General features: G+C 58.0%; 106 protein-coding genes, 1 tRNA gene, 5 pseudogenes and 2 riboswitches (1 of these 114 cut by a window edge). Of the genes and pseudogenes, 54 read left to right on the top strand and 58 right to left on the bottom strand.

The genetic code is table 11. The features are described 5' to 3' along the window. The 3 genes from ACZYSM_RS05770 to ACZYSM_RS05760 all read left to right on the top strand — a co-directional run. A protein-coding gene (locus tag ACZYSM_RS05770; protein ID WP_489069751.1) for an excinuclease ABC subunit UvrA crosses the window boundary here: on the top strand, window positions 1-1,146 show its final stretch. Its footprint begins 1,521 nt before the window's first position; the window shows 1,146 of its 2,667 coding nt (coding positions 1,522-2,667); its start codon lies beyond the left edge, outside the window; its stop codon occupies window positions 1,144-1,146. Window positions 1,147-1,263: 117 nt separating this feature from the next. Beyond that, entirely contained in the window at window positions 1,264-1,497 is a 234-nt protein-coding gene (locus ACZYSM_RS05765) for a hypothetical protein (protein ID WP_489069749.1), read from the top strand. A gap of 58 nt (window positions 1,498-1,555) precedes the next feature. After that, window positions 1,556-1,858 (top strand): hypothetical protein, encoded by a 303-nt coding sequence (locus ACZYSM_RS05760; RefSeq protein WP_489069747.1) that lies wholly within the window; start codon window positions 1,556-1,558, stop codon window positions 1,856-1,858. 240 nt (window positions 1,859-2,098) lie between these two features. Here the strand turns inward: ACZYSM_RS05760 and ACZYSM_RS05755 are convergent, their stop codons facing one another. The 10 genes and pseudogenes from ACZYSM_RS05755 to ACZYSM_RS05710 form a co-directional block, all read right to left on the bottom strand. Continuing rightward, a complete protein-coding gene (locus ACZYSM_RS05755) occupies window positions 2,099-3,205 on the bottom strand; it encodes an SMP-30/gluconolactonase/LRE family protein (protein WP_489069745.1) in 1,107 nt (368 codons plus the stop codon). Beyond that, window positions 3,205-3,845: pseudogene (locus ACZYSM_RS05750) on the bottom strand (SRPBCC family protein); the annotation flags it as partial. The pseudogene ACZYSM_RS05750 and the gene ACZYSM_RS05755, both read right to left, overlap by 1 nt. Before the next feature lie 252 nt (window positions 3,846-4,097). Then, window positions 4,098-5,513 (bottom strand): amidase, encoded by a 1,416-nt coding sequence (locus tag ACZYSM_RS05745; protein WP_489069744.1) that lies wholly within the window; start codon window positions 5,511-5,513, stop codon window positions 4,098-4,100. Then, entirely contained in the window at window positions 5,510-6,790 is a 1,281-nt protein-coding gene (locus tag ACZYSM_RS05740; protein ID WP_489069743.1) for a Zn-dependent hydrolase, read from the bottom strand. The genes ACZYSM_RS05745 and ACZYSM_RS05740 overlap by 4 nt, the downstream gene beginning before the upstream one ends. 14 nt (window positions 6,791-6,804) lie before the next feature. Continuing rightward, window positions 6,805-7,500, bottom strand: a complete 696-nt coding sequence (locus ACZYSM_RS05735; RefSeq protein ID WP_489069741.1) for an ABC transporter ATP-binding protein — start codon at window positions 7,498-7,500, stop codon at window positions 6,805-6,807. Beyond that, window positions 7,500-8,261: an ABC transporter ATP-binding protein gene (locus ACZYSM_RS05730; RefSeq protein WP_489069739.1), complete on the bottom strand. Its 762-nt coding sequence runs from the start codon at window positions 8,259-8,261 to the stop codon at window positions 7,500-7,502. The genes ACZYSM_RS05735 and ACZYSM_RS05730 overlap by 1 nt, the downstream gene beginning before the upstream one ends. Beyond that, on the bottom strand, window positions 8,258-9,268 hold the full coding sequence (locus tag ACZYSM_RS05725; protein ID WP_489069737.1) for a branched-chain amino acid ABC transporter permease: 1,011 nt from the start codon (window positions 9,266-9,268) through the stop codon (window positions 8,258-8,260). The genes ACZYSM_RS05730 and ACZYSM_RS05725 overlap by 4 nt, the downstream gene beginning before the upstream one ends. 2 nt (window positions 9,269-9,270) lie before the next feature. Next, complete coding sequence (locus ACZYSM_RS05720) at window positions 9,271-10,131, bottom strand: branched-chain amino acid ABC transporter permease (RefSeq protein ID WP_489069735.1); 861 nt, start codon at window positions 10,129-10,131, stop codon at window positions 9,271-9,273. Between the two features lie 83 nt (window positions 10,132-10,214). Further along, entirely contained in the window at window positions 10,215-11,417 is a 1,203-nt protein-coding gene (locus ACZYSM_RS05715; RefSeq protein ID WP_489069733.1) for an ABC transporter substrate-binding protein, read from the bottom strand. A gap of 97 nt (window positions 11,418-11,514) precedes the next feature. After that, complete coding sequence (locus tag ACZYSM_RS05710; protein WP_489069731.1) at window positions 11,515-12,285, bottom strand: FadR/GntR family transcriptional regulator; 771 nt, start codon at window positions 12,283-12,285, stop codon at window positions 11,515-11,517. Between the two features lie 173 nt (window positions 12,286-12,458). On the opposite strand from ACZYSM_RS05710, the gene ACZYSM_RS05705 reads away from it, so the two are divergent. Both ACZYSM_RS05705 and ccoN read left to right on the top strand, forming a co-directional pair. Continuing rightward, window positions 12,459-12,857: a DUF488 domain-containing protein gene (locus ACZYSM_RS05705; protein WP_489069729.1), complete on the top strand. Its 399-nt coding sequence runs from the start codon at window positions 12,459-12,461 to the stop codon at window positions 12,855-12,857. A 529-nt stretch (window positions 12,858-13,386) separates the two neighbouring features. After that, window positions 13,387-14,820 carry a cytochrome-c oxidase, cbb3-type subunit I gene (gene ccoN / locus ACZYSM_RS05700; protein WP_489069727.1) on the top strand — a complete coding sequence of 478 codons (1,434 nt, stop codon included), beginning with the start codon at window positions 13,387-13,389 and terminating at the stop codon, window positions 14,818-14,820. Window positions 14,821-15,015: 195 nt separating this feature from the next. Here ccoN and ACZYSM_RS05695 read toward each other — a convergent pair whose 3' ends face one another. Then, entirely contained in the window at window positions 15,016-15,879 is an 864-nt protein-coding gene (locus tag ACZYSM_RS05695; protein WP_489069725.1) for a LysR family transcriptional regulator, read from the bottom strand. Window positions 15,880-16,089: 210 nt separating this feature from the next. Between ACZYSM_RS05695 and ACZYSM_RS05690 the strand changes: the two genes are divergently transcribed. Beyond that, window positions 16,090-18,726, top strand: coding sequence for an MGH1-like glycoside hydrolase domain-containing protein (locus ACZYSM_RS05690; RefSeq protein ID WP_489069723.1), 2,637 nt, complete (start codon window positions 16,090-16,092; stop codon window positions 18,724-18,726). Window positions 18,727-18,779: 53 nt separating this feature from the next. On the opposite strand, the gene ACZYSM_RS05685 is transcribed toward ACZYSM_RS05690, so the two are convergent. Together ACZYSM_RS05685 and ACZYSM_RS05680 are read right to left on the bottom strand one after the other, a co-directional pair. Further along, complete coding sequence (locus tag ACZYSM_RS05685; RefSeq protein ID WP_489070047.1) at window positions 18,780-20,627, bottom strand: amidohydrolase; 1,848 nt, start codon at window positions 20,625-20,627, stop codon at window positions 18,780-18,782. Window positions 20,628-20,797: 170 nt separating this feature from the next. Then, window positions 20,798-21,442: a hydrolase gene (locus ACZYSM_RS05680; RefSeq protein ID WP_489069721.1), complete on the bottom strand. Its 645-nt coding sequence runs from the start codon at window positions 21,440-21,442 to the stop codon at window positions 20,798-20,800. A 132-nt stretch (window positions 21,443-21,574) separates the two neighbouring features. On the opposite strand from ACZYSM_RS05680, the gene ACZYSM_RS05675 reads away from it, so the two are divergent. Further along, window positions 21,575-22,459, top strand: a complete 885-nt coding sequence (locus ACZYSM_RS05675) for a LysR family transcriptional regulator (protein ID WP_489069719.1) — start codon at window positions 21,575-21,577, stop codon at window positions 22,457-22,459. A gap of 96 nt (window positions 22,460-22,555) precedes the next feature. On the opposite strand, the gene ACZYSM_RS05670 is transcribed toward ACZYSM_RS05675, so the two are convergent. Both ACZYSM_RS05670 and ACZYSM_RS05665 read right to left on the bottom strand, forming a co-directional pair. Next, window positions 22,556-22,870 carry an SCP2 sterol-binding domain-containing protein gene (locus tag ACZYSM_RS05670; RefSeq protein ID WP_449643541.1) on the bottom strand — a complete coding sequence of 105 codons (315 nt, stop codon included), beginning with the start codon at window positions 22,868-22,870 and terminating at the stop codon, window positions 22,556-22,558. A gap of 51 nt (window positions 22,871-22,921) precedes the next feature. Next, the gene (locus ACZYSM_RS05665) at window positions 22,922-23,632 is read right to left on the bottom strand and encodes a histidine phosphatase family protein (protein ID WP_489069716.1); all 711 of its coding nucleotides are present in this window, start codon (window positions 23,630-23,632) and stop codon (window positions 22,922-22,924) included. Between the two features lie 206 nt (window positions 23,633-23,838). On the opposite strand from ACZYSM_RS05665, the gene sohB reads away from it, so the two are divergent. After that, window positions 23,839-24,861, top strand: a complete 1,023-nt coding sequence (gene sohB / locus ACZYSM_RS05660; RefSeq protein WP_489069714.1) for a protease SohB — start codon at window positions 23,839-23,841, stop codon at window positions 24,859-24,861. A gap of 227 nt (window positions 24,862-25,088) precedes the next feature. Here sohB and ACZYSM_RS05655 read toward each other — a convergent pair whose 3' ends face one another. Both ACZYSM_RS05655 and ACZYSM_RS05650 read right to left on the bottom strand, forming a co-directional pair. After that, window positions 25,089-25,583, bottom strand: a complete 495-nt coding sequence (locus ACZYSM_RS05655) for a DUF934 domain-containing protein (RefSeq protein WP_489069712.1) — start codon at window positions 25,581-25,583, stop codon at window positions 25,089-25,091. Next, window positions 25,567-27,225, bottom strand: a complete 1,659-nt coding sequence (locus ACZYSM_RS05650; protein ID WP_489069710.1) for a nitrite/sulfite reductase — start codon at window positions 27,223-27,225, stop codon at window positions 25,567-25,569. Before ACZYSM_RS05650 ends, ACZYSM_RS05655 begins: the two co-directional genes overlap by 17 nt. A gap of 477 nt (window positions 27,226-27,702) precedes the next feature. Between ACZYSM_RS05650 and ACZYSM_RS05645 the strand changes: the two genes are divergently transcribed. After that, on the top strand, window positions 27,703-28,788 hold the full coding sequence (locus tag ACZYSM_RS05645; RefSeq protein ID WP_489069708.1) for an ABC transporter substrate-binding protein: 1,086 nt from the start codon (window positions 27,703-27,705) through the stop codon (window positions 28,786-28,788). 8 nt (window positions 28,789-28,796) lie between these two features. On the opposite strand, the gene ACZYSM_RS05640 is transcribed toward ACZYSM_RS05645, so the two are convergent. Next, window positions 28,797-29,015, bottom strand: a complete 219-nt coding sequence (locus ACZYSM_RS05640; protein WP_489069706.1) for a DUF2970 domain-containing protein — start codon at window positions 29,013-29,015, stop codon at window positions 28,797-28,799. 190 nt (window positions 29,016-29,205) lie between these two features. After that, a complete protein-coding gene (gene metH / locus ACZYSM_RS05635; RefSeq protein WP_489069704.1) occupies window positions 29,206-32,916 on the bottom strand; it encodes a methionine synthase in 3,711 nt (1,236 codons plus the stop codon). Window positions 32,917-33,070: 154 nt separating this feature from the next. On the opposite strand from metH, the gene ACZYSM_RS05630 reads away from it, so the two are divergent. Further along, a complete protein-coding gene (locus ACZYSM_RS05630; RefSeq protein ID WP_489069702.1) occupies window positions 33,071-35,362 on the top strand; it encodes a fatty acid cis/trans isomerase in 2,292 nt (763 codons plus the stop codon). A 111-nt stretch (window positions 35,363-35,473) separates the two neighbouring features. Next, a complete protein-coding gene (gene nfuA, locus ACZYSM_RS05625) occupies window positions 35,474-36,058 on the top strand; it encodes a Fe-S biogenesis protein NfuA (protein WP_007898222.1) in 585 nt (194 codons plus the stop codon). A 246-nt stretch (window positions 36,059-36,304) separates the two neighbouring features. Here the strand turns inward: nfuA and cobM are convergent, their stop codons facing one another. The 4 genes from cobM to ACZYSM_RS05605 all read right to left on the bottom strand — a co-directional run bounded on the left by cobM (window position 36,305) and on the right by ACZYSM_RS05605 (window position 38,450). Next, window positions 36,305-37,051, bottom strand: a complete 747-nt coding sequence (gene cobM, locus ACZYSM_RS05620) for a precorrin-4 C(11)-methyltransferase (protein WP_489069700.1) — start codon at window positions 37,049-37,051, stop codon at window positions 36,305-36,307. An 81-nt stretch (window positions 37,052-37,132) separates the two neighbouring features. Next, a complete protein-coding gene (locus ACZYSM_RS05615; RefSeq protein WP_489069698.1) occupies window positions 37,133-37,546 on the bottom strand; it encodes a cobalamin biosynthesis protein in 414 nt (137 codons plus the stop codon). Beyond that, entirely contained in the window at window positions 37,543-38,244 is a 702-nt protein-coding gene (locus tag ACZYSM_RS05610; protein WP_489069696.1) for a CbtA family protein, read from the bottom strand. Before ACZYSM_RS05610 ends, ACZYSM_RS05615 begins: the two co-directional genes overlap by 4 nt. An 11-nt stretch (window positions 38,245-38,255) precedes the next feature. Beyond that, a complete protein-coding gene (locus ACZYSM_RS05605; protein ID WP_489069694.1) occupies window positions 38,256-38,450 on the bottom strand; it encodes a CbtB domain-containing protein in 195 nt (64 codons plus the stop codon). Between the two features lie 135 nt (window positions 38,451-38,585). Further along, a riboswitch (cobalamin riboswitch) is annotated at window positions 38,586-38,813 on the bottom strand. A gap of 176 nt (window positions 38,814-38,989) precedes the next feature. Continuing rightward, window positions 38,990-39,203: riboswitch (cobalamin riboswitch) on the top strand. A gap of 94 nt (window positions 39,204-39,297) precedes the next feature. Between ACZYSM_RS05605 and cobW the strand changes: the two genes are divergently transcribed. The 4 genes from cobW to ACZYSM_RS05585 all read left to right on the top strand — a co-directional run bounded on the left by cobW (window position 39,298) and on the right by ACZYSM_RS05585 (window position 45,998). After that, a complete protein-coding gene (gene cobW / locus ACZYSM_RS05600; RefSeq protein WP_489069692.1) occupies window positions 39,298-40,377 on the top strand; it encodes a cobalamin biosynthesis protein CobW in 1,080 nt (359 codons plus the stop codon). Between the two features lie 3 nt (window positions 40,378-40,380). Next, entirely contained in the window at window positions 40,381-44,154 is a 3,774-nt protein-coding gene (gene cobN, locus ACZYSM_RS05595) for a cobaltochelatase subunit CobN (protein WP_489069690.1), read from the top strand. 171 nt (window positions 44,155-44,325) lie between these two features. Continuing rightward, entirely contained in the window at window positions 44,326-45,333 is a 1,008-nt protein-coding gene (locus tag ACZYSM_RS05590; protein WP_489069688.1) for a magnesium chelatase ATPase subunit I, read from the top strand. Further along, on the top strand, window positions 45,315-45,998 hold the full coding sequence (locus tag ACZYSM_RS05585) for a vWA domain-containing protein (protein WP_489070046.1): 684 nt from the start codon (window positions 45,315-45,317) through the stop codon (window positions 45,996-45,998). Before ACZYSM_RS05590 ends, ACZYSM_RS05585 begins: the two co-directional genes overlap by 19 nt. Window positions 45,999-46,067: 69 nt before the next feature. On the opposite strand, the gene ACZYSM_RS05580 is transcribed toward ACZYSM_RS05585, so the two are convergent. After that, entirely contained in the window at window positions 46,068-47,657 is a 1,590-nt protein-coding gene (locus ACZYSM_RS05580; protein ID WP_489069686.1) for an ABC-F family ATPase, read from the bottom strand. 527 nt (window positions 47,658-48,184) lie between these two features. Between ACZYSM_RS05580 and ACZYSM_RS05575 the strand changes: the two genes are divergently transcribed. From ACZYSM_RS05575 to ACZYSM_RS05565, 3 genes are all read left to right on the top strand, one after another. Further along, window positions 48,185-48,412 (top strand): hypothetical protein, encoded by a 228-nt coding sequence (locus tag ACZYSM_RS05575; RefSeq protein ID WP_489069684.1) that lies wholly within the window; start codon window positions 48,185-48,187, stop codon window positions 48,410-48,412. Window positions 48,413-48,471: 59 nt separating this feature from the next. After that, a complete protein-coding gene (locus ACZYSM_RS05570) occupies window positions 48,472-48,777 on the top strand; it encodes a hypothetical protein (protein ID WP_489069682.1) in 306 nt (101 codons plus the stop codon). A 472-nt stretch (window positions 48,778-49,249) separates the two neighbouring features. Continuing rightward, entirely contained in the window at window positions 49,250-49,399 is a 150-nt protein-coding gene (locus ACZYSM_RS05565) for a hypothetical protein (RefSeq protein ID WP_489069680.1), read from the top strand. Between the two features lie 139 nt (window positions 49,400-49,538). On the opposite strand, the gene ACZYSM_RS05560 is transcribed toward ACZYSM_RS05565, so the two are convergent. Then, on the bottom strand, window positions 49,539-50,111 hold the full coding sequence (locus tag ACZYSM_RS05560) for a type 1 glutamine amidotransferase family protein (protein WP_489069678.1): 573 nt from the start codon (window positions 50,109-50,111) through the stop codon (window positions 49,539-49,541). Between the two features lie 651 nt (window positions 50,112-50,762). On the opposite strand from ACZYSM_RS05560, the gene ACZYSM_RS05555 reads away from it, so the two are divergent. Next, a complete protein-coding gene (locus tag ACZYSM_RS05555) occupies window positions 50,763-51,116 on the top strand; it encodes a BON domain-containing protein (protein ID WP_489069676.1) in 354 nt (117 codons plus the stop codon). Between the two features lie 276 nt (window positions 51,117-51,392). On the opposite strand, the gene osmE is transcribed toward ACZYSM_RS05555, so the two are convergent. From osmE to ACZYSM_RS05535, 4 genes and pseudogenes are all read right to left on the bottom strand, one after another. Continuing rightward, entirely contained in the window at window positions 51,393-51,755 is a 363-nt protein-coding gene (gene osmE / locus ACZYSM_RS05550) for an osmotically-inducible lipoprotein OsmE (RefSeq protein ID WP_489069674.1), read from the bottom strand. A 1,017-nt stretch (window positions 51,756-52,772) separates the two neighbouring features. After that, on the bottom strand, window positions 52,773-53,000 hold the full coding sequence (locus tag ACZYSM_RS05545) for a hypothetical protein (protein ID WP_489069672.1): 228 nt from the start codon (window positions 52,998-53,000) through the stop codon (window positions 52,773-52,775). Between the two features lie 75 nt (window positions 53,001-53,075). Continuing rightward, window positions 53,076-53,387, bottom strand: a pseudogene (locus ACZYSM_RS05540) (S24 family peptidase); the annotation flags it as partial. Between the two features lie 174 nt (window positions 53,388-53,561). Continuing rightward, complete coding sequence (locus ACZYSM_RS05535) at window positions 53,562-54,407, bottom strand: serine aminopeptidase domain-containing protein (RefSeq protein ID WP_489069670.1); 846 nt, start codon at window positions 54,405-54,407, stop codon at window positions 53,562-53,564. Between the two features lie 569 nt (window positions 54,408-54,976). On the opposite strand from ACZYSM_RS05535, the gene ACZYSM_RS05530 reads away from it, so the two are divergent. After that, window positions 54,977-55,159: a hypothetical protein gene (locus ACZYSM_RS05530; RefSeq protein WP_489069668.1), complete on the top strand. Its 183-nt coding sequence runs from the start codon at window positions 54,977-54,979 to the stop codon at window positions 55,157-55,159. Between the two features lie 61 nt (window positions 55,160-55,220). Here the strand turns inward: ACZYSM_RS05530 and ACZYSM_RS05525 are convergent, their stop codons facing one another. Together ACZYSM_RS05525 and ACZYSM_RS05520 are read right to left on the bottom strand one after the other, a co-directional pair. Beyond that, complete coding sequence (locus ACZYSM_RS05525; protein ID WP_489069666.1) at window positions 55,221-55,427, bottom strand: hypothetical protein; 207 nt, start codon at window positions 55,425-55,427, stop codon at window positions 55,221-55,223. 351 nt (window positions 55,428-55,778) lie between these two features. Further along, a complete protein-coding gene (locus ACZYSM_RS05520; protein WP_489069664.1) occupies window positions 55,779-55,985 on the bottom strand; it encodes a hypothetical protein in 207 nt (68 codons plus the stop codon). A 367-nt stretch (window positions 55,986-56,352) separates the two neighbouring features. Between ACZYSM_RS05520 and ACZYSM_RS05515 the strand changes: the two genes are divergently transcribed. Together ACZYSM_RS05515 and ACZYSM_RS05510 are read left to right on the top strand one after the other, a co-directional pair. Continuing rightward, window positions 56,353-56,988 carry a lytic polysaccharide monooxygenase auxiliary activity family 9 protein gene (locus tag ACZYSM_RS05515; RefSeq protein ID WP_489069662.1) on the top strand — a complete coding sequence of 212 codons (636 nt, stop codon included), beginning with the start codon at window positions 56,353-56,355 and terminating at the stop codon, window positions 56,986-56,988. A 104-nt stretch (window positions 56,989-57,092) separates the two neighbouring features. Continuing rightward, window positions 57,093-57,398: pseudogene (locus ACZYSM_RS05510) on the top strand (carbohydrate-binding protein); the annotation flags it as partial. 125 nt (window positions 57,399-57,523) lie between these two features. Here ACZYSM_RS05510 and ACZYSM_RS05505 read toward each other — a convergent pair. Next, window positions 57,524-57,961 (bottom strand): YciI family protein, encoded by a 438-nt coding sequence (locus ACZYSM_RS05505; RefSeq protein WP_489069660.1) that lies wholly within the window; start codon window positions 57,959-57,961, stop codon window positions 57,524-57,526. Window positions 57,962-58,891: 930 nt separating this feature from the next. Between ACZYSM_RS05505 and lpxO the strand changes: the two genes are divergently transcribed. Further along, window positions 58,892-59,791, top strand: a complete 900-nt coding sequence (gene lpxO, locus ACZYSM_RS05500) for a lipid A hydroxylase LpxO (RefSeq protein ID WP_489069657.1) — start codon at window positions 58,892-58,894, stop codon at window positions 59,789-59,791. A gap of 162 nt (window positions 59,792-59,953) precedes the next feature. Next, complete coding sequence (locus ACZYSM_RS05495) at window positions 59,954-60,334, top strand: hypothetical protein (protein WP_489069655.1); 381 nt, start codon at window positions 59,954-59,956, stop codon at window positions 60,332-60,334. A gap of 207 nt (window positions 60,335-60,541) precedes the next feature. Here ACZYSM_RS05495 and ACZYSM_RS05490 read toward each other — a convergent pair whose 3' ends face one another. Beyond that, complete coding sequence (locus ACZYSM_RS05490; protein ID WP_489069653.1) at window positions 60,542-60,877, bottom strand: DUF2834 domain-containing protein; 336 nt, start codon at window positions 60,875-60,877, stop codon at window positions 60,542-60,544. Window positions 60,878-61,169: 292 nt separating this feature from the next. Here ACZYSM_RS05490 and ilvA point away from each other — a divergent pair. After that, window positions 61,170-62,138, top strand: a pseudogene (ilvA, locus tag ACZYSM_RS05485) (threonine ammonia-lyase, biosynthetic); the annotation flags it as partial. A gap of 43 nt (window positions 62,139-62,181) precedes the next feature. Here ilvA and ACZYSM_RS05480 read toward each other — a convergent pair. Together ACZYSM_RS05480 and eco are read right to left on the bottom strand one after the other, a co-directional pair. After that, window positions 62,182-62,487, bottom strand: a complete 306-nt coding sequence (locus tag ACZYSM_RS05480; protein WP_489069651.1) for an NIPSNAP family protein — start codon at window positions 62,485-62,487, stop codon at window positions 62,182-62,184. Window positions 62,488-62,517: 30 nt separating this feature from the next. After that, window positions 62,518-62,997, bottom strand: a complete 480-nt coding sequence (eco, locus tag ACZYSM_RS05475; RefSeq protein ID WP_489069648.1) for a serine protease inhibitor ecotin — start codon at window positions 62,995-62,997, stop codon at window positions 62,518-62,520. A gap of 193 nt (window positions 62,998-63,190) precedes the next feature. Here eco and ACZYSM_RS05470 point away from each other — a divergent pair, with 193 nt between their 5' ends. After that, window positions 63,191-63,418, top strand: a complete 228-nt coding sequence (locus ACZYSM_RS05470; RefSeq protein WP_489069646.1) for a hypothetical protein — start codon at window positions 63,191-63,193, stop codon at window positions 63,416-63,418. Between the two features lie 140 nt (window positions 63,419-63,558). Further along, entirely contained in the window at window positions 63,559-63,831 is a 273-nt protein-coding gene (locus ACZYSM_RS05465; protein WP_489069644.1) for a DUF1652 domain-containing protein, read from the top strand. Here ACZYSM_RS05465 and ACZYSM_RS05460 read toward each other — a convergent pair. Continuing rightward, window positions 63,828-64,064 (bottom strand): annotated as a pseudogene (locus ACZYSM_RS05460) (hypothetical protein); the annotation flags it as partial. The gene ACZYSM_RS05465 and the pseudogene ACZYSM_RS05460 overlap by 4 nt on opposite strands. Before the next feature lie 88 nt (window positions 64,065-64,152). Further along, the gene (locus tag ACZYSM_RS05455; protein ID WP_489069642.1) at window positions 64,153-64,431 is read right to left on the bottom strand and encodes a DUF2790 domain-containing protein; all 279 of its coding nucleotides are present in this window, start codon (window positions 64,429-64,431) and stop codon (window positions 64,153-64,155) included. Between the two features lie 319 nt (window positions 64,432-64,750). Between ACZYSM_RS05455 and ACZYSM_RS05450 the strand changes: the two genes are divergently transcribed. Then, on the top strand, window positions 64,751-66,397 hold the full coding sequence (locus ACZYSM_RS05450) for a phospholipase D-like domain-containing protein (RefSeq protein WP_489069640.1): 1,647 nt from the start codon (window positions 64,751-64,753) through the stop codon (window positions 66,395-66,397). A gap of 138 nt (window positions 66,398-66,535) precedes the next feature. On the opposite strand, the gene ACZYSM_RS05445 is transcribed toward ACZYSM_RS05450, so the two are convergent. After that, a complete protein-coding gene (locus ACZYSM_RS05445; RefSeq protein ID WP_489069638.1) occupies window positions 66,536-67,759 on the bottom strand; it encodes an NADH:flavin oxidoreductase/NADH oxidase family protein in 1,224 nt (407 codons plus the stop codon). 77 nt (window positions 67,760-67,836) lie between these two features. Here ACZYSM_RS05445 and ACZYSM_RS05440 point away from each other — a divergent pair, with 77 nt between their 5' ends. Further along, window positions 67,837-68,247 (top strand): MerR family transcriptional regulator, encoded by a 411-nt coding sequence (locus ACZYSM_RS05440; protein ID WP_489069636.1) that lies wholly within the window; start codon window positions 67,837-67,839, stop codon window positions 68,245-68,247. Between the two features lie 165 nt (window positions 68,248-68,412). On the opposite strand, the gene ACZYSM_RS05435 is transcribed toward ACZYSM_RS05440, so the two are convergent. Together ACZYSM_RS05435 and ACZYSM_RS05430 are read right to left on the bottom strand one after the other, a co-directional pair. Next, complete coding sequence (locus ACZYSM_RS05435) at window positions 68,413-69,951, bottom strand: MFS transporter (RefSeq protein ID WP_489069634.1); 1,539 nt, start codon at window positions 69,949-69,951, stop codon at window positions 68,413-68,415. Beyond that, entirely contained in the window at window positions 69,948-70,091 is a 144-nt protein-coding gene (locus ACZYSM_RS05430; protein ID WP_489069632.1) for a hypothetical protein, read from the bottom strand. Before ACZYSM_RS05430 ends, ACZYSM_RS05435 begins: the two co-directional genes overlap by 4 nt. 103 nt (window positions 70,092-70,194) lie before the next feature. On the opposite strand from ACZYSM_RS05430, the gene ACZYSM_RS05425 reads away from it, so the two are divergent. From ACZYSM_RS05425 to ACZYSM_RS05385, 9 genes are all read left to right on the top strand, one after another. Then, window positions 70,195-71,076 (top strand): LysR family transcriptional regulator, encoded by an 882-nt coding sequence (locus ACZYSM_RS05425; RefSeq protein WP_489069630.1) that lies wholly within the window; start codon window positions 70,195-70,197, stop codon window positions 71,074-71,076. A 288-nt stretch (window positions 71,077-71,364) separates the two neighbouring features. Continuing rightward, the gene (locus ACZYSM_RS05420) at window positions 71,365-72,213 is read left to right on the top strand and encodes a transporter substrate-binding protein (protein WP_489069628.1); all 849 of its coding nucleotides are present in this window, start codon (window positions 71,365-71,367) and stop codon (window positions 72,211-72,213) included. A 52-nt stretch (window positions 72,214-72,265) separates the two neighbouring features. Then, entirely contained in the window at window positions 72,266-72,928 is a 663-nt protein-coding gene (locus tag ACZYSM_RS05415; RefSeq protein WP_489069626.1) for an amino acid ABC transporter permease, read from the top strand. A 10-nt stretch (window positions 72,929-72,938) separates the two neighbouring features. Further along, on the top strand, window positions 72,939-73,601 hold the full coding sequence (locus ACZYSM_RS05410; protein ID WP_489069624.1) for an amino acid ABC transporter permease: 663 nt from the start codon (window positions 72,939-72,941) through the stop codon (window positions 73,599-73,601). Further along, a complete protein-coding gene (locus tag ACZYSM_RS05405) occupies window positions 73,598-74,410 on the top strand; it encodes an amino acid ABC transporter ATP-binding protein (RefSeq protein WP_489069622.1) in 813 nt (270 codons plus the stop codon). Before ACZYSM_RS05410 ends, ACZYSM_RS05405 begins: the two co-directional genes overlap by 4 nt. Before the next feature lie 38 nt (window positions 74,411-74,448). Continuing rightward, the gene (locus ACZYSM_RS05400; protein WP_489069620.1) at window positions 74,449-74,841 is read left to right on the top strand and encodes a RidA family protein; all 393 of its coding nucleotides are present in this window, start codon (window positions 74,449-74,451) and stop codon (window positions 74,839-74,841) included. A 266-nt stretch (window positions 74,842-75,107) separates the two neighbouring features. Next, window positions 75,108-75,872, top strand: a complete 765-nt coding sequence (locus ACZYSM_RS05395; protein ID WP_489069618.1) for an IclR family transcriptional regulator — start codon at window positions 75,108-75,110, stop codon at window positions 75,870-75,872. Window positions 75,873-75,911: 39 nt separating this feature from the next. Next, window positions 75,912-77,129 carry an amino acid deaminase gene (locus ACZYSM_RS05390; protein ID WP_489069616.1) on the top strand — a complete coding sequence of 406 codons (1,218 nt, stop codon included), beginning with the start codon at window positions 75,912-75,914 and terminating at the stop codon, window positions 77,127-77,129. A gap of 145 nt (window positions 77,130-77,274) precedes the next feature. After that, a complete protein-coding gene (locus ACZYSM_RS05385) occupies window positions 77,275-78,210 on the top strand; it encodes a sugar kinase (protein ID WP_489069614.1) in 936 nt (311 codons plus the stop codon). Between the two features lie 144 nt (window positions 78,211-78,354). Here ACZYSM_RS05385 and ACZYSM_RS05380 read toward each other — a convergent pair whose 3' ends face one another. The 14 genes from ACZYSM_RS05380 to ACZYSM_RS05315 all read right to left on the bottom strand — a co-directional run bounded on the left by ACZYSM_RS05380 (window position 78,355) and on the right by ACZYSM_RS05315 (window position 96,139). Continuing rightward, on the bottom strand, window positions 78,355-78,630 hold the full coding sequence (locus ACZYSM_RS05380) for a peptidylprolyl isomerase (protein ID WP_038611202.1): 276 nt from the start codon (window positions 78,628-78,630) through the stop codon (window positions 78,355-78,357). Window positions 78,631-78,685: 55 nt separating this feature from the next. Then, complete coding sequence (locus ACZYSM_RS05375; protein WP_489069611.1) at window positions 78,686-81,223, bottom strand: PAS domain-containing protein; 2,538 nt, start codon at window positions 81,221-81,223, stop codon at window positions 78,686-78,688. A 172-nt stretch (window positions 81,224-81,395) separates the two neighbouring features. After that, entirely contained in the window at window positions 81,396-83,351 is a 1,956-nt protein-coding gene (locus ACZYSM_RS05370) for an acetoacetate--CoA ligase (protein ID WP_489069609.1), read from the bottom strand. A gap of 205 nt (window positions 83,352-83,556) precedes the next feature. Further along, window positions 83,557-84,330, bottom strand: a complete 774-nt coding sequence (locus tag ACZYSM_RS05365) for a 3-hydroxybutyrate dehydrogenase (RefSeq protein WP_489069607.1) — start codon at window positions 84,328-84,330, stop codon at window positions 83,557-83,559. Window positions 84,331-84,337: 7 nt separating this feature from the next. Then, the gene (locus ACZYSM_RS05360; protein ID WP_489069605.1) at window positions 84,338-85,729 is read right to left on the bottom strand and encodes a GntP family permease; all 1,392 of its coding nucleotides are present in this window, start codon (window positions 85,727-85,729) and stop codon (window positions 84,338-84,340) included. Window positions 85,730-86,049: 320 nt separating this feature from the next. After that, window positions 86,050-87,465, bottom strand: coding sequence for a sigma-54 interaction domain-containing protein (locus ACZYSM_RS05355; protein WP_489069603.1), 1,416 nt, complete (start codon window positions 87,463-87,465; stop codon window positions 86,050-86,052). Window positions 87,466-87,497: 32 nt separating this feature from the next. Then, window positions 87,498-87,740: a hypothetical protein gene (locus ACZYSM_RS05350; RefSeq protein WP_489069601.1), complete on the bottom strand. Its 243-nt coding sequence runs from the start codon at window positions 87,738-87,740 to the stop codon at window positions 87,498-87,500. Window positions 87,741-87,781: 41 nt separating this feature from the next. After that, window positions 87,782-89,371, bottom strand: coding sequence for an ABC transporter ATP-binding protein (locus ACZYSM_RS05345; protein ID WP_489069599.1), 1,590 nt, complete (start codon window positions 89,369-89,371; stop codon window positions 87,782-87,784). A gap of 53 nt (window positions 89,372-89,424) precedes the next feature. Beyond that, a complete protein-coding gene (locus ACZYSM_RS05340; protein WP_489069597.1) occupies window positions 89,425-90,447 on the bottom strand; it encodes an ABC transporter permease in 1,023 nt (340 codons plus the stop codon). Further along, entirely contained in the window at window positions 90,447-91,505 is a 1,059-nt protein-coding gene (locus tag ACZYSM_RS05335) for a microcin C ABC transporter permease YejB (protein ID WP_489069595.1), read from the bottom strand. Before ACZYSM_RS05335 ends, ACZYSM_RS05340 begins: the two co-directional genes overlap by 1 nt. Next, window positions 91,505-93,373: an extracellular solute-binding protein gene (locus ACZYSM_RS05330; protein ID WP_489069593.1), complete on the bottom strand. Its 1,869-nt coding sequence runs from the start codon at window positions 93,371-93,373 to the stop codon at window positions 91,505-91,507. Before ACZYSM_RS05330 ends, ACZYSM_RS05335 begins: the two co-directional genes overlap by 1 nt. Window positions 93,374-93,511: 138 nt before the next feature. Beyond that, window positions 93,512-93,793, bottom strand: coding sequence for a peptidylprolyl isomerase (locus ACZYSM_RS05325; protein WP_489069591.1), 282 nt, complete (start codon window positions 93,791-93,793; stop codon window positions 93,512-93,514). 140 nt (window positions 93,794-93,933) lie between these two features. Next, window positions 93,934-94,815, bottom strand: coding sequence for an esterase/lipase family protein (locus tag ACZYSM_RS05320; RefSeq protein WP_489069589.1), 882 nt, complete (start codon window positions 94,813-94,815; stop codon window positions 93,934-93,936). Between the two features lie 232 nt (window positions 94,816-95,047). Further along, window positions 95,048-96,139 (bottom strand): 3-deoxy-7-phosphoheptulonate synthase, encoded by a 1,092-nt coding sequence (locus ACZYSM_RS05315; protein WP_489069587.1) that lies wholly within the window; start codon window positions 96,137-96,139, stop codon window positions 95,048-95,050. Between the two features lie 628 nt (window positions 96,140-96,767). Here ACZYSM_RS05315 and ACZYSM_RS05310 point away from each other — a divergent pair. Together ACZYSM_RS05310 and ACZYSM_RS05305 are read left to right on the top strand one after the other, a co-directional pair. Then, entirely contained in the window at window positions 96,768-97,526 is a 759-nt protein-coding gene (locus ACZYSM_RS05310; protein WP_489069585.1) for a carbon-nitrogen hydrolase family protein, read from the top strand. Between the two features lie 11 nt (window positions 97,527-97,537). Then, entirely contained in the window at window positions 97,538-97,978 is a 441-nt protein-coding gene (locus ACZYSM_RS05305) for a GNAT family N-acetyltransferase (RefSeq protein ID WP_489069583.1), read from the top strand. A gap of 113 nt (window positions 97,979-98,091) precedes the next feature. Here ACZYSM_RS05305 and ACZYSM_RS05300 read toward each other — a convergent pair whose 3' ends face one another. Beyond that, entirely contained in the window at window positions 98,092-98,322 is a 231-nt protein-coding gene (locus ACZYSM_RS05300; RefSeq protein ID WP_489069581.1) for a DNA-binding protein, read from the bottom strand. Window positions 98,323-98,403: 81 nt separating this feature from the next. Between ACZYSM_RS05300 and ACZYSM_RS05295 the strand changes: the two genes are divergently transcribed. From ACZYSM_RS05295 to ACZYSM_RS05275, 5 genes are all read left to right on the top strand, one after another. Further along, a complete protein-coding gene (locus tag ACZYSM_RS05295) occupies window positions 98,404-98,769 on the top strand; it encodes a helix-turn-helix domain-containing protein (protein ID WP_489069579.1) in 366 nt (121 codons plus the stop codon). Between the two features lie 148 nt (window positions 98,770-98,917). Then, window positions 98,918-99,559, top strand: a complete 642-nt coding sequence (gene gacA, locus ACZYSM_RS05290) for a response regulator transcription factor GacA (RefSeq protein WP_489069577.1) — start codon at window positions 98,918-98,920, stop codon at window positions 99,557-99,559. Between the two features lie 2 nt (window positions 99,560-99,561). Continuing rightward, entirely contained in the window at window positions 99,562-101,385 is a 1,824-nt protein-coding gene (gene uvrC / locus ACZYSM_RS05285; RefSeq protein ID WP_489069575.1) for an excinuclease ABC subunit UvrC, read from the top strand. Between the two features lie 32 nt (window positions 101,386-101,417). Beyond that, window positions 101,418-101,978: a CDP-diacylglycerol--glycerol-3-phosphate 3-phosphatidyltransferase gene (pgsA, locus tag ACZYSM_RS05280; RefSeq protein ID WP_489070045.1), complete on the top strand. Its 561-nt coding sequence runs from the start codon at window positions 101,418-101,420 to the stop codon at window positions 101,976-101,978. 63 nt (window positions 101,979-102,041) lie between these two features. Then, window positions 102,042-102,117, top strand: a tRNA-Gly gene (locus tag ACZYSM_RS05275). Between the two features lie 202 nt (window positions 102,118-102,319). Here ACZYSM_RS05275 and ACZYSM_RS05270 read toward each other — a convergent pair. The 3 genes from ACZYSM_RS05270 to ACZYSM_RS05260 all read right to left on the bottom strand — a co-directional run bounded on the left by ACZYSM_RS05270 (window position 102,320) and on the right by ACZYSM_RS05260 (window position 104,566). Then, the gene (locus ACZYSM_RS05270; protein WP_489069573.1) at window positions 102,320-102,505 is read right to left on the bottom strand and encodes a hypothetical protein; all 186 of its coding nucleotides are present in this window, start codon (window positions 102,503-102,505) and stop codon (window positions 102,320-102,322) included. Window positions 102,506-102,533: 28 nt separating this feature from the next. Then, on the bottom strand, window positions 102,534-103,358 hold the full coding sequence (locus ACZYSM_RS05265) for a tRNA-dihydrouridine synthase (RefSeq protein ID WP_489069571.1): 825 nt from the start codon (window positions 103,356-103,358) through the stop codon (window positions 102,534-102,536). Between the two features lie 95 nt (window positions 103,359-103,453). Next, window positions 103,454-104,566, bottom strand: coding sequence for a CapA family protein (locus tag ACZYSM_RS05260; protein ID WP_489069569.1), 1,113 nt, complete (start codon window positions 104,564-104,566; stop codon window positions 103,454-103,456). Between the two features lie 361 nt (window positions 104,567-104,927). On the opposite strand from ACZYSM_RS05260, the gene ACZYSM_RS05255 reads away from it, so the two are divergent. The 9 genes from ACZYSM_RS05255 to ACZYSM_RS05215 form a co-directional block, all read left to right on the top strand. After that, window positions 104,928-105,845 carry a LysR family transcriptional regulator gene (locus ACZYSM_RS05255; protein WP_489069567.1) on the top strand — a complete coding sequence of 306 codons (918 nt, stop codon included), beginning with the start codon at window positions 104,928-104,930 and terminating at the stop codon, window positions 105,843-105,845. Window positions 105,846-106,186: 341 nt separating this feature from the next. Beyond that, on the top strand, window positions 106,187-106,555 hold the full coding sequence (gene gcvH / locus ACZYSM_RS05250; RefSeq protein ID WP_489069565.1) for a glycine cleavage system protein GcvH: 369 nt from the start codon (window positions 106,187-106,189) through the stop codon (window positions 106,553-106,555). Window positions 106,556-106,569: 14 nt separating this feature from the next. Continuing rightward, entirely contained in the window at window positions 106,570-107,583 is a 1,014-nt protein-coding gene (lipA, locus tag ACZYSM_RS05245; RefSeq protein ID WP_489069563.1) for a lipoyl synthase, read from the top strand. A gap of 381 nt (window positions 107,584-107,964) precedes the next feature. Then, complete coding sequence (locus ACZYSM_RS05240) at window positions 107,965-109,395, top strand: APC family permease (protein ID WP_489069561.1); 1,431 nt, start codon at window positions 107,965-107,967, stop codon at window positions 109,393-109,395. Window positions 109,396-109,556: 161 nt separating this feature from the next. Continuing rightward, on the top strand, window positions 109,557-110,291 hold the full coding sequence (locus ACZYSM_RS05235) for an SDR family NAD(P)-dependent oxidoreductase (RefSeq protein WP_489069559.1): 735 nt from the start codon (window positions 109,557-109,559) through the stop codon (window positions 110,289-110,291). Between the two features lie 90 nt (window positions 110,292-110,381). Beyond that, window positions 110,382-111,290: an NAD-dependent epimerase/dehydratase family protein gene (locus ACZYSM_RS05230; RefSeq protein WP_489069557.1), complete on the top strand. Its 909-nt coding sequence runs from the start codon at window positions 110,382-110,384 to the stop codon at window positions 111,288-111,290. Window positions 111,291-111,356: 66 nt separating this feature from the next. Continuing rightward, on the top strand, window positions 111,357-112,250 hold the full coding sequence (locus ACZYSM_RS05225; RefSeq protein ID WP_489069555.1) for a polysaccharide deacetylase family protein: 894 nt from the start codon (window positions 111,357-111,359) through the stop codon (window positions 112,248-112,250). A 135-nt stretch (window positions 112,251-112,385) separates the two neighbouring features. Further along, window positions 112,386-112,652 (top strand): DUF2848 family protein, encoded by a 267-nt coding sequence (locus tag ACZYSM_RS05220; protein ID WP_489069553.1) that lies wholly within the window; start codon window positions 112,386-112,388, stop codon window positions 112,650-112,652. Window positions 112,653-112,704: 52 nt separating this feature from the next. Continuing rightward, on the top strand, window positions 112,705-113,317 hold a 613-nt coding region (locus ACZYSM_RS05215), incomplete at its 3' end, for an IS630 family transposase (protein WP_489069551.1).

The raw sequence follows: 113,317 nt of genomic DNA, 5'->3' as shown, positions 1-113,317 counted from the left end.
TACAGCGGGCCGCCGGCCGGTCTGGCTGAGGTCCAGGTGTCGCAGACCCGTGCGTATCTGTTCGCCGAGCAGCGTGCGCAACAACGCACCTGTCGAGAGGCGAGCGGCTGGTTGCGGTTGGAAGGCATCAGCCGTAACAACCTGAATAATCTCAGCGTCGAATTTCCTTTGGGCTGCTTTGCTGCAGTGACCGGTGTGTCTGGTTCCGGCAAATCGAGCCTGGTCAGCCAGGCGTTGCTGGAACTGGTCGGCGCGCACCTGGGGCGGGCCGTGAGCAATGCCGAGCCGGAAGAGTTGAGCCTTGAGGACGATGCGCCGCAAACCAGCGGCGGACAAGTGACTGCCGGTCTCGAATCCATAAAGCGTCTGGTGCAGGTCGACCAAAAACCCATTGGACGTACGCCTCGCTCGAACCTGGCGACCTACACCGGGCTGTTCGACAACGTGCGCAAGTTGTTCGCCGCGACCCCCGAGGCCCAGGCACATCACTACGACGCCGGCCAGTTCTCCTTCAACGTCGCCAAAGGTCGCTGCCTGACCTGCGAGGGCGAAGGTTTTGTCAGTGTCGAATTGTTGTTCATGCCCAGCGTCTATGCGCCGTGTCCGACCTGCCACGGCGCGCGCTACAACCCACAAACCCTGGCGATCAGCTGGCAGGGTCTGAACATCGCCCAAGTGTTGCAGCTCACCGTGGAAGAGGCGGTTGCGGTGTTCGCCGAGCAGCCTGGTGTGCGCCGGTCTCTGGAGGTCTTGCGTGATATTGGCCTGGGCTATTTACGTCTCGGCCAGCCCGCGACCGAACTGTCGGGCGGCGAAGCGCAACGGATCAAACTGGCCACCGAGCTGCAACGCAGCCAGCGCGGCGCCACGTTGTATGTCCTCGATGAACCAACCACTGGCTTGCACCCGCGTGACGTCGACCGTTTGCTTGAGCAACTGAACCATTTGGTGGAGGCCGGGCACACGGTAATCGTCGTCGAGCATGAAATGCGTGTGGTCGCCCAAAGCGATTGGGTGATCGACATTGGGCCCGGTGCCGGGGACCTGGGCGGTAAAGTGGTTACCTGCGGTACACCGCACAAGGTCGCGAAAAGCAAGAAAAGCCGTACGGCGCCGTTTCTGGCGAAAACGCTGCAACAGGCGTGAGTCGGGGGCACCACTGGTCCGATAGACGGTCGACAGAAGGGCGTAACCAAGGCCATGCTGATAGCTGGTGATCGCGATAAAACGCGGTTGCCACCGATCAACAAACGGAGGTGTTCCATGCCGGTGAACCATGACCTTTATCAGGATTTGGGCTGCACGAAGGAAGACATTCAACAAAAGCGCGCCAATGACCCCCATCTCCACTCGTTGCTCGATCAATACACACGCATTGATGCCGATGTGCTGAAGGCCGAGGCTGCGGCGCTCGCTGATGATGAACTGAGAAAGCTCAAGGAGAAGCGTGTGTTGATCAAAAGACAGATATCCAGCAAGTTGACGAATCAATCCTGAATCTGTGAAGTCCTGAGCGGGGAGCGCAGATTGCTGCACACCCCGCCAGACTGGTTCGATGACCGGACTGAAAAGAAATGGAACGGCCATCAATGCCAACTCCTCGGATTTTCAGAGGCTGATTTTTCAGGCTCCATGCGAGGTGACTATGAGCCATCCAAAATTCCCCAGTGAACAGCAGGGCGGTTATGACCCGATGCAGAGGTCCCCTCAACCCTTGAGTCCAGGACGTATGACGGTTCATCCGGACGATGAGCCGGGTCTTGATGAACTGCCAAAGGATGAAGCGGCGGTCGACGCTGGTCGGGTGCGTGAAAAAACCGAAAAAGCAGTGCGGGACAAGCAGAAGAACCCACGTTGAAAGGCTCCGCACATTCCCCCTTGTAGCAGTTGCCGAAGGCTGCGTCCGGCCGCACAGCGGTCGTAAGATCGGGCACTGCGGTTTTACAGGTTAACCGTGGTGGCATGAATTGCGACTGCTACGCAGCCGAACGCAGGCTACGCCAGCTGCTACGGATCGCGTAAAAATTTAACTGACGGGCATTAGGGCAAGCCCCCTCGCTACAGGTTCCGCGTTCGACGCTTCTTTTCATACACGGCGCTACTCCGCGCCCCGCATTGCCTGACTCAGCGGCAGTCGCGCCATGTTGCTGGCCTTGAGTGATCCGAAATAGAGCCAGTCACCGTACTCACGAACCGTGGTAATCGGTGAGTAATTGCCTTTGCTGTTGTCCTGCAGGTTGGCGATGACCTTGCCTTCGGTGTCCAGGCCAAGGGCGAATGCCCGTTTCTCGATCGGTTTGGGTATGACCATCATGGCCCGGACCAACACTTTGCGCAGATAGGGATAACCGGCCGTGCCATCGAGCAGCGGGTTGCGCGGGGCGTAGAGTGCCACCCAGAACCGGTCACGGCCATTGAAACTGAGGTTGTCGGGCAGGCCGGGCAGGTTGTCGATGAACACATCATGGGTGCCGGTTTTTGCGCCGCTGAGCCAATAGCGGGTGATGCGGTAGGCGCCGGTTTCGTTGACCAGCACAAAGTCCTCGTTCGGCCCCAGCGCCACGCCATTGGCGAACTCAAGTTTGTCCAACAGCTGTACGGTTTTTCCGGTCTGGAAGTCGTAGCGCAGCAGTCTCCCGTCACCGCCGTGCTCCATGATGGCTTCGAAGTCCTTGCCGTAACCCCAGCGGCTGGTGGAATCGCTGAAATACGCATAACGACCGGCTGCATCCACGGTAACGTCATTGGTGAAGCCGAAGGGTAGGCCGTCAGCCTCGGTGGACAGAGAAACTAACTGACCTTGAGCATCCAGCGCCAGCAGGCCCTTGATTCCGTCGGCGATGATCAATCGGCCATCCGGATGCCGGGCCAGACCCAACGGCCGCCCGCCGGTGTCGGCCAGCACTTTGAGTGTTTTGCCATCGAGGCTGGTGCGCACAACCCGACTGTCATGCAGGCCGGTGATCAAGAAGCCATCCTCCAGCAGCAGCGCTTCAGGCCCGGCAACATCCGCGGCGCCGACCCTTTCCACGTTTTTGAGTTTTTGGTTTTCGGCGTAGACGCCGGTACTCAGCGATGGTGCGGCTGACGGTGCCCAACTGACTGGCTGCACCTTGGTGGGTACCAGCAGCAGAAACGCTGCGACGGCAATCACCAGAACCAGAACAACGTGGCGAAATTTGACTCGACGGGGGGAAGAACTCATCAAACGATAACTCCTGTTGGGGTCGGGATAGCCCGCTGCGCCATCTCACACAATGCCAACATGGACGCTGCCGATTCGCGCTCTATCCGTTGTTTGAATACCAACTGATTGCCCAGCCGCATCAGCAGGCTGCTGAAGCGGTATTCCAGGGTGCGGGTAAACCGGGTGCCACCGCCACTGACAGGCTGGCATTCGTAGGTCACTACCAGCTTCAGTCCGTGATCACCCTGGGCCCGAGCGCTCCAGCGGCGGCCCGGCAGGTACTCGTTGACTTCCCAACTCAAATGGCCGGAACGGCCGCCTGCATGAATGTCCTCTTCAAAGCGTGCGCCGGCATGCAACGGACCGTTCTGGCCTTCGACCCTGAGCGATGAGGGATGCCATTCGGGCCAGCGAGTGGCGCTGCTGGCGTAGGCAAGAACGGCTTCCGGGCTGCGGGCGATGTCGACGTGATGCTGCATGCGGGTCATGGGCGGTCTCGTTTTCAGTGGGCGCGAGGCGGGTGGTGTCGATTGGGACGCTCCCAATACAGCGTGCCGAAAAGATAGTCCATCAGCGGAAAAACGATAAGCCACGGGTTGTACAGTGGATGAATGCCAGCGCGATGGTGCGCGTGGAATGCTTGAGTGGTTTGGCCCACCGCGCTCTCCTCTTGTCATTGTTATTGACAGAAGATTAGCCCTGGCCGAAGTTTCCGGCTAATGGTTGTAGCAGCTGCCAAGCCTGCGAGGCTGCGTTCGGCTGCGCAACAGTCGTAAATCAGGCACCGCGGTATTCGAGACACATCGCGCAAGCAGGGTTTACGACCGCTTCGCGGCCGAACGCAGCCTCGCAGGCTCGGCAGCTGCTACGACGGTTTGCATACTGCCTTACATCCAGTCGAGCTTTTCGATCAAACCCCCAGCCTCACAGGCTCCCGTGGATGGGGGGTCGGGAAGTGCCTGGCGTAGGCCTGGCAAACCCGCAGCACCTGATCGTCAGCGTAGCGCGCGCCGACCACCTGCAAGCCAACCGGTAAACCGTTTGGCGCAAAACCGCAGGGCACCGACGCGGCGGGTTGTTGGGTCAGGTTGAAGGGATAGCTGAAGGGCGTCCATTCCATCCATTGGTCAAAGGCTGAGCCCGGCGGCACGTTGTGGCCGGCCTCGAAAGCGGTGATCGGCAGCATTGGCGAGACCAGCACATCGTAGCAGTCGTGGAAGGCGCTCATCTGTGCAACCAACATCGCCCGGGCTTCGAGGGCGCGGGTGTAGTCGCTCAAGGTGATCTGTTCACCAAGCTCGGCGATCCGTAGCAACCCGGGGTCGAGCAGCTCGCGCTGGGCGCTGCTCAGTTGCCCGGCCAGGCGTGCGGCCCCGGCGAACCACAGGGTATTGAACATCTCCAGCGGGTCGCTGAAACCCGGGTCGATCTGCTCGACAGTTGCGCCCAAATGCGCCAGACCTTCCACCGCCTGGGCCACCACCCGGGCGACGTGCGGGTCGACGTGTACATGGCCGAAGTCCGGGCTGTAGGCGATGCGCAGCCCTTTGAGGTCGGCGCCTTCCTGCAGCCAGGGCGTGCTGCGTGGTGCGCCAATCAGCCCGTCGCGGGCATCGGGCCGCGCGACGGCTTGCAGCATCAGCACGGCGTCTTCCACGGTACGGGTCATCGGCCCGAGGTGGGACAGGATGGTCATGGCGCTGGCCGGCCATTGCGGAACGTAGCCGAAGGTCGGTTTTATCCCGAAGGTGCCGGTGAACGCGCAGGGAATACGGATCGAGCCGCCGGCATCGCTGCCCTGATGGAGTACGCCGAGATTGAGCGAGGCTGCGGCCGCCGCGCCACCGGATGACCCACCGGCGGTCATCCGCGTGTTCCACGGGTTGCGGGTGATGCCGTAGAGCGGGTTATCGGTCACGCCTTTCCAGCCGAACTCCGGTGTGGTGGTCTTGCCCAGCAGCACTGCGCCGGCCTCGCGCATGAACGCTGTGAAGGGCGCGTCCACATCCCATGGCCCCTGCGCCGAGGTGGTTCGTGAACCTTTGCGCGTTGGCATTCCCTGGGTCAGGGTCAGGTCCTTGATCGAAGATGGCAAGCCATCCAGCGCGCCGCAGGGTTGACCTTTGAGCCAGCGCTGTTCGGAGGCTCGCGCCGCCGTCAGGGCGCCGTCCGGGTCGACGTGGCAGTAGGCGTTGATCTGAGGGTTGAAGCGCTCGATCCGCGCCAGTGCGTCGTGGGTCACTTCGACAGGCGACAGACTCTTGTCGCGGTAACGGGCGAGCAGTTCGACGCCGCTCATCTCGGCGATATCGGTGTGCTCAATCATGCGGATTTCCCTCCCTGCGCGGCATTGACCATCGCCCGCAGCAATACCGCGCAACCAGCGGCGAGATCATCCGGGGTGGCGTTTTCGATTTCGTTATGGCTGATGCCGCCTTCGCACGGCACGAAAATCATTCCCGCCGGGCCCAGTTCGGCGAGGAAGATTGCGTCATGCCCGGCGCCGCTGACGATGTCCATATGGCTCAGGCCCAGACGCTCCGCGCCCTGACGCACCGCATCGACGCAGCCTTGATCGAAGTCCAGCGGTGGGAAGTCGGCAGTCGGTGTCAGCTCGAATGTCAGGCCGTGCTGCTCGCATGACGATTCGACCACCTGACGGACTTCGTCAACCATGGTTTGCAGCCTGTTTGCGTGCAGGTGACGCAGGTCGATAGTCATGTGCACCTGACCGGGAATCACGTTACGCGAACCCGGATGCAGGGTCAGGCAACCGACCGTACCGCAGGCATGGGGTTGATGTTCATGGGCGATACGATTGACTGCGCTGACCACTTGCGCAGCACCCACCAGGGCGTCCTTGCGCAAGTGCATGGGCGTCGGTCCGGCGTGGGCTTCGACGCCGGTCAGGGTCAGGTCGAACCATTTCTGACCGAGGCAACCCATCACCACACCGAGGGTGGTTTGCCGGTCCTCGAGCACCGGACCCTGTTCGATATGCGCTTCAAAATAGGCACCCACCGGATGCCCGAGCACCGCTCGTGAACCGGCATAACCGATGCGCTGCAATTCAGCGCCTACCGAGAGGCCCTGGTCATCCTGCTTGAGCAGGGTTTCGTTGAGGTCGAACTTACCTGCGAACACCCCTGAACCCATCATGCACGGTGGAAAGCGTGAGCCTTCCTCATTGGTCCAGACCACCACTTCGATCGGTGCCTCGGTTTCCAGCCCCAGATCATTCAAGGTGCGGATGACCTCCAGCCCTGCCATGACCCCGTAGCAACCGTCGAATTTGCCACCGGTGGGTTGGGTGTCGATATGGCTGCCGGTCATCACCGGTGCACGGTTCGGATCGCGACCGGCACGACGGGCGAAAATATTGCCGATGGCATCGACGCTGACGCTGCATCCGGCGTCTTCACACCAGCGCACGAACAGGTCGCGGGCCTGGCGATCGAGGTCGGTCAGGGCCAGTCGGCACACACCGCCCTTGGCAGTGGCACCGAGTTGCGCGAGGTCCATCAGCGATTGCCAGAGGCGGTCGCGGTTGATCAGGGGCGCGTTGCTGTCGAGGTGTTGCAATGGATCGAGACGGCTGTTCATGGACAAGTCTCCGGTCAGGCACTCAGGGCCAGGTAACGGTTTTTGATCGTCGGGTCGGCACGAAATGCAGCGGCGCTGCCTTCGTAGACCACGCGGCCTTGTTCGAGGACGTAATGGCGGTCGGCGAGCTTGTCGCAGACCATCAGGTTCTGCTCCACCAACAACACCGGCAAACCGTCCTCCTTGACCTTGCGCAGGATTTTCACCAACTCATCGACGATCACCGGCGCAAGGCCTTCGGTGGGTTCGTCGAGGATCAGCAGCTTCGGGTCATTGAGCAGGGCGCGGGCGATGGCGAGCATCTGTTGCTCGCCGCCGGACAGCGCATGGCCGGCGTTCTTGCGACGTTCCTTGAGCCTGGGGAACATGGTGTAGACGTCTTCCATCTGCCAACGACTGGTCTTGCGCACGGCAATGCGCAGGTTTTCCTCGACGGTCAGCAAACGAAAAATGCCGCGGTTTTCCGGTACCAGTGCCAGGCCCTGACGGGCAATCTCGAAGATTTTTTGACCGACCAGCGCTTTGCCGTTGAAACGAATCTCGCCCTGACGCGGGCAGATGATCCCAAGGATGCTGCGCAGGGTGGTGGTCTTGCCGGCGCCGTTGCGCCCGAGCAGGGTGACCAGTTCGCCTGGATTGACGTTAAGCGAAACGCCCTCGAGGACGTGGCTCTTGTCGTAGTAGGAGTGGATATTCTCGACGGTCAGCATCAGGCGGCTTCTCCCAGATAGGCGGCACGCACACGCTCATCGGCGCGGACGAATTCCGGTGTGCCTTCGACCAGGATCTGGCCGTGGCTCATGACGGTGATGCGTTGGCTGATAGACATGACGATGCTCATGTTGTGTTCGATCAACAGCACCGTATGGTCACGGCCCAGGTCGCTGATCAGTTGGGTCATGATCGGAATGTCATCGATGCCCATGCCGGACGTCGGCTCGTCGAGCATCAGCAGTTTGGGGCGCGAGCAGATCGACATCCCGACCTCCAGCACCCGCTGCTGGCCGTGGGACAGTTCCCCGGCCAGGGTGTCGGCCCGTTGTGTGAGTTGCAGGCGTTCCAGCACTTCGTCGGCGATCTCTAGATGCTCGCGGCGGTTCTCCACCCGGCTCCAGAAGTTCAGCGCACTGAGACCGTCACGACCCTGGGCGGCCAAGCGCAGGTTTTCCCGCACACTGAGGTTCTGGAACAGGCTGGTCAGTTGAAACGAACGCGCCATGCCGAGGCCGACCCGACCGTGGGTGGGCTTGCGCACGATGTTCTTGCCGGCAAAGTGAATGGCTCCGGCGGTGGCCTGGCGCTCACCGGTCAGGCAGTGGAACAGGCTGGTCTTACCAGCGCCGTTGGGACCAATGATGGTGTGGATGGTGCCGGCCTGAACCTTCAGGTTGACGCCGTTGACCGCATGGAACGCGCCGTAGGCCAGCTCCAGATTCCTGGTTTCCAGCAGGTAGTTTTCAGCGCTGCTCATAACAGTTTCTCCTTGGCCTGCAGGGCCGACTTGCGATTGCCCCGAAAACGCTCGGCCAGTGACGACAGACCACCCCACAAACCGCCGCGCATGAACACCACCACCAGAATCAGGATGATCCCCAGCAGCATCAGCCAGCGCGGCCAGAGGTCGGAGAGAAAGTCGCCGAGCAGCACGATGGAACCGGCGCCGAGCAAGGAGCCGAACAGCGATCCGGTACCGCCGACAATGGTCATGATCAGGATGTTTTCGGACATCGCCAGGTCGATATTCGACAGCGGCACGAAGTGCAGCAGCATGGCGTACAGCGCTCCGGCGATACCGGTCACCGCGCCGGACAGCACGAACACCAGAATCTTGAAATGCCGGGTGTCGTAACCAATGGCGGCCGCGCGGGTTTCGTTCTCGCGGATCGCCATCAAGGTGCTGCCGAAGGGCGAGGCAATGACTCGGCGGGCGGCGATGAAAATCAGCAGAAACAGCACGGCGACAAAGCCGTAGAAGTGCCGCGCATCACCCAGGGACAAAAGCACCGTTTCACCCAGACGGATTTCCGGGCGCGGCACGCTGAGCAGGCCATTATCGCCACCTGTCCAATCGCTCAGGGTGTAGGCGATGAAGTAGGCCATCTGGCTGAAGGCCAGAGTCAGCATGACGAAGTAGATACCGGTGCGGCGAATCGCCAGGGCACCCACCAGAAACGCCAGAAAGCCTCCGGCCACGGCCGCGCCCAACAGCGCGGGAAACAAGCCCAGTTGCAGGTGAATCATCAGCAGCGCGGCGCAGTAAGCCCCGGCGCCGAAGAAGATGCCCTGACCAAAGGACAGCAACCCGGTGTAACCCAGCAGCAGGTTACAGGCGAGGGCGGCCATGGCGAAAATCAGGATTTCCGTCGCCAGAGTGGCCGATGGCAATACCAGCGGCAGGCCGATCAGCACGCCGATCACCAACAGCAACATGTAACGCGACTGGGTCTTGGCGAAGGGCAGGGGATTTTTCTCAGTCATGATCATGCTCTCCCGAACAGGCCGTAAGGACGCACCAGAATCACCACCGCCATGGCACCGTAGATCATCAGGCTGGCGCCTTGCGGCCAGATAGTAGTCATCAGACTTTGCACCACACCGACCAGCAAGCCGCCGACCAGTGCACCGCTGAAGGAACCCATGCCGCCGATCACCACGACGACGAATGCCACCCCGAGAATCTCCGGGCCGACGAAGGGTTGAGCGCCGCGCAACGGTGCAAACAGCACCCCGGCGACACCCGCCAGAGCAACGCCGAGGGCGAAGGTCATGGAAAACAGGCGAAAGATGTTAGTGCCCAGTAACGACACCGTTTCAGTACTTTCACTGCCTGCCCGCACCAGCGCGCCGAATCGTGTGCGCTCCAGCAGCAGCCACAGCGCCAGGCCAACCAGCGCTGAGAAAACGATAAGGAACAAGCGGTAATAGGGGTAGACGAAGTCGCCGATGATCAACACACCTCGCAGCAGTTCAGGCACCGCTACGCTTTTGCCGACCGGGCCCCAGATCAGCACGCTGGCCTCCTGGATAATCAGCGCGATACCCAGGGTCACCAGAATCTGGAAGGTATGAGGCAAATGGTAAATACGCTGGATCAATAATCGCTCGATGGCCCAGGCCAGGGCGGCCACTACCAGCGGCGCGATGATCAGTGCCAGCCAGAAACTTCCGGTCAGGCTCACGGCGGTGTAACAGATGTAGGCGCCGAGCAGAAAAAACGCACCGTGGGCGAAGTTGACGAAGTTCAGCAGGCCGAAAATGATCGTCAGGCCGACCGCAATCAGGAAGTAGATCATCCCCAGGCCAAGGCCATTGAGAATCTGGAACAGGTAAAGATTGAGCATGCAGGTACCCTCTGCAGGGGGCTGGTTGACGAAGACGTCACTCGGCCCGCTGCCTGTCGCAAGCGGTAGAAAGGTTTTTCAGCTCAGCTGAGCGTGCAGCCGGTCGCGTCTGCTGGCGGGAACGAACGTCCCGAGCTGACCACCTTTGCCAGGTCATCCTTATCGCGCATATCGGCTGTGGCCTTGCCCACCAGCAGGTAGTAATCCTTGATCACCTGATGATCGCCGGCACGGATCGACTCCTCACCGGTTGGCCCCTCGTAACTCAAGCCCTGCATGGCCTTGGCCACGGTCGGGCCGTCGAAACTGCCGGTGGCGATGATGCTGTCGAGCATGATCTTGGTACCGATGTAATCGGCCGCCAGCGGGTAGGTGGGATTGATCCCGTACTTGGCCTGGGTGATTTTCACCAGCTCGCGATTGAGTGGTGTATCGATCTGGTGCCAGTACTGCGCGCCAAGGTAGACGCCTTCGAGAACATCACTGCCCAGCTCCTGGAATTGATCAAGCCCAGCAGACCACACCAGCAACACTTTCATCCGCTCCTTGATGCCGAAGTTCACCGCCTGGCGCAGGGCGTTGGAGGACTGGCTGCCAAAGTTGAGCAGTACCAGTACGTCCGGTCTGGCCGCGATGGCGTTGGTCAGGTAACCGGAGAATTCCTGTTCCTGCAGCGAGTGATAGCTGTTGCCGATGTGTTCGACGCCATGCTCGGCGCAGACTTTTTTCGCGCCTTCGAGCAGCGCTTCGCCGAACACGTATTGCGGGGTGATGGTGTACCAGCGCTTGGCCTCGGGCAGCAGTTTGATCAGCGGCACCATGGTTTCGCGGATGGCTCCGTAGGTCGGTACCGACCAGCGAAAGGTCGCGGCATTGCAATCCTTACCGGTGATTTCGTCAGCGCCCACTGGCGTCATGAACACCCCAGCGACCTTGCTGACTTCCTTGGACACCGCCAACGCCGAGGACGACAACGTGCAACCCTGGAAGAATCGCGCACCGTCCTGCTGGATGGCCTCTTGTACCTTGCGCACAGCCTTGCCGGCGTTACCTTCAGTGTCGATCACCTTGTAGTTCAGTGGTCGACCGAGCAGGGTCGGATGTTGCTCGATCGCCAGGCGCGAGCCCATGTCGGCGAACTTGCCATAGCTGGCGAAGGCACCGGACATGGACTTGAGCCCATAGAACGTGAACGGCTCGGCGGCAAAGGCCTGGCGCACACCCAGCGGAAGGCTGAGTGCACCTGCGACGGTCAGACTGGCTTTCAACAACGTACGACGCTGCATGGGGTAACTCCCTGGTTTAATTATTGGCAGGAGTAGCAATGGCAAAACGGCGCAACAAAGCCTGTGGGCAGGCCTTTTATTTAGAGGACAAACGGGTTCAGTGGCTGTGATCGAACTCCAACAAAAAGTGCTGGGTGACTTCGCCTTCAAGGGCGCTCATGTGGTGCTCGGCATCGCACATGTGTTCATGCATCAACTGCTTCACGGTGCTTTCATCCTCGGCTTTCAAGGCGTTCAACAAACGTTTGTGGTAGTCGAGGTTGGCTGCGTCGAACTGCCTGCGTTTGGGCTTGTAGGCTTTTTTCAGCACCACCAGATCGCGCAGCAGGTCGTTGAGAAATTGCGCCATGAAACTCAGCAGCGGGTTGGGGCAGGCGCGGGCCAGCAGGTTGTGGAACTCCAGTTCTGCCAGTCGTTGTTCGCGTTGGCCGGCTTCGCTGTCTTCCGGCGCACTGCACAAATCAATGTTGTTTTGCAGAGCCGTGTAGTCGGCCTCGCTGAGTCGACCGATCACCGACACGGCCAGTTCGACTTCGATGACCTTGCGCAGTTGGTATACCTGCTCGCCGTCCAGATGCTGGAAGTGCAGGTAATTGCGCAACGCGCGGCTGGCCGGTTCCGTACCGGCTTCATTCAGGTAAGCGCCGCCACTGGGGCCTGTGCGGGTGTTGACCAGGCCCTCGACCTCAAGGGCTTTGAGTGCTTCACGGGCGGAGCCTTTGGAGCACTGAAAGCTTTCCATCAGCTCGCGCTCGGTCGGCAAACGGTCGCCAGGCCGCAGGGCATTGATGACGATGGAGCGCTTGACCGACTCGACAATCACATCGGAAAGCTTCTGGCGTTTACGGCGAATCGGGCGAGTGAGCATGTTTTTCTATTTATCGTATTAATACGGATAAATAGTACTTAATAGGGCTTGGCTCGACACGTCAACTGCCTACACGGTGGTGGGGTCGTTTTCAGGGAAGAAGGGTCGTAAACAGGCAAAACGGCTAGTCTGTTGAGACGGGCAGCAACCCGACACTCGAGGGAGGCAACGCAATGATTCAATGCAAACGCGCCTACAGCCCTGCAGACGCCAGCGATGGTTACCGAGTGCTGGTCGACCGTCTGTGGCCACGCAACTGTCGTAAGGATCAACTGCCGCTGGATGAATGGCTGCGCGAGGTCGCGCCTTCAACCGAACTGCGGCGTGCGTTCAAGCAGGCTGAACTGGACTTCGAGACCTTTCGCGCCCGCTATCGGCAAGAGCTGACTGCCCGGCCCGAGCATTGGTGGAAACTGCTTGAAAAGGCGAGAGCCGGTACGCTCACACTGATTTACTCGGCCAAAGATGAGCAACATAACAATGCCCAGGTACTGGCGCAGTGGCTGGAAGATGAACTCGATCGGGGCGGGGACCCAAGTTCCCCGGTGTGTTATGCGGGGGATTTCAATTAACTCCGATTGGCCATTTGTTGTTCGTCTCATCTTCCGTGGGGCTTGCCCTGATGCCAGTCAGTTAAGGGATTTCAGGTTCGGCACTGTCCCCCGTAGCAGCTGCCGAAGGCTGCGTCCGGCTGCGAAGCAGTCGTAAATCCTGCTTCCACGGTTTGTCTGGAATACCGCAGTACCTGATTTTACGACTGCTGCGCAGCCGGACGCAGGCTTCGCCAGCTGCTACGGTTCGCGTAACGTCTTAACTGATGGGCATAAGGGTTTGCCTGTGAAGGCGGTCTGTCTAACAACACGCGTCAGTCAATAGCGGTTAAGTTCAATATTAATGCACTTAATCAGCATTATTATTAAGTTGTGGTGAGTTGTTTGCGCCCGCACACTTCTTTTGCTCCGTCCTGCAGCATCTGTTGAGTCTCTTTGACCGAACTCTTTTTTATCGGTATCTGATACCTGCTCATCCGTTTAACAGGAGAGCGGAATCGTGCTGCACGGACATTTGCCTATCAGCGACTTCTTGTGTGATGGAATGATTATGGCCAGTGCAATTCTTTCTGACAGCAACACCTCCTACAACTATGAGATCGTCAGGCGCTTCACGTGGATGACGCTTTTTTGGGGAATAGTCGGCATGGGCATGGGTGTGTTTCTTGCCGCCCAACTGGTCTGGCCGGAACTCAATTTTGGATTGCCCTGGACAACCTTTGGCCGCCTGCGACCCGTCCACACCAACCTGGTGATCTTTGCCTTTGGTGGCGGCGCGTTATTCGCCACTTCGTTTTATGTGGTGCAACGCACCAGTCGCGTGCGGTTGATATCCGATGGCTTGGCCAACTTCGTGTTCTGGGGCTGGCAAGCGATTATCGTGGCGCTGGTGATCAGCTATCCGCTGGGCTACACCACGTCCAAGGAATACGCCGAAATGGAGTGGCCGATCGCCTTGGTGGTGACGGTGGTGTGGCTGGCCTATGCCTATCTGTTCTTCGGCACTATCGCGCGGCGCACGGTCAAGCATATCTATGTCGGTAACTGGTTTTACGGTGCATTCATCGTGGTGACGGGGATGGTCCATGTGATCAACCATATCTCCATTCCTGTCAGCCTGATGAAGTCCTATTCCAGCTATGCTGGCGCCACCGACGCGATGGTCCAGTGGTGGTACGGCCACAGCGTGGTGGGTTTCATTCTCTCGGTGGGCTTTCTGGGGATGATGTATTACTTCGTGCCCAAACAGGCCGAACGGCCGATCTACTCCTATCGCCTGTCGATCATTCACTTCTGGGCGATCATCACCCTGTACATCTGGGCCGGTCCTCACCATCTGCACTACACCGCATTGCCGGACTGGGCGCAGTCGCTGGGCATGGCCATGTCGATGATCCTGCTGGCCCCCAGCTGGGGTGGCATGATCAACGGAATGATGACGCTGTCAGGCGCCTGGCATAAATTGCGCATCGACCCGATCCTCAGGTTCCTCGTGGTGTCGCTGGCCTTCTACGGCATGTCGACGTTCGAAGGCCCGATGATGGCGATCAAGACGGTTAATGCACTGTCCCACTACACCGACTGGACCATTGGTCACGTGCATGCTGGCGCCCTCGGCTGGGTGGCGATGATCAGCATCGGTACGCTCTATCACATGATCCCGAAACTCTACGGTCGCGAGCAGATGCACAGCATCGGGCTGATCAATGTGCACTTCTGGCTGGCAACCATCGGCACGGTGTTGTACATCGCCTCGATGTGGGTCAACGGCATCACTCAAGGGTTGATGTGGCGCGCGATCAACGACGATGGCACGCTGACCTATTCATTCGTCGAAGCGCTGCAAGCCAGTCATCCGGGTTACATCGTGCGTCTGATCGGTGGCGCGACATTCGCCAGCGGGATGCTGCTGATGGCTTACAACACCTGGCGCACGGTGAAGGCGGGTGAGCGGCGGGTATCGGCGCCCATTGTGATTGCGTAAAGATCAAAAGATCGCAGGCTGCGCCAGGTTTTCTGTTTTCTGTTTTCTGTTTTCTGTTTGCGCTTTTCTGTAGGAGCCGAGCTTGCTCGCGATAGCATCACCGTGGTGAAACAGACTGACCGCGCTGCCTGCATCGCGAGCAAGCTCGGCTCCTACAGGACCGGTGTTAACCTGGATTTCGGCGTTGCCTACCGATCAAATCAGCGGGTCCCAGCGTTGAGACCAATCACCGTCAGCCTTGACCACTTCTCTCAGTAGCTCGAACGCCAACTGCAAGGTGGCCGAATCACGATCCCGTGAGTAGACCAGATACGTCGGGTAACTGAATTCTGGTGCTTTGGGTACGCGCTCCAGTACGCCGCTGTCGAGGTAGCTTTGCACCACTCGGGTTCGGAAATAACCGGAGCCGCCATTTTCAAGGATGTACTGCAACGCCAATGGCCCGAGGTTGAAGCTGATGGCGGCCTTCGCCTTGTCCGGCAGCGCCGCGTCGTGTTGCCGACGAAAGTCTTTGCCCCAATCGATGTACACATACGGATCCGGGCTAGCCGCCAGGCGAACCTGAATGAGTTTTTCTTCCAGCAATTGCTCGACTTGCAAGCGTGGCCAATATTCGGGTTGAAAGACCAGGGCCGCGTCCAGCACGCCCAGCTCGAGCTGACGCAGCAGGTTTTCGCCGTCGCGAATTTCTGTGCGCAACGCATGGCTTGGAATCTTTTCGCGCAACTCGCGAGCCCAACTGAGCATCAGTGGATTGCACAGACTGACCTCACCGCCAATATGCAGCACGTCACGGTAGCCGTCCGGCAGCGGCAGGTCCCGACGTGCCGCCTCCCATGTCTGCACCAATTGATTGGCATAGACCACAAAGGCTTCGCCATCAGGGGTCAACCTGGCACCGGCGCGATTGCGCACGAACAAGGTGCTGGACAGCTGACTCTCGAGCTTCTGGACGCGAGCGGTAATGGCGGTCTGGGTGACATGCAGCTTCTCGGCTGCAGAGGCAAGACTTCCGTGGCGAACGATCTCCAGGAAGGTACGGGCTAGATCGATGTCCATGGGCATCCCGGTACTCAAAAGGATTTGCAGTGTAGAGCAACGGGCGCTATTGCAGCACACCTGAACTGGCCCTGAACCTGTAGGAGCCGAGCTTGCTCGCGATGCAGGCAGCGCGGTCTGTCTGTCTCACCGCGGTGATGCTATCGCGAGCAAGCTCGGCTCCTACAGGATCTACACTGCAAATCACCTCGAACCCCCACGGAAGCTCTTATGACGGCCAAGCCGGCAGCGAATATTCTCGAGACGGTTGAAGGCCAGCGCCTGGCCGGTGTTGATGCCGATCGCTGGCGTGAATGGGGGCCGTATTTGAGCGAGCGGCAGTGGGGCACGGTGCGCGAGGATTACAGCGCTGATGGCGATGCCTGGCGCTACTTCCCCCATGACCATGCGCGCAGCCGGGCCTACCGCTGGGGTGAAGACGGGTTGGCGGGGTTCTCGGACAAGGCTCAGCACTGGTGCCTGGGGCTGGCGTTGTGGAACGAGCGCGACCCGATTATCAAGGAGCGGTTGTTCGGTCTGAACAACACTGAGGGCAACCATGGCGAGGATGTCAAAGAGCTCTACTTCTACCTCGACGGGGTGCCGAGCCATGCCTATATGCGCATGCTCTACAAGTATCCTCAGGCGGTGTTTCCCTACGACGATCTGCTGACCGAGAATGCCCGCCGCGGCCTTGATGATGCCGAGTACGAGATCCTCGATACCGGGGTCTTCGAAGACAATCGCTATTTCGATGTGACAGTGGAATATGCCAAGCACACGCCGGATGACATCTTCATGCGGGTCACGGTAGAGAACCGTTCCGATCAACCGGCGCGCTTACGCGTGTTGCCACAGCTCTGGGCGCGCAATACCTGGAGCTGGGACGCTGAAGGGCACAAGCCTGGTCTTGCCCTGAGCGGCGAGCACGTCATCGCCCGGCTCGCGCATCGAGCCGACATGCAGGCCACTGCCTGGGGGCAGCCAGGCTGTGAGTGGTTATTCTGCGACAACGAAACCAACTTTCCAAAACTCAATGGCCTGGCGGCAACCGGCCCGTTCAAGGATGGAATCAACGACTACGTAGCCAACGGCGTGGCCAACGCCATTCGACGCAATGCGGGGACACGGGTGGCGGCACATTTCACTCTGGAACTGGCGAGCCGGGAAAGCAAAAGCGTCTTCCTGCGCCTGGCTCCGGTGGGTGCCGAACGGGTCAATGCCAGAACCCTGTTCGAGCAGCGTCGTGCCGAGACCGACGACTATTACGCCGCGCTACAGGCTGACCTCGAAGATGCCGACGCGCGCAATGTTCAGCGCCAGGCGCTGGCCGGGTTGTTGTGGTCCAAACAGCTGTATTACTTCGACGTCAATCAATGGCTGGACGGTGATCCCACCCAACCATCGCCACCCCCGCAGCGTGCCCACATCCGCAACACCCATTGGCGGCACCTCTCCAATTTCGACATCGTCTCCATGCCCGATACCTGGGAATACCCGTGGTATGCCTCATGGGACCTGGGCTTTCAGGCCGTGGCCTTTGCGTTGATCGATCCGGGTTTTGCCAAGCACCAGTTGCTGCTGTTGGTCAAAGACCGCTTCATGCACCCCAACGGCCAGTTACCGGCCTACGAATGGCGTTTCGACGACGCCAACCCACCGGTCCATGCGTGGGCCTGTTGGCGGGTTTATAAACGAGACATGGCCTTGACTGGCGTCGGCGATATGGATTTTCTCGAGCGGATTTTCCACAAGCTGCTGCTGAACTTTTCCTGGTGGGTCAACCGTAAGGATGCCGAGGGTCGCAACCTGTTTCAGGGTGGTTTTCTCGGGCTCGACAACATCGCCTTGTTCGACCGCTCAGCCGCACTGCCACCCGGCTTTCAACTCGATCAGGCCGACGGTACGGCGTGGGTTGCCGCCTATGCACTGGACTTGATGCGCATCGCCCTTGAGCTGGCCAAGCGCAACGCGGTGTATGTCGATATCGCGGTGAAGTTTTTTGAGCACTTCCTGTACATCGCCGGGGCGATCAACCGCATTGATAGCAGCGCTGAAGGGTTGTGGGACGAACAGGATCATTTTTTCTACGACGTCTTGCACCGTCCCGATGGCCAGAGCGAACCGCTGCGATTGCGCTCCATCGTCGGGCTGATGCCGCTGTTTGCGGTACAAGTCCTGGAGCAGCATGAGCACGAAGGATTACCGGGGCTGCGCGAGCGTCTGTTCGGTTTCATGCGACACCGGCCGGACCTTGCCAACCTGGTCTCACGCTGGACCGAGCCGGGTGAGGGCAATCGGTTCTTGCTGGCGTTGCTGCGCGGCGAGCGGACCAAAGACCTGCTCAAACGTATGCTCGACGAGACCGAATTTCTCTCCGAATTCGGCATTCGCTCGCTGTCCAAAGCCTTTGCCGAACAGCCCTTCGCCCTGCAAATAAACGGCAACGGACTGTGCGCCCGCTATGAACCGGCGGAATCCGGCTCGCGGTTGTACGGTGGAAACTCCAATTGGCGCGGGCCGCTGTGGATGCCGATCAATTACATGCTGATTGATTCGTTGCGCGAGTTTCATCGTTACTACGACAACAATTTTTCGGTCGAATACCCTAGCGGCTCTGGCTATCTGGCTTCACTGGCCGAGGTCGCCGACAGCTTGAGTCAGCGTCTGACGAAGTTGTTTCTGCTGGATGAAAACGGCCGCCGTCCCTCGATGTCCGGGTATGCGCAATTACAGGCCGACCCAGCCAGCCGCGATCTGCTGTTGTTCCATGAGTATTTTCATGGCGAGACCGGTCGCGGCCTGGGGGCTTCTCATCAAACCGGGTGGAGCGCGTTGGTGGCGTTGCTGTTGCAGAAGGGAACCTGAGGCGCCTATGAATCCCGCCGGTCAGCGGGATTCATAGTTAGGGTCGTGACGATTCAAAACGCAAAACACGAACAACCAAACGCCCCCCAGAACCCTTGAAAGTCACTCACCGGCACCGAAGACAAGCGCGCCCGCTCATGACTGTGGGCATGTACGCCGCAGGGGCCGACGCATTGGTGGACCTGAGCGGTCAGCGGTGCAGTCGGCTTCCAGTGCCCCGGTACGTTCACCACGGGTGACCAGTCGGGCATCACCGGCATGGCGGGAGGAGCGAGTTTGTCGAATTCGAGGGTGCCGTGCACCACCTTGCCGTCGACCACGGTCAGCACTGACTCGATCCACTTGATGGCTTCGTCGTCGATGCTGAAGTAGTCGGCTGACAGCGCCACCAGGTCTGCCAATTGTCCGACCTTGATCTGGCCTTTTTTGCCTTGTTCGGAGGAGAACCAGGCACTGCCATGGGTGTACAGCTCCAGTGCGGTGTCGCGGCTCAACCCTTGTGGGTAGAGCTCTAGCCCGCCGACAGTGCGCCCGCTGACCAGCCAATAGAGCGATGTCCATGGGTTGTAGCTGGACACCCGCGTGGCATCGGTGCCGGCACCGACGGGGATGCCTTCGGCGAGCATGCGTTTGATCGGCGGTGTGTGCTCGGCGGCTTTGGCACCGTAGCGGTCGACAAAATATTCGCCCTGAAAGGCCATGCGGTCCTGAATGGCGATGCCGCCGCCCAGTGCGCGGACCCGTTCGATGTTTTCGGGCGTGATGGTTTCGGCATGGTCGAAGAACCACGGCAGGCCGTTGAACGGAATGTCGCGGTTGACCTTCTCGAACACATTAAGCATCCGCGTGATCGATTCGTTGTAGGTGGCGTGCAGACGGAACGGCCAGCGCTGTTCCACCAAATGACGCACCACCGGCTCCAGCTCCTGCTCCATGGTCTGCGCAAAGTCCGGGCGCGGTTCGAGGAAGTCTTCAAAGTCGGCAGCCGAGAACACCAGCATTTCCCCGGCGCCGTTATGCCGCAAGAAGTCATCACCCTGGCCGTATTTTGATGTACTGGTCCAGTTCTTGAAGTCGGTCAGTTCTTCCTTGGGCTTTTGGGTGAACAGGTTGTAGGCGATACGCACGGTGAGTTGCTTGTCCCGCGCCATTTGCTGGATGACTTGATAGTCGTCCGGGTAGTTCTGGTAACCACCGCCTGCATCAATGGCGCTGGTCACGCCGAGGCGGTTGAGTTCGCGCATGAACTGGCGGGTCGAGTTGACCTGATACTCCAGCGGCAGCTTCGGTCCTTTGGCCAGGGTCGAATACAGAATCATCGCGTTGGGGCGCGCAATCAGCATGCCGGTGGGATCGCCATTGGCATCGCGCTGGATCTCGCCACCCGGCGGGTTTGGGGTATTGCGGTTGTAGCCGACCACCTTCAACGCCGCACGGTTGAGCAGGGCGCGGTCGTAGAGGTGCAGGACGAAGACCGGTGTGTCCGGCGCAGCTTTGTTCAATTCGTCAATGGTAGGCAGTCGCCGTTCGGCGAACTGGAACTCAGTCCAGCCACCCACCACCCGAACCCATTGCGGCGCCGGGGTGCGATCGGCCTGGTCCTTGAGCAGGCGCAAGGCGTCGACCAGTGAGGGCACGCCTTCCCAACGCAGTTCCAGGTTGTAGTTGAGACCGCCGCGGATCAGGTGCAAGTGTGAGTCATTGAGCCCGGGAATCACCGTGCGTCGCTGCAGGTCGATGACCTGGGAGGCATCGCCGCGCAGGGCCATGGCCTCGGCATCGCTACCGACGGCGATAAATCGACCGTCCTTGATGGCAACGGCGGTGGCTTGGGGCTTTTCACGGTCGACGGTGTGCAGGTGACCGTTGTACAGAATCAGATCGGCTGGGGCATTGGGCATGGTGCTGCTCCCGACTGGTAAAGGACTGATCCAGGCGCCGAGGACGCCTGCCGAAAGGCCTTGACGGTGGTTGAAGTCGTCGTGGTCATCAGGTGGACTCATGACGTGTTCTCCTCGTCATGCTCGCGCTGGCGAACGGTTGGACGCGCAGCGCGCATCCGACCACCGGCTTACTTGATCTGACGCTGGGGTGCCTTGTGCACCATGGTGTAGGCGTAATCCACACCCATGCCATAGGCGCCGCTGTGTTCCAGCACCAATTGCATGACTGCCTCGTAGGTGTCCTTGTGAGCCCAGTCGCGCTGGTATTCCAGCAAAATCTGTTGCCAGGTCACCGGGATGGCCCCGGCCTGGATCATCCGTTGCACGGACATGTCATGGGCCTCTTGCGAGGTGCCGCCAGAAGCGTCGGTGACAATATAGACCTCGAATCCTTCCTCCATCGCCTCCAATACCGGAAAGGTCAAACAAACCTCAGTCCAGAGTGCCGCCATCACCAGTTTCTTACGCCCGGTGGCCTTGACCGCAGCCACCAGGTTTTTGTCTCCCCAGGAATTCATCGACGTACGTTCGATCGGTTGATGGTCCGGGAATACGCCAAGGATCTCTGGCCAGATATAGCCGCTGAAGCTGGTGGTTTCGACTGAGGTGAGGATCGTCGGCACGTTGAACAGCTTGGCGGTCTTGGCCAGCGCCACGGTGTTGTTCTTCAGTTGTTGGCGGTCGATCGACTGCACGCCGAAGGCCATTTGTGGCTGGTGGTCGATCAGGATCAGAGCGGAATTAGTCGGGTTCAGCAATTCGCGAATAGACATGACAAGTTCCTTAAGTCTTGAATGAGAGAGCCAGCGCAGACAGCACCCCGGCTGAGAGCTAGTCTGTTGCTGCTCATCCAGCTAAACAATTACCTGGAATGGGGACTTATTGATTCCGTAGTGGGGACAGTGATGGATCGAATCGATTGCATGCGCACTTTCGTTGCCACCGTGCGCCATAACGGCTTCGCCGCCGCTGCCCGAGCGCTGGACTTGCCGCGCTCCAAGGTCAGCAAACAGATCCAGGCGCTGGAAGACGGCATCGGTGTGCAATTGCTGCTGCGCACCACCCGCAGCCTGCACTTGACCGAAGCCGGGGCTGAGTATTTCGACGCGGCGCGTGAAGTGCTGGCCTCACTGGACGAGGCTGAGCAGAGCGCCCGTGACGGCATTGGTGAGTTGCGAGGGGTGTTGCGGATCAATGCACCGATGTCGTTTGGTCTGCGACGGTTGGGGCCACTGATTCCGGTGTTCCATGCCCTGCACCCGAAAGTCGAACTGCAACTGGTGCTCAGCGATCAGCAGGTCGATCCGGTGCGCGGTGGTTTCGATGTCACTATTCGTATTGCCAGTCTGCCGGACTCGTCTTTATTGACTCGAACCTTGGCACCGGCTCCGCGAGCACTGGTGGCGTCGCCGGGGTATCTGGCGCGATCGGGCACGCCGCAAACGCCGCAGCAATTGAGTGAGCATCAGTGCCTGGGTTACTGCTACCTGCAGAGTGGCGTGAGCCTGGCGTTGAGTAAAGGTCAGGAGACCCGGCGTGTACAAATGAACGGGCCGATGAACGCCAACAACGGCGATCTGCTGGCCCAAGCGGCGGAGGCGGGGATGGGGATTGCCTTGTTGCCGAACTTCATCGTCGACGAAGCACTGGCTGCCGGCAGGCTGGTGACGGTGCTGGAGGATTGGAGTGCGCCGCCGATCACCATCAACGCGGTGTACCTGAGTGCCCGGCATGTGCCGAAAAAAATTCGGACTTTTATCGATTTTCTGGTGGAGCAGTTGAGCGGCTAGTGAGGCAAAAGTCCGGGCCTTGAAAACACAAATCCCGCCATAGAGGCGGGATTCGTTTGCAGCCAGACGTGCTCCCGAGGGCCGGGAGCCACGTACTTAGGCCGGGAACAGTTCGCTCAGCTTCATCGCCAGCATCATGTCGCCTTCAGCGCGCAGTTTGCCACCCATGAACGCCTGCATGCCGTCGGTCGAGCCATCGACGATGCCTTCCAGGGTTTCGCCGTCCATCACCAGAGTGACCTGAGCGTCCGGGTTTTCGCCTTCTTTCAGCTCGCAGGTGCTGTCTTTGACAATCAGCGAGAAGTTTTTGGTGTCATCGATGCGGAAACCGAAAACCAGGTCCAGGCCCGCAGCAGCGGCTGGGTTGAACTTGGCTTTCATTGCTTGTACGGCATCAGCTACGGAGGTCATGGTTCGATCCTTTTATGGGTGATTACAACAAGGGTCACAGTTAGCCGGTACTCAGCGGAAAGTGATGAGTTCCGGGGCCTTCAGCAGTTGCAAATGTGCATGACTGTTGAAGGAAGCCAGAGCCACCTCGCGACCACGAAACTTGATCAGGTTGAGCGAGGTGTTGACGATTTGCCAATTCAGTTCAAAGGCCTGTGCGGCAGGCATTTGGGTAATTAGATGGAGCAGGGCGGTGATGGTACCGCCGGAAGTGAACACGGCGATTTTCTGGGTGTTGTCCGCTTGCTCGAGGATGCGTTGCAAACCTGCCTGGACACGTCCGACAAACCCTGGCCAGCTTTCCAGCCCCGGTGTGTCATAGGTGCCACTGAGCCAGCGCTCGATGATCAAGGCGAAGATCCGCTGGAACTCCGCGCGGTTTTGTGTCGCATTACGCAGGATGTGCAGTGCTTCGGGTTCGTCCGGCAGTAGGCCTGGAAGCAGCGCACGGATGATCGCGTCGGCATCGAACTCGTTGAACGCCGAGTCGATTTCCAGGGTCGGAACCGGGATGCCGACTGCGCTGAACTGTTCAAGCGCAGAGTTGGCGGTGTGCTGTTGCCGGCGCAAGTCGCCAGACAGACAACGATCGAAGCTCAACCCCAATTCAGCCAGGTGGCTGCCCAGCACTTGCGCCTGACGAATACCAATCGGCGACAGCACGTCATAGTCGTCTGCACCGAAGGAGGCTTGGCCATGTCGAATCAAGTAGATGCTGCCCACGTCCGCGTCATCCCGGTGCGTTGTAAGTTTTGCGAGGTTATGAGGATGCCGGAAGGCTGTCAATGAAAAAACATACGCTTGTTTGAAATGTCCGTTGGAGGCCCGTTACGGCAGGTTTCACGGCTGGTCGCGAGGCGAGCGCATCGGTATGCTGGAGGTATCCCGCGACCGATTGTCCAGCGGCGCATAGTATTTAAGGAGTCCCTGTGGAGTTTTTTGCCGAGTACGCAAGTTTTTTGGCTAAAACCGTCACCTTGGTCGTCGCCATTCTGGTGGTTCTGGCCAGTTTCGCGGCACTGCGCAGCAAAGGCCGGCGTAGGGCTGCGGGCCAGCTGCACGTCAGCAAACTCAACGATTTTTATAAAGAGCTGCGAGAGCGCCTTGAGCAGAACTTGCTCACCAAGGATCAACTGAAGACCCTGCGTAAATCGCAAAGCAAGGTCGAGAAAAGACAGAAGAAACATCCTGAGCCCAAGCCGCGGGTGTTCGTACTGGATTTCGACGGTGACATCAGAGCCTCTGCCACTGAAAGCTTGCGCCACGAAATCACCGCGCTGTTGACTCTCGCCACTCCCAAAGATGAAGTGGTGCTGCGTTTGGAAAGCGGCGGCGGCATGGTCCACAGCTACGGTCTGGCTTCTTCGCAACTGGCGCGGATCCGCCAGGCGGGTGTGCCGCTGACAATCTGCATCGACAAGGTCGCAGCCAGCGGCGGCTACATGATGGCCTGCATCGGCGAGAAAATTATCAGTGCACCGTTCGCCATCCTTGGCTCGATCGGTGTGGTGGCCCAGTTGCCCAACGTCAATCGCCTGCTGAAAAAGCACGACATCGACTTTGAGGTACTGACCGCTGGCGAGTACAAACGCACTCTAACGGTGTTTGGCGAAAACACCGAGAAGGGCCGGGAGAAATTCCAGGAAGAGCTGGACATCACCCATCAACTGTTCAAGAACTTTGTTTCGCGCTACCGCCCGCAACTGGCCATCGACGAGGTTGCGACCGGTGAAGTCTGGCTGGGTGTCGCAGCACTGGACAAGCAATTGGTCGACGAGCTGAAAACCAGTGACGAATACCTCTCCGAGCGCGCCAAGCACTCGGAGCTGTATCACCTGCACTACGCCGAGCGCAAAAGCCTGCAAGAGCGTGTGGGGCTGGCGGCGAGCGGCTCGATCGATCGCTTGTTGCTGAGCTGGTGGAGCCGTTTGACTCAGCAGCGGTTTTGGTAAGTCGCTTTGCTGCTTCCCCCGTAGGAGCAGCCGGTCGACGCTCGATTGCTCGCGGTGGAGGCCGATGTATCGCGGTTCTCAAGAGAGGTCGCGTTATCGTTTAAGTCCATCGCGAGCGAGCTCGCTCCTACAAGGTTTTGTGGGTTGCAGCGGACAAATCTGGCAGACACAAAAAAGCCCTGAAACCGGAATGTCCGGTTTCAGGGCTTTTTGTTTATGCGTGACGTTTAGCGACGACGAAACAGTGGCAGCGGCTCGTCGGTGGCGGCCTGATAGGTCACCGAGAAGTCCTTGAGGCTTTCCAGGGCTTCGTACGGGTCTTTGTCTGCACGCAAGGCGTAGGCATCGAAGCCGCAGCGGTGCAGGTAGAACAGCTGGTCACGCAGCACGTCGCCGATGGCCCGCAGTTCACCTTTGTAGCCGTAACGATCACGCAGCAGGCGAGCGTTGGAGTAGTTGCGGCCGTCGGTGAAGGCCGGGAAGTTCAAGGCAATCACCTGGAAGTGCCCAATGTCTTCACCGATTTCTTCGGCTTCTTCATCCGCGTCCAGCCATACGCCCAGACCGCCGTCACGAGCCTTGAGCGCGTGAGCGTGCTCACGCCACAGGGCGAGGGGGACGATCAGGTCGTCGCAGTTGGAGATACCGTCGAGGGTCGAGTCCTTGGGCATCAAGTGCCAGGTTTCGTCGATGACCTCGTTGTTCTTAATTATTCGCTGCATAGACGCGCTCCTTGAAGAGGTCAATGCCGATACGTTGGTAGGTGTCGATGAAACGCTCGTCTGGAGTACGTTGTTCCACGTACACGTCGATCAGCTTCTCGATCACGTCGGGCATTACATCCTGGGCGAAGGATGGGCCGAGGATCTTGCCCAGGCTTGCGTCGCGGCTGCTGCTGCCACCGAGAGAGACCTGGTAGAACTCTTCGCCTTTCTTATCCACTCCGAGAATGCCGATATGGCCGACGTGGTGGTGACCGCAAGCGTTCATGCAGCCGGAAATGTTCAGGTCCAGCTCACCGATATCGAACAGGTAGTCCAGATCGTCGAAACGACGCTGGATCGATTCGGCAATCGGGATCGACTTGGCGTTGGCCAGGGAGCAGAAGTCACCACCTGGGCAGCAAATGATGTCAGTCAACAGGCCGATGTTCGGCGTAGCGAAACCTTGCTCGCGCAACTCGCCCCACATGGCGAACAACTGGCTCTGTTCGACGTCGGCGAGAATGATGTTCTGCTCGTGGGAGGTGCGCAGCTGGCCGAAGCTGTAGCGCTCGGCCAGGTCTGCAATCCCGTCAAGCTGCTTGTCCGTTACGTCGCCAGGGGCAACACCGGTCGGTTTCAGCGACAGGGTCACGGCAACATAACCCGGCTTCTTGTGCGCCAGGGTGTTGCGAGTACGCCAGCGGGCGAAGCCGGGATGCTGTTTGTCGAGCTCGGCCAGCTCGGCAGCCTGGTCGTTCAGGGCTTTGTAGTCCGGATCGACGAAGTGCTTGGCGACACGATGAACTTCGGCTTCGGTCAGCGTGGTCTGGCCACCGCGAAGGTGGACCATTTCCGCGTCGACTTTCTCGGCGAACACTTCAGGCGTCAGGGCCTTGACCAGGATCTTGATCCGCGCTTTGTACTTGTTGTCACGACGACCGTAGCGGTTGTAGACACGCAGAATGGCGTCGAGGTAGCTCAACAGGTCCTGCCACGGCAGGAACTCATTGATGAAGGCGCCGACCACCGGGGTCCGGCCCAAACCACCACCGACCAGCACCCTGAAGCCCAGCTCGCCTGCAGCGTTGTGCACCGGCTCAAGGCCGATATCGTGGACTTCGATCGCCGCGCGGTCGGAGGTCGAACCGTTGATGGCAATCTTGAACTTGCGCGGCAGGTAGGCGAATTCCGGGTGGAACGTCGTCCATTGACGAACGATCTCGCACCACGGGCGCGGGTCGATCAATTCGTCGGCAGCGACACCGGCGAACTGGTCGGTGGTGACGTTGCGCAGGCAGTTACCACTGGTTTGAATGGCGTGCATCTGCACGGTCGCCAGCTCAGCCAGGATGTCCGGAATGTCTTCCAGCGCCGGCCAGTTGAACTGCACGTTCTGCCGGGTGCTGATGTGGGCATAGCCCTTGTCGTAGTCGCGAGCGACCTTGGCCATCATTCGCGCTTGGCGCGAAGTCAGTTGGCCATAGGGCACGGCAACCCGCAGCATCGGGGCGAAGCGTTGAATATAAAGGCCATTTTGCAGGCGCAGGGGGCGGAATTCTTCTTCGCTCAGCTCGCCTGCCAGATAGCGTCGGGTCTGATCACGGAACTGCTTGACGCGGTCCTCGATGATTCGCTGATCGTACTCGTCATATACGTACATAGGTGTCCTGTTCTCAGGCTGCTTTGCCTAGGCAATTCTGCGCGCACGGCCGCGCACTCCCAACGGAGCCGGCGCACGATACCAGTTTGCAGTTATGCGCAAAAGTGATGTTTGAGTATATGCAAAGAACCAAAACGACTAATGAGATTGACTATTGTCTTACCCACATTTGTGGTGCGGGCAATACTGGACTTAACTGTGGTCGAGTCTTTATGCAATCACCGATAAAACCGACAAGAGGCGATGCAATGAGCAACCCAACCAAAGCAAGGAAAAGCGACAGCAGTGTCGACGCGTGGGCGATTCTTTTTCTGATCATTCTGGTGGTATCGACCGCTGTGTTTTGGGTCAGCCATCAATAAGTAAACCTGTCCGGGCCCTTTTCCGACGATTGTCGGACAAAAACGGTAATTGAGCGCAGTTTGCTAGCACTTCGCCAGCTATAATGCGCGGCTAATTTCCGGGGTTCGGATGACCATGTTGAAGTTTCTCTGTGGGGTGTTTCTGGCGCTTGGTACGGTTTTCGGGCCGGGTGCGCAAGCGACGTCAGTGTTGTTTTTGAATCCGGGGACCTCCACGGAAACTTTTTGGGTCAGCTATTCAAAATTCATGCAGGCAGCGGCCAAGGATCTTGGTATGGACCTGCAAATTCTCTACTCGGATCGTGTGCCTGAAACCAATCTCAAGCAGGCCCGTGAAGCCCTTCAGGGACCCAAGCGTCCGGATTATCTGGTGTTCGTCAACGAACAGTACGTGGCTCCGGAAATCTTGCGCCTGTCCCAAGGCAGTGGCGTGAAGCTGTTTATCGTCAATAACTCGCTGACAGCGGACCAGCTGAATATGCTCGGCGACCGTCAGAAGAAGTACCCGGATTGGCTGGGCAGTCTGGTGCCCAACGATGAGGAGGGTGGCTATCTGATGCTCAAGGAGCTGATTCGCCTGCACCGCCCCGTCGCGCCTGGCCAGACTATCGAACTGTTGGCATTTTCCGGTATGAAGATCACTCCGGCCGCGCAATTGCGCGAGAAAGGCATGCGGCGGGCGTTGGCCGAGCATCCCGAAGTGCGGTTGCACCAGCTGGTGTATGGCGGTTGGACCCGTGAGCGCGCCTACGAGCAAGCCAAAATGCTCTTCAAGCGCTATCCGGCAGTCTCGCTGGTTTGGTCGGCCAACGATGAAATGGCGTTCGGGGCGATGCAGGCTTATTCGGAGACGGGAGGAAAACCGGGCAAGGGTGCGTTGTTCAGCGCAATCAACACCTCGCCAACGGCTTTGCAGGCACTGCTCGATGGGCGCTTGAGCGTGCTATTGGGTGGGCATTTCAGTCTGGGCGGCTGGGCACTGGTGCAATTGCATGACTACGACCAAGGCGTCGACGTCAGCCAGTATGGCGGTCGCGACCGCCAGATTCCGCTGTTGCAGTTGATCGATAGGGAGCAGGCCCGACGGTTGTTGGCCCTGAATGCCACTCAGGATTATGGCGTCGATTTCCGCAGCCTCTCAGCCAAAGGCCGTCCACTGTCCTATCGCTACCCCTTCAGCCTGCAAATCCTCATGCACTGACCGTTGGCTTAAACCCCTGCCAGGTGCAGCACCAGTTTCACGATACCGAACAGCGTCAACGCAAAGATTGCCGTGAACAGTATGCCCAGCACCACGAAATGCCTGGGTTTGCCGTGAGTGAAGTCTCGGGCGCGATTCTTCCCGCTTTGCACGCCAAAGGCGGCCGCCATCACGCTTTGCAGCATTTGCCACAAAGTCGGCGGCTTGTCGTTGCCAGGGTCGTCCATAAAGCCCTCGGTACAGGTTGTGTGCAGAGAGCATAGACAATTTGTGGCGCGGTGGTGATTGCAAAAAGATCGTCCGAACGCGGCCCGAACCTGCGGCAGCTCCAGTGGATTGCATTCACCCGAATGTCAGGTGAACCCAAATCCCGTAGGAGCTGCCGATAGGCTGCGGTCTTTTCAGGCGTGACGCTAATTAATTGTCATACCCAAGGTTAGGCGCCAACCACCGTTCACTCACACTCAGGTCCTGACCTTTACGGGCCGTGTAGCTTTGCACCTGATCCTTGTCGACCTTGCCCACGGCAAAGTACTGCGCTTGCGGGTGGGCGAAGTACCAGCCGCTGACGGCGGCGGCCGGGAACATTGCGTAGTGTTCGGTGAGGAACACGCCGCTGCGGCCAGCCTTGAGTTCTTCCGCTTCCGGATCCAGCAGTTTGAACAACGTGCCTTTCTCCGTGTGATCCGGGCACGCCGGGTAGCCGGGGGCAGGGCGGATGCCGGTGTATTGCTCTTTGATCAACGCTTCGTTGTCGAGCTGTTCGTCCTTGGCATAACCCCAGTAGTTTTTCCGCACTTGCTGGTGCAACCACTCGGCACAGGCTTCGGCCAGACGGTCGGCCAAGGCCTTGACCATGATCGAGTTGTAATCGTCGCCAGCGTCCTGATAAGCCTTGGCCACTTCCTCGGCACCGATTCCTGCGGTGGTGATGAAACCGCCGACATAGTCGGTGATGCCGCTGTCTTTGGGGGCAACGAAGTCGGCCAGAGAGAAGTTTGGCTTGCCATCGGTCTTGATGATTTGCTGGCGCAGGTGATGCAGTTTGGCGATTGGCTTGCCGTCGTCGCCATAGACCTCCAGGTCATCGTCCTGTACCTGATTGGCCGGCCAGAAACCGAACACTGCGCGGGCGCTGATGAGTTTTTCATCGATCAGTTTGGCGAGCATTTCCTGAGCGTCGGCAAACAACGAGGTGGCCGCTTCGCCCACGACTTCATCGGTGAGGATGCGCGGGTACTTGCCGGCCAGGTCCCAAGAGATGAAGAACGGCGTCCAGTCGATGTATTCGGCCAGCACCTTGAGGTCGATGTTGTCCAGCACCTTGGCACCAGTGAAGGTCGGCTTTACCGGTTGGTAGGTGCTCCAGTCGAATTGCGGCTTCTTGGCGATTGCCACTGGGTAGCTCAAGCGTTCGGTACGGGCGCTGCGATTTGCCGTGCGCTCGCGGACTTCGATGTATTCCAGGCGGGTCTTTTCGACAAACGCCGGTTTCAACTCCTTGGACAACAACTGGGTCGCCACGCCCACGGCGCGGGAGGCGTCGGTGACGTAAATCACCGCGTCGTTGCTGTACTTGGGCTCGATCTTCACCGCCGTGTGGGCCTTGGAAGTCGTCGCGCCGCCGATCATCAGCGGCAGATAGAAATCCTGACGCTGCATTTCCCGGGCGACGTGGACCATTTCGTCCAGCGACGGGGTGATCAGGCCGGAGAGGCCGATGATGTCGCACTTCTGTTCTTTGGCGACTTGAAGGATTTTCTCCGCCGGCACCATTACGCCGAGGTCAACGATGTCGTAGCCGTTACAGCCCAGCACCACACCGACGATGTTCTTGCCGATGTCGTGCACGTCGCCCTTGACCGTCGCCATGAGGATCTTTCCCTTGGCTTCCGGTTTGTCGCCTTTTTCCAGCTCGATGAACGGGATCAAGTGGGCCACGGCCTGCTTCATGACGCGGGCGGATTTCACCACCTGCGGAAGGAACATTTTACCGGCGCCGAACAGGTCGCCGACGATGTTCATGCCGGACATCAGCGGGCCTTCGATCACCTCGATCGGGCGAGCGAACGACAGTCGGGACTCTTCGGTGTCTTCGACAATGTGCGTGGTAATGCCCTTGACCAGCGCATGCTCCAGACGCTTGTTGACGTCCCAGCTGCGCCACTCGCCCGTTTCGGCTTCCTTGACGCTGCCGTCGCCTTTGTACTTGTCAGCGATGGCCAGCAGAGCGTCGGTGCCTTCCGGGGTGCGGTTGAGCACTACGTCTTCGACGGCGTCGCGCAGCTCGGCCGGGATCTGGTCGTAGATCTCCAATTGGCCGGCGTTGACGATGCCCATGGTCAGACCGTTGCGGATCGCATGCAGCAGGAACACCGAGTGGATCGCTTCACGCACCGGGTTGTTGCCACGGAACGAGAACGACACGTTGGACACGCCACCGCTGGTCAGCGCGTGGGGCAGGTGGTCGCGGATATAGGCACAGGCGTTGATGAAATCGACCGCGTAGTTGTTGTGCTCTTCGATACCGGTGGCGATGGCGAAGATGTTTGGGTCGAAGATGATGTCTTCCGGCGGGAAGCCCACTTCATTGACCAGAATGTCGTAGGAGCGTTTGCAGATTTCCTTTTTGCGCGCCTCGGTGTCGGCCTGACCGGATTCGTCGAAGGCCATCACCACCACTGCAGCGCCGTAGCGCTTGCACAGTTTGGCGTGATGAATGAACTGCTCGACGCCTTCCTTCATGCTGATGGAGTTGACGATGCCCTTGCCCTGGATGCACTTGAGGCCGGCTTCGATCACTTCCCACTTGGAGGAGTCGATCATGATCGGCACGCGGGAGATGTCCGGCTCACCGGCGATCAGATTGAGGAAGGTCACCATGGCCTTCTTCGAATCGAGCATGCCCTCGTCCATGTTGATGTCGATCACCTGCGCGCCGGCCTCAACCTGCTGCAGGGCGACTTCCAGGGCTTCGGTGTAGTTGTCTTCGCGGATCAGGCGGGCGAACCGGGCGGAACCGGTGATGTTGGTCCGCTCGCCGACGTTGACGAACAACGACTCGCGATTGATGGTGAACGGCTCCAGGCCCGACAGACGGCAGGCCTTCGGAATGTCTGGAATCGGCCGCGGTGCGTAGTTGGCTACCGCTTTGGCGATCGCCTCGATGTGCCCCGGCGTAGTACCGCAGCAGCCGCCGACGATGTTCAGGAAGCCACTTTGGGCGAACTCTTCGATGACCTTGGCGGTGTCTGCCGGCAGTTCGTCGTATTCACCAAACTCGTTCGGCAGGCCGGCGTTCGGGTGAGCCGAAACGTAGGTGCTGGCCTTGTCCGACAGTTCTTCCAGGTACGGTCGCAGTTCACGGGCGCCGAGGGCGCAGTTCAGGCCGACGGAGATCGGCTTGGCGTGGCTGATGGAGTTCCAGAAGGCTTCGGTAGTCTGACCGGACAGGGTACGGCCAGAGGCGTCGGTGATGGTGCCGGAAATCATGATCGGCAGTTCGAAACCCACCTCTTCGAACACGCCTTGCACAGCGAAGATCGCTGCCTTGGCGTTCAAGGTGTCGAAGATGGTTTCGATCAGGATCAGGTCGGCACCGCCTTCGATCAGGCCTTTGGTGGCTTCGGTGTAGTTTTCCACCAGCTCATCGAAGGTCACGTTGCGGTAGCCAGGGTTGTTCACATCCGGAGACAGCGAACAGGTGCGGCTGGTCGGGCCGAGCACGCCAGCGACGAAGCGCGGCTTGTCCGGGGTTTCCAGGGTCTTGGCGTCGGCCACCTTGCGCGCCAGGCGTGCGCCCTCTACGTTGAGTTCGTAGACCAGTGTTTCCATGCCATAGTCGGCCTGGGACACTTGGGTGGCGTTAAAGGTGTTGGTTTCGAGAATGTCGGCACCGGCATCCAGATACGCCTTCTCGATCGCCCCGATCACGTCGGGGCGGCTGAGAATCAACAGGTCGTTGTTGCCTTTGACGTCGCTCGGCCAGTCAGCGAAGCGTTTGCCACGGTAATCCTGTTCCTCGAGCTTGTAGCTCTGAATCATCGTGCCCATGCCGCCATCGAGAATCAGGATGCGCTCTTTGAGGGCTTGATGGAGAGCTTGAAGGCGAGCGCTGCGATCGGACATAGGACTACCTGGAAGGGCCAATACAAAGAGGCATGATGATAGCAAACCTGTGCGCTTTTAGAGCATGGCAGGCTTTTGCATGAATATCGCTCATGTTGGTGGCCGGGGTAGACCGGTAGAATCGCGACGTTTTTCTATCATCGGGACCAGGGACATGTCGTATCGCGTTGTCATCAGCAGTTTTTTGCTGCTTTTAAGTTCTACCGCCACAGCGCAAGGTCCGGCGCCGGCGATTTCCTACACCCGCGACATTCAACCGATCTTTACTGAAAAATGCGTGGCCTGCCATGCCTGTTATGACGCCGCCTGTCAGCTCAACCTGGGCAGTGGGGAAGGCGCTGCGCGAGGTGCGACGAAAGTTCCGGTCTATGACGGTCAGCGCAGCAAAGCTTCAAGGCCGACGCGTTTGTTCTACGACGCCTTTGGCAAGGCGGCCTGGCAGCGCAAGGATTTCTATTCAGTGCTCGATGCTCAGGGCAGCCAGGCGGCACTGATGGCGCGCATGCTTGAACTGGGGCATAAAACGCCGCTACAGCCCAACGCGAAGTTGCCCGAGGAAATCGTTTTGGGCCTCAACCGCGAGAACATGTGCCCAATGCCGGGCGAGTTTGATGGCTATGCCGGTGCACATCCCAAAGAAGGTATGCCACTGGCGGTGACCGGTCTGACCCATCAGCAGTACCAGACCCTGCAGCGCTGGTTGGCGTCCGGGGCGCCCATCGATGAGCAAGGCCTGGCTCCCAGCGCCCAAGAGGCGCTGCAGATTGTTCAGTGGGAAAGGCTGCTCAATGCCCCAGGCGCTCGGGAAAAACTGGTCGCTCGCTGGCTGTTTGAACATTTGTTCCTGGCACACATCTATTTCAAGGGCGGCGAGCCGGGGCATTTTTTCCAATGGGTGCGTTCGCGTACGCCGCCGGGGCAGCCGATCGACCTGATCGCTACCCGTCGTCCAAATGACGACCCTGGCACTCAAATCTATTACCGCTTGTGGCCGGTGCAGGGCGTGATCGTGCACAAGACCCACATCACCTATGGGTTAAGCCCGGCGAAAATGGCGCGGATCAAAACCCTGTTCTACAGCGGTAACTGGCAGGTCAGAGCGTTGCCCGGTTACGGGCCGGAGCGGCGGGCCAACCCGTTCGAAACCTTCGAGGCGATCCCGGCGCAGGCGCGTTATCAGTTTATGCTCGATAACGCCGAATACTTCGTGCGAACCTTTATCCGTGGCCCGGTCTGCCGGGGGCAGATTGCCAGTGACGTGATCCGCGATAACTTCTGGGCGTTGTTCCAGGCGCCGGAGCATGACCTGTATATCACCGATCCCGGCTACCGCGGCCAGGCAACGCCGTTGTTGGCGATGCCGGGGCAAAATGATGATGTCGGCAGCGTCTTGACCCTGTGGCACAACTATCGCGACAAGCGCAACGAATACGAAGCCTTGCGCCGGGACAACTACGCCAAGGAGCCGGCGCCGAGCTGGTCGACCCTGTGGGCCGGCAACGACAACGCCTTGCTGAGTATCTTCCGGCACTTCGACAGCGCGTCGGTGAACAAAGGCCTGATTGGTGACGTGCCGCAAACGATGTGGCTGTTCGACTATCCGTTGCTGGAGCGCACGTATTACCAGTTGGCGGTCAACTTCGATGTATTCGGTAACGTGTCCCATCAGGGCCAGACCCGCCTGTACTTCGACCTGATCCGCAACGGCGCTGAGCAGAACTTCCTGCGCCTGATGCCGGCCAATTCCCGCGACGATTATCTCAACGATTGGTATCAGAGCAGCGGCAAGTTCAAGATGTGGCTGGACTATGAAAGCATCGACAACGACAAACCCACCGCACTGAAACTGGATGAGAAGGACCCGAAGCGCGATTTCGCCAACCAACTGCTGGCGCGCTACGGTGACTTGAACGCCACGCCTGACCCGATTAATCGCTGTGACGGGGCGTATTGCTCACGGCCGAACATCGATCCGGCCCTGCAAAACGCCGAACAGGCCTTGAGTCGTCTGGTCTCGCGGCCGGCCGCCGGGCTCAGGGTCATCGATCAGTTGCCAGAATCCACCATGCTGCGCATCGAGACCCAAAGCGGCAAGCGTGAGGTCTACAGCCTGCTGCGCAACCGCGCCCACAGCAACGTGGCGTTCCTGCTCGGCGAGGCGCTGCGTTATCAACCCGGGTTGGATACGTTGACGATTTACCCGGGCGTGCTCAGCAGCTATCCGAACTTCATCTTCAACATCCCGGCCGAGCAGGTCCCTGAGTTTGTTGCACAGATGGAGAGCGCCAAGGACGCCAAACTCTTCGAGAAAATCGTCGACCGCTGGGGGATTCGCCGCAGCCATCCGCAGTTCTGGCAGTACTTCCATGACCTGACCGAATACATCCGCGAGACCGAGCCGGTGGAAGCGGGCGTGCTGGACATGAACCGCTACGAAAATCTGTAAGCGCTTCGCCGGCGGCCCTGAGGGCCGTCGGTTCTTTCCCGACATAAATACTAGGACTTTGTGCGGCGCGATGATTGGCGTAAACTGCGTCCAAGCCTGCGAGGAGTTTCCATGACCGCCATAACCATTACCGATGCCGCCCACGATTATCTGGCTGATCTGCTCTCTAAGCAGAACACCCCGGGGATTGGCATTCGAGTCTTTATTACCCAGCCTGGCACCCAATACGCCGAAACTTGTATTGCCTATTGCAAGCCAGGCGAAGAAAAACCGGAAGATACTGCGCTGGGGCTCAAAAGCTTCACCGCTTATATTGATTCCTTCAGCGAAGCCTTCCTGGACGATGCCGTGGTTGATTACGCCACCGATCGTATGGGTGGCCAGCTGACCATCAAGGCGCCAAACGCCAAAGTTCCGATGGTCAACGCTGACAGCCCGGTCAACGAGCGCATCAACTATTACCTGCAAACCGAAATCAACCCGGGGCTGGCCAGCCACGGTGGTCAGGTCAGCCTGATTGATGTGGTTGAAGACGGTATCGCGGTGTTGAAATTCGGCGGCGGCTGCCAGGGCTGCGGTCAGGCTGACGTGACCTTGAGAGAAGGCATCGAGCGCACGCTGCTTGAGCGTATTCCCGAGCTCAAAGGTGTACGTGACGTCACCGACCACACGCAGAAAGAAAACGCCTACTACTAAGGCGTTCGCTGCAAACAAAAAAACGGCACCCGTGAGTGCCGTTTTTTTATGGGTGAAAGACAGGCTTATGGCGAAGCAACCCTAAAATCAGCAACCGCGGTTCGTCAGGTAAAACGCATTCGCTGGATTGCGAGGACTTCGTCCTCGATCGCGGGCAAGCCACGCTCCCACACTAGATTAGGGTGGTTCTCTAAATATCAGACTGACACAGGACCTTGTGGGAGCGGGCTTGCTCGCGAAGGCGTCCTAAGGGCGATAGAGATGTGCATGCCTGGCGTGATACAGCGACGACTCGCTAAAATTGTCGCTGGCCAGTACTCGGCCCACGAGAATCAGCGCGGTACGGCGAAATCCTTTTGCCTGAACCTTTTCAGCGATATCCGCCAACGTACCCACCACCCAATCCTGATCCGGCCAGGTGGCGCGATGGATCACCGCAATCGGGCAGTCCACGCCATAGTGCGGGACCAGTTCGGCGATGATTTTCTGCAGATGGTTGACCCCCAGATGAATCGCCATGGTCGCCCCATGCTGCGCCAGGCTGCCGAGTTCTTCCCCAGCGGGCATTGCGGTTTTGTCGGCGTAGCGGGTCAGAATCACGCTCTGGGACACATCCGGGAGCGTCAACTCCGCGCCCAGCAACGCAGCGCAGGCAGCTGTCGCCGTCACGCCGGGGATGATTTCAAAGGGAATATTCAGCTCGCGCAAATAGCGAATCTGCTCGCCAATCGCGCCGTACAGGCTCGGATCGCCGGAATGCACCCGGGCCACATCCTGGCCTTTGCCATGGGCGGTCTTGATCAGTTCAATAATCTGCTCCAGGTGCAACTCTGCGCTGTTGACCACCTGTTCGGCCTGATGGCCTTCCAGCACGGCCGCGGGTACCAGCGAGCCAGCATAGATGATGACCGGGCAATTGCGGATCAGCCGCTGGCCTTTGACGGTGATCAGTTCCGGGTCGCCGGGACCTGCGCCGATAAAGTAAACGGTCATGGCTGTTTCCTGTGCAAAGTCGTGTTGGCAACGCTTCAGATGAAGATTGCTCATGATCAAGGGAGTGGATTATCGGAGATTTTACGGCGCAGACGCCAATGCAAAGGTGGCTTGGGCGTATTTCTGTCGCGAGATCAGCAGCTTGGCCGGGTTTTGCGTCAGCTGTTCGGCCAGTGCCAGCGCAGCGCTTTCGGCCACACCGTAGCAACCGGTGCGTTCAAAGGCGATCTCTGAGCGGTGACTGAGTTGAGGTTCGTAGGCAGCGAGTTGCACGCTACTGAAGCACGTCAGTGGCAGCGCCAATTGTTCGGCCAGTTCGAGCAGGCCAGGTTCATCGCGTTTCAAGTCGATACTGGCCAAGGCCCGGATCGCTCGAAGCTCAATGTGATGGGCGTGCAACGCCTGATCGAGCAGCGCCCGCAACGTGCTGGCGGGGCAGCCACGCTGGCAGCCCAGGCCGACCACCAGGGTCGGCGCTGTGCTGATGTCAGTCATGCGTGGTGTTGACCTTCGCTTTTACGCCGGAACAGCCAGGCGCTGATCAGGCCCAGGGCCAGCCAGAATGCGGCGTTGGTCAGCTGAGAGGCAATTTTGAATTGCGACTCCAGGGCTTCCGGCGCCAGGCTGGAATGCACATCCGGCTGTGGTGCGCCGATGAAGTGCGGAACCGCCAGAATCGCCACGCCGAGAATCTTCAGCAGCCAGTGCTTGCCGAACACCATCAGCGCGATGCCGACTGCCGTCGAAGACGCCGTACCGATCCACCAGATCTGTCGTGACGCAAGGTCCGCCGCGGCGGTGCCCGGCAATTCAGGTGGCAAACCCAAGGTTGGCGCCAGCACGAAGGTCGCGTAACCGGCCAGGCCCCAGAGCAAGCCCTGAGACGTACGGTTTGGAGCGCGCAAGGTATAGAGACCGGCAAGCATCAGGGCAAAACCGACCGCTACCACCAGATTGCCACCGGTGGTCGACAGCACGCGCTGCCAGCCATCTTCCGGCTCCCAGGCTTCGGCATCATGGGTATGACCGGCCATGGCACCTTCAGCGTGTTCGTGAATTTCGGCGGCCGGGGCTTTTTCGTAGGTTTCCGCCTGGAGAATCAGCGGCGCGACCCAGAAGCTTTGCAGCAGGGTCAGCAACAGAGCCGCGAGCAACCCGGTGAAACCTGCGGTTTGCGCAATACGTTTGATCATGTCGACAGGTCTCAATGACACGGGAAGGCGGAGCTGTGACGGGTGTCGTGGGCCGCGTTGTGCACTGCATCGATGTGCGAGAAACCGGCGAAGTACACCAGGCACGCGCCCAGAATCGATGCGCCGATGGCGGCAATCAGGCGTTGGCTCAGGGTGGATGTGGTGCTGGCGGTGCCTGCGTGGCGGGTGCTGCTGATGATCGACATGGCGCTTCCCTCTGGTGTGTCAGCGGGTGAATCGAGCGCATGAAAACCCCGCGAGACAGGCACGCAGAGGTTCAAACAGCGCCCGCCCACCGCGGGTTTGTTATTCAGTGCCTGAGCTAACGAACTAGCCGTACAGGACACTATGTATTACGGGCCGGTCTCCGGGCTCGCGAGGGGTTTGGCTATTGCCTGAACCTGCAAGAGTCGCCTTCCCATGCCGAACTGCTGGCACAGTGGATCTGACTCTTCGCTCGCTTACCGTTGCGGGGGCAGCACCGGACTGATCAAGGCTTTGAGTAAAGCACATGACTCACCGGTTTCCCGTTTCACCCTGTGAAGGGCACCCGTAACAAGGTGTGAAGGAGAACATGAGCGGGGGATGGGCGTCAATTGGCAAGATTTCTCACCTGGAAACCGAGGCGTTTCCATCGCGAGCAGGCTCGCTCTCACAGTTAATCGCATTCCAGTGTGGGAGCGAGCCTGCTCGCGATGGGGGCGGTGCTGGCGCTACAAGACATTGACCCGCTCCCAAGCGATGCGTAGCCTTGCGCTTTCGAGGTTCTTCGGCGCTTGAGCCGAAGCTAAGAAGGGAACGCGGTCAATGCCGCGGCTGCCCCCGCAACTGTGAACGGTTCCGTTTCTGCCATGCCACTGCACGCTCTATCCATAGGGCAAGCGGGAAGGCGCAGAAATCGCCAGTTGAAAGACCGGCAAGCCGTCAGCCAGGAGACCTGCCTCGTAACAGATTCTCACTACAACCGGGCGGGGTGATCCGGTGGCGAAATCTTCCGCGCCCACGTTCGCGGTTGTCGTCCCGTATGCCCGCCACTTTGCCAAAGGGCATCCGATGAAAACACTGGCCAAACTTCCCGTCACCATCGTTACCGGCTTCCTCGGCTCAGGCAAAACCACCTTGCTGCGGCACATGCTCGATAACGCGCAGGGCCGGCGTATCGCGGTGATCGTCAATGAGTTTGGCGAGTTGGGCATCGACGGCGAAATCCTCAAGCAATGCGCCATCGGTTGCACTGAGGAAGAAGCCAACGGCCGGGTCTATGAACTGGCCAACGGTTGCCTGTGCTGCACCGTCCAGGAAGAGTTCTTCCCGGTGATGCGCGAACTGGTTGCCCGTCGCGCTGACCTTGACCACATCCTCATTGAAACTTCCGGTCTGGCCCTGCCAAAACCGCTGGTGCAAGCCTTCCAGTGGCCGGAAATCCGCAGTGCCTGCACCGTCGACGCGGTGATCACTGTGGTCGACAGCCCGGCCGTGGCCGCCGGCACTTTCGCCGCGTTCCCGGACCAGGTCGACGCCCAACGCAAGCTCGATCCGAACCTGGACCACGAATCGCCGCTGCACGAGCTGTTCGCCGACCAATTGGCCAGCGCCGACCTGGTGATCCTCAACAAAGCTGACCTGATCAGCCCTGAAGACCTGGCCAAAGTGCGCCTGGAAGTCGCCGAAGAACTGCCGCCTGCAGTAAAAATCATCGAAGCCAGCAGCGGTCGTGTGCCACTGGACGTTTTGATCGGCCTGGGCGCGGGTTCCGAAGAACACATCGACAGCCGTCACAGCCACCATGATCACCACCACGGTGGCGACGCCGATAGTGAAGGGCATGACGACCATGACCACGACGCCTTCGATTCCATCTCCATCGAACTGCCCCAAGCCGACGAAAGCCTGCTGCTGGACGTCCTGACCCAATTGGTGGTTCAGCATGGCATTCTGCGAGTCAAAGGCTTCGCCGCCGTCCCGAACAAGCCGATGCGCTTGCTGATCCAGGGCGTGGGCACGCGTTTCGATAAACACTTCGACCGCGCTTGGCGCGCCGATGAGCCACGTGCAACGCATCTGGTGCTGATCGGCCAGGCACTGGACGCCGCTCTGATCGAAGCGCAATTGCGCGCCGCACTTAGCGTCTAAGCCATGCACCTGCTCAGGACCCAGCCCGGCGGTTTCGTGTCGGATGACAACATTGCCGACCTTGGACAAACCCCCGCCGAGCTGGTGATCCTGTGCAGCGGCGATTCCAGCCTGGCGCTGCTCGCCGAAGCCGCGCAGCAGTTGCCGGACGACTACCCGAGTCTGCGTCTGGCCAACCCGATGCAGGTGCAGAATCATGCTTCGGTCGACCTGTATGTCGATGAGGTCTTGCGTCACGCCAAAGTCATCCTGATTTCATTGCACGGTGGGATTGGCTATTGGCGTTACGGCATCGAGCGTCTGGTGCAGCTGGCCGAGCAGGGCGTGCAGCTGATTCTGGTGCCGGGCGATGACTGTCCCGACCCTGAACTGAGCGACCTGAGCACGGTAGTCGCCGAAGACCGTGATCGGCTTTGGCACTTCTTGCGTCAGGGCGGTTTGGCTAATGCGCTGGATCTGTATCGTTGCCTCGCCAATCGCTGGCTGGGCCGCGATTATCCTTGGGCCGAACCACACATTTTGCCGCGCACGGCGATTTACCATCCCCACAAAAGCAACGCTGCACTCAGCGATTGGCAGGCCGACTGGCACGCCGATCAGCCTGTGGCGGCGGTGTTGTTCTACCGCTCGCACTTGCAGGCGGCGAATACTGGCTTCATCGATGTTTTCTGCCAGCGCTTGCAGGCGGCGGGGCTTAACCCGTTGCCGATTGCGCTGGCCAGTTTAAAAGAGCCCGGCTGCCTGACGGTGGTCGAGGACTTGCTGGACGAGGTCGAGGCTGGGGTGATTTTGAACACCACCGGTTTTGCTCAGTCCAGCCCTGAGGCACCGCACCTGCGGCCGTTCCGGCGCAATATTCCGGTGATCCAGGCGATTTGCGCTCAGGACAACGAGCCCGGTTGGCGCGCCAGCGAGCAGGGCCTTGGGCCCCGGGACCTGGCCATGCATATCGCCTTGCCGGAACTGGATGGGCGCATCATCAGTCGGCCCATCAGCTTCAAGGACCTGGCCTGGCGTAGCGAGCGCAGCCAGTCGGATGTGGTCTGCTACCGACCGCAACCGGAGCGTATGGACTTCGTCGCTGAACTGGCGCGGCGCTGGATTGATATGGCGCGGGTGCCGAACGGCGAAAAGCGTATCGCGTTGATTCTTGCCAACTACCCGACTCGCGATGGTCGGATCGGTAATGGTGTCGGTCTCGACACTCCGGCAGCAGCGCTGAATATTCTGCGGGCGCTGCACGCTGAGGGCTATCCGCTGCCGGCTGATTTGCCTGAAAGTGGCACGGCGCTGATTCAGCAATTGCTCGGTGGAGTCAGCAACGATCTGGAGACCCTCGACCAGCGGCCGTGTCAGCAAAGCCTGGCGCTGGACGACTATTTCTTGATGTTCAATGCATTGCCCGAAACCAATCGTAATGCGGTGCTGGAGCGCTGGGGCACACCTGAAAATGACCCGATGTTCCGCAGTGGGCGAATGATGATCGCCGGTCTGCGCTTCGGTCTGACCTTTGTCGGTATTCAGCCGGCACGGGGTTATCAGGTCGACCCGAGCGCGGTCTATCACGACCCGGATCTGGTGCCGCCTCATGGCTATCTGGCGTTCTATTTCTGGTTGCGAAAAACCTATGGCGCCCACGGGGTGATCCACGTCGGCAAGCACGGCAACCTCGAATGGTTGCCGGGCAAGGGTGTCGGCCTTTCGGAAAACTGCTGGCCGGATGCACTGCTGGGTCCGTTGCCGAACATCTATCCGTTTATCGTCAACGACCCGGGTGAGGGCGCCCAAGCCAAACGTCGCACTCAGGCAGTGATCATCGATCACCTGATGCCGCCGTTGACCCGTGCCGAGACCTACGGCCCGCTGCGCAATCTTGAGCTGCTGGCCGACGAGTATTACGAAGCGCAGTTGCTTGATCCACGCCGGGCCCGTGAGTTGCAGCGCGATATTCTGAAGCTGGTGCGCGATACGCACATCGACCGCGAACTGCAACTGGACGAAAATCTCAACAGCGACGCCGACGCGGCGATCTGGCTACCGCGCCTCGACACCTATTTGTGCGACTTGAAAGAGTCGCAGATCCGCGATGGCTTGCATGTGTTCGGCGAGTCGCCAACCGGTCGCTTGCGCATCGATACCCTGCTGGCATTGCTGCGCATTCCCCGTGGTGATGGACGCGGTGCGCAGTCGAGTGTGCTACGTGCTTTGGCCAAAGCCTTTGAACTGGGTTTTGATCCGCTGGACTGTGTGTTGGCCGAGCCTTGGACCGGCCCGCGCCCGGTTGAACTGCAATCACTGAGTGATGAACTTTGGCGCACCGCTGGCGATAGCCGTGAACGTCTTGAGCTGTTTGCTGCGCAGTTGATCGAGCAGGCATTAAGCGCTGATGTCGACAGATTGAACGAACCGGGCTGGACTGACGTGAAGGCGATCATCGAAAGCCTGCGCGAAATCGTCGCGCCGCGTCTTGACGCCTGCGGTCCGGCAGAAATGCGCGGTCTGCTGGATGCCCTGAGCGGGCGTTTCGTCCCGGCCGGCCCCAGCGGAGCGCCGAGCCGTGGGCGGCTGGACGTGTTGCCTACTGGACGCAACTTTTTCTCGGTGGACGTGCGCAACCTGCCAACCACCACGGCCTGGCGTATCGGTTTTCAGTCGGCGAACCTGATTCTTGAGCGGCACCTGCAGGATCACGGCGACCACTTGCGTCAGCTTGGTCTTTCGGTCTGGGGCACGGCGACCATGCGCACCGGCGGCGACGATATCGCCCAGGCGATGGCGCTGATGGGCGTGCGCCCGGTGTGGGCGACCGGCAGTCAGCGGGTCGACGATTTTGAAATCCTGCCCCTGAGTCTGCTGGACCGGCCACGGGTGGACGTCACCTTGCGGGTTTCCGGGTTCTTCCGCGATGCCTTCGCCAACCTGATCCGCTTGTTCGATGCGGCGGTGCAGGCCGTTGCCGCGTTGGACGAGCCGGATGACCTGAATCTGCTGGCAGCCAAGGTCCGCAGTGAGCGTGAGACGCTGTTGCAGTCTGGGCTGGACGAGGACGCTGCAGCACGTCAGGCCGGCTGGCGGATATTCGGCGCCAAACCCGGCGCCTATGGCGCAGGGGTGCAGGGCGCAATCGACGGTCGTTTGTGGCAAAGCCGAGAGGACCTGGCCGAGGTTTACCTGAGCTGGGGTGGCTACGCCTATGGCGGTTCCGATGAAGGCACGGCGGCTCGCGAGCAATTCGCTCAGCGTTTGAGCCAGGTCCAGGCGGTCCTGCAAAACCAGGATAACCGCGAGCACGACTTGCTTGATTCCAATGATTATTACCAATTTCAGGGTGGCATGCTCGCTGCCGTGGAAAGCCTAAGCGGCGACCAGATCGCCAGCTACCATGGTGACCACAGCCAGCCTGACCTGCCGAAGATCCGTACCCTGAAGGAAGAGCTGAACCGGGTGATCCGTTCCCGGGCGGCCAATCCCAAGTGGATCGAAGGGGTCAAACGCCACGGCTATAAAGGTGCTTTCGAACTGGCGGCGACCGTGGATAATCTGTTCGCGTTCGACGCCACTACACAGTTGATCGACGATCATCAGTACGCTTTGCTGGCCGATGCCTATTTGCTCGATCCATCGACCCGTGATTTCGTCCAGCAGCACAATCCGCATGCCTTGCGCGACATGACCGAACGCATGCTCGAAGCCCAGCAGCGCGGGATGTGGAGCGAGCCGGGTGAGTATCGCGAGGCGCTGGAGAACTTGCTGCTGGATATAGAAGAAGACACCTGACCTTGTGGGCGCGGGCTTGCCACTGTAGGAGCGAGCTTGCTCGCGATGGACTCAAGGGCGGCGCGTTTATTCAGAAAACACGCGTTATCGTTAACGTCCATCGCGAGCAAGCTCCTACAGCGATAGCGGCCTGACAGACGACACATGACTCGACCCAACCGAGAACCGAACATGAGCGACACCCCACATTTCCCACTCTCCGCCGTGGTCGGCGCCGATGCCTTGAAGCTGGCGCTGTGCCTGACCGCTATCGATCCGAAGATTGGCGGCGTGCTGATCGAAGGTCCGCGGGGCATGGCCAAGTCGACCCTGGCCCGTGGTCTTGCGGATCTGCTGGCCAGCGGGCAGTTTGTTACCTTGCCGTTGGGCGCCACTGAAGAGCGCCTGGTGGGCACGTTGGATCTGGACGCAGCCTTGGGCGAAGGTCGGGCGCAGTTTTCTCCCGGCGTGCTGGCCAAGGCCGACGGCGGTGTGCTCTATGTCGATGAAGTGAATCTGCTGCCCGACCATTTGGTTGACCTGCTGCTCGACGTGGCCGCCAGCGGCACCAACCTGATCGAGCGTGATGGGATTTCCCATCGGCATTCGGCGCGGTTCGTGCTGATCGGCACGATGAACCCGGAAGAGGGCGAGTTACGCCCGCAGTTGCTCGACCGTTTTGGGCTGAACGTCGCCTTGAGCGGGCAGACGCTACCGATCGAACGTGGCCAGATCATCCGTCGTCGGCTGGACTTCGACAGTGATCCGCAGGCATTTTGCGCCGAGTGGGAAGGTCAGCAGCACGCCCTGCGCGAACGTTGCCAGCAGGCACGCTCGGCCTTGGCGAACATCCCCCTCGACGATCAGGCCCTGGCGCACATCACCGAGCGCTGTTTTGCTGCGGGCGTCGACGGGCTGCGTGCCGATCTGGTCTGGCTGCGGGCGGCTCGAGCCCATGCCGCGTGGCGAGGCGCGCACGCGATTGGCGAAGAAGACATCGACGCGGTGGCTGAGTTTGCCTTGCGCCATCGTCGCCGCGAGCAGTCGCCACCCGCGCCAAATCACACCAACGCGCCACAGGCTCAATCTGCACACAATCCCAGCCCGACCGAAGGCCAGGGCCAATGGGGCGAAATGCCCGCACACGCGTTGCCGGTCGGCGCTCGACGTGAAGTCCCGAGCTGGCCAAAAAAGCCCTAGGCATTCGCCCTCGATCTGACGCGGGGGCGGATGCCAAGCCCCGAGCAGGAAGGCTGGACAACGGCAGGCAAGGCAAGAGTCGCGCGGCGCGCAGCGGTTCAATCAACTGGCCTGGCACCTTGCTCAACGGGCGGCCGAGTCAGCGTGAGGATTTGCGTTACTGGCTGCGCAGCCGTTCGTCCCATGAGCTGTGGCTGGTGATCGTCGACGCCTCGGCCTCGACTCGCCGTCATCAGGCTCTGAGCGACGCCAAAGGGCTGTTGGCGCATTTGTTCGATGACGCTTACCGGCAACGGACGCGGCTGGCGTTGCTGACCGCCAGTGGCCACTCGCCGAAATGGCAGGTGCAAGGCCTGAAAGCCTCGAACGGTCTGCGAAGCTGGCTTGATGCGCTGGGCGCGGGCGGCGGCACGCCGTTGCTGGCAGCACTGGAGCAAGCGAGCGAGTGGCTGGCATTCAGGCAAAAGCGGTTTCCGGCGGAGCTGCAGCGAGTGTTGTTGTTGACTGATGGCCGCTTGAAAAACTGGCCGGCGCTGCCGACGCTCAATTGTTCGGGATTGTTGGTGGACATCGAGAGAGGTCCGATTCGGCTTGGAAGGGCCAGGGAGTTGGCGACGGAGTTGCAGGCCGATTATCGACATATTGATGATTTGCTGCTGGGTTGAAATCTCCATGCCCAGAAACACAAAAGCCCCATCACAATGACGGGGCTTTTGATTGCAGCGTGAACTAAATCAGAACACCACGCCCTGGCTACGCAGGTAGTCGTCGTAGGTGCCGCTAAAGTCGATCACACCGCTCGGGCTCAGCTCGATGATGCGAGTCGCCAGGGACGATACGAACTCCCGGTCGTGGCTGACGAAGATCAGCGTGCCTGGGTAGTTTTCCAGCGCCAGGTTCAGCGACTCGATGGATTCCATGTCCAAGTGGTTGGTCGGTTCGTCCATGATCAGCACGTTCGGCTTTTGCAGGATCAGCTTGCCGAACAGCATGCGACCTTGCTCACCACCGGAGATGACCTTGACCGACTTGAGGATATCGTCGTTGGAAAACAGCATCCGGCCCAGGGTACCGCGAACCACTTGCTCACCTTCTTTGGTCCAGCGACCCATCCAGTCGAACAGGTTGGACTCGTCTTCGAAGTCATACGCGTGATCCTGCGCGTAATAGCCCAGCTCCGCGGCTTCGGTCCATTTCACTGTGCCGGCATCCGGGCTCAGTTCGTTGACCAGAGTGCGCAGCAGGGTGGTCTTGCCGATACCGTTCGGGCCGATGATCGCCACGCGTTCGCCGGCTTCGACGGTGAAGCTGAAGTCCTTGAACAGCGCCTTGCCATCGAAGCCTTTGGCCATACGCTCGACGATGACCGCCTGGCGATGGAGCTTCTTGGTCTGCTCGAAGCGGATGAACGGGCTGACCCGGCTCGACGGCTTGACTTCGGCCAGGTGGATCTTGTCGATCTGCTTGGCACGGGAACTGGCTTGCTTGGATTTCGAGGCGTTGGCCGAGAAGCGGCTAACGAATGATTGCAGCTCGTTGATCTGAGCTTTCTTCTTGGCGTTGTCCGACAGCAGTTGCTCGCGCGATTGGGTCGCGACGGTCATGTACTCGTCATAGTTGCCCGGGAACAGACGCAGCTCGCCGTAGTCCAGGTCAGCCATGTGGGTGCAGACACTGTTCAGGAAGTGTCTATCGTGGGAGATGATGATCATCAGGCTGTTGCGCTGGGTCAGAATGTTTTCCAGCCAGCGGATGGTGTTGATGTCCAGGTGGTTGGTTGGTTCGTCGAGCAACAGCACTTCAGGATCGGAAAACAACGCCTGAGCCAGCAACACCCGCAGTTTCCAGCCCGGCGATACTTCGCTCATCGGGCCGTTGTGCTGCTCAATACCGATGCCCAAGCCCAACAGCAGCTCACCGGCACGGGATTCGGCGGTGTAGCCGTCCATTTCGGCGAACTCGGTTTCCAGCTCGGCCACGGCCATGCCGTCTTCTTCGGTCATTTCCGGCAGCGAGTAGATGCGATCGCGCTCGGCCTTGACCTTCCACAGCTCTTCGTGGCCCATGATCACGGTGTCGAGCACGGTGAATTCTTCATAGGCGAACTGGTCCTGGCGCAGCTTACCCAGACGTACGTTCGGCTCCAGCATCACCTGGCCGCCGGAAGACTCCAGGTCGCCGCCGAGGATTTTCATGAATGTCGATTTGCCGCAACCGTTGGCGCCGATCAGGCCATAACGGTTGCCGGCAGCAAACTTGACCGAAACGTTCTCGAATAACGGCTTGGCGCCGAACTGCATCGTGATGTTAGCTGTGGAGATCAATTACCTTACCTATCAATGATTTAGAGCTGGCCGTTTTCTGCTGATACCGATTTGATACCAATCTGGAGCTTTTCCAGTTCGGTCCAGTCTGAGCTTGAGCTGAGCCAGCGGGCATACGTCGACAGCAACATTTGGACACTGTGGCCAGGTTGCTGAGCAATAAATGCGGGGTTCATGTTGGAATTTGGGGCGCATTGTCGCATATGTGTGAGGGCAGTTGTACGGCTGCCGACAACGGATTTCAGCCCCTCCATCGCCGGCCCCATTGTTTGTGCCTGTCTGAGGTCTGTTTTACATACTCACTGTTCCTGGATGGAGGGAACACGCAAGGAAATTCTTTGATCATTACAAAGCAGACATCCGCGGTGTTGAGGAGATCAGAAGAGCACATAAGAAATAGCACTGAGCTTCGACTCCACTGCAAATGCTTCCTTAAGTGATGGGTATGAAGGGGCCTCGCCGGCTGGCGTGATTTGTTGAAGTGGATGGTTGAGCTACGCTTAACGCACCACAGGGAGGCATGCGTAATGAGCGAAGATCGAGTTGTTGCGCTTGAGATAGCGCTGAAAACAGTGATGGCGATCGCCAGAAATCAGGGGTTTGATATTGATCAACTGTGCAGGCAAACCATTGGCGCGATCATCGGTGACCCAGACATGAAGTGGGTGAAGGAGGACCATGTTCAGAATGCCATTGCCGAGATTGAAATGGCCCAGGCTGACATTGCGCGCCTGCCTCTGCCTTCGGCGCAATAGGTGAGGGGCTATGCTGAGGGTTGGTCAAATCGAGGAGGTCAATCCTTCAAGGTGGGTCAATGGCGCACTACATGGTTACAGCCGTTCGAATCAACGATGATGACGAAATAGAACTTTTCATGTGGGCAAAGATTGATCCCGGTGTCAGCAGGGGAGTATTTCTTGAAAAGTCACACATCGCTTCGATGGAAGACATCATTGCGGCTATTCGTAATGGCGACGTTGTTGAGATGACGTTCGAAGCGGGCCTGGGAACGGTGTCAGGTGGAAAGTTCCTGGAGGGTCACTTGCCGAGTGGAGAAGTAACCGTTACCGAGGAGCGTGCCATTCCAGGCAGAATGATCCTCGACTTACCAAGATTTTAAAGGGTGACAACTTCCCGCCTGCCAATGCGTCCAGCGCAATAGGTGAGGGTGGGTTCGGCTTCGCAGAACGCTGTGAAACGCAGTTCGCCGTCGATTTCCAGCGTGTCCATGATGCCCAGCCCTTACTGCTCCGCCACGATGCGAACCTTCACCCGCGATTCTCGCCAATTTTGTAGTCGAAGCCCTGGCAATCCAGCTCAACCATTTGCAGGTGAGCGTCGGCCAGCGCCATCGCAAGTCCGTCTTTGATCTCAACGATCTTTTTCATGGTTAATCTCCGTTCAGACGCCGCCCTCCGTGACTGGCTTAGGTGGCGGGTGCTGGCAATTTGATTCAGGCGCCGGGCGTTCCTCGGAAACGTCTGAGGTTGATGCCGCTTTGCGGAGCCGGGTGATCAGGTGTTTTGAACGACCTCAATTTTAGGTGATCAAACGAACACAGTGTCAGGCTTCGCCTGCCCGGAGGTGATCAAATGAAACGCACAACGACTTTGATTTTGGTGATGTCAGCAGCGCTGTTGCTCGGTGGGTGCTGGCCGTATTGGCATGACCATGAGGGGCACGGACGTGATCACGGGCGTTACTACGGTGGCGAGCATAGGGGGCAAGAGTATCGCCAGTAACATCGCTGTAGCAGAGCCGGGATAGATCCAGTTCTCAGTCGTCAGGCTCAAATCCCGGCAGTTCAATTGACCGCCGATAGTGCTGCCACTGTTTCCCCGGTGGCAGCAGTGAAATCGACCGTTACGCGGCCTCGGCTTTCTAGGCGGACTTGCGGTGCTCTGCCGCGTGCATTGCCAGGTAGGCTTTGAGGTTTTCGTCGCCTATACCCAAGGTGCGCAAGATTTCGGCCATGAAGCTAACGGGAGCGGTACCTGGAGCTGTAACGACGCGCTTATCAGCTACTGCATAGGGGACATCCTGATAGTGAGCCGCTCCACCATAATTCAGTTCCGACAGGTTCTCAGCCGAATTGGAAGTGTGACGGAGGGTATCGAGCACGCCCGATTGCGCTAACACACGGGTACCATCGCAAATGCCAGCGACGATGATGTTTCTTTCATGGGCAGTGGTCACCAGGTCAGCGATATCAGGGGCCTGATCGGTCTGCCAAAGGGTGCCTCCACATATGATTAGCAGGTCGAGTTCATCGAGCTGGATGGCTTCGAGCGCCAAGTGCGGGGTGACGATCATGCCTCCGGAGGAAGTGACGGGGGCACCTTTGGGGGTGGCGAAGCGTGTATCGAAGCCGTAATAGGCACGACCAGCAGAGTTGATCAGGGCGGTTTCCCAATCTGAAAAGTTCTCGGTGATAATAGTAATGGCACGTGTCATTAGAGTGTCCTTTTTCTTATGGCGTTGATATATGTCTGAGGAATCGCCTTTCCCACATGAGCCCAAAGCGTAACAAACACGTCCGTCAATTTCTGTCAGTAGCATTTGGGTAGTGCACAGGGATGCTGTCAACTTCACGCAACGCCGCGCTTTGAGAAGAACCTGCCGGCGACCTGGATAGTGCCGGGGCGCAACAACGGCAAAATAGTTCGCGTTAACTCGTTTCTTTTAAGTGCGCAATGCTGGCTTAGTGTCTGCAGCGAATCGGGTATGAATGGCAATCACTTGCAGCTATTTCGGCCTGCCAGTGATCAGTCAAATCGGCTTGATCAGTTCCCGGCCCATATTTCGCACATGACCCCACTCCCTGGGCTTTGTGCGAAAAGTACTGTCGTAGGCAGCGCAGCGTGCAAGCCAGCGAAACCATGGCTGCGTAGGTGTTGCTCCTGGCTCAGAGCGACCAAAGCGGACGCTCACGGAGACAACGCTCCAACCGCAGGCAACGGCCGCACTATAATTAATGTGTGTCTATGTTTGCGTGGCGAGCACTCCAAAACGAATCAGGTATCCATAATGCTCGCCTGGCAGGCAGAGGGCAGCACAGCAAATGGGACGAGAAGTACGTCTGATGACATGAAAGAGGGTCCTGCCATGAAAACTCACTCCTTCCAGCATTACTCTCATAATCTGGGAATGGCCGTTCACGACGCGTGGATTACTACCCGGGTGAAGTCGACCCTGGCATTTGCAGAGCCGACTCTCGGCCTGCATGTCAATGTCAAAACCCATGCGGGTACGGTGTCGCTGAGCGGCCGCGTTAACACCCATAAAGACTGCGAGCGGGTGATAGAGCTCTCCCGTGCGGTGAATGGTGTCAACGAAATCGATGCCAAGGATTTGCTGACCCATGTGTTCACTCCAGGGCATCTCCCCGAAGCGCCCAACGCTGAAGAGACCACCGAGTATCGGCCGCAATCGTCGGCAAAAAAGATGGACGACAAATGACAATGGCGATTTGTGAGAGCTGCGCTCCTGGTTGGGAACCGAGGCGGCTCGCCGAGCAGATCGAGGACTTCCATGGACTAACAGATCATGACGCTATCATCCGCAAGTAGCGCGAGCACGGGATCTGCTACGAGGTGTAGTCCTTTGATCTGCCGGGCGCAGGGGCGCTGAGTCGCAGATAGAAAAAAGCCCGCATCGGCGGGCAGACCATTTGCTGATCCTTCAGCGGAGGTCAGTGTAGAACGGAAAACGGGGAAGGCGAGGGCGCGCCATACGCTAATAGCCTCCGCCGCCCATGCCGCCCATATTGGTGGACGGTTCTCTGGATTTTTGCTGTGCGCGACTCCATTCCGCACAGGTCATAAAGCTCTTATGGTCCACTTTGCCAGATCTATCGAAGCTGACATTGAAGGACTGCTTTTGGCCAGCTTGAGTGAGCATATAGTCAAAGCAGGTGCCGGGCTCCACTGTGCGGTCAGTTACTGATAAAGGCTTCCCGCCGATACTCTGGACTTGATCCTTGTTCATGCCCATCTCGACCTTGGCGACCAGCGGCTGGTCGCGATAGACGTGTGAATTGGTAGCGCAACCACCTACCGCTGATAGCACGGCGACCAGCGCGAATAGAGGTTTGTTCATGGCAGGGCTCCCGGTAGTGAGTGTCGTGAAGAGACTCCTGGGTGCATCAGTTAAATTAAAGTCGAGTTCTGCAGGGCGCGCTCACTATCCTCAGGGCCGAGGTCGGAGGCGATAGCGCGCTTTAGGAATGGCAGGTAACAAAAAGCCCGCACGCGGCGGGCTTCCTTCATTTCAGGTGCGGCGGACTTTTCTGTCTGATCGTTGGGAGGGTCTCTACCGCGATGCGCCGGGTCGATATTCTGCCGAGTTGGTGCGGTCTCCAGATTCTCTTTTCGCTAGCCCCAGCAGAACCAAGCTAAGACCGTTGCGCAGATCAGCATGGGCAGGACCTCAAGAAAACTGTTCATGCAGGCATATTCCATATAAGCGAGTGCAGGCAATTTAGGTCGAGCCCAACAAGTTTGTCTGTTTGGATTTTGTAAATTTATTCGTGGGTTTTTCTGCGCCCGAATAACAAAAAAGCCCGGCATCAGGCCGGGCTCTCTATAGATGGGGCCAAATCCTTTTGGCTGACCGCATTGTGCCTGGCAAGTGTGACGAAGGTATGACAAGACAGGTACAAAAAAACCGGCGCTGGGCCGAGCCTGGTCAGATAGAGAGATGAAGCTGCTTGTCCATTCGTGCGGGGGGACTGACTGCGCAGATGAACATTAGTCTCGGTCTTCCCGATGGGTACACACTCCGTCAACCGGATGGCAACCCTAAGCGTTGAAAATACGATTTCGGGTTCGTCGCTTCCCACGATCGTCACCTACACATTCCTGCTGTGCTATCTATCCCGGCTCGAACTACGCAGCCTTCTTTTTATCCATCTCTCAAGTGGCTTAACTAAAAAGAAAAATAGATAACCTGCAAGAACGAGTGCGAGATCGACCCATGTCTCGGCTATAGGGCCTTCAAAATATTCAATGCAATATTTAGCAAAGAACAACGTCGCAATCCCACCCAGGACCAGCAAACCTGTGATCGCAAAACCTGATATACGTTTCAATTTCTTAAAGTCCCCCGTCGCACCATCTATTCCGGCTTGGCCCTGACAATCCGCCCAGCCTTCACGTCATCCGCATGCGCCTTGAGCCGATCAGACAGTTCATGCAGCTTTTCGATCGTCTCCATCGCCATCAGAAGCTCTGTATCCCCGCGCTGTTTTGCCAACCTGAACATTTCCAGGGCTGCTTCTTCCAGGGCGAGCGCAGCGGCTCTCAAGTCGCGGCGCAGTTTTTGGTTCGGTTTGGTAAGGCTCATGAATTGACTCCCTCAAAACGTGCACGCACTACAGGCCGGTGGTTCGCTACAATTCCGCGCCGCGCCGGATGACTCGAGCTTCCGAGCATTCCACACCAGGCGCACGCGTGCCTGAGTGTGATCCTTATCCAGCATCGCGCCTTCGATCACGATTGCCATATGCATCGGATTGTCCGAAATCATCCGAAGTGAGCCGCCGGTCATGCGCTGAAGACGCCTAATAAAAAGATCGCTATCCAGCGTGAACACATAGATTGCGTCGGTGCGTATTTCCGCGATCCACCAGCAACGAGTCACCGTTTCGGAACGTCCCCTCCATGCTATCCCGTCGCCATCAATGATCGCGAGGTTTTCCAGTATCGAGTAGGAGAGGCCCTGTGTCTGCACCTCTTCGGGTACCCCCCGACAAAGCGGATCCCACCTCCGGCCGTGACTTGAGATGACGCTCAGATCCGAAGTGCCTTAATCGGGAACAAGCTGAAAAATATCAAAAATCCAACGTCAAAACGAAAAAGCCCGGCGCAGGGCCGGGCTGGAATGTGATTACAAATAAGGGGCTAATCAGTTTTCTCCGCTGATCACCGTCGACACCTTACGATTGGTAATCCAGTCGCCAATGGCAAACATCACCGCCTTCTCCCTCCCGACAAAACCATGGCGGCTAAAGGCTTCGCACGCATCACCTCGCGGATTTTTGCTGCCCTCGACTGTGATCAGCGGAATGTTTTTCTTGCGTTCAACAATGCTGGAATAGCGAGTGACATGGCACGGATCGTCTTTGTTATGCACGAACAGCTGCGGCACTTTCGCTTGCGACCAATCGAACGATGCCATAACCGCGCCGTGGGATTTCTCCCCGGTTGGATCGGTGAAGGTTGAGGTGTGAATTGCACCATCGATCTGGCTGCCGAGATTACGCGCCAGGAACGAACTCGACACCGTGCCGTAACTGGTTCCCAGGATATAAACCTTCTGTGCACCAAACTCTTTTCGCACCGCAGCGATGACATTACTGACATCCGCCGCATGTTCGTCGGAAGAGCGATAACGGTCATCGCAAGAAGACCACTTATCCATGGGGCAATCGACCATCACCGTGAAATTACTGTTGTTATTCAAAAAGCGCCGCGCCCGAATCACAAAATTTCCGCCCAGGTCATACGTGATATTACCGCCCTCGTTCTTCAACTTGAGCACACCGGGATAACCAGGAAACAACAAGATAGCCGTCGTGGGCATCTCGCCCTTTCGTTTATCCACCAGAATATTCAGCGCGCCGCCGCGCTTGAGGGTTACCGTATGGAACGTCTCAATCAGGCCCTCAGTGGCTTTGGCGTCATCTGCCCAGGTAGTTGGGCTTAAAAACATCAGTAGGCAGCTGAACAATAGAGCGTAGCGGCAGCGCATGATGAGCTCCGGTGTCGATCAAGGAAGGTGTGACGCCCTCCTTATGTAGTTTTTTTGACTGCGTGCCTGTGGGTACAGCGATTTGAACTGACAGCAGGTATAGCAGGCCGACCCACTAACTGATGCGTTAGAGGCGCGATCCTTTCATCAGCGATACATGGCTGATGATCCCGAGGGCTACACAGAAGAAGATCACGCCTTGCTCATAAAGACGCTAGCACCGTTTAGCCGCTTGTGTGGGGCGGACTTGATCACCTCGGATGGATACGAACCGGAATTGACGGCCACATGCCTTCGGTCTGCCGCGCGCCTGCTATACCGCGGCAATGCTCAGACTTACTACGCCGCGCGGGTGAATCATTAACCTACTTCATGGTCGTATTTCATGTTGATCGCTCGTTTGATTAAAACTCATCGGCAGCGACAACCCTTCTCCGTAGCTCCGACTCTTGCTTTTTAGGACGTTCAAATGAAACGAACAGCGATAATGATCTTGGCCATTTCAGGTGCCCTCCTATTGGGAGGATGCTAGCCGTACTGGGAGGATGGAGGAGGGTACGGTCGAGATCATGACCGAGGTCGTGATCGTGATCATCGTCGTGAATATGACCGTGGTCGCGGCAATGATCAAGGGGAGGACCGAGGATATGATCGTCGCGGCAATGATCAGAAGTATGGTCATGACCGGGGTCGTGACCATGATGGCGAAAACCAGGACTAACGCTTGCAAACTACTCCAGCAGAGCGGGTAATCCCGTTCTGCTGCCCAGCGCCGACAGCGGATCGTGTAGGCGCGGGTGCGGTTGGAAGCTATCAAGGCCTGTCGTCATTAACCGATCCAGCGTTACGCCGATTACTGCCAGAGGGGTTGCCGGTGTTTAGGAGCCTTCTCTCTGCCAGCACATTTTGAAGTGCTTGGCGGGATGAAGGATTTAGCTGATCTTCTCTCTCCTTGAGCTCAAGCAAGATTGGGCTAGACCAAGCGCGATAGGTCTGTTCGGCAAGACGAATTGTGGTCATTTACCTCTCCCTGATTAGATGCAAGCTAATGAACCGGCGCGGTTCTGTGTGGCGGAAATCCTAGTAGAGAAACCTGATTGTCGCCAGCCACTCGCACTGCTTTGGTGCTCTGCGACCTTGCCCGGCGCATGCTCAATAAATCAGGCGACCAAGGGGTGATTGCCTGGCATACGTCAGGGAGGTATCGCGCTGAACGAGACCATCGTGTCCCTGCGGTTCTTGGTCACCTTCTCGACCCATGATGTAGCCGCGAAAGTCCTGTAGGGCGTGCAAAGTCGTATGAAGGATAAGTTCCGGAGAGCCAAGATGCAGAGCGCAAACCCCATCAGCGCGAGTCGGACTTGTTAGCGCTTATTTTGCGCTCAGCCTCGCCACTCCTTGTCTGATGTAGTCCACATTCTCACCAATGGTTTCGAGTGAACCTCGAATGTTTTCGCCTACCACTGTCGAGCCTCGCTGCTCTACCCATAGGACGAGCTCCATGAGCGCCGCCTCGAGTGCGAGTTGGTTTTCGTACATTTTTTCAAGGATGTCTGGGAGAGGGTAGTTGTCAGGCATGATTCGATTCCATTCGATTAGATGAATGCAGCAGCAGGTGCCACCAATGAATCCTACATCGTAGATCCAGATAAGACACCCCAAAAATGCATTAACTGCCCTTGGATAAAACGTGGGGAGTTAACTTCAAGGTGCCGACAAGTATTTATTTTTTAATGGTCCATGTTGTGGATCTCTTTTGTAATCTAATCGCTACTTCAAGCGTAGGGCTGGGTGCTGAAGAGAAGCAAAAGCCAAGATAATTCAATGGAGTACGATAAATGTACTCGTGGTGAGCGGTTTGTGTTGTGGTGGACAAAGCCTGGATGTGAGCTAGGTTGAAAGTTCTCCTCAAGGAGGAGCGTTTTTAATCAATGGAGTGAATATAATGAACAAACCTCAGTTTCAGCCTGACGTTAAACATGGTCGTGTAGTTTCTCCCTCTAGTCGTGGCGCTGTTGCTGTAGAAGTCGGACTGCTCGGTAACTGGCAGGTTAATGAAATGGAAGGTGGGAAAAATTTCCCGTCGCTGACTGATGGGCCTTTCCCCAAGCCCTATGAGACTGATGATCAAAGTGTTGTACCACCGGCCGATGGCCATATCCTAAGCGGTGGTAAAGTTGATGAGCGCGATTGTATTAACTTTACCAATGAGGAAATGAGCAGAAAGCTAAATCGCCCTTTTGCCTGGCCGCTGCTGAATGTCGACCCTGGACAGACGTTTCATGTGAAATGGGCGTACACCGCGCCGCACGTTACCCGAGGGTATAGCTGGTTTATTACCAAGGATGGCTGGGATCCAAAACAGCGCATCAGCCGCACGCAACTTGAACCAAAGTCCTTTTATGATGATTTTTATCCTCACGTTCCCTACTACCAATATGCCGATGAGATGAAGGCAAAAGTTGAACATGACGTGAAACTGCCAAAGGGTAAAAAAGGCCATCATGTCATTGTTTTGCTGTGGATCGTCGCCAATACCGGCAATGCTTTCTATCAAGCATTTGACGTAGATTTTAAATAATACCGTTTGCGTGCGAACGGTTTAAAAAGTTCTGAGGGATTAGAGCATGGCTATCATCAATTTTTCACTGATGAGGTCCAAGGTAAGCGATTCGGCGTCATTCAGCGGCTTTAACGCTGAAAGACTCGGGGCTGCCTCCCGATACTCAGTACAACTACTTTGTCACTGCAACGGACTCCTTAGGCAAGGAGTCACTTCCAGGCAAAAGCCTTAGCGTTAAAACCGCTGGAGGTGTAACGGATTCGCAATACCCTGAGTGGAGCCTGAATTACCATTATCAAAAAGAGGATGGGGTGACTTACGAAGGCAATAGATACCTCTGTCTTCAAGAGCACACCTCGAACTCGGGCTGGACACCTCCGGTCGCCTTTACCCTCTGGGCGAAGGTCGCAATCAAGCGGCGAGCATAAAGCGGTATACAAAGCCCGGTAGAAATACCGGGCTTTTCTTTGGGTGCGCCAGGCATGGCGCAAAGGGGACGGCGGGCTCAACCGGTCAGCGAAAGAGGCGAAAAAAGGGACACCCATTAGCCGTTCTAGCATTTCTTCGCCTGCTCTTTCGCCTGCGCCCACACACGCTCTTCCTGCTCACGCAGCTGCGGCGTGAACTCGGCGCCGAAATCCTCCGCCTCGAACACCTGACGAATCTCGATCTCGGCGTCTGTGCCTGGCATCGGGTTGGGGCAGCGTTTGACCCAGTCGATGGCTTCCTGCTTCGACTTCACCTGCCACAGCCAGTAGCCGGCGATCAGTTCCTTGGTTTCGGCGAACGGGCCGTCGATCACCGTGCGCTTCTCGCCCGAGAAGCGCACGCGGGTGCCTTTGCTGCTGGGGTGCAGGCCTTCGCCGCCGATGAGGATGCCGGCCTTGACCAGTTCTTCGTTGTAGTTGCCCATTGCGGTCAACAATTCTTTGGTGGGCATCACGCCGGCCTCGGAATCCTGACTGGCCTTCACTATGATCATGAATCGCATCGTCTTATCTCCGCTGGATTTGAGTGACTCACTTCCTAGTCGAACGACCGTGCCCCAAATCGACAGCCCTTCATTTTTTATTGCCGTTCCCCCAAACGATCCTGGGGAAACACTGAAAAAGACTCCCGTCTCTGGTGAAAACCCGCCTGACACGAACACGACGGTTGCACCGGACGGAACACCGGACAAAAAAAAAGCCCGCATGCGGGCGGGCTAAGGGAATGCTTGAAGTGGATGAGTGAAGTTTATGGCGCTGAAGGTGATGGGGGCGTGAAAGGTTTGTCGCCAAAATGGAAAAGCCTGCTCAGTCCCAGGTCAGCCCCAAGACACCAACGGATCAGACATCTGTTTCAGCGCCGTCGCCAGTTGTGAATGGAAACGGGCAGATAACCGGAGCGATCATCAATACCAAGGCTTAAGTGCTTGATGTACTAACGCGAACAAGCAGGCCCTGTTTTTGACGGGGCTTGTCGGCTGCATCCAGGTTGGCCCTGCTCTGAGAAGTCTGGGCAAATAGAGCGCGTACGGCCTTTGGCGGGGGCTGATAGCGACGTTAAGTTCATGGGTGCAGAGGGATGCTTCTACAGGCACGCCGATTATGAGCCGCCAGATCCTGTGTCAGCGCGCTTGCGATGAAGCCGCCGAATACCGGCTGCCTACATCGATGAATGCTTCTTACTGATTGCGATAGATCACCATAATGGCCTTTTGGCACAACTGTCGGATACATTTTCACAAATGTGGCTAACTTTTGGTTACAGACAGAGGCTAAAATGCCATCTGGCGGCCAAATGCAAATCACCGGCATTGAGCTCAGGGATGCGCCGCCAGGACTTGCTGTTTCGATTATCAGACGCTGCGCATCTGTCCTTGGGCCCATCCGGCTTGTAAGGGACGCAGTATGTTTTTTTCTGACATGTGACCACTTCCGTGAAACTCATCATTGCTGCTATTTACATTTTATCCATCGCGTACGTGCATCTGCGTGGTCGTGTGCGCCACACATTAGGTCGTCAGTTGAGTGATCACTCGACGTTTCTGGCTCCGGTGAATTGTTTTCTTTACCTGTTCTCGAAGAAACCCAATGTTCCTTACCTCGATCCTGCCGACTTTCCTGACTTGAGCCCTTTGCAAACGCACTGGGAGGAAATCCGTACCGAAGTCCTGAACCTGCTAAGAGCCGGGGAGATCAAGCGTTCGGAGCAATACAACGACGTGGGTTTCAATTCCTTCTTCAAAACGGGTTGGAAGCGCTTCTACCTGAAGTGGTACGGCGACAGCCATCCTTCGGCGATGAAGCTTTGCCCACGCACCACCGAACTGCTGCAAGGTATCGGCTCGATCAAAGCCGCCATGTTTGCCGAGTTGCCACCAGGCTCGAAGCTGGTACGCCACCGCGACCCATATGCAGGTTCCTATCGCTATCACCTGGGCCTGGAAACACCCAACGATCCGGGCTGCTATATCGAGGTCGACGGTGAGCGCTATCATTGGCGCGACGGTGAAGCGGTGATGTTCGACGAGACATACATTCACTACGCCGAGAACACCACACAACAGAATCGTATTATTTTGTTCTGCGATGTGGAGCGCCCGATGAAGTATCGCTGGGCTGCTGCCTTCAACAACTGGTTCAGTCACACAGTGATGTCAACCGCCGGCTCGCCGAACGATGCCGGCGACAAGACCGGCGGTTTGAACAGTGCCTTTACCAAGCTATACAAAATCCGCCTGCGCGGTAAAGAACTGAAAAAGCGCAACCGTACGCGTTACTACCTGGAAAAATGGGCGATTTTCGCCGGGTTATTGGCGATTTTTGTATTGATCTAAAGGGAGGGGACGCCGGGTTCTGGCGCAGGTTTTTGGTAGAAAAGCGGCCCGGATAACTCGTGTTACATGTTCCGCAAGACTATTTTGTTAACAAATTCGAACCCTGCGCGTAGCGTGTTATCGAAGGAGATATCTCTGTACACATAAGTAAAGAGGTGCCCAATGAACAGGCTTGTGCTTAGCTTCACCGCGCTGGCATTGAGTGGCTTGCTGAGCAGCCTGGCCCAGGCTCGACCTGAAGCATCCGCGTTTCATAATGCCTCGCCACAACCGATACTCCTTGCCCAGAACCTGCCGGGCAGCAGCGACAACAATCCTTACAACAGCCCGATCCGCCGAGCCAATCCCAATAGCATGCAAGGCACTCAGCCCAGCGCCCCGGCAGTTCGTTCGCTGAACTCCGTGCCAGTGCAGCGTCCACCGACCCTGGAAAACGGCGGCATCGGCAACGGCTATCCACGCAGTGGTTCTATGCCGGGCTCGGTCAAACCGAACATCCAGCCCAACACGCCTCCCAGAGATTCGAACGACAGCAACCGTTGAACGGTAATGGCGTCAGTCATTGCCGGTCATTTTTTCGAAAAAAGAATTGTGCATGCTGCGTAAAACGCTCTTGGCAACATTCTGTGCCAGCGTTCTTGTGACGGGTGCAGTGCCGGCCTTGGCGGCTCAAAGCTAACAGTTCCAGAGCGAGAAGGGCGCGGGCAACCCCCTCGCCACCAATGTCCGCGGGCGAACTTGAACGCTTTGTCAGGCCTTTTGAGCAGAAGTCGCACGGCCTTTCGCGTCACGCAAACCACGCACCACCAGGTACAGCAACGGTCCGACGGAAACGAAAATCGCAGTGATCAGCAGATAAGGAAGCACCGAAAGCGCCGACTGACCGCGACGGCGCGCATCCTTGTACATCCAGACACACGCCAGTATGGCCAGCAGATAGAGATCGATAACCACTTGCGCAGTATCGGGGCGGGACATCAGGCTGATGCCAAAGTCGATCAGTGACTGTTCGGCCTGCAGCATGACCGACACGGTGTAGCCGGCGAAGGTGATAAGGGCGATCAAAGGGAGTGCGACAGACTTCATGTTTTCCTTCCTTGGGTAGATGAGCAGGATTCGAAGATGACAGGATCCTCCCAGACGCTCAACCGAATTGGCCATTGACTTGCCATCAGCGCCCGGCTAATTTCGAGCCATGACTTCAACCGTATTGCGTTCCCAGCCAAGCATTATTACCGCCATTCCTTATTTGGCGGGTTAGCTGACGGCTGTACCCAACCCGCCCTAGAGGCGGGTTTTCTCTTTCTGTCTCCGGGGCTTCGAATAACACCAGGAGACGCCCATGAGCACCCGCCAGCCCCGTCCCGCCGAGCAGTCTCTGCTTGAGCACTATGTGAAAAAGATCCTCGCCGCACCGGTCTACGACCTGGCGGTGCGTACGCCTTTGCAACCGGCCCCGGCGCTGTCCGAATCGCTGGGCAACCAGATCCTGCTCAAGCGCGAAGATTTGCAGCCGACCTTTTCTTTCAAGATCCGCGGTGCCTACAACAAACTGGTGCAGCTAAGCGATGCGCAAAAGGCCTTGGGAGTCATCACCGCCTCGGCAGGCAATCACGCACAAGGCGTGGCGCTGGCGGCTCGGGAGTTGGGGATCAAGGCGACTATCGTGATGCCGTGCTCTACTCCTGAACTGAAAATCCTCGGCGTTCGCACGCGCGGCGCCCAAGCGCTGTTGCACGGAGAAAGCTTTCCGTTCGCCTTGGCCCATGCATTGCGCCTGGCGGAGGAAATGGGTTGCACCTTCGTCTCACCCTTCGACGACCCCGACGTGATCGCGGGCCAAGGGACGGTGGCCATGGAGATTTTGCGCCAACACCCGGGGCCGCTGGATGCGATCTTCGTTCCGGTGGGCGGTGGTGGTCTGATCGCTGGCATCGCGGCCTACGTCAAATACCTGCGGCCGCAGATCAAGATCATCGGCGTCGAATCAGAACACTCCAATTGCTTGCAGGCCGCCTTGCAAGCCGGAGAGCGGGTCGTGTTGCCCCACGTCGGGACCTTCGCCGATGGCGTAGCAGTCGCACAAATCGGTGCCTATGGCTTCGAGATCTGTCGACTGCATGTGGATGAGGTGCTCACCGTCAGCAATGACGAGCTCTGTGGGGCGATCAAGGATATCTACGACGACACCCGTTCAATCACCGAGCCTTCCGGAGCCTTGGCCGTGGCGGGGATCAAGAAGTACGTAGCGCAAACCGGCGTACGCGGCCAGACCTTGGTGGCGATCGACTCGGGGGCCAATATCAATTTCGACAGCCTGCGTCATGTTGCCGAGCGCGCAGCACTGAGCGGCGCGTCGACATGAAGCATTTAGCGTGGCTGGGGAGTCATCATGAGAGCAGCGGGCGCAGGAACGTGCGTTCGTAGCTGAGAATGAACTTCTTCTCCATTACCGAGGCCACCAGCGCCGTACTTTCCTGATCGGTCAGGGCGATATGGCGATAGCTCTCGTAGTCCGCGAGGGAGGGAAAGCTGAACAGGCAGTAGGCGATGTTGCTAGCGCCTTCAGAGGGCAGAAAGTACCCATGGTGAGTACCACCCAATCGCTCGACAACCTTGATCCAGGCCTTGGCATAGGCTTCAAAGTCGGCAAGCTGGTAAGGATCAATCACATATTTGACGTGGCAGGTAATCACTCAGTGGCTCCTTTTTTATGGGCAACAGCCTTATTGCTGGCTGGCTTTCTCAATGTTGTTGGAGGCTGACCAGATTCGGTAGCGGACCTCAACATCCTGCGGCACGTACACCACAATCGGTAGCTTGCTGTTATAACGCAGCATAAAGCCATCACCGACCACCGGGACAAAGTCTTGCTTGCTCTTGCCGCCCGGGCAGGCCATCAGCGTGCTCATCGGGCCGCTGGCTTTTTCCAGCCGGTAAAACGGATAACCCCAACCTTCGAGGTTTTTTTCTTCCAGGCTACCGCCCAGGTGCTGACGGTTGCAGTCCACGCTCAGGGTTTTGCCAGCGAGGATCTCGACCTTGTAGTTGACTTCTTGTTTGTGCGGCGCAAGGTGGATGACCTGGCGGGTGAATCCGGTTTCAGCCTTGGGGTAGGGCGCGACGTCTTCGAGTTTGGCCGCAGAGGCCGCTGTGGACAGACCGGACAGCAGCACAACGGCTGCGGTGATTCTGGATAAGCGCATGACGCCTCCTTGCTGGTTTGTAGCGTTAATACACGCATTTGAGTCTATTCAAACACCTGCTTTTGCCGGGCATTCTTACTGTGCCTGGTCGTTCAATGCAAACGGGGGGGACGCCCAATCAACGTGACAGACGGTAAGGAACAGGCGGTGATGTATGACGAAGCCAAGGTAGAACACCGTCGTCGATTCGCGGGTGCTGTCGGACCTGAACGCCACGGATCTTTGCACTACGGAGTTTTCCGGGCGGGTGAAGGTGGTCAAGGAAGGGCGGGTGGATCCCATAGAAGAAGAGGAAGCCGAGATGTTTGCTCAGGCTGAAAAACACCTTGGCAAGGCCAAACTGCAAGCGCTCGGAGGCCAAATGAAGGTCTTTAAATTATCGATGAAAAAAGAGCTTACCGGGATCGGAAAAGCGGCCTAGTCTAGGAGTGGGCATTGCGCTCCAGGGTCGCCCCAAGGTCGGTGGCGCAATGCAGGAAGCCACTCAATAGACGGGGCTTCCGAATACGTAATGTACTGACTAAAATTGATTGGCAGTCCCACATAAAGGAGAAGGTCGTTATGTTTCTTTCTGCCTTGGAACTACGAAATATCATTGAAAGCAGTTTTCTGCCCAAGCGTTGCCAATGCACCTTATCCCCTGATTTATCGATGACGGTGAAGGTCTATGGCGACCACGAAACCGACCGCGTGGAATTGGTAGTCACAGGCATAAAAGCGGACCGTCTCAATGGTTGCCGCGAGATTGGCGATCTGATTGCAGAGTTGCGCTACGACCTTGAACACCATCCAGGTAGCCAACCTCTCGTCGGCTCAGGGGCGAAACCGCATTAACCCGTTGTTTCTGCGAACTCGATAGACACGCGCCTGGTCTTGATAAACCCAAGACCAGGCGCGATTTCGACCACTATCGCTAGCAAGATACCCTGCCCCGCATGGCCGTTGAGCCATTCGCCAAGACCTGACGCCGCCAAGCCGAAACATCCCACCACCCAACCGGTGCTCAAGGCCCTGCGTGTACTCGAAGGTGGTGCCTGTCGAGCCAGATAAAACATCACGCCCAAAGCATATCTGCCTGACAACTGTCAGGAACACCGCTTGATGGTTATCCCTGTACAGCGCAGGACAAGCCTTTGCTGTACAGGTTGGTACCACTTAGCTCTGATAGTTACAGGCATCCGACAGCTTGCTGTAAGTGATTTCCTCGAGCTTGCCTGACGTATCGATGAACTTCATGTCCGCAGTGATGACTTTGCACTCCGTCGATTGTTGCTCCGTCATGGAAACTACCTTGGCAATATCCAACTTCATTCCATAGTGATAGGGCACAGCTTCGACTGCGGTGCTGGAGGTGCTGGAGTTGTCAGCCTGTACCACACCGGCAGACGCAAAAAGGGCGAGGGCGCCTGCAATAAATAATGTATGACTGTTCATGAGCGTTCTCCGAGTTACTCTGAATCGTCAATCCGGCGTTAAAACGACGTCGAACACCCGCGCAGAGCGTCAGAAATGTCTGCGTTAACGCGGTACTGTTCACTTTTGGCCCGCAGGATTAACCGATTATTAAGTAGGGAGCTAACAGTCTGTTGGTTCTCAGACAGATGCCTCAAAAAAGCTCATGGCGGTGAGTGGGCGAACAGGATCTGGCTGAGTTTTGCGCGGGTGTGCACCCCGCGTGGGAGCGTCTGGGTGTTGCCCGCGAATGGTCCGCAGGACCTATGCTGTGGAGGCAAACCATTCACAGGAGTGAACCATGCGCGTACTCGCTACCAACGGTCAGGATGACTTCCGCGTCAAAGCCTATGCCGGCACCAATGGGGTGTTATTGGCGATGGACCTCGCCGAGCCCAGGCGCAAAGGATTACTGGGCTTTGCCATCGAGAAACAGCAGGACAACAAACCCTGGCTGTTCCTGTTCAATAGCCTGACCTTCCCTGGCAAGGCCCACACGCTTCCTCAGTACCACGCCACACCGAGTGATATCGCGCCTCTGCAAAAGTTTCGCTGGGCCGATTACGCCGTCAATCCAGGCGCAACCATCCACTACCGCGTGCATCTGGCCTATGGCAGCACCGACGCGCCGCAATTGGGCGAAGCACTGGAAGTGACGGTCACCGCCGACAACGGTCAACCACCGGGCCAGCGGGTCATCTTCAACCGTGCTGTGGCCGCCAGCCAGGCGTTCTCGCGCAAGTTTGCCGATCTTGATGCGCTGCTCAGTGCCAACAAGAACCTGCCCATCGAAGCCTGGCCCGAGGCGCCGCGCCAATGGCTGGAAAACGGTTTGCTGGAAGAGCTCCTGGGCTTTATCGAGCGCGCCGTGGACGGCCAATGGGCGATGGACATCGCCATCTACGAATACCAGTTGCAGTCGATCATCGATGCGGTCAACGCCGCGTTCGCCCGTGGGGTGAAGGTCCGGGTGCTGTATCACGCGCAACCGGGTGATAGCGACACCACGATGAATGAAGCGAGCCTGGAAAAAATCCCCGCAGCGAATAAACGCGGGCGCGTCACCCATAACATTTTTCATGACAAATTCATCGTGCTGAGCCAGCTCAACCCAGCGGGTGAACACAAGCCTGAAGCGGTGCTCTGCGGCAGCACCAACTTCACGCCCAACGGGGTCTATCGGCAGGCCAACGTGGTGCATGTGCTGGACGACGCTCGTGTGGCCGCCAGCTATCTGCAAGTGTTCGAGCAGATCTGGGCTGCACCGACGGATGTCGGTGCCACCCGCCAATGGCTCACGCAAAACAACCCGATGGATCCGGCACAGGCGTTGTTCGCCGGGTTTTCGCCGCGCTCTGGCGAGGGCGACCTGCATGAGTTTGTCGATATCATCAACGCTGCCAAGAAGGACGTGTTGTTCGTCACCGCGTTCGCGCTGCCAGACGAGATCCTCAATGCCTTGCTCGGCCAGCCCCACGATGATGTGCTGCGCTACGGTTTGCAGAACAGCGCCAGCCGGATCACCGGTTTTCATGCCGACCGCACTGCAGAGTTTGCCGCCACGGCGCTGCTGAACACCGGTCTCGAAGGCTGGCTCAAGGAAGGCTTGAAGGGACAGAAGGGCAACCTGTTGGTGCACACCAAAGCGATCATCAGTGACTTCACCAGCGACGCCCCGGTGATCATCAGTGGCAGCCACAACCTCAGCGTGGCCGCCAGTAACGGTAATGACGAAAACTTCTTGATCATGCGCGGCGATACCGATCTGGCCGATCGCTATGGGCTGGAACTGCTGCGCTTCTACGAGCATTACCGGTTTCGGTACTTCGCGAAACAACTGGTGCTCAAACAGGTCCAGCCGTTGGCGGTCGATGACAGCTGGAGTCATGATTATTACCTTGAGGGCGATTTGCGGATGCTCTCGAGGGGGCGTTTTTCCGGGCGTTAAAAGATCGCAGCCTAGCGGCGGCTCCTACAGGTCTTGCGTCCACCCGCAATTGTGCGGGCGGACCGGATCGGCGTAGGAGCTGCCGCAGGCTGCGATCTTTTTTTTGGGTCCACGCGGTTTAACGGTCCAACAAAACAATCATTTGCCCATCGCCGCGCGGTACTGACGTGTGCGTTTGGCGATATATAGCTGGTCGAAAATCAACGCGAACAGTGCTGAAACTTTCGGTTTTGGTGCGCGGCCGCGGCTCAGGCGGTGCATCTGAAAGCGCACCATCGCCATGGTCGCGAGGGAGGCCAGGGGTTTGCGTTTCCAGCGCACGGGTTGCAATTGAGGATGACTGTGTTGCCCGTTGCGCCATTGTTTCGGCAATTGCGGTTCCAGCGCCAGGGCCGTGGCAATCCCGGCCATGGCGATGCCGCTGTCCAGCACTTGCTGAACAATCGGTAAACGGCTAATGCCGCCGGTGACCATCACCGGCATCCTGGCTACCGTCGCCAACTCGCTTGCCATCTCCATGAAGTAGGCCTCGCGGGCCAGTGTGCGGCCGTCACGGGCTTCGCCTTGCATGGCGGGTGCCTCATAACTGCCGCCCGACAACTCAAGCAGATCCACCGCCAGCGGGTTGAGCAACTCGATAACCTGGCGGGCATCGTCAGCATCGAAACCTCCGCGCTGGAAATCAGCGGAGTTGAGTTTGACCGCCACACAGAACCCCGGCGAAACCCGTTGGCGAACGGCGTTGATCACCGCCACCAGTAAACGTGCGCGGTTTTCCAGCGAGCCACCCCACCGGTCGGTCCGACGATTGCTCAGCGGCGAGAGAAACTGACTGATCAGGTAGCCATGGGCGGCGTGAATCTCGACGCCGGTAAAACCGGCTTTCTCGGCGAGCCAGGCGCTGGTGGCGAAACGCTGGATCACTTCTTCAATATCGTCTTCGGTCATCGGTTTGGGTTGGGCGAACATTTTCGAAAACTGGCCCATGTCCAGGGCGACGGCGGACGGCGCCCAGGCTACCTGCCCGAGATTGGCCATGGTCTGCCGGCCAGGGTGGTTGAGTTGCACCCAGAACTGAGCGCCTTTTGCGCGGCCGATGCTGGCCCATTGGCGGAATTTATCCAGGTGTGTTTCATCTTCCAGAGCGACTCCGCCTGGGCCAGTCATGGCGCGACGGTCGATCATCACATTGCCGGTCAGCAGCAGGCCGGACTCGCCGTCGGCCCACGCCTGATACAGCCGTATCAAGGCTGGGGAGGGCGCCTGCTCGGTATCGGCAAGGTTCTCCTCCATCGCTGCTTTGGCGATGCGATTGCCGATCGTCTGACCGTTGGGCAAATTCAACGCTTGGAAGGGTGACATGCTTGACTCCTCATCAGTGGAGAGTAGAGGCTAAGCTTAAAGTTAACTTTAATGTCAAGCGTTCAAATGAGGCCTTTATGAAAATTGGTGAATTGGCGCAGCTGAGTGGGTTCGCCGCTTCGCGCATCAGGTTTTATGAGGCTCAGGGACTGATCCATCAGGTCCACCGGCGAACCAATGGTTACCGCGAATACCCACCCCAGGTGTTGCGAACCCTGGAAATCATCCAATGCGCGCAGCAGGCCGGTTTCAGTCTGCAGGAGCTCAAACAGTTATTGCCGGCGGGTGGACAGGGCGACTGGAAGCAGGATGAGATGCTCGCCAGTCTGGAAAGCAAGGTCGAGCAGATTGAAGAGATGCAACTGCACCTGGCCCAGAGCAAGGCAAAGCTGTTGGGAATCATCGATACCATCAAGGTGCGGCCAGACGGCATGCCCTGCGATGAAAATGCCGAGCGGGTGTTGGCATCAATCAAGGGCCCTCGGTAACTTGTGGCGCGGGGCCAAGCCCTAATGTGTAGGAGCGAGCTTGCTCGCGATGGAGGTTAACGATAACGCGTGTTTTCTGAATAAACGCGTTGCCCTTGAGTCCATCGCGAGCAAGCTCGCTCCTACAGAGATTGGGGCTTGCCCCCGCGCCATCCCCGTTTCGGTTTATTCCATGTTCAAGGAAAAAGACTGCGGCTGTGGAATTGGATTACGCATCAGCGTGCCAACCACCAACGCTCCCAACAACGCCAGCAAACCCGCGACCCACAGCACCACGCTAAAGCCGCCGACAAAGGCCTGGCGGGCCAGCGGCTCGACGAGCAAACGTGCCGGCTCGGGCAACTGGCTCAGCGCTGCCGGCATATCACCGGCCACCACCCGCGAGGCGATGCTCTGCGCTTGCCCGAGCCACTGTGACGCTTCAATCGTCAGGCTGCCTTGCAGCAACTGCTGGGTATGACTGGTCAGCAGCGCTCCGAATACGCCGATGGCCAGCATGATCGCGCTGAAACGCATGGTGGTGCTCATGCCCGAAGCCATGCCGGCGCGATCCCGAGGTACGCAGGCCATGATGTTCTTCTGCGTATCACCATTGAGCAGCCCGGCACCGGCGCCGGTCACGGCAATCGCCAGGGCAAAGCTCAAGTAACCACCGCTGTTGACCGCCCAGGCGCTGAGCAGGTTGCCGCCACCCACCAGGGTCAAACCGGCGGCCATCAGTGTGGCCGGGGCGAAGCGGGTCGCAAGGCGGGCGCCAATGCGTGGGCAAATCAGCATTGTCAGCGCGAACGGCAGCATGCCCAGCCCGGAAGCGATCGCCGAGAAGCCCAGACCGTTCTGCAGGTAAAACGGCAGCAACGTCATCATCACTTGCGCGCAACCGGCATAGGCGAACATCCCCAGCAATGCGCCGATAAAGCGCGGATGCCTGAACAGTTGCAGGTCAACCATGGGCCGTTGTTGCAGGCGTTCGATGACCACAAACAGACCGAGCAACAGCGCGCCACCGAGCAGTCGGGCGTAGGTCATCGGGTTGCTCCAGCCGATCCGGTTGGCTTCGATCAATCCCCAGATCAGGCACAGCAGGCTCGCGCTGAAGGCCAGACTGCCCCACGGATCGAGACGTGCAGCCTGTGTGTCCCGAGACTCTGGTACGGCGCGCCAGACCATGGCCATCAACAGCAAACCCACCGGGAGGTTGAGGTAAAAAATCCAGCGCCAGCCGATGTACTCGGTGATCAGCCCGCCGATGGTTGGCGCGGCGGTCATCGCCACGCCCATACACGCGCCCCAGAACGCCCAGGCTTTGGCCCGTTCCACCTCATCGTGAAAGGTGTGGCCAATGGAAGCCAGCGCTGAGGTCAGCAGCAATGCAGCGCCCACGCCTTTGACTGCGCGGGCGATGTCGAGGAACAGCGCAGTGGGCGCCGCGCCGCAACCGATGGACGCGAGGATGAAAACTCCCAGGCCGCAGAGTAGGGTTTTCTTGCGCCCAAAGCGATCAGCGATACTTCCTGCGGGCAACAACAACGCAGCGAAGGCCAGCATGTAAGCGCTGACTACCCATTCGATATCGGCAAAGTTCGCGCCCAGATCCCGGGCGATGCTCGGCAGGGTGACGGCGACGATATTGGTGTCGAGCACGATCAGCGAGCAGACCCCAGAGGCAGTCAGCAGCGTAAGGCGTGGGCTGACCCGGCTCATGGCCTGACCAGCCTTGGCACTGCGAAGGCTTCCAGATTGAGAATTGCCTTGCGGGCAATGCTTTGCGGTTTATTGGCGGAAAATACCGTTTTCAGGTCTAAGCAGGTATCAGGCACCAGAATAGGGGATTTGACGCGCATGGCTTGGACTCTCTACGGTGGAGGTTCAGTCAGCTTATCCCGCGTTCCTCGGTGCGTTATTAGCTGAGGACGAACCTTTCATTACCTTTGAGCTAATGCCGTCATGGAAATACGTCATTTCCGCTATTTTTTGGCTGTTGCCCGGCAGCGCAACTTCACTCGCGCCGCCGAGCAATTGGGCATCGCACCGCCGACCTTGACCCGGCAGATCCAGGACATGGAAAACGCGCTGGGTACGAGACTGTTCCTGCGTCAGCAGCGCGAGGTCAGCCTCACCGAGGCCGGTGCCGCCCTGGTGATCGAGGCCGAGGCCACAGTGCGCCAGTTCGAATTCGCCCAACGCAATGCCCAAAGGGCCGGGCGCGGTGAGATCGGTCATATCGAATTGGGTTACGTGGCGTCGGCGGTGTACTCAGGTTTGTTGCAAAAACAGGTACAGGGTTTCAGCCGTGAATACCCGGATGTCAGCCTGAGTGTGCGGGAAAGCCCGATGGAGGCGTTGCCGGGACTGGTCGCGGAGGGCCGTTTCGACATCGGCTATATCCGCTCGCCCATGACATTGCCCGAGGGGCTGGAAGCGATTCGTCTGAATGCTGAAGGATTCGTTCTGGCACTGACCGCCGAATCCTGGTTGTGCCGTTTGCAGGACATTACCCCGGAACATCTGCAGAACCAGACGTTTATCCTCCCCGAGCAAATCAGCGGCACCTTGCAGGTCGCAGCGCAAGGCGGTTACGCGCCGCAGTTGGGGCCGCAGCCGGGCGGGCTGGTAGCGGTGATCGCGTTGGTGTCGTTGGGGCAGGGCGTGGCAGTGGTGCCCGAGTCGGTGGTCGGACACGTCAGTTTGCCAAACGTGGTGTACCGGCCGATCAAGGGCAGCGAGGCGTGCTCCTGGTTGTCACTGATCCATCGCCGTTTCGAAAAGGCCCCGGCCGTGGCGCGTTATATCGAGCAGGTTAAAGGCCAGTTTCCGACAGAAAAATGAGGTGTGATCTTTTGGGGGATCGAATAGGGCGGGCTCTGCCCCTTTCTGAACCATCCCGCGCCCTCATTTGTGGCCCAACTACCCGCGGCCTGTAGCCAACGGTAGCGCTCATCCTGTGTGCCTTTCGTAACGCATTCAGGGTGTGTTTTTCCATCTCCCTGATTCAAAACACTTTTCAATCCCCCCAACATTTCCCCTACAGCCTATGGCACACTTTCTGCTGTCTATTCCGTTGTTACATACCAATATCCGTTATAGCGGAATAAACATCACCCTGGAGTGCTTGCCATGCATCGCCGACCTTCCTTATTTAAAGCGTGTGTTTTTCTCTTCGCCGCTGTGGCCTCTGCTGCGGGGGTCGCGCAGGCGGCGGACAGCAAGCTCGATAGCGTGTTGAAGCGCGGGCATTTGATTGTGGGCACGGGCAGTACCAATGCGCCGTGGCACTTCCAGGGCGCGGACGGCAAGTTGCAGGGTTTTGATATCGATATCGGGCGGATGGTTGCCAAGGGGTTGTTCAATGACCCGAGCAAGGTCGAGTTCGTGGTGCAGTCGTCCGATGCGCGGATTCCGAACCTGCTGACCGACAAGGTCGACATGAGTTGCCAGTTCATCACCGTGACCGCCAGCCGTGCGCAGCAGGTCGCGTTCACCTTGCCGTACTACCGCGAAGGCGTCGGCCTGCTGCTGCCGGCCAACAGCAAGTACAAAGAAATCGAAGACCTCAAAGCCGCTGGCGACAGCGTGACCGTTGCGGTACTGCAAAACGTGTACGCCGAAGAGCTGGTGCATCAGGCGCTGCCCAAGGCCAAGGTCGATCAGTACGACAGCGTGGATTTGATGTATCAGGCAGTGAACTCTGGCCGCGCCGACACAGCCGCCACCGATCAGTCATCGGTCAAATACCTGATGGTGCAGAACCCTGGCCGCTATCGCAGCCCGACTTACGCCTGGAGCCCACAGACCTACGCGTGCGCGGTCAAACGTGGCGATCAGGATTGGCTGAACTTCGTCAACACTGTCTTGCATGAAGCCATGACCGGCGTTGAGTTTCCAACCTACGCGGCATCCTTCAAACAGTGGTTTGGTGTCGATCTACCGTCTCCAGAGATTGGCTTTCCCGTCGAATTCAAATGATCCGGTGAGAGCGGGGCGGTCATGAATCGCCCCGCTCAAGGTGCTGCTGACCATGAACTATCAGTTGAACTTTGCCGCCGTATGGCGCGATTTCGACACCTTGCTGGCGGGGCTCGGACTGGGCCTGGAGCTGGCGCTGGTGTCGATCGCCATCGGTTGCGTGATCGGCCTGATGATGGCGTTTGCTTTGTTGTCCAGGCATCGCGCGTTGCGGGTGCTGGCGTCGGTGTATGTGACGGTGATCCGTAACACGCCGATTCTGGTGTTGATTCTGTTGATCTACTTTGCCTTACCGAGTGTGGGCATTCGTCTGGACAAGATTCCGTCGTTCATCATCACCCTGTCGTTGTACGCCGGGGCGTATCTGACCGAGGTGTTCCGCGCCGGATTGTTGAGCATTCCCAAGGGTCAGCGCGAAGCCGGTTTGGCCATCGGTTTGGGTGAGTGGCAAGTGCGGGCCTACGTCACGGTGCCGGTGATGCTGCGCAACGTGCTGCCGGCCCTGTCGAACAACTTCATTTCACTGTTCAAGGACACCTCGTTGGCGGCAGCGATTGCTGTGCCGGAGCTGACCTATTACGCGCGCAAGATCAATGTCGAGAGCTACCGGGTAATCGAAACCTGGATGGTGACCACTGCGCTCTATGTTGCCGCCTGTTACCTCATTGCCATGCTGCTGCGATACCTGGAGCAGCGTCTGGCGATTCGCCGTTAGGAAGGCCCCCATGTACGAATCTCCAACGTGGTTGCACGAATTGTGGGTGGCTCGCGAAGTCTTGTGGTCGGGCTTTTTGACCAGTGTTCAGTGTTCAGTACTGGCGATTATTCTCGGCACCTTGATCGGTATTGTCGCCGGGCTGGTGCTGACCTACGGCAAGTTCTGGATGCGCGCGCCATTTCGTTTTTACGTCGATCTGATCCGCGGTACGCCGGTGTTTGTGTTGGTGTTGGCCTGCTTCTATATGGCACCTGCGCTGGGCTGGCAGATCAGCGCGTTCCAGGCCGGAGCTCTGGGGCTGACGCTGTTCTGCGGCTCTCACGTCGCGGAGATCGTTCGCGGCTCTTTGCAAGCATTGCCGCGCGGGCAGATGGAAGCGGGCAAGGCCATTGGCCTGACATTTTATCAGACGCTTGGCTACGTGCTGTTGCCTCAGGCACTGCGGCAGATTTTGCCGACGTGGGTCAATTCATCGACCGAGATCGTCAAGGCCTCGACCTTGCTGTCGGTGATCGGTGTGGCCGAGTTGCTGCTCAGTACCCAGCAGATAATCGCCCGGACCTTCATGACCCTGGAGTTTTACCTTTTCGCCGGTTTTCTCTTTTTCATCATCAACTACGCCATCGAATTACTCGGCCGGCATATTGAAAAACGGGTGGCTTTGCCATGACTCAAGCTCAAGTTTCGACTCAAATCCCAGCAAATCCAAAAGAAACCCAGGCACTGCTGAGCATTCGCGGGCTGCACAAACAATACGGCAAGCTTGAAGTACTCAAGGGCGTGGACCTGGAAATGCAGCGCGGCAACGTAGTCACGCTGATCGGTTCCAGCGGCTCGGGCAAGACCACACTGCTGCGTTGCGTGAACATGCTCGAAGAGTTTCAAGGCGGGCAGATCATGCTCGATGGCGAGTCCATCGGTTACGAGGAGGTCAACGGCAAGCGCGTGCGTCACCCGGAAAAAGTTATTGCCCAGCATCGGGCCATGACCGGCATGGCGTTTCAGCAATTCAATTTGTTCCCGCACCTGACGGCTCTGCAGAACGTCACGCTTGGGCTTCTGAAAGTCAAAAAGCTGCCCAAGGATCAAGCCGTCGATTTGGCTGAAAAGTGGTTGGAGCGCGTTGGCTTGCTGGATCGGCGTAACCACTTTCCCGGGCAATTGTCCGGCGGCCAGCAGCAGCGCGTGGCGATCGCCCGGGCGATTGCCATGAACCCGAGCTTGATGTTGTTCGACGAAGTGACCTCGGCCCTGGACCCGGAGTTGGTGGGTGAAGTGCTGAGCGTGATCAAAGGCCTGGCCGAGGACGGTATGACCATGTTGCTGGTCACCCATGAAATGCGCTTCGCCTTTGAAGTCTCGGACAAGATCGTCTTCATGAATCAGGGCCGCATCGAAGAGCAGGGCCCACCCAAAGAGCTCTTCGAGCGCCCGCAATCGCCGCGTCTGGCGGAATTCCTCAAGAACACCCGTTTCTAGTTTTTTAGTTCAACTTGGTTTTAACAGGAGAAAGACTCATGAGCATTACTCGTTACGGCACCGGTAGCACCGCCGGTGGCGGCCAGCCCCGTCCATTCGCCCGCGCAGTCGAGGCCGATGGCTGGCTGTACGTGTCTGGCCAAGTCCCGGCGTTGGATGGCGAGATCATCAACGGCGGGATCGTCGAGCAGACTCATCAGACTATGCGCAACCTGATCGCCATCCTCCAAGAGGCCGGTTATGGCCTGGAAGATGTCGTGCGTACCGGCGTATGGCTGGAGGACCCGCGGGATTTCTGGAGTTTCAACAAGGTGTTTTCCGAATACTTCGCCAGTGAACACGCCCCGGCGCGGGCCTGCGTGCAGGCGAACATGATGGTCGATTGCAAGGTTGAGATTGATTGCGTGGCTTATAAGGCGAAGAAGGCCTGATTTTTTGTGGTGGTCTTTAGGGCCACCCCTCACCCTAACCCTCTCCCCAAGGGGGAGAGGGGACTGACCGTATGTTTCTCTCGACGTGCTGCGACCTGGGATATTGAGTTGAATGGACATAATGGAAACGACGCAAATCGGCTCCCTTTCCCCTCTCCCCCTTGGGGAGAGGGCGGGGGGTGAGGGGTGGATCTTGCTGACACCATTAGCCTGTCGCCCGAGCCATGGTTAATATCCCCGGCGAATTTGAATGGGAACCCACTGACATGACCGAAGACACCATCAAGCGCCGCGCTCGCGGGCTGGACCGGGCGTTCGATATCCTCGATTTCCTCAAGGAAATCGGCCAGCCGCTGCGCCCCAACGACATCGCCAGCGGCATCGGTAGCCCGAAGTCCACGGTCTATGAGCTGGTCGCCTCCCTGCTCGAACGGCGGATTCTCGAGCCGGTGGGCAAGGACGGTCACGTCTACCTCGGCCGCCAGTTGTACTTCCTCGGTCAGGCGCACTTACGCCATTTCGACCTGACCCGAGAGGCTGACCACGCCTTGCAGGAAATCGTCAGCCAAACCCACGAAACGGCACAAATGTGCCTGCTCAACGGACGCAAATACACCGTCGCACTGATGAAAGAAGGCGAGCGACATTTCCGGATTTCCTCGGACATCGGCGAGAACGCACCGATCCCCTGGACCGCTTCCGGGCGTTTGCTGCTCAGCCATTTGAGTGATCAAGAAATTGTCGACCTGATCGATCACGACGACTTCATTCTGCCCGACGGTGAGCGCCTGCCGCTGGAGACATTCCTCAAGGAAATTCGTCAGGCCGGCCTCGACGGATTCTTTTCCTTCGACAGCGTGGCCGACACCTTTACCCATTGCTTCGCTGCGCCAGTGAAAGACGAGCGCGGCATTTGCATTGCGACCCTGTGCATCGTCGCCCCAAGGGCCGACGCCAAGAAAAATTACAACGACTACCGCCGGGTGCTGATCGACAGCGCGAACAACCTGGCCCGTCGTATCAACGAATAGCAGCGGCTGCTCGTGGCCGCGTTTGTGAGGAGTTAGACCATGCCTTCTGCCTTGAATATCGATGCCGTGGAGAAGGGCGCAGCCCAGCCCGGTGTCAACCTGGTGCGCGACGTCAGCTTGCCGGCTCTGGTGCTGCACCGCGACGCCCTGGAGCACAACATTCGCTGGATGCAGGACTTCGTCAGCAACAGCGGCGCAGAACTGGCGCCCCACGGCAAAACCAGCATGACCCCTGCACTGTTTCGCCGTCAGTTGGAGCAGGGCGCCTGGGGAATCACCCTGGCCACTGCGGTACAGACCCGTGCGGCCTATGCCCATGGCGTGCGTCGGGTGTTGATGGCCAACCAATTGGTCGGCGCGCCAAACATGGCGTTGATCGCCGAGTTGCTGGCCGATCCACAGTTCGAATTCCACTGCATGGTTGATCACCCGGACAACGTCGCCGACCTCGGGGCGTTTTTCGCCGCACGCGGTGTGCGCCTGAACGTGATGATTGAATACGGCGTGGTCGGCGGCCGTTGCGGTTGTCGCAGCGAGCAGGAAGTGCTCGACCTGGCGAAGGCCATCAAGGCGCAACCAGCGCTGGCGTTGACCGGTATTGAAGGTTACGAAGGGGTGATTCACGGCGACCAAGCGGTGAGTGGGATTCGTGAGTTTGCGGCGTCGTTGGTCCGCCTGGCGGTGGATCTGCAAGACAGCGGCACCTTCGATATCGACAAGCCGATCATCACTGCGTCAGGTTCAGCCTGGTATGACCTGATCGCCGAATCCTTCGAAGCGCAGAACGCCAGCGGACGCTTCCTCAGTGTGCTGCGTCCCGGCAGCTATGTGGCCCACGACCATGGCATCTACAAAGAAGCGCAATGCTGCGTGCTGGACCGTCGAAGCGACTTGCACGAAGGCTTGCGCCCGGCGCTGGAAGTCTGGGCCCATGTGCAATCGATGCCGGAACCAGGTTTCGCGGTGATCGCCCTGGGCAAGCGCGATGTCGCGTACGACGCCGGTTTGCCGGTGCCGCTGCTGCGCTACAAGGCTGGTGTACTGCCGGCCAAGGGTGACGACGTCAGTGCTTGCAAGGTGACGGCAGTGATGGACCAGCATGCGTTTATGACAGTGGCACCCGGTTGCGAGTTGCGGGTGGGAGACATTATCTCCTTCGGTACCTCCCACCCGTGTCTGACCTTCGACAAGTGGCGCACCGGGTGTTTGGTGGATGAGCAGTTGAACGTCATCGAAAGCATGGAAACCTGTTTCTAGGTTCAACACCGAGACCGAGTCGCAGCCATCGCGAGCAAGCTCGCTCCTACAGATGATCGCATTCCCCTGTAGGAGCGAGCTTGCTCGCGATGGCGGCCTGTCACGCAATGCTGAAACATCTGAATAACCTGAGAGCCCTCTGAACATGAACACCATCAGCAATCTAGGCCCCAACGCCCGGCGTATCGCGCTGATCGGCGAGTGCATGATCGAATTGCAGCAACGCGCTGACGGCACTCTGCAACAAAGCTTCGGTGGTGACACCCTGAACACCGCGGTCTATCTGTCCCGCGAGCTGGGCAATGCGGCGACGGTGGATTACGTCACGGCCCTGGGTGATGACAGTTTCAGCGATGCCATGTGCCAGAGCTGGGCGAACGAAGGTATTGGCCTGAGCATGGTCCAGCGTCTGCCGGGACGCTTGCCGGGTTTGTATTGCATCCAGACCGATGCCCAGGGTGAACGGCGCTTTTTGTACTGGCGCAACGAAGCGGCGGTGCGTGACTGCTTCACCACGCCTGCGGCCGCGCCGATTCTGGCGGCACTGCCGGATTACGACGTGCTGTATTTTAGCGGTATCACCTTGGCGGTGCTCGGCGTGCAAGGGCGAGAGAGGTTATTGGAAACCCTGATTGAAGCCCGGCAGCGGGATGCGCGAATAGTCTTCGACAACAACTACCGGCCGCGTTTGTGGGCTTCGGTCGAGGATGCGCGGACGGCGTATCGCATGGTATTGCCGTATGTCGATCTGGCGTTGCTGACGCTGGATGACGAGCAGGCGCTGTTCCATTTTTCCGATAGTGCAGCAGTGTTTGCCGCTTATGAGCAGATCGGGACCCCCGAAGTGGTGCTCAAACGCGGCGCCGAGGCGTGTTTGATCCGATGTGAAGGCGAGCATTTTGAAGTGCCGGCGCACGTGGTCAAACGGGTGGTGGACACCACGGCTGCGGGGGATTCGTTTAGCGCAGCGTATCTGGCCAGCCGACTCAGCAGTGGTAGCCCGGTGCAAGCGGCAGAGGCAGGGCATCGATTGGCGAGCCGGGTGATTCAAGTGCCTGGGGCGTTGATTCCTAGAGATTAGGCTGGGAATGGCCGCCTGCTGCGCATTCGGATCGCGAGCAAGCCCGCTCCCACACTGGATCGCATTCAACTGCCAGATCCATGGTCGACGCAGGTCTAATGTGGGAGCGGGCTTGCTCGCGATGAGGCCCTTGAAGACACCCGATCAATCCCGATAAAACACCTGCACCAGGTGATAACCAAACTTGCTCTTGATGGGCCCATGCACGACACGCAGAGGCTTTTTGAAGATCACTTGATCGATGGCCCCAACCATTTGCCCGGGCCGCACCTCACCCAAGTCGCCACCGCGTTTGCCGGAAGGGCAGGTGGAGTACTTCTTGGCCAACACATCGAAGGCTTCGCCTTTGGCGATGCGTTGCTTGAGTTGTTCGGCCTCTTCGGCCGTTTTCACCAGGATATGGCGGGCTTGAGCTTTCATGGGGCAGTTACCTTGAAGCGGTGATGTCAGCGGGGCGCGGGATTATGCCCGAAACTCAGGTTTTCTGGCTGATCATCGAACGAATCTTGTTGGCCAACAGGTCAATGGAAAACGGTTTGGCGACCATGTCCATGCCTTCCTCAAGAAACCCTTGGCGCTCGAGGGCTTTTTCGGCGTAGCCAGTCATGAACAGCACTTTCAGCTCGGGTCGATACTGGCGGGCGATTTCCGCCAGTTGCCGACCATTCATGCCCGGCAGGCCGACGTCGGTCACCAGCAGATCGACCCGCAGGTCGGACTCCAGCAGCGGCAGTGCAGTTTTGGCGTCTTCAGCTTCATGGGCGTGATAGCCCAGCTCACCGAGCACATTGAGTACCAACATACGCACCGCCGGGTCGTCCTCCACCAGCACCACCGTTTCACCGGCGAGGGCGGGCGGCGTTTCCTGGGCGGTGACTGCCTGGGTTTCCTCCGCTGGCGCAAGGTAAAGCCGCGGCAGATACAAGCACACGCTGGTGCCTTGGCCCGGGAGGCTGGAAAGGCTGACATGGCCGCCGGATTGCTGGGCAAAACCATAGATCATCGACAAACCCAGGCCGGTGCCCTGACCGATGGGTTTGGTGGTGAAAAACGGCTCGAAGGCTTTGGCCAGCACCGAAGGGGTCATACCGCTGCCATTATCGCTGACGCCAATCATTACGTAATCACCGGCCTTGACCGGTTCCAGGGTGCTGATATCAGTACCGTCCAGGTAACTGTTGGACGTTTCGATCAGCAGTTCGCCGCCTTTGGGCATGGCATCGCGGGCGTTGATCACCAGGTTGAGCAGGGCATTTTCCAGTTGGCTGACGTCGGTGCTGACCGGCCAGACTTCGGCGGCCAGCTGCAGCTTGAGTTGGATGTGATCGCCCTTGGTCCGGCTGAGCAGGTCCTCCAGCGAGCGCACCAACTGATTGGGATCGATGGGTTTTCGGTCCAGCGATTGCCGCCGGGAGAACGCCAGCAGCCGGTGGGTCAGGGCTGCTGCGCGGTTGGCCGACGATACCGCCGCCTCGGTGAAACGACTGATTTCGGCGCTGCGCCCGTCAGCGATATAGCGCTGCATCAGATCGAGGCTGCCGATGATCCCGGTCAGCATGTTGTTGAAGTCGTGGGCGATGCCACCAGTGAGCTGGCCGACGGCTTCCATTTTTTGCGCATGACGCAACGCGTCTTCGGCGCGCTCGCGTTCGAACATTTCGTTTTGCAGTCGCTGGTTGCTTTCGGCCAGTTCCCGGGTCCGGGCGGTAACACGTTCTTCCAGGGTTTCGTTGAGGTTGCGCAGGGCGGCTTCGGTCTGTTTGCGCTCGGTTTCATCGATCACAAAAATGTAGAAGCCATTTATCGCGCCGTCAGCCCCGTAGCGCGGCAGGTACTTCATCAACGCATGGCGCGGACGACCGTCACGGTGGTAAGAGTCGGCCTCAAAGCTGCAAGGTTTGCCTGCGAGGGCAGCGGCGATCTGCTCGGCGCGGGTGGCGTAAAGCTCATCGCCGATCACTTCGCGAATGGTTTTGCCGTACAACTCTTGCGGGGTCATCCCGTACCAGTCCAGGTAGGCGGCGTTGTTCAGCCGAAAACGCTCGTCCTGATCGACATAGCCGATCAGCACCGGCATGGCGTTGATGATCAGTTGCAGCTCGGTCTGGCTTTGGCGCAGCGCTTGCTCGATCCGTTTACGATCCGTCAGGTCCAGCGCGGCACCGAGGAATCGGGTCGGCCGTCCATGGTGATCCTTGTAACAGCGTCCCCGGGCAAACACCCAGCGCACCTGACCATTGGGCTGCAGCAGTCGGTATTCCTCGGAGTATTCGGTGCCGTGAGTGATGCAGTGTTTGATGCTGCGGGCGACCATGCCGCGATCTTCCGGGTGCACGCCGGCCAGGTACTCGCTGATGGGCAGTTTGCCGGAAAACGCGGGATCAACACCGTGTAACTGGGCAAAATGCACATCGGCAATGAAGCGATCTTCGCCGATATCCCAGTCCCAGGTGCCGACGGCGTCCGCGGCAGCGAGGGCCAGTTGCAGACGCTCTTCGGACTCGTGCTGAGCCTTGATACTGGCTTCGGAGCGCATTTTCAGTTCCAGCGCGACCCGGCGGCGTTCGTTGGTTTCGATGGCGGTGACCAGAACCCCGGCGACCAGCCCATGTTCATCGCGGATCGGGCTGTAGGTCAGGTCAAGCCAGAGCTCGGTTTCGCGGCCCAGGTGTTGCAGGTTGAAGCGCTGCTCGCTGTAGGTACGCACCTGGCCTTGCAGGACGGCGTCGTAGATAGGGGCGGTGAAGTCTTTGAGTTCTGGCCATATCAGGTGTGTCGGCTGTCCGAACGCCTGCGGATGCTTGTGGCCGGCCAACAGGGCGAAGCCGTCGTTGTAGATTTGCGTGAGCTGCGGACCCCACAGCAGCAACATCGGCATCGGCGAGTGGATCACGATATCCACTGCCGTGCGCAGGCTTTGCGGCCAGTTGCCGGGCTCGCCCAGTGGACTTTGCGTCCAGTCCAGGCATGCAATCAGTGCTTGGGCTTCGCTGCCGGTGGGTGATTCGTTCATCTAAGGGGTCCTGAGTACGGCGTCGGTTTTTTGCAGCTGTCTCTACGATGCTTCCAGGCTATAGACGTTTAATACCTCAAAAAGTCGCATGAGTGGGCTATTTCAATTCAATCGAATGTTTGGCAGGAATGTCCGCGAAGGCAGTTTCTCAGGCGATTAAAAGCCCTGATCTTTATACCTTCAACTCCACCCGGTCCCGAAACTGCTCCAATGCCTCTGGATTGGCCAGTGCATCGGTATTTTTCACCGCCAACCCATGCACCACATTTCTCACCGCCAGTTCAACAATCTTGCCGCTGATGGTGCGTGGGATATCGGTGACGGCGAGGATTTTCGCCGGTACGTGCCGTGGCGTGGTGTTGGCGCGGATGACCTGGCGAATCTCTTGCTCGAGCGCTTCATTGAGCTCAACGCCTTCACGCAGACGAACAAACAGCACCACGCGCACGTCGTCCTGCCAGCTCTGGCCGATGGCGATGCTTTCCACGATCTGTTCGAGCTTTTCCACTTGCCGATAGATTTCCGCGGTGCCAATACGCACACCGCCGGGATTGAGCACGGCGTCGGAACGGCCATGGATCATCAGGCTGCCGTGAGGTAACTGTTCGGCATAGTCGCCCTGGGCCCACACACCAGGGAATTGGCTGAAATACGAGGCGTGGAGTTTTTCCTGCTGTGGGTCGTTCCAGAAACCGATCGGCATGGCCGGGAAATGGCGCGTGCAGACCAGTTCACCTTTCTCTCCGACAATCGGCTGGCCGGCGTCGTTCCACACTTCAATGGCCATGCCCAGGCTCTTGCCCTGCATTTCGCCACGGCGCACCGGCAATACGGGATTGCCGGCGACAAAACACGAAACGATATCGGTGCCGCCAGACATCGACGACAAACACAGCTCGCTTTTGATGTCGCGGTAGACGTAGTCGTAGCTCTGCGGTGACAGCGGCGAGCCGGTGGACAGCAGGGCTTTAAGGCTGCTCAGGTCGTGGCTGAGACGCGGCTGAACGCCGGCGCTTTCCAGGGCCGCAAGGTACTTGGGGCTGGTGCCGAATACGCTGATCTGTTCGCTGTCGATCAGGTCGATCAAACGCGCAGGCTTCGGGTGAAACGGTGAACCGTCGTACAGCACCACGCTGGCGCCGACCGCCAGCGCCGAGACCAGCCAGTTCCACATCATCCAGCCGCAGGTGGTGTAGTAGAACAGCCGATCGTCGCGACCAAGGTCAACGTGCAGGCCATGCTCCTTGACGTGTTGCAGCAGCACGCCGCCGGTGCTGTGGATGATGCATTTCGGCACGCCGGTGGTGCCGCTGGAGTAGAGGATGTACAGCGGATGTTCGAAGGGGACGGCGACGAATTCGGGCTCGCCACCTGCCTGATAGAAATCATTCCAGAGCGCCACATTGGCCGAAGTCTGGAAGTCTTCTGCGCGCACTTGAGGTCGCGCGTAAGGCACGATGATCAATTGTTGTAGCGACGGCAGGCGCTGGAGGACCTCGTTGACCTTCTCCGTCTGGTCGACCTCTTTGCCCGCATAGCGGTAGCCGGCGCAGGTAATCAGCACCTTGGGTTCGATCTGACCAAAGCGGTCGATCACCCCTTGGGTGCCGAAGTCCGGCGAAGAGCAGGACCAGATGGCCCCCAGACTGGTGGTCGCGAGCATGCCGACCAGGGTTTGCCAGGTGTTCGGCATGCACGCGGCAACCCGGTCGCCGAGGCCGACGCCGGCGGCTCGCAAGCTTTTCTGCAGGCCGGCGACATGGCTGGCCAGGTCGGCGTAGGTGAGTTGTTCGCGCTGGCCGTTCTCGCGGATGGCGATCACCGCCGGACACTTGTCACGACGACGCAGCAGATGCTCGGCGAAATTCAGTGTGGCGCCGGGGAACCAATGGGCGCTTGGCATCCGTGGGCCTTCGACCAGCACTGCGCTGGGCGATGCGTGAAATTCAATGTCGAAGAAATCGACGATGGCCTGCCAGAAGTCTTCGCGCCGGTCGATGCTCCATTGATGCAAGGCCGGGTAGTCGGCGATTTCAAGGTCGTGTCGGTGATTGATGAACCGCCGAAAGACCTCCATCCGGGTCTTGCTGATTCGCTCGGCGCTGGGTTGCCAGAGGATTTCGGACATAAAGGGCCTCTTGTTGTTTTAAGAATATGCCTAATCGATACACAACGACCCGTAGCAGCTGGCGCAGCCTGCGTCCGAGCGCGAAGCGGTCGTAAATTCAGCGCACGCGGTCTGTCAGGATGATTGAGGCATCCGGATTACGACTGCTGCGCAGCCGGACGCAGGCTTCGCCAGCTGCTACGGGATTTGCGTGAACCTCAAAGCGTTACTGCGCCAACCACCCGCCATCGACATTCCACGCCGCGCCACGCACCTGGCTACCGGCTTCACTGCATAAAAATAGCACCAGCTCACCCAGTTGCGGTGGGGTGACGAATTCCAGTGACGGTTGTTTCTCAGCCAGCAGATCATGTTGCGCCTGCTGCGGATCGACGCCTGCGGCGGCGCGAGCATCGATCTGTTTCTGCACCAGCGGGGTCAGCACCCAGCCCGGGCAAATGGCGTTGCAGGTGACGTTGCTGGTGGCTGTTTCCAGGCCGACCACTTTGGTCAGACCGATCACTCCGTGCTTGGCGGCGACATAAGCGGCCTTGCCCACCGAGCCGACCTGGCCGTGGACCGAGGCAATGTTGACGATCCGCCCCCAGCCTTTGGCGCGCATGCCCGGCAGGCTCAGGCGGGTGCTGTGGAACACCGATGAGAGGTTGATGGCAATGATCGAGTCCCAGCGCTCTACCGGAAAGTCCTCCACGGCGGCCACATGCTGGATGCCGGCGTTGTTGACCAGAATGTCGACGCCGCCGAATTCGTGCTCGGCATAGGCGATCATCTCGGCGATCTGCGCCGGGTCGCTGACGTCGGCCGGATGATGGCCGACCTTGCCACCGAACTGGCTGACTTCGGCAATCACTGCACTGGCATCGCCGAAGCCGTTGAGGATTAGGTTGGCGCCGGCCTTGGCCAGGCTCAGGGCGATGCCCAGGCCGATGCCGCTGGTGGAGCCGGTGACCAATGCGGTTTTGCCGGTAAGATTCGTCATAAATGCCTCACACAATGCCGGTGGCGTAGAAGGTGCCGATCACCACGAAAACCGCCAGGGTTTTGATGATGGTAATGCAGAAAATATCTTTATAGGCCTCACGGTGTGTCAGGCCGGTGACCGCCAGCAAGGTGATCACCGCGCCGTTGTGCGGCAGGGTGTCCATGCCGCCGCTGGCCATGGCCGCGACCCGGTGCAGAACTTCCAGCGGAATATTGGCTGCATGGGCGGCGCTGATGAAGCTCTCGGACATTGCCGCCAGGGCAATGCTCATACCGCCCGATGCCGAGCCGGTGATGCCCGCCAGCAGGGTGACCGTGATGGCTTCATTGACCAGCGGGTTGGGAATGCTCCTGAGCCAGTCTGCCAGTACCAGAAAGCCCGGCAGCGAGGCGATAACGGCGCCGAAGCCGTATTCTGATGCGGTGTTCATCGCCGCCAACAGCGCGCCACTGACTGCACTTCTGCTGCCTTCGGCGAGTTTGCCGCGGATCGCCCGGAAGCCAAAAACCAGCACCATGATGATGCCGATCAGCAATGCCGCCTGAACGGCCCAGATCGCGGTGAGCTTGGCGATTTCGGTCTGCACCGGCGCGGCCATGCCCGGGAGGCTGAGGCTGTGGGTCTTGCCGTACCACAGCGGAATCCAGTGGGTGAACAGAAGGTTCATCAGGCCGACCATCAACAGCGGCGAGAGGGCGATCCATGGGTTGGGCAGCTTGAGGTCTTCAGCCGTCTCCGGCTCGTTGCGCAGTTCTGTGCCGTAGCCTTCGCCGGTGCTTTGGGCCTTGTTGCGCTGGCGTTGCAGGAACAGCATGCCGGCGCAAAAGACGAAGATAGCGCCGATCACACCGAGCCAGGGCGCGGCCCAGGCGGTGGTGTTGAAGAAGGTGCTGGGGATGATGTTCTGGATCTGTGGGGTGCCGGGCAGGGCGTCCATGGTGAAAGAAAACGCACCGAGGGCGATGGTCGCCGGAATCAGGCGTTTGGGGATATTGCTCTGACGGAACATCTCCGCAGCAAACGGATAGACCGCGAACACCACCACGAACAGCGACACGCCGCCGTAGGTCAGCAGGGCGCAGACCAGCACGATGACCAGCATCGCCTGACGGGTACCCAGCAGGCGAATTGCTGCGGCGACGATGGAGCGTGAAAAGCCGGACAGCTCAATCAGCTTGCCAAACACCGCGCCGAGCAGAAACACCGGGAAATACAGTTTGATGAAGCCGACCATTTTCTCCATGAACACCCCGGTAAACGCAGGGGCGACGGCAGAAGGGTCAGTCAGGAGTACCGCGCCGAGGGCGGCAATGGGGGCGAAGAGGATAACGCTGTAGCCACGGTAAGCCGCGAGCATCAGCAGCGCAAGGGCTGCCAAGGCAATGATCACACTCATGGTGTGTCTCCTGAGTTGTTATTTTTGTAGGGCGAATCTTTTGTGTTGGAGGGTGATAGCGAGTTTCGTGCCATGTATTAAGTTATTGAAATATATGGATATTTTTATAAGATGCAGTTGAGGTGAAGAATTTTGTCTCTGATTTGAGATGTTGTTCGGCAGGAAGGGCCCTATCGCGAGCAGGCTCGCTCCCACAGTTGATTTTCAGTGAACGCATAATTTGTGAGCAACAGAGATCCAATAATGTGGGAGCGAGCCTGCTCGCGATGAGCGCACAGCGCTCGAAAAAGGATGTTCTCTTTATGGAGATGATTGTCTCTCTATTGAGACTCTGCAATTCCCAGCGCCACCATCTTCTTGTACAGCGTCGATCGTCCTAGCCCCAAACGTGCCGCTGCCTCTACCACTTTCCCAGCACATTGCGCGAGGGTGGTTTCAATCAACTGCCGGTCAAAGCGTTCCCGTGCCGCACTGAAGCTTTCGTTGACCATAGCTTCGGGCGCCAAAGATGCAACAGGCTCCACTGGACTGAAGGTGCCGATCGCCGCTCGAATGTCCGTTGCATGCAACATCACGTTATCGCTGAGCAGCGCCGCGCGTTCCAGCACATTGCGTAATTCGCGGATATTACCCGGCCAGGCATGCTGGCCAAGCAGGGCCAAGGCTTCGCTATTGAGCTCATGCTGGCTGCGCAGTTCTTCCAGGATTGCTTCGCTCAGGGCTGGTAAGTCGTCGAGTCGTTCACGCAGCGGCGGTACCTGAATCGGCAGCACGTTGAGGCGGTAATACAAGTCAGCGCGAAACTCACCGCGTTTGATTGCTGCCTGGAGGTCGGTCGAGGTGGCGGCAATCACCCGCACATCGCTCTGGATCACTTCGTTGGAACCCACCGGTTCGAACTCTTTTTCCTGCAACACCCGCAGCAACTTGCTTTGCAGCGGCAGGGGCATGTCGCCGATTTCGTCGAGGAACAAGGTACCGCCCTGGGCGATCTGAAACTTACCGGTTCGACCCTTGCGATCCGCACCGGTGAAGGCGCCGGGTGCGGTGCCGAAGAATTCGGCCTCCAGCAGCGATTCCGGAATCGCCGCACTGTTGATGCTGACAAAGGCTTTGTGCGCCCGCGGTGAAGCGCCATGAATGGCTTGGGCCAGCAGTTCCTTGCCGGTACCGGTTTCACCGAGCAGCAATACCGGCGAATCGGCACTGGCGCTACGCCGGGCGCGGCGTTTGACTTCCAGGCTGGCAGCACTGGTGCCGATGAAGTGAGCGAAGTTGTACTTGGTCTGCCGCGCCCGCAGCAGTGAGCGGGTCGAGGCCAGCTCTTCCTGCATGCTCATGTAGCGTTTGAGCATGGGTGACAGGCTGCGCAACTCATCGAACAGGGCAAAACCGATGGCGCCGATGACGGTGCCAGCATCGTCATGGATCGGCAGGCGCATCACCACCAGCGGTTCTTTTGGGGTGTCTTGCATATCCAGCAGAATCGGCCGGCCCGTGCGCACCACGTCACGCAGCAGGCTGCCGGGGATCACGCTTTCGCAGGGTTTGCCGATGGCCACCTCGGCAGACTCAAGGCCAAAACGGCGGGCGTAGCGCTCGTTCATCCAGACGATGTTGGCGTCGCGGTCAACGATCACCGTGCCTTCGCTGGACTGTTCAATGATCTCGAACAACGAGCGAATCGCCAGCAGACGAACGCGCTGGTAATCCTTGAGGCTTTCGGTGTCGTTCATGGGCGGTCCCAATGGAGGTCAGCGCTTAAACGCTATTTCTTCTTGTTGGCGCTGGCCTCGGCTGCAAGGCACTCAAGGGCGAACTGCTCGGGATAGGTCATCTGGATCAGGCTGGTTTCCCCTTTGACGGTGCGCGAGCCTTCCAGGATGTAGCGAATACGCTTATCGGTGACGCCGATGCGTTTGGCGATCCAGGTAGGGGTTTGTCCGATGCGCGTGATCAGCTTGTCGGCATAGTCGGTGGAGGGGTTATAGAGTTCTGCGTTAGGGCTCATGTGACGTCCGGATAAGGAATTAGGTTGCGATGCACCCAAGGTTACAGGGTCGGCGGCGAATGCGGGAGCGCGGCGGCCAACAGTTCTTTGGTGTAGGGATGCTGCGGCGCATCGAATACCTCATGGCTGGCGCCGCTTTCCACCACTTTGCCGTCCTTGATCACGATCATGTCGTGGGCCAGGGCGCGTATCACCGCTAAGTCATGGCTGATGAACAGATAGGTCAGGCCATGTTTTTCTTGAAGCTGGCGGAGCAGGGCGACTACTTGTTTCTGTACCGTGCGGTCCAGCGCCGAAGTCGGTTCGTCCAGCAGAATCAGTGCCGGTTTAAGCACCAGAGCCCGGGCGATGGCAATGCGTTGCCGCTGGCCACCGGAGAACTCGTGGGGGTAGCGATGGCGGCTTTGCGGATCGAGGCCGACTTCTTCGAGCACCCGAATGACCTGAGCTTCGCATTCGGCAGCCGTCGACTGGCTGTGCACTTCCAGGCCCTCGCTGATGATCTGCTCCACTGACATTCGCGGGCTGAGGCTGCCGAATGGGTCCTGAAACACCACCTGCATCTGTTTGCGCCAGGGCCGCAGTTGTTTCTGGGTCAGGCCATCGAGCGCGTGCCCTTGAAAGCGAATGCTGCCTTCGGAGTCGAGCAGCCTGAGGATCGCCTGGCCGAGGGTAGACTTGCCGGAGCCGGACTCACCGACAATGCCCAGAGTCTTGCCGCGCTGCAGACTAAGGCTGATGCCGTCGACTGCGCGCAGCCAGGTCTTGCGCTGAAACAATCCGCCGCCCAACGGAAATACCACGCTGAGGTCATCGACCTGCAACACCGCTTCGCGTTCATCCCGAGGCAAGGCTTCACCTTCCGGCTCGGCATTCAGCAGTATGCGGCTATAGGGGTGTTTAGGCTGGGTGAACAGCGTCTCGGAATCCGCCTGCTCGACGATTTCTCCAGCGCGCATCACGCAGACCCGTTGAGCAATGCTGCGCACCAGATTGAGGTCGTGGCTGATCAACAGCAACGACATGCCGAGACGCTTTTGCAAGGATTTGAGCAGCAGCAGAATCTTGCGCTGCACGGTCACGTCCAGAGCCGTGGTGGGTTCATCCGCGATCAGCAGTTCCGGTTCGCACGCCAGGGCCATGGCGATCATCACCCGTTGCCGCTGGCCGCCGGAGAGCTGGTGCGGATAGGCCTTGAGCCGCTCCAGGGGTTTATGAATGCCCACCAGTTCCAGCAACTCAATGATCCGTTGTTTTGCGGCTTTGCCGCCCAGTCCTCTGTGCACCAACAGGGTTTCGCCGATCTGCTTTTCGACACTGTGCAGCGGATTGAGGGAAGTCATCGGCTCCTGAAAAATCATCGCAATGCGATTGCCGCGCAGCTGTCGTAGTGTGCTGGTATTTGCCCCCAACAGTTCCTGGCCGCGATAGCGAATGCTGCCCGATGTGTGCGTGCCGCTATCGGGCAGCAGTTGCAGGATCGAATGGGCAGTCACCGATTTGCCTGAGCCCGATTCACCTACCAGCGCCAGGCATTCTCCGGGGCGGATATCCAGGCACAGGTCGCGCACCACAGTCTGGCCGCTGAAGGCCACGCTGAGGTTGCGGATTTCGATCAGGTTTTCACTCATATCAACAGTCCGTTTCATCATCGAGGATCAAGGTCGTGGATCAAGATCGAGGATCAAGATCGTGGATCAAAGGCATCACGCAGCGCCTCGCCGATAAACACCAGTAAAGAAAGAATCACGGCCAAGGTGAAAAACGCTGTCAGGCCAAGCCATGGTGCTTGCAGATTCTGTTTGCCCTGGCCGATCAACTCACCCAGCGAGGCGCTGCCGGCGGGCATGCCGAAGCCGAGGAAGTCCAGTGCGGTGAGGGTGGAAATAGCCCCGGTAAGAATGAATGGCAAGTAGCTCAACGTGGCGTTCATGGCATTGGGCAGGATATGCCGCACGATTACCTTGCGGTCGGTCAGGCCGAGCGCGCGGGCAGCTTTGACGTATTCCAGGTTACGCCCGCGAAGGAACTCGGCACGCACCACGTCCACCAGCGCCAGCCAGGAAAACAGCGCCATGATCCCCAGCAACCACCAGAAATTCGGTTCGACAAATCCCGAGAGGATGATCAGCAGGTACAGCACCGGCAGCCCCGACCAGACCTCCAATAGCCGCTGACCGAGCAGATCGACCCAGCCGCCGTAGTAGCCCTGCAAGGCACCGGCGGCGATGCCGATCAGTGCGCTGATAAAGGTCAGTGCCAACGCGAATAGAATCGACACCCGAGCGCCGAAAATAACCCGCGCCAAGACGTCGCGGGCCTGATCATCGGTGCCGAGCCAGTTCACTTTTGTCGGCGGGCTGGGGGCCGGTTGATTAAGGTCGTAGTTCGGTGTGTCGTCGCTGAACGGGATCGGCGGGAACAGCAGCCAGCCGCCGTCCTTGCGAATCAGTTGCTGCACATAATCGCTGCGGTAGTCGGCCTGGAACGGCAGCTGCCCCCCGAACTCCTGCTCGGTGTAGCGCTTGAATGCCGGGAAATACAGCGAGCCCTGGTAACTGAGCATCAGCGGTTTGTCATTGGCGATCAACTCACCGCCCAGCGTCAGGATAAACAGGCCGATAAACAGCCAAAGCGACCACCAACCACGGCGGTTTTTCTTGAAACGCTCGAAGCGTCGACGGCCCAACGGCGAGAGTCTGAACATCAGGCATTCCTCGCGGCAAAGTCGATACGCGGGTCGACCAGGGTGTAACAGAGGTCACCGATGAGTTTTATCAGCAGGCCGAACAGGGTGAAGATGAATAGCGAGCCAAACACCACCGGATAATCGCGCGAGACAGCTGCTTCGTAACTCATGCGGCCCAGACCGTCGAGGGAGAAGATCACCTCGATCAACAAGGAACCTGCGAAAAACACACTGATGAAGGCCTGAGGAATCCCCGAGACCACCAGCAGCATCGCATTGCGAAACACATGGCCGTAGAGCACGCGGCGCTCGCTCAACCCTTTGGCGCGGGCGGTGACCACGTACTGACGGGTGATTTCATTGAGGAACGAGTTTTTCGTGAGAATGGTCAGCGTGGCAAAGCCGCCGATCACCAGAGCCGTGACGGGCAGCACCAGGTGCCAGAAGTAGTCAGCGATTTTACCGAGGGTCGATAGCTGTTCAAAGTTCTCCGAAACCAGGCCGCGCACCGGGAACCAGTTCAGCGAAGTGCCGCCGGCGAACACTACGATCAGAAACATGGCGAACAGAAACGCTGGCATGGCGTAGCCGACGATGATCGCGGTGCTGCTCCAAATATCGAAGTGGCTGCCGTGATGGACCGCTTTGCGAATCCCCAGCGGGATAGACACCAGATAGGTGATGAGCGTCGCCCAGAGTCCGAGAGAGATGGTCACCGGCATCTTGTCCAGAATCAGATCGGTGACCGTGGCTCCGCGAAAGAAACTCTTGCCGAAGTCCAGCCGGGCATAGTTTTTGAGCATCAGCCACAGACGTTCCGGTGCCGGTTTGTCGAAGCCGTATTGTTTTTCGATGTCCTTGATCAGTTGCGGGTCGAGGCCGCGACTGGCTCGTGAACCGCGGGTTATCGTGTCGCTGGAGGCACCGATGCCACCGCTGCCGATGCCTTGCAGTTTGGCGATGGCCTGTTCCACCGGGCCGCCGGGCGCTGCCTGGACGATGACGAAGTTGACCAACAAAATCATCACCAGGGTCGGGATGACCAGCAGCAGGCGCCGTAGTATGTAAGCAAGCATCAATGCGCCCCTCCGGGTCTGCCACGACTGATGCGCTCGGCGGCCATCTGTTCATTGGTCAGCGGTACAGGGCTCATTTCCCACCAGCTCTCTATGGCCTCGTCGTTGCTGGCTTGTACTGCCGGAATGCCGAAACGGTTCCACCACACGGTGGAGATGCCTGGCGGGTAGTAGTTGGGAATCCAGTAGTAGTTCCACTGCAGCACCCGGTCAAGGGCATGGGCATAACGCAGCATTTCTGGCTGAGTAGTGGCTTTGACCAGTCCGGTAATCAGCGTGTCGACCGCCGGATCCTTCAGTACCATGTAGTTATTGGAGCCGGCGTCATTGGCCGAGGCCGAGCCGAAGTAGTTGTGCAGCTCCATACCTGGCGAGGTGCTGACCGGGTACCCAGTGACGATCATGTCGTAGTCACGGGCCATCAACCGGTTCACGTATTGCGAGGAGTCGATGCGCCGAATGTTCATTGTGATGCCAATCTGCGCCAGGGTGCGCTTGTAAGGCAGCAGCAGGCGTTCGATCCCGCCCTGGCTGTTGAGGAAGGTGAAGCTCAGTGGTTCCCCCGCAGCGTTGACCAGTTGATCGCCGTCTGGTTTCCAGCCGGCTTCTTCCAGCAAGGCCAGCGCTTGCAGTTGTTTGCCGCGGATCACGCCGCTGCCATCGGTCTTCGGCGCTTCGAATACCTGAGTGAAAACTTCATCGGGAATCTGCCCGCGCAGCGGTTCGAGGATTGCCAGTTCGCCAGCATCGGGCAGCGCACTGGCTGCCAGAGATGTGTTGGAAAAGTAGCTCTGTTGGCGGACATAAACATCCCGCATCATTTGCCGGTTAGTCCACTCGAAGTCCCAAAGCATGGCCAGCGCCTGCCGTACCCGACGGTCCTGGAATATCGGGTTTTGCAGGTTGAACACAAAGCCTTGGGCTGGCTGTGGTGCTTCTTTTGCCAGTTGAGCTTTTTGCAGGCGACCGTCATTCAGGGCGGGGCTGTCATAACCGATGGAGTAAGCGGTGGCAGAGAACTCTCGGTTGTAGTCATAGGCGCCGCCACGCAGGACCTGGCGGGCGACGTCGGTGTCGCCGAAGTACTCGATGCTGAAACGATCGAAGTTGTAGAGCCCGCGGCTGACGGGTAAGTCTTTGCCCCACCAGTCGGCGTTGCGGGTGAAGGTGATGCTGCGTCCGGAATCGACCTTGCTCACCCGGTACGGTCCGCTGCCCAGAGGAGCCTCGTAGCCGCCGCCATTGGCGAAATCGCGGGTCTTCCACCAATGTTCGGGAAACACCGGCAGGGTCGCAACGTCCAGGGGCAAGGTACGGTTTTCATTGCTTTTGAAGTCGAAACGGACCGTGCGCGGTGACTCCACTTCGACGCCTTTGACGTCGGCGAACTGGGTTCGATAACGCAGGCTGCCTTGGGTCATCAGCAAGTCGTAGGTATAGCGCACATCCTCGGCGGTAATCGGCGTGCCGTCGGCGAAGCGGGCTTTAGGGTTCAGATAAAATCGCAGCGACAAACCATCGTCGGCCCGTTCCATCTTTTGCGCCACCAGGCCGTACACCGTGTAAGGCTCATCCAGCGAGCGCTGGGCCAGAGGCGAGTAGATCAAACCATCGAGTTGCGACACGCCGATGCCCTTGTCGATATAGGGCAACACATGATCGAAGCGGCCGATCTCGACCGCCGAGCGACGCATGCTGCCGCCCTTTGGGGCTTGTGGGTTGGTATAGGCAAAGTGACTGAAGCCTGCGGGATACTTGGCCGGCTCGCCATATACCGTCAACGCATGTTGCGGTGCGGCATTCGCAGCCGTGGCGTTCAGCAACAGGGCCAGGGCGCAGAACATTAATGAGGGGAAAACCAGTCGCATTGTCAGCCTTAAGAGCCGGGTGATCGATGAGTACAATTTGTACGCTACCCGCGTATCGCTCGCCAGCCACAATTATGTAGCTGAAACACAACGGCCCACCAAGAGGCGGGCCGTTGTTTAAACAAAATCGCGGATTGATCAGTCCTGACGGCTGGTCACTTCCAGCAGGTGATAACCGAACTGGGTTTTAACCGGGCCTTGCACAGTGTTAACCGGTGCGCTGAAAACCACGGCGTCGAATTCCTTGACCATCTGGCCTGGGCCGAAGGAGCCAAGGTTGCCGCCATCACGGCTGGACGGGCAGCTGGAGTTGGCTTTTGCGATTTCGGCGAAATCAGCGCCGCCTTCGATTTGTGCTTTCAGTTCGTTGCACTTGGCTTCGTTGGCAACGAGGATGTGACGGGCAGTGGCTTTGGCCATGGGAAATACTCCATTCAACTTTCAATAAAGTGGTGAGCCTACCGGATTCCGTGGGCTATTTCTCGCCAAAGTTCTGTGACCAGAGGTGCTATTGATGCGCAATCGCTGGGGCCAAGTGGTTGGGTGCGTACATCACGGCATTACAAATCAAGGTTTCTCAGGCGTTCGGCGTGCTGGACATAGAGGTCAACCGGATCAACACCTTTGCGCACCAGACCGGCCGTCTGATTGATGGTGTCCATATGGTCCAGTGGGTAATCGGAGCGGATTACCGTGCCCAAGTGCGAGCTGTAGCGGCCCACCAAACCGTCGTTTTCCTCAGCCTCGGTGGTGAAATACTCGGAAAAAGCTCTGCATACGCTGTGCAGTGGGTCGAGCAGGTTGGGCCCTTCGTCGAGAAGGCTGCCTTGGAGGGTGCCGCTCCAGGAGAAATAGCGCACACCATTGACCCATTCCTTGCCGCTGCCACCCCAGGTTTTGGGCAGACCTTGCGGGTACCTGTCGTTGAACGCACCGACGCCTTCAGTGGTCAGGGCATTGAGCGCTGCAACAGCGTTTTGTGGGAGCTGTGGATTGCCGCTGAGCAGCGACAAAAACCTGGTAAAAAGAGTGGCGGCAGTTGCCGCCACGTGCTCCGGCAAGCGATCAGGGATCAATGCCTTGCGCAGGTAATCGGCGAGTTCGGAACCATGATTCGGCCCGCTGACGGAGGTGACTGACGCCACTTTTTTCGGCTGCGTCGCGGCGGCATAACGGGCGGCCAACGCCCCCTGGCTATGACCGATCAGATTGATCTTGGCCGCGGCTGTTCCGGCCAGTACCCGATCGATTTGAGCAAGCAGTTGCTCGCCGCGCAGCTCGTTGCTATGGACGGCGGACAGGTAGGGGATGAACACCCGGGCCCCGGCCTGTCTCAGCGCTTGCTTGATGCCGTGAAAGATGGCGATGTTGCCAATGCTCTCAAAGCCGAAAAGTCCGTGGACCAAGAGAATTGGGTATTGAGTCGTCGCATTCGGATGCATGTCGATTCCTTTCTTCAGTGAGGGAAATGTTCCAGATTTGCCTCCTAACTCTAGTGCAGTCGGATAGGGCGAATGCGTGGGACATAGCCGCTATGTGCTGAAGAAAATGGAATAAAAGCAGTGGGATATTCAGATGTATCGAAGGTACAAATCGGATCCAGAGGGGTGCAGGAGTCTGGCTGAGACACCAGACCCCAAGCTTCGGTCGTAAAAGGCAGTAACAGTCTTTGCTTCAAATGCTCGCTTGCCGGGTCCTTTCGGATGAGCGCAACCGCTGCGCCGCCTGGCGCAATAGTTGCTCCGTTGCATCCCAACCGAGGCAGCCGTCTGTCACTGAAACCCCATAACGCAAGTACTTGCTCAATGGCTGACAGCCTTCGAACAGGTGGCTCTCGAGCATCATGCCGATCAGTGAGTGGTCACCTTGCAAGCGTTGCTCGAGCACATCGGCGAACACCGCCGGCTGACGTAATGGGTCTTTGCCGCTATTGGCGTGGCTGCAATCGACCATGATCCGCGTTGGGATGGCCAGTTTTCTCAGATCACTGTGCACTTGGTTGATGTTCTGACGATCGTAGTTGGGTCCGCGATGGCCGCCGCGCAACACCAAGTGGGTGTCCGGGTTTCCCGGGGTCTGAATGATTGCCGGGTGCCCCTGGCTGTCGACGCCGAAGTGTCGATGAGGGTGCGCCGCCGAGCGCATGGCGTCGCAGGCGATGGCGACGCCTCCATCGGTACCGTTCTTGAAGCCGACCGGCATGCTCAGGCCACTGGCCATTTCCCGGTGGATCTGCGACTCAGTGGTGCGTGCACCGATGGCGACCCAACTCAGCAGGTCATCAAAGTAGCCAGCAGCCATCGGCTGCAGCAACTCGGTAGCGATCGGCAATCCCAGACGCAGCATTTCGCGCATCAATTCGCGGGACAAGGTCAAACCGCCCGCCATGTCATCGCTGCCATCCAGGCGTGGGTCGTAGGCCAGGCCTTTCCAACCGACAGTCGTACGGGGTTTTTCGACGTAGGCACGCATTACCAGCAGCATGTCATCGCTGACTTCGGCAGCCAGGCTTGCAAGATTGCAGGCGTATTCAAGTGCCGATTGCGGGTCGTGGATAGAGCAGGGGCCGACGATGACCAGCAGACGGGAGTCTTCACCGTTGAGGATCGCGCGCACCGCTTGACGATGGTCGGCGACTTGCTGGGTCAGGGCCGTGTTGAGCGGCAATTGATGCTTGAGCGCAAGTGGACTGGGCAGGCGCAGAGTCAGCGCTTCATTGGCAGAGGTCAATGAGGACAGTGGCAGAGCAGAAACGGACGAGTTCATATTCGGGCTTCCTGGGCTGGCGGCGGGTTGGTCCCCGCACGCTCGGCCCTACTGGGGTGTTCGACAATTGGCCGGATTGGCTACGCGTGTGTGCTTGCCACCTGTGGGTGACCGATCGGAGGCGGCAGGCTGTCCCGAGCGGAGGCTGGTAAATCGCCAGGCGGTAAAGGTGTCGTAGCGGTAATAGGCGGCGTAGTTCATGTGGTGATTCCTCTATGCGTTTTTGGTGACGCTAAAAATGTGTGGGACTGAAAAAACAAAACCCCCGGTCGGGAAGCCGACCGGGGGTTGAGAACTCTCAAGTGGCGACCCGTAGAAGTGGGCACCGTGTGGGTATCAGGCGCGCCAGTGGCTAAACCAATACCCAAAATAAAAGCTGACCGGTGCACAGACGTTGCTCACTCGGGCAGCCGTAACCGAGCGCAGGGCGCTGGCGGTGTGACGAAGCTGTGAGGGTGTATGCAACATGGTGTGTCTCCGATGAATGCACCGAGCTTACTCGAGGCGGGGGCAGGGGTTCAATCAGAAAATTCTATTAGGAGAGTGGTGTGGTTTCTATGGCTTAAGTGGCGAGATACTTTGTGACACACTCATATCCTTCAACGAGAGCTGTGACCAAGGACGAAACATGACGACATTGACTATCGCCGCTGCTCAATCGATCTCCATAGCCGGTGATCTTCAAGCCAATATCGCCAGGCATCTGCGCTTCATCGAGATCGCAGCCGAGCAGGGTGTGCAGTTATTGGTGTTTCCCGAGTTGTCGCTGACCGGCTATGAACGCAGTCTGGCTGCCGAATTGGCGGTGCTGCCTGACGCCGCAGCTCTGCAGCCTTTGCGGGACTTTGCCCGGGAAGTCGGCGTGACCACGGTCGTCGGTATGCCGATTCGACTGTCAGTGGATTCGGATGTGTTGATTGGCGCATTGGTCCTGGCTGCCGATGGCTCACTCGGGATTTACAGCAAGCAGCATTTGCACCCGGGAGAGGAGGTGGCGTTTGCCCCGGGTTCGGGTGGCTCGATGTTGGCTATCGGTAACGATAAGGTCTCTCTGGCGGTCTGCGCAGACTTTTCCCATGCCAGTCATGCTCAGCAGGCTGCGGATTCAGGTGCAGATATCTACGCAGCGGGCGTGTTGATCACCGAAAACGGGTATGCCCCAGATACAGCGCTGCTGCAGGGCTACGCTGCCGAGCATTCGATGACGGTATTGATGGCCAACCACGGCGGTGTGACTGGCGGCTGGGAGTCGGCAGGACGTAGCGCCATCTGGGCGTCGAACGGCGAACTGATTGTCGCCGCACCGGGTGTTGGCGATGCGCTGTTGGTTGCTCGCCGCGATGCCAATGGATGGGCTGGCCAGGTTGTGGCTGTCGCGGGTGTGTGAGGGATGTAGAGATGGATTTTGAGTTACGTCCTGCCTCATCCGCAGACCTGCGCTTCGCTCGGGAACTGACCTGCGAAACGATGCTGCGCTATTATATTCAGCACGATCTACGGTGGCAGGACGAAGCGTTTGACGTGGCGTGGGCCGGTCGGGAGAACTGGCTGATTTGCCAAGGCGAATCGGTGCTGGGTTTCCTCAGTCTGAGTCGCGATGCGAAGGCTTTGTACATTCGTGAGCTACATGTGATCGAGGCCGAGCGCTGCAAGGGGGCAGGAAGTTGGGCGGTCGAGCGGGTGTTTTCGATGGCTCGCGAAGAGCGGCGGTCTTCGTTGCGTCTTACCGTCTTCAAGAATAATCCGGCACAAGTTTTGTACCAGCGGATGGGATTGAGCGTTGTGGGTGAAGAGGACTGTTTCTTGAGGATGGAGCGAATGTGCTCCGCTGCACCATAGCGGCTTTATGCTGCGCGCGTTTTTCCCGCGTCCATGGCATGACGCGTTGCGATGGTCAGGACAGCATTTTGAGTAAATCGAGTGCTACTGTCGATTAAGCGCATACTGAACCTTCAGGCCTGCTCCTGACCCTGCTGCTCGGTGTCCTCCATGATGACACCATCTTTCATGCCCAACAGGACCGCCACCTTGTGGGCTTCTCCACGCCGTCCCTTCTTGCGCCCAGCGAGCACTTGATAAGTAGTGGCCGGATCAACGCCATGCTCACGAGCAAATTGTTGAACGGATTTACCTTGATGTTCCAGCCAAGCCTTGGCTTGTGCGGCAGTGCGAATACCGGGCATAGTTCAAAACCGTTCAAAAATGTTCAATGAGCATTAAGTGTGGCACCCCGAGGGGTGCATAAAATGGGATCATACATCCAAATGAGTGGAATCGGTTCGCGGTTGAGGCAGGAAAGAGAGCGACTTGGGCTATCGCAGAAAGTTTTTGGCGAAATCGGAGGCGTTGAAGCTAACGCGCAAGGTAAATACGAAAATGGTGGACGCGCGCCCAAAGCAGATTACTTGTCCCGAGTGGCCGAGAGGGGTGTGGATATTCTGTATGTGTTAACGGGAAATCCGACCCCGACGCTGATCGAGAATCTCAGCAAAATAGAAGCTAAGGTACTGGGTAGCTATCGGGTGCTCTTCAAGGAAGATCAGGACGCGATTCGCAGATTGACGATGACGCTGGCAGAATTCTCGACTGCCAACGGTATGAAAAGTCGAGCTGAGTCGTATGAATCCTGATCGACCAAGGTAAGTTGAATGCGCCTGTCGCTCGGCAGGCGTTCAAAGCGTATTGATACTCTTTATATGACGCTTGTAGCTAGGTCTGCCCGCCGGTTTTTTGCTAAGGTGTCCGGCAACCAATAAGACCATATCGCGAGGTGTCTGCTTGATTAGGGTGCTAGTGGTCGATGATCACGATCTCGTTCGTACAGGCATTACACGGATGCTGGCTGACATCGATGGGCTGCAAGTAGTCGGCCAGGCTGAGTCAGGGGAGGAATCCCTGCTCAAGGCGCGGGAGTTGAAGCCTGATGTGGTACTGATGGATGTCAAGATGCCCGGGATCGGCGGTCTTGAAGCCACGCGCAAAATGCTGCGCAGTCATCCGGATATCAAAGTCGTTGCCGTCACGGTGTGTGAAGAGGATCCGTTCCCCACGCGACTGTTACAGGCGGGTGCGGCAGGTTATCTGACCAAGGGTGCTGCCCTGGCGGAAATGGTTCAGGCTATTCGCCTGGTGTTTGCCGGGCAACGCTACATCAGCCCGCAAATTGCGCAACAACTGGCGATCAAGTCTTTTCAGCCAACCTGTGATACACCGTTCGATGCACTTTCAGAGCGGGAAATCCAGATCGCCTTAATGATCGTCGGCTGTCAGAAAGTTCAGATCATTTCCGACAAGTTGTGCCTGTCTCCGAAAACCGTGAATACCTACCGTTACCGCATTTTCGAGAAGCTCTCGATCAGCAGCGATGTCGAGTTGACGCTGTTGGCTGTCCGTCACGGCATGGTTGATGCCAGCCTCTGACAATGACAGACCTGTTTGATCCAAGTGCTTTTCTCTCGACCTGTAGTGGGCACCCTGGTGTGTATCGCATGTTCGACAGCGGTGCGCGCCTGCTATACGTCGGTAAAGCCAAAAACCTGAAAAAGCGCCTGGCGAGTTATTTTCGCAAGACCGGTCTGGCGCCTAAAACTGCCGCTCTGGTAGGTCGCATCGCTCAGATCGAAACGACGATCACCTCCAATGAAACCGAAGCGTTGCTGCTTGAACAGACGCTGATCAAAGAGTGGCGACCGCCCTACAACATCCTGTTGCGAGACGATAAATCCTATCCGTATGTTTTTCTTTCGGAGGGTGATTTTCCACGTTTGAGCATCCATCGTGGAGCCAAAAAGCAGAAGGGCAAATACTTCGGTCCGTACCCGAGCGCGGGTGCGATTCGTGAGAGCCTGAGCCTGCTGCAGAAAACTTTTTTTGTGCGCCAGTGTGAAGACAGTTTTTATAAAAACCGCACGCGGCCGTGCCTGCAGTACCAGATCAAGCGTTGCAAGGCGCCGTGTGTCGGTCTGGTCGAGCCTGATGTTTATGCCGAAGACGTGCGCCACTCGGTGATGTTCCTCGAAGGCCGCAGCAATGCCCTGACTGACGAATTGTCCAGCGGCATGGAGCTGGCGGCGAGCACGCTGGACTTCGAGCGCGCCGCTGAACTGCGTGACCAGATTTCCCTGCTGCGACGGGTTCAGGATCAGCAGAGCATGGAAGGCGGGACCGGTGATGTGGACGTGATCGCTGCGTTCGTCAATCCGGGAGGCGCGTGCGTTCACTTGATCAGCGTGCGTGGCGGTCGGGTACTGGGTAGCAAGAACTTCTTTCCGCAAGTCGGTATTGAAGAGGAGGTGGCCGAGGTCATGGCGGCGTTCCTCGGCCAGTATTTCATCAGCAGCCCTGAGCGGGACCTGCCGAGCGAGCTGATCGTCAACGTTGTCCATGAAGATTTCCCTGCGTTGATTGCGGCCATCGAAGAGCTACGCGGTCGCGAGCTGACCATTAGTCACAGGGTTCGAGGGACAAGGGCGCGTTGGCAGCAATTAGCTGTGACAAACGCCGAGCAGGCATTGAACGCCCGTTTGGCCAACCGCCAACATGTTGCCGCGCGGTTTGAGGCGCTGGCTGAAGTACTGAATCTGGATGAACCGCCGCAACGGCTCGAGTGCTATGACATCAGTCACTCCAGTGGTGAAGCTACGGTGGCCTCCTGCGTAGTCTTTGGCCCTGAGGGTCCGCTCAAGTCTGATTATCGTCGCTACAACATCGAAGGCGTGACGCCAGGTGATGACTATGCGGCGATGCATCAGGCACTGACTCGGCGTTTCAGCAAGCTAAAGGACGGCGAGGGCAAACTGCCGGATATTCTTCTGGTGGACGGCGGTAAAGGCCAGTTGTCCATGGCTCGAGACGTACTCAATGAGCTGGCCGTGCCTGACCTGATTTTGCTGGGTGTCGCCAAAGGGGCGACGCGCAAGGCCGGTTTCGAGACGCTTTACCTCAATGACGCTGCCCATGAGTTCACGTTGCGTGGCGATTCCCCGGCACTGCATTTGATTCAGCAGATACGCGATGAGGCCCACCGTTTTGCTATTACCGGGCACCGCGCACGGCGAGGCAAAACCCGTCGTACGTCAACGCTTGAGGGGATCGCAGGCGTTGGGCCTAAACGTCGGCGCGAACTTTTGAAACATTTTGGTGGATTGCAGGAGCTGTCTCGTGCCAGCATCGAAGAGATCGCCAAAGCACCGGGGATCAGTAAAAAGCTCGCTGAGTTGATTTATGCAAACCTGCACAGCGAGTAGAATGCCAACTCACCTCGTAGCCAGTTGTGCCGATGAATATCCCTAATCTGATTACCGTCTTACGCGTTCTGCTCATTCCGATCTTCATTTTGCTGTTTTATCTGCCCTACCAATGGAGCTTCATGGCGTCCAGTTCAGTTTTCGCTTTTGCCGCCGCAACGGACTGGCTGGATGGGTACCTGGCGCGTCGCCTGGAGCAAAGCACACCGTTCGGGGCATTTCTTGATCCGGTGGCCGACAAACTAATGGTGGCAGTGGCCTTGGTGCTGCTGGTGCAAGAACATGCCAATTTGTGGCTCACGTTACCGGCAGCGGTGATCATCGGTCGCGAAATCGTGGTCTCTGCCTTACGAGAGTGGATGGCAGAGATCGGGGCGCGTGCTCATGTTGCGGTATCGAACATGGGCAAATGGAAAACCGCCGCACAGATGCTGGCGCTGGTTATTTTGCTGGCCAATCCCCCTGATTTCAGCTTCTGGGTCCTGGTAGGTTATGCATTGCTGCTAATTGCCGCGGGGCTGACGTTGTGGTCCATGCTGCAATATTTGCGAGCGGCCTGGCCGCATCTCAAGACCACCACGGAAAAGAAATAAAACTTTTTTGAATCAAGGGGTTGACGTGGCATCTGAATTCTATAGAATGCGCCACACCAAGACGCGGGAATAGCTCAGTTGGTAGAGCACGACCTTGCCAAGGTCGGGGTCGCGAGTTCGAGTCTCGTTTCCCGCTCCAAGCATTAAAAAATGGATCTCTGAAAAGAGGTCCATTTTTTTGGTCCATAGAAAAGTCTTTCTTTGGCTCTTCCAGCGACATCTTCTGAAAACACTCAAGTCCAGCCCCAATGGGTACAGTCCAGTACATCAATCCGATGCTGGGTAGATCGGATTTGGAAAGTGATTCGCTCATCCCGAAACCTCGGCATCTGCATCACTTTTCAGACCAGCATCAGTCGCCAAAACTCGACAATTTCACGACCGACACGCCGCAGCCTGGACAGCCTCCGTTCCTTGGTTACAACGTGTCGGCAGATACGATCGGCGGTGACAGTACCCGATAGCCGCTGGGCAGCCTCTGGCGCAATCCGTTGCCAGCGCGGCGTGCTCGGGTCGATGTTGTCCATGCCGTCTGTCCTCGGTTCGGGTTGCAGATCAGTCGGCGTCAGGAGCAAAGGCCTGCCAGTAGTCCTGGCAGCTGATTTGCTCCTGGTAGGTCTGTACATGATCCGCCGCCAGTCCCAGCAATTCGCTGACGGTGCGACCGCGAGCCGCCAGATAGTGGTCGAGTTCGTCGATGGCTCGCCCCAGCATCGGGTAGCCACCGGTGAAGACGGCGGATGTCATTTCTGTTGCGCAGGCCCCGGCCAACAGGAAGCGGGCAACATCCAGACCGTTGCGTGCACCGTTGGTGGCGATCAGCGGGAAGTCCGGACCGAGCTTCTTGCGGGTGAGCATCAACCAGCGGGCGGTCAGGGGCAGGGCCCAACTTCCTCCGATCGCCGCCGAAGTGCCGAGCAGTGGCCGCTCGGTTTCCAGGTCGGGTAGAAACCCCATGAAGCGTCCCATCATGACCACGCTCTCGGCACCGCCCCGGCGGGCGGCTTCGGCCAGGCCGACGACGTTTTCGCTCTGTCCGGTCAGCTTGATCCATAGCGGTAAATTCGTGGCCTGACGAATCCGCCGTACGATCTGTTCGATTCGGTCGGCGTCGCGCTCCAGCACAATGGCACCCTTGGCGGCCTCTTCACCGTGGGGTGCGCCGATGTTGAGCTCCAGTACTCGTAAACCGGTTTGCTCGATTTGTTCCGCGAAGCGCGCGCACTGCTCAAGGTCGCTGAGGATCAGACTCGGTACGACATAGGCGTCCTGGCTGTTGGCCTGACGATCCAGTACGGCCAGCTCATCGATCCAGCCCTCGAAGTCACGCTGTACCAGCCCGGAGCGGCCGAACACAGAGGGGACAGCTGGCACCGCCATTGGGCCTGGCCAGCAGTACTCAGCCGAGGCCAAGCTGGGCAATGGCATTATTGACCGACTTACCGGGCCAGACACGGCGGCTCAATGAAGAGCTCCTACCAACGCAACTCAATGGCATTTTTCGCGCCCGGCTGGATGCTGCTGCCCAAGCGTGCGCACTCGCGAGAAAGGGTGTCGTGCAGCCATTGAATGTCATCCCCTTCGGCGCGACAGATGCGGAAGCGACGCAGGCGGGTGGGTATCAGGTCCAGCGACTGCAGGTGCCCGCCCGAGCCCAGCGAGGCAAAGTATAGAAGTCCCAGGTCGCCGCGAAAGGCGGTGTGGTCTTCGATGCCTTCGTAATCGTTCAGGAGATCACCGCAGCCATAGAGAATCAGGCGTTCGCGGTACACTTCGATGCCCTTGACGTGGTGCGAGGAATGCCCGTGCACCACGTCAACTCCGGCCTCGTCGATCAAGGCATGGGCGAACCGGACCTGCTCCCGCGGGATATCGAACCCCCAGTTGCCGCCCCAGTGAATGGAGGCGACCACCAGATCCCCCGGATTTTTGCCCTGGAGAATCCGTTTGGCCACAGGGCGCAGGCTTTGCATCGACAGATCCTCCAGCCGCGCGACGCCCGCGCGCCTATCCGTGGCGGCCCAGTCCGGCGTAATGCCGCTGTCGGGTGCGCCGAGGCCAAACACCAGCAAGCGCCGCCCGCCAGGCTGCGGCAGCACGGCGGGCGCTTCAGCAGATTGCCGGTTGTGCCCGGCGCCAGCGCTGCACATGCCGTTGCTCGATAGGGTATCTAGCGTATCGGCCAGGCCGGCTGGCCCCCAGTCCAGCACATGGTTGTTGGCCAGCACGCAGCAGTCGATGCCGGCTGCGCGGATGACCGGGAAGTTCTCCGGGCTCATGCGGTAATTGATGCCCTTTTGCTCCGGTCGTCCGCGGCGGGACACCGCAGTTTCCAGATTGATGATGCGTGCGTGTGGCTGGCGAAGTTCGAACTCATCCAGCGCAGCGCCCCAGACATAGGTGAAATCGACTGGGCGGGGAATCGAGCCATTGAGTCTTTCTGCCAGCCGGACGTAATCGCCGGCATTCTTGACGTAAGACTCGTAAAGCCGCGGATCGCCAGGATGCGGCAGTACTGAGTCGATGCCGCGGGCGGTCATGACGTCGCCGGCGAGAAACAGCTTCAGCGTATCGGTAACAGGGGTCATTGGACCCTCCCGGATATCCCGAATAACGTAAACCGGGGACAGCCCCCGATTAGCTCAGCTGCGGCCCCATCACAATGATCATCCTTCCCGAGATTGCGTCTATTCATATCGGTATTAACGATACTTGCGTCACCTACATCCACGATGCGCACGTCTTCGGCCTGCCAGTACATCACGTCATTTTCGACATCATAGAACCACTGCAGCGAACGAGAGCAGGGCTTGATGCTTTCCGGATGCCATGCGCTCAAAAAACTGTCGCACTCAACTGCTCTTTCGACTTTACGTGGGCCTGGAGAAATGATGATCATAGACTGCGTCAATCGTAAATTCCGATGTGCCCCCGAACAAGAGGTCCGTAATGATTCAGTTGCACGACGTCGACCTGAAACTGCTCAGAGTGTTCAACACTATCGTCAAGAGCGGTGGTTTTTCCGCTGCTCAGGCTACGCTGAACACCGCTCAGTCCACTATTAGCGAGCAAATGGCACATCTCGAGACCCGGCTTGGGGTCAAACTGTGCGAGCGTGGTCGCAGTGGTTTTCGTCTGACCGAGCAGGGAGAGGCGATATACGAAGCTACCCAGCGTCTACTGGGTGCGGTAGATGACTTTTGTGTGGATGCCGACGTACTGAAACGTCAGGTCAGTGGCACCCTCAAACTCGGAGTGATTGACAGCACCATTACCGACCCCGGTTGCCCGCTGAAGCAGACCACCCAGCGGTTTGTGCAACGCGGCCACGAGGTGCACTTGCACGTATACATCGGTACGCCCGCGGAGCTGGAGGAGAAGGTACTCGATGGCCGCCTGCATCTGGCGATCGGGCATTTCCCTTTTCGCGTACCTGGGCTGTCCTATTCGCCCTTGTACCAGGAAAGTCATGGTTTTTTCTGTGGACGCAACCATGGGTTGTTCAGCGCAGAGGGGCCAAAGGTCAACCTGCTTGAGCGCATCGCCGTCAGCCGGGTGGTCGCGCGCGGTTACCTGCAACAGCGCGATCTACAGGCGCTGGGTGTGGAAAAGGCAGCTGCCACGGTAGACAACGTCGAGGCTCAGGCGATGTTGATTCTATCCGGGGCTTATGCCGGTTTTTTACCTGAACACTACGCCCGACAGTGGGTTGAGTCCGGCGACCTTAAACATCTGGAGCCGGGGCGCCTTCGCTTGCTCTCGACCTTCGAAATCATCACCCGGCGCGGGGTCACGCCACCTCTGATTTTGAGAGCATTCCTGGACGAGCTGATGCAGTCCACCCGCGCGCTGACGTCACCCCATTGAACCTACCACTATCACGCGAATGGCCTTGACGCGTTGCCGGGACAATCCTCCGGGGCTTATGGGCGTTTCGATTTCGTTCCGCTGGAGCGTTACCGCTCCACAGGCACGCGAGCCCCGCCCGCCGTGGATTGAGGCTGCCCAGTAGCGCTGAAAGTCGTCCATGGGCGGATCGATATCATTCCGAATGATTCGAATGATTATTCAATTATTATTTTAACTCTATGATTTATAGGAAAATAATTCGATTGGCATAGCCCTTGCTCTTGTTCAATAAGCCGAGTCGTCCCCGCGGACGCTTGTTTGTCCTGCTCCAGGACATATTGATAACAAGAGGGAAATTTATGAGCACTCTGCGTTTTACTCCTGAGCATGAATGGCTGCGTTTAGAGTCATCCGGTGAGCTCACCGTTGGCATCAGCAACTTTGCCCAAGAAGCGCTGGGCGATGTAGTTTTTGTGCAGTTACCGGATTTGGGGCGGTTCAGCGAAGGCCACGAAGTCGCGGTGCTGGAATCGGTGAAAGCCGCCAGCAACATCACCATGCCGCTGACTGGCGAAGTAGTCGCAGTCAATCAAGCACTGGCCGACGACCCCGCACTGGTCAATACCTCACCGATGGATGACGGCTGGTTCTTCCGCATTCGCATCGACGCTCTCGACGGTCTGCTGGATCAAGACGGCTATGACCGCTTCCTGGCCGACAACGCTTGAGCCGGGGTGCCGACATGAGCAACGTACAAATCCCGCTGGGGATCGATAGACAACCCCAACCGCTGCAGCCCGGAGTGAAACTACGCGGTGCCGATAAAGTGGCACGTATTCCGGTAAAAATTCTTCCCACCGAAGACGTACCGCGCAAACCCGATTGGATTCGCGTGCCGATATCGGCGTCACCCGAGGTGGCGCGGATCAAGGCGTTGCTGCGCAAGCACAAGCTTCACAGCGTCTGTGAGGAAGCCTCCTGCCCGAACCTGGGTGAGTGCTTTTCCGGCGGCACAGCGACGTTCATGATCATGGGCGATATCTGCACTCGCCGTTGCCCTTTTTGCGACGTTGGTCACGGTCGACCCAAGCCATTGGACCTGGATGAGCCCAAGCATCTGGCGACCGCTATCGCCGACCTGCGCCTGAAGTATGTGGTGATCACTTCGGTAGATCGCGACGACCTGCGCGATGGCGGTGCCCGGCACTTTGCTGACTGTTTACGTGAAATCCGCACGTTGTCGCCGGACGTCCTGCTGGAAACCCTGGTACCGGATTATCGGGGGCGCATGGATGTGGCACTGGCGATCACCGAGCAGGAGCCACCCGATGTGTTCAACCATAACCTGGAAACTGTTCCGCGCTTGTACAAGGCTGCGCGCCCGGGCTCGGATTTCGCGTGGTCGCTGGCGTTGCTGCAGAACTTCAAAAACCGCGTACCCAAGGTGCCGACCAAGTCCGGCCTGATGCTGGGGTTGGGCGAAACTGACGACGAGGTGATCGAGGTGATGCAGCGTATGCGAGAACATCATGTCGACATGCTGACACTTGGCCAGTACCTGCAACCGTCTCGCAGTCACTTGCCGGTGCAGCGCTTCGTTCATCCGGACACCTTTGCCTGGTTCGCCGAAATGGGGTTGCGGATGGGGTTCAAGAATGTCGCCTCCGGGCCATTGGTGAGATCGTCCTACCATGCCGATCAGCAGTTCACGACAGCCGCAGTCGCTGATCCTGGCCTTGAGCCGGAACGGACTTGATCCTGGCCCGAATCTGAATTCCACCAGCAGTCGGAGGTGCCGATAAGCCGCTTACTTCGCTTACTCAGATACAAGCATCTGAGATTGGGGATGTTAGGTATTTTTGCTCCGTTCTTATAATGAGCCACCGCCGCTCAGAGGCTTCATGAGTCGCAGTCGACCCCGTATGGGCGGTTGAAAAATACCCAATAGAACTGATTTTTGGATGGAGGATTTACTGGAAAAATGTGCTTAATAAAAACAAGCCTTGATAGATAATTATAATCTGACTTGTTTCGGTTTCAATATTGGCATTCTGCTTAGCTGGATAATAAAAGCGGCGCTTAATTAATTTAAAATTATTGGGCGTTATAAGATCTTCTATAGCTCAGAGTCTGAAAAATGAACCTCTATGAAATAATCGGTTATGACCGCGATGGAACCGTTCGTGAGTTGGATACGGCTCTTAACAAGGCGACGCTCAATACTAGGGATGTAACTTTTTCGGCGCTTGGATTCAATGCGCCAGGCTGGATCGCTGCCTCTTCAATGTCGATTCTTTACTCTATATCAGGCCACCATGCGCCGTTGGCCATTTTGATTGCGTACTTCTTTCCGATGTTGGTGATGGCCTTTTGCATGATCTCGCTCACTCGACAGGCGCCGTCAGCGGGTGGGATTTTCACATTCACGACACGATTTCTGCATCCCGGTGTAGGAACTGTGCTCGGCTGGGCGTATGCGGTTGCGTGCACGGCGGTGATGGCAATGTGCGCCATCATCGGGACTGAATACATACAGGCGCTGATCCCGGCAGTGGGTGGATTGCTGAACTCCAAAATGATTGGGACGGGCCTGATCCTGATCTTCCTGGTCATTTCCTGCAAAGGAGTCAATGCCACGGCCAAAGTGGCCAGCGTCTTTCTGGTCTTCGAAATCAGCGTTGTCGCTGGACTCGGGTTGATGGGGCTTATCAATCCACAGGTTAAGGATCTGTCAATCACCTCCATGTATTCGTTGGAGGGCGCAGGTGGCTGGTCCGCGATTGGACCGGGTGTGCTGTTTGGCGTATGGATGCTCGCCAACTTCGACTCGGCGATCAACTACATTGAAGAGTCGCGCATTCCGGTTCGCACTGTTCAACGCTCCATGCTGCTCGTTCTGACTTCAGCATTCCTCATTTACAGCCTCGCGGCTATCGGCTGGCAGTTCGCAGTGCCTGTAGAGACATTGGCTGCAATCATCGAAGACGGTAATGGTGGACCGATCGCCGCTGTCGCCAATGTCTACTTGCCCCCTGCCATGGCCTGGATCGCATTGTTCGTCGTCATCACATCGGCATGCGCTGGATTGCAAATTTCCTCAAGCGCAGCTGCTCGTACGCTCTACCGAATGAGTGAGGAAGGGCATCTGCCAGTAGCGCTGCGATCAGTCAACAAATCGAGGTCTCCTTGGCTGGCCAGCGTGATCGTTTCGGCCGTAGCCATCGCGCTGCTCTGGTGGAAACCTCTGGATAAGATCTCGTGGTACTACGACGTAGTGACCATCACGCTGGTGATGTCCTACATGGCCGCAATCGCAGCTTTCATTGCGATGACCTGGCGACGTCACAGTTTCGGGTTGTCGTTGGCACTGTCGATCCCGGCGTCTCTCGCAATCCTTGTGCTGGGATACATCGGTTATACCGCAGGGGCGAATCCGGTTTCTCCGGAGGATCAGTACACCGCTTGGTACCTTGGAGCGCTGACAATCTTGTCTGGCGTATTGATCCTGATTGGGCGGTCGTATGTTTCCAAGCGAACGGTGCTTTCTCAGGTACAAAGCCCGTCGTGATACTGAAGTTAATACAGACCTTCAATGTGACGACCTGCTTTAGCTGAACATAACAGCGTTACTTCGATAACAACTCTTCACATAGAACATGGGGGCGCTTTAGTGATGGCCGCTATTCGCCGAGCCTGCAAGTCACTCTAATTAAAGATATAGGTGAGCTTATGAAGCGTGTTGTAGTCATCACTGGAGCCGGGAAGGGTATTGGGCTGGCGACCGCCAAGCGCTTTGCTGCAAGTGGGGATCATTTGGTACTGAACTACTTCGATTCCAACGATCAACTGGAAGCGGTGATCGCTATCGCCGAAGAAAACGGTGGAGATGGATTCACTGTTCAAGCGGATGTCAGTGATCCTGAAGCTGCAGCCGGAATCATCCGGGAGGCAGAGCGTCGTTATGGGCGGGTCGACATCCTTGTCAATAATGCCGGGCGGCTGGTTTCGGCCACTGTTGCACAGACGACCTGGGCACAGTGGGAGCAGATGATCAGCACCAATCTCGGAGGTACCTGGGCCTGTATGCAGGCGGTATTGCCGGGCATGCTGGCACGTGGTCAAGGGCGGATTATCAATATCAGCTCTGAGTTGGGGCTGATTGGATTTGCGACCTACGCAGCCTACTGCGCCTCTAAGGGCGGGGTGATTGCTCTAACAAAAGCGGTTGCAAAGGAGGTTGCTTCGTCAGGTGTGTTGGTGAACTCGGTGGCACCGGGCCCGATCGAGACGGATATGTTGATCAAGGACACCATCGAATACAACGATGAGACGCGCGAGTCGATTCCATTGAAACGCTTCGGAAAGCCGGAAGAAATTGCGGCCATGGTCGAAGCCCTGGCCGGACCTGCAGGAGATTACATGGTTGGACAGGTAATCAGCCCTAATGGCGGAACCGCGATCTGATGGGCTGCGTCGAGTTTGAACTTCAGTGAGCCCACAGTTCTCCCTGTTAAATAAGTGGCTCTAATACGATTATAATAAGAGGAATACAAAATGAGCGCTGTAATGATTACCGGTGGTCTGGGTTATGTGGGTCGGTACCTGACCAAAAAACTCAGTGAGCAGGGTGTTCATGTGGTTAGTTACAATCGTGACTATTCAGAGGCCAAGTCAGAATTCATGACAGCCGTACAGGGTGAGTTGTTCGATATTCCGAAAATTGTCAGAACCCTCCAGGAATTTGGGATTGATCGTGTCATTCACACGGCGGCGATGTCACACCCTGACTTGTCCATAGAGCTTCCGATCACCACGGTGTCGGCGAATATCGATGGCACCATTCATTTGCTTGAAGCGATGCGCATGGCAGGGGTTAAAAAGCTCGTTAATTTCTCTTCCGAGGCTGTCTATGGGCATGTTGAGGGTGTGGTTAATGAACAAGCGTCGGCCAACCCAACGACACCTTATGGTGTAACCAAACTGGCCACTGAGCATTTTGGCCGGGTCTATAACGAGCTCTATGGTATGGAGGTGATCTCGCTGCGGATTGCGGAAGTGTACGGCCCTGAAAATAAAATGCCGCAAATTCTCAGGGATATACTTAAAGCGGTTCATCGCGGTGAAAAATTCACACTGCCTTCCGGTGGCGACCATCGATTCCATTATATCCATGTGGAAGACGTTGTACGTGCTGTGTTAATAGCGGCTGAAGCTAAAGATATCAAAGGCAGTGTGTTTAATATTGCCGGTGATCGTCCTTGGAGGTTGCATGAAGCCGTCGATATCATCAGGAAGCTGATGCCTGATGCGAATATCGAAATCGGTGGTGGCTATTGGCATTTGGATCGACAGGGGGAGTGGGATCTTAGTGCCGCGGAGCGGGAGTTGGGGTATCGAGCGCAATGGACGCTTGAACAAGGAATCTCACATTATTCCGATTGGCTAATCGATCACGAGTATTGATATCAGTCCTCGGCAACTGTTGCAGTCGTTTTTTTTGGTAATTATTGCAGGCAGGAGTGATCAAGTATGATTAGCAACCCGATTGTTTGGCCAAATGGCGCACGTTGTGCCGTAGCCTTTACCTTTGATATGGACGCAGACAGCATTCTGCATGTGGCACACCCCAAAGACTCAGCGACACGGGTTGCCAGTATTTCAATGCTGCAATACGGTCCTGACGTGGCGGTTCCAAGGATTGTCGAAACGTATCGACGCTTTGATATTAAGCAGACGTTTTTTATCCCGGCCTGGTGTATCGAGCACTATCCCAAAGCCATTGAGGCCATTGTCGAAGGGGGGCACGAGATTGCCCACCATGGCTACATACATGAACATCCAAACGAGTTGAGCCGAGAAGAGGAGGCTTATTGGCTTGATCGCGGCTGCGACACTATTAAGCGCTTTACTGGCCAGGCACCGCGCGGATGGCGGGCACCGCTTTACAATATGTCAGAGCACTCTGCTGACTTGTTGATTGAACGAGGTTTTAGTTATGACGCTTCGTTGATGGGGGATGATATTCCTTATCTGTTGCGTACCGCTGCTGGTGAACTGGTGGAGCTGCCTTCAAGCTGGGCCCTGGATGACTGGCCTCAGTATATGCATAGTATCGACCTTGATTTTCAGATGCCGATTCAATCGCCCCAACGAGCGGTTGAGGTTTTTAAGGCCGAGTTTGATGCGGCGTGGGAGTACGGCGGTCTTTTTATACCGGTTTGGCACCCGTTCCTTTCTGGTCGTCTGTCACGATGGCATGAGGTTACCAAACTGATCGAATACATGATGTCAAAAGGCGATGTTTGGTTTGCTCGTCTGGATGAGATTGCGGCTCATGTTCAGAAAAGTGTAGCCAGTGGCATCTACACACCGCGTATTGACCATTTGCCTTACTATCAAGGGCCGGTAATAGCAAATAAATAGCCCGTTCCAAGCGTAGGTTGTTCTAAGAGGGCAGGTCTGTATTAAATTTTATTCATTCGCGACTCAAGTGTATTGAGAACGGCCATCTTTGGGTGGCCGCTACTCTTACTGATTGCAGATAAAAAGGTAAGGGATATGGACCGTAGCCTAAGAATGAGCTTTATGGTTTCGACTCCAGGAGCGACCTATGAGAGAACCCTCTCTATAACTGAAGTCATTGCAGCTGGCTGGGTAGGCAGGAGTCCAGTCAGCTTGGAAAAGCACATCCAGGAGATGAAGGCGTTAGGTATTGCAAGGCCTGTTACCGTGCCGGTATTTAATCGAGTTGCATATTCCAGATTGACACAGAGCGGTGCAATTGAAGTGCTTGGAGCACACTCTAGTGTCCTGTCTCTTAAATAAGTTTCTAGCCTGAGCTATGCTTCTGTGGTCAGTCAGTACTTGGAGTGATCACATGAACTCTCAGGACATCGTGCTCAGTGAAGACGAACAAATTGAACTGAGTCGACGCATAAGATCGGCCACTATCAGTCAGCGCGACGGTCGTCGGGCGCGGGTGATTTTACTGGCGGCTCAAGGTTGTTCGCGCAACGAGATTGCCCGGTTGACGGGTCTCTCCGTTGTTTCAGTCACTCGCTGGTGCAAGCGTTTTCAAGAGCTGCGTCTGCAAGGCCTGGTGGATCTGCCCGGACGAGGTCGCAAACCATCCTTGCCGGCTGAAGCTTTGAAGCGAACCCTTGAGCAAGTCACTCAGCCGCGTATCGGTCAGCCTCGCTGGAGCTGTCGAAGCATGGCTCGAGTCGCCGGCATTTCATCGGCCAGCGTCCAGCGGATATGGGCCGCCAACGACATAAAGCCGCACCTGACACGCACCTTCAAACTGTCCAATGACCCGGACTTCGAAGCGAAATTCTGGGACGTCATCGGACTGTATCTGGCGCCTCCCGATAAAGCCCTGGTGCTCTGTTGCGATGAGAAGAGCCAGGTTCAAGCCTTGCAGCGCACGCAACCCGGATTGCCATTGGGTATCGGTCATATCCGTACACAAACCCATGACTATGTTCGTC

The sequence above is a fragment of the Pseudomonas sp. F220 genome, assembly GCF_057813935.1.
This window is presented reverse-complemented; position numbering and strand designations above follow the sequence as displayed.

Excerpts from the sequence above, each read along its gene's own strand:
- ACZYSM_RS05705 (WP_489069729.1), top strand. The coding sequence starts at position 12,459 with ATGATTCAATGCAAACGCGCCTACAGCCCTGCAGACGCCAGCGATGGT.
- ACZYSM_RS05605 (WP_489069694.1), bottom strand. The coding sequence starts at position 38,450 with ATGTCGATCATCAGCAGCACCCGCCACGCAGGCACCGCCAGCACCACA.
- pgsA (WP_489070045.1), top strand. The coding sequence starts at position 101,418 with ATGAATATCCCTAATCTGATTACCGTCTTACGCGTTCTGCTCATTCCG.
- ACZYSM_RS05735 (WP_489069741.1), bottom strand. The coding sequence starts at position 7,500 with ATGCTGACCGTCGAGAATATCCACTCCTACTACGACAAGAGCCACGTC.
- ccoN (WP_489069727.1), top strand. The coding sequence starts at position 13,387 with ATGGCCAGTGCAATTCTTTCTGACAGCAACACCTCCTACAACTATGAG.
- ACZYSM_RS05755 (WP_489069745.1), bottom strand. The coding sequence starts at position 3,205 with ATGAGTTCTTCCCCCCGTCGAGTCAAATTTCGCCACGTTGTTCTGGTT.
- ACZYSM_RS05730 (WP_489069739.1), bottom strand. The coding sequence starts at position 8,261 with ATGAGCAGCGCTGAAAACTACCTGCTGGAAACCAGGAATCTGGAGCTG.
- ACZYSM_RS05455 (WP_489069642.1), bottom strand. The coding sequence starts at position 64,431 with ATGAACAGTCATACATTATTTATTGCAGGCGCCCTCGCCCTTTTTGCG.
- ACZYSM_RS05645 (WP_489069708.1), top strand. The coding sequence starts at position 27,703 with ATGTTGAAGTTTCTCTGTGGGGTGTTTCTGGCGCTTGGTACGGTTTTC.
- ACZYSM_RS05360 (WP_489069605.1), bottom strand. The coding sequence starts at position 85,729 with ATGAGTGTGATCATTGCCTTGGCAGCCCTTGCGCTGCTGATGCTCGCG.
- ACZYSM_RS05395 (WP_489069618.1), top strand. The coding sequence starts at position 75,108 with ATGACCGAAGACACCATCAAGCGCCGCGCTCGCGGGCTGGACCGGGCG.
- cobM (WP_489069700.1), bottom strand. The coding sequence starts at position 37,051 with ATGACCGTTTACTTTATCGGCGCAGGTCCCGGCGACCCGGAACTGATC.
- ACZYSM_RS05420 (WP_489069628.1), top strand. The coding sequence starts at position 71,365 with ATGCATCGCCGACCTTCCTTATTTAAAGCGTGTGTTTTTCTCTTCGCC.
- ACZYSM_RS05320 (WP_489069589.1), bottom strand. The coding sequence starts at position 94,815 with ATGCATCCGAATGCGACGACTCAATACCCAATTCTCTTGGTCCACGGA.
- ACZYSM_RS05725 (WP_489069737.1), bottom strand. The coding sequence starts at position 9,268 with ATGACTGAGAAAAATCCCCTGCCCTTCGCCAAGACCCAGTCGCGTTAC.
- eco (WP_489069648.1), bottom strand. The coding sequence starts at position 62,997 with ATGCGCTTATCCAGAATCACCGCAGCCGTTGTGCTGCTGTCCGGTCTG.
- ACZYSM_RS05565 (WP_489069680.1), top strand. The coding sequence starts at position 49,250 with ATGAAACGCACAACGACTTTGATTTTGGTGATGTCAGCAGCGCTGTTG.
- ACZYSM_RS05685 (WP_489070047.1), bottom strand. The coding sequence starts at position 20,627 with ATGCCCAATGCCCCAGCCGATCTGATTCTGTACAACGGTCACCTGCAC.
- ACZYSM_RS05350 (WP_489069601.1), bottom strand. The coding sequence starts at position 87,740 with ATGAGCCCTAACGCAGAACTCTATAACCCCTCCACCGACTATGCCGAC.
- ACZYSM_RS05650 (WP_489069710.1), bottom strand. The coding sequence starts at position 27,225 with ATGTACGTATATGACGAGTACGATCAGCGAATCATCGAGGACCGCGTC.
- ACZYSM_RS05385 (WP_489069614.1), top strand. The coding sequence starts at position 77,275 with ATGAACACCATCAGCAATCTAGGCCCCAACGCCCGGCGTATCGCGCTG.
- ACZYSM_RS05240 (WP_489069561.1), top strand. The coding sequence starts at position 107,965 with ATGAACCTCTATGAAATAATCGGTTATGACCGCGATGGAACCGTTCGT.
- ACZYSM_RS05610 (WP_489069696.1), bottom strand. The coding sequence starts at position 38,244 with ATGATCAAACGTATTGCGCAAACCGCAGGTTTCACCGGGTTGCTCGCG.
- ACZYSM_RS05720 (WP_489069735.1), bottom strand. The coding sequence starts at position 10,131 with ATGCTCAATCTTTACCTGTTCCAGATTCTCAATGGCCTTGGCCTGGGG.
- ACZYSM_RS05315 (WP_489069587.1), bottom strand. The coding sequence starts at position 96,139 with ATGAACTCGTCCGTTTCTGCTCTGCCACTGTCCTCATTGACCTCTGCC.
- ACZYSM_RS05690 (WP_489069723.1), top strand. The coding sequence starts at position 16,090 with ATGACGGCCAAGCCGGCAGCGAATATTCTCGAGACGGTTGAAGGCCAG.
- ACZYSM_RS05465 (WP_489069644.1), top strand. The coding sequence starts at position 63,559 with ATGTTTCTTTCTGCCTTGGAACTACGAAATATCATTGAAAGCAGTTTT.
- ACZYSM_RS05745 (WP_489069744.1), bottom strand. The coding sequence starts at position 5,513 with ATGATTGAGCACACCGATATCGCCGAGATGAGCGGCGTCGAACTGCTC.
- ACZYSM_RS05405 (WP_489069622.1), top strand. The coding sequence starts at position 73,598 with ATGACTCAAGCTCAAGTTTCGACTCAAATCCCAGCAAATCCAAAAGAA.
- ACZYSM_RS05300 (WP_489069581.1), bottom strand. The coding sequence starts at position 98,322 with ATGCCCGGTATTCGCACTGCCGCACAAGCCAAGGCTTGGCTGGAACAT.
- ACZYSM_RS05555 (WP_489069676.1), top strand. The coding sequence starts at position 50,763 with ATGAAAACTCACTCCTTCCAGCATTACTCTCATAATCTGGGAATGGCC.
- ACZYSM_RS05440 (WP_489069636.1), top strand. The coding sequence starts at position 67,837 with ATGAAAATTGGTGAATTGGCGCAGCTGAGTGGGTTCGCCGCTTCGCGC.
- ACZYSM_RS05715 (WP_489069733.1), bottom strand. The coding sequence starts at position 11,417 with ATGCAGCGTCGTACGTTGTTGAAAGCCAGTCTGACCGTCGCAGGTGCA.
- ACZYSM_RS05255 (WP_489069567.1), top strand. The coding sequence starts at position 104,928 with ATGATTCAGTTGCACGACGTCGACCTGAAACTGCTCAGAGTGTTCAAC.
- ACZYSM_RS05310 (WP_489069585.1), top strand. The coding sequence starts at position 96,768 with ATGACGACATTGACTATCGCCGCTGCTCAATCGATCTCCATAGCCGGT.
- osmE (WP_489069674.1), bottom strand. The coding sequence starts at position 51,755 with ATGAACAAACCTCTATTCGCGCTGGTCGCCGTGCTATCAGCGGTAGGT.
- ACZYSM_RS05365 (WP_489069607.1), bottom strand. The coding sequence starts at position 84,330 with ATGACGAATCTTACCGGCAAAACCGCATTGGTCACCGGCTCCACCAGC.
- ACZYSM_RS05390 (WP_489069616.1), top strand. The coding sequence starts at position 75,912 with ATGCCTTCTGCCTTGAATATCGATGCCGTGGAGAAGGGCGCAGCCCAG.
- ACZYSM_RS05505 (WP_489069660.1), bottom strand. The coding sequence starts at position 57,961 with ATGCGATTCATGATCATAGTGAAGGCCAGTCAGGATTCCGAGGCCGGC.
- ACZYSM_RS05260 (WP_489069569.1), bottom strand. The coding sequence starts at position 104,566 with ATGACCCCTGTTACCGATACGCTGAAGCTGTTTCTCGCCGGCGACGTC.
- ACZYSM_RS05490 (WP_489069653.1), bottom strand. The coding sequence starts at position 60,877 with ATGAAGTCTGTCGCACTCCCTTTGATCGCCCTTATCACCTTCGCCGGC.
- ACZYSM_RS05430 (WP_489069632.1), bottom strand. The coding sequence starts at position 70,091 with ATGCGCGTCAAATCCCCTATTCTGGTGCCTGATACCTGCTTAGACCTG.
- ACZYSM_RS05450 (WP_489069640.1), top strand. The coding sequence starts at position 64,751 with ATGCGCGTACTCGCTACCAACGGTCAGGATGACTTCCGCGTCAAAGCC.
- ACZYSM_RS05570 (WP_489069682.1), top strand. The coding sequence starts at position 48,472 with ATGGCGCACTACATGGTTACAGCCGTTCGAATCAACGATGATGACGAA.
- lipA (WP_489069563.1), top strand. The coding sequence starts at position 106,570 with ATGAGCAACGTACAAATCCCGCTGGGGATCGATAGACAACCCCAACCG.
- ACZYSM_RS05225 (WP_489069555.1), top strand. The coding sequence starts at position 111,357 with ATGATTAGCAACCCGATTGTTTGGCCAAATGGCGCACGTTGTGCCGTA.
- ACZYSM_RS05415 (WP_489069626.1), top strand. The coding sequence starts at position 72,266 with ATGAACTATCAGTTGAACTTTGCCGCCGTATGGCGCGATTTCGACACC.
- ACZYSM_RS05680 (WP_489069721.1), bottom strand. The coding sequence starts at position 21,442 with ATGTCTATTCGCGAATTGCTGAACCCGACTAATTCCGCTCTGATCCTG.
- cobN (WP_489069690.1), top strand. The coding sequence starts at position 40,381 with ATGCACCTGCTCAGGACCCAGCCCGGCGGTTTCGTGTCGGATGACAAC.
- cobW (WP_489069692.1), top strand. The coding sequence starts at position 39,298 with ATGAAAACACTGGCCAAACTTCCCGTCACCATCGTTACCGGCTTCCTC.
- ACZYSM_RS05655 (WP_489069712.1), bottom strand. The coding sequence starts at position 25,583 with ATGCAGCGAATAATTAAGAACAACGAGGTCATCGACGAAACCTGGCAC.
- ACZYSM_RS05355 (WP_489069603.1), bottom strand. The coding sequence starts at position 87,465 with ATGAACGACACCGAAAGCCTCAAGGATTACCAGCGCGTTCGTCTGCTG.
- ACZYSM_RS05675 (WP_489069719.1), top strand. The coding sequence starts at position 21,575 with ATGGATCGAATCGATTGCATGCGCACTTTCGTTGCCACCGTGCGCCAT.
- ACZYSM_RS05695 (WP_489069725.1), bottom strand. The coding sequence starts at position 15,879 with ATGGACATCGATCTAGCCCGTACCTTCCTGGAGATCGTTCGCCACGGA.
- ACZYSM_RS05560 (WP_489069678.1), bottom strand. The coding sequence starts at position 50,111 with ATGACACGTGCCATTACTATTATCACCGAGAACTTTTCAGATTGGGAA.
- ACZYSM_RS05640 (WP_489069706.1), bottom strand. The coding sequence starts at position 29,015 with ATGGACGACCCTGGCAACGACAAGCCGCCGACTTTGTGGCAAATGCTG.
- ACZYSM_RS05330 (WP_489069593.1), bottom strand. The coding sequence starts at position 93,373 with ATGCGACTGGTTTTCCCCTCATTAATGTTCTGCGCCCTGGCCCTGTTG.
- ACZYSM_RS05270 (WP_489069573.1), bottom strand. The coding sequence starts at position 102,505 with ATGGACAACATCGACCCGAGCACGCCGCGCTGGCAACGGATTGCGCCA.
- ACZYSM_RS05410 (WP_489069624.1), top strand. The coding sequence starts at position 72,939 with ATGTACGAATCTCCAACGTGGTTGCACGAATTGTGGGTGGCTCGCGAA.
- ACZYSM_RS05335 (WP_489069595.1), bottom strand. The coding sequence starts at position 91,505 with ATGCTTGCTTACATACTACGGCGCCTGCTGCTGGTCATCCCGACCCTG.
- ACZYSM_RS05520 (WP_489069664.1), bottom strand. The coding sequence starts at position 55,985 with ATGCCTGACAACTACCCTCTCCCAGACATCCTTGAAAAAATGTACGAA.
- ACZYSM_RS05425 (WP_489069630.1), top strand. The coding sequence starts at position 70,195 with ATGGAAATACGTCATTTCCGCTATTTTTTGGCTGTTGCCCGGCAGCGC.
- ACZYSM_RS05530 (WP_489069668.1), top strand. The coding sequence starts at position 54,977 with ATGACCGAGGTCGTGATCGTGATCATCGTCGTGAATATGACCGTGGTC.
- ACZYSM_RS05515 (WP_489069662.1), top strand. The coding sequence starts at position 56,353 with ATGAACAAACCTCAGTTTCAGCCTGACGTTAAACATGGTCGTGTAGTT.
- ACZYSM_RS05380 (WP_038611202.1), bottom strand. The coding sequence starts at position 78,630 with ATGAAAGCTCAAGCCCGCCATATCCTGGTGAAAACGGCCGAAGAGGCC.
- uvrC (WP_489069575.1), top strand. The coding sequence starts at position 99,562 with ATGACAGACCTGTTTGATCCAAGTGCTTTTCTCTCGACCTGTAGTGGG.
- ACZYSM_RS05765 (WP_489069749.1), top strand. The coding sequence starts at position 1,264 with ATGCCGGTGAACCATGACCTTTATCAGGATTTGGGCTGCACGAAGGAA.
- ACZYSM_RS05340 (WP_489069597.1), bottom strand. The coding sequence starts at position 90,447 with ATGTTCAGACTCTCGCCGTTGGGCCGTCGACGCTTCGAGCGTTTCAAG.
- ACZYSM_RS05305 (WP_489069583.1), top strand. The coding sequence starts at position 97,538 with ATGGATTTTGAGTTACGTCCTGCCTCATCCGCAGACCTGCGCTTCGCT.
- ACZYSM_RS05435 (WP_489069634.1), bottom strand. The coding sequence starts at position 69,951 with ATGAGCCGGGTCAGCCCACGCCTTACGCTGCTGACTGCCTCTGGGGTC.
- ACZYSM_RS05445 (WP_489069638.1), bottom strand. The coding sequence starts at position 67,759 with ATGTCACCCTTCCAAGCGTTGAATTTGCCCAACGGTCAGACGATCGGC.
- ACZYSM_RS05295 (WP_489069579.1), top strand. The coding sequence starts at position 98,404 with ATGAGTGGAATCGGTTCGCGGTTGAGGCAGGAAAGAGAGCGACTTGGG.
- ACZYSM_RS05760 (WP_489069747.1), top strand. The coding sequence starts at position 1,556 with ATGACCGGACTGAAAAGAAATGGAACGGCCATCAATGCCAACTCCTCG.
- ACZYSM_RS05740 (WP_489069743.1), bottom strand. The coding sequence starts at position 6,790 with ATGAACAGCCGTCTCGATCCATTGCAACACCTCGACAGCAACGCGCCC.
- ACZYSM_RS05370 (WP_489069609.1), bottom strand. The coding sequence starts at position 83,351 with ATGTCCGAAATCCTCTGGCAACCCAGCGCCGAGCGAATCAGCAAGACC.
- ACZYSM_RS05345 (WP_489069599.1), bottom strand. The coding sequence starts at position 89,371 with ATGAGTGAAAACCTGATCGAAATCCGCAACCTCAGCGTGGCCTTCAGC.
- ACZYSM_RS05710 (WP_489069731.1), bottom strand. The coding sequence starts at position 12,285 with ATGCTCACTCGCCCGATTCGCCGTAAACGCCAGAAGCTTTCCGATGTG.
- ACZYSM_RS05400 (WP_489069620.1), top strand. The coding sequence starts at position 74,449 with ATGAGCATTACTCGTTACGGCACCGGTAGCACCGCCGGTGGCGGCCAG.
- gcvH (WP_489069565.1), top strand. The coding sequence starts at position 106,187 with ATGAGCACTCTGCGTTTTACTCCTGAGCATGAATGGCTGCGTTTAGAG.
- ACZYSM_RS05495 (WP_489069655.1), top strand. The coding sequence starts at position 59,954 with ATGAACAGGCTTGTGCTTAGCTTCACCGCGCTGGCATTGAGTGGCTTG.
- ACZYSM_RS05545 (WP_489069672.1), bottom strand. The coding sequence starts at position 53,000 with ATGAGCCTTACCAAACCGAACCAAAAACTGCGCCGCGACTTGAGAGCC.
- ACZYSM_RS05535 (WP_489069670.1), bottom strand. The coding sequence starts at position 54,407 with ATGCGCTGCCGCTACGCTCTATTGTTCAGCTGCCTACTGATGTTTTTA.
- ACZYSM_RS05575 (WP_489069684.1), top strand. The coding sequence starts at position 48,185 with ATGAGCGAAGATCGAGTTGTTGCGCTTGAGATAGCGCTGAAAACAGTG.
- ACZYSM_RS05230 (WP_489069557.1), top strand. The coding sequence starts at position 110,382 with ATGAGCGCTGTAATGATTACCGGTGGTCTGGGTTATGTGGGTCGGTAC.
- ACZYSM_RS05590 (WP_489069688.1), top strand. The coding sequence starts at position 44,326 with ATGAGCGACACCCCACATTTCCCACTCTCCGCCGTGGTCGGCGCCGAT.
- metH (WP_489069704.1), bottom strand. The coding sequence starts at position 32,916 with ATGTCCGATCGCAGCGCTCGCCTTCAAGCTCTCCATCAAGCCCTCAAA.
- ACZYSM_RS05220 (WP_489069553.1), top strand. The coding sequence starts at position 112,386 with ATGGACCGTAGCCTAAGAATGAGCTTTATGGTTTCGACTCCAGGAGCG.
- ACZYSM_RS05235 (WP_489069559.1), top strand. The coding sequence starts at position 109,557 with ATGAAGCGTGTTGTAGTCATCACTGGAGCCGGGAAGGGTATTGGGCTG.
- ACZYSM_RS05615 (WP_489069698.1), bottom strand. The coding sequence starts at position 37,546 with ATGACTGACATCAGCACAGCGCCGACCCTGGTGGTCGGCCTGGGCTGC.
- ACZYSM_RS05265 (WP_489069571.1), bottom strand. The coding sequence starts at position 103,358 with ATGGCGGTGCCAGCTGTCCCCTCTGTGTTCGGCCGCTCCGGGCTGGTA.
- ACZYSM_RS05325 (WP_489069591.1), bottom strand. The coding sequence starts at position 93,793 with ATGGCCAAAGCCACTGCCCGTCACATCCTCGTTGCCAACGAAGCCAAG.
- ACZYSM_RS05630 (WP_489069702.1), top strand. The coding sequence starts at position 33,071 with ATGTCGTATCGCGTTGTCATCAGCAGTTTTTTGCTGCTTTTAAGTTCT.
- nfuA (WP_007898222.1), top strand. The coding sequence starts at position 35,474 with ATGACCGCCATAACCATTACCGATGCCGCCCACGATTATCTGGCTGAT.
- ACZYSM_RS05670 (WP_449643541.1), bottom strand. The coding sequence starts at position 22,870 with ATGACCTCCGTAGCTGATGCCGTACAAGCAATGAAAGCCAAGTTCAAC.
- ACZYSM_RS05525 (WP_489069666.1), bottom strand. The coding sequence starts at position 55,427 with ATGACCACAATTCGTCTTGCCGAACAGACCTATCGCGCTTGGTCTAGC.
- ACZYSM_RS05375 (WP_489069611.1), bottom strand. The coding sequence starts at position 81,223 with ATGAACGAATCACCCACCGGCAGCGAAGCCCAAGCACTGATTGCATGC.